We start from the raw sequence: 93440 nt of genomic DNA on the forward strand, positions 1-93440 counted from the left end.
AGTTAGTTGCCTAACTACGGATTGTGCATGATCATTCTGATCGGTCAACTGATCAACTTCTTAACTGATCAGCATTAGCCTTTAAGGCCCTTTTTTAAAGTAATAAAACAAACTTACTTAGTAGCTGCTTTCATACTGGCTACAAACTCTTTTAAACCAGTTAGCATCGCTGTCTGGTCATCAAGGTTTGCCTCGATAATTTTAACAACAGCTGAGCCTGAAATCGCACCAGCGGCTCCTGACTCAAGTGCTGATTTAACATCTTCTGGTGTTGATACACCAAAGCCTAATAATGCCGGTGCAGCATGGTAATCTTTTAGTTTTTTAACTAATGAATCTGCTGGCATTTGTGCCTTGGTTTCTGTGCCTGTCACACCTGCGCGTGAAAGAAGGTATGTGTAACCACGGCCATATGACGCACACTCTCGTAAAGTGTCATCATCAGCATTCGGTGTAGCAATAAAAATTGGGTCAATACCATTTTGCATTGCTGTTTTACGAAATGGCTTTGATTCGTGTAGCGGCACGTCAGCCACTAAAATTGAATCGACACCGGCTTCTTTAGCATCTTGATAAAACTTTTCAATGCCACGTTTAAACACTAAGTTTGAATACAATAACAGGCCAATTGGAATATCGGCATTGTACTGGCGCACTTGTTTGATGATATCAAAGCAATCTTGGGTATTAATGTTTTCATCAAGTGCACGAATGTTAGCAGCTTGGATCACTGGGCCATCAGCAATCGGATCAGAAAATGGAATACCTAGCTCAAGGGCATCAGCGCCGCCATCAATTAAGCTTTTGATGATTTCTACACTCAGTGCTTTATTAGGATCGCCAATCGTAACGAAGGGTACAAAAGCACCTTGGTTTGTTTCATTTAATGTGGCGAACAGTTGTCCGTAACGGTTAGTCTGGCTCATAGTGCGCCTCCTTCTGATAAAACACTGTGTACGTGAGCCAAATCTTTATCGCCTCGGCCGCTTAGGTTAACCACTAAAATGGTGTCTTCGGTTTGTTGATCGGCATATTTAAGGGCATATGCGAGGGCATGGCTTGATTCAAGCGCTGGAATAATCCCCTCGTTCTTAGCCAGTAGTTGGAATGCTTCAAGTGCTTCAGTATCGGTAATACCTACGTACTCAGCACGGCCAGTTTCATGTAAGTGCGCATGTTGTGGGCCAACAGCAGGGTAATCAAGACCTGCTGATACAGAGTAAGACTCTTCAATTTGGCCATCATCATCTTGCATAATGTAGGTATAGGTTCCGTGTAAAATGCCTTTGGTGCCTTTACATAAGGTTGCACCATGCTGGTGGGTATCTAAGCCTTTACCAGCAGGCTCTACACCAATTAGTTTTACGCTTGGTTCATCAATAAAGTCTGTAAACATACCAATAGCGTTAGAGCCACCGCCCACACAAGCAAGCACAGCATCCGGTAAGCGACCTTCTGCTTTCAATACTTGTTGTTTTGCTTCTTCACCAATCATTTTTTGGAACTCACGCACCATGGTTGGGAATGGGTGAGGGCCTGCTGCAGTGCCTAGTAAGTAGTGAGCATCTTTGTAATTTGCTGACCAGTCACGCAGTGCTTCGTTTACTGCGTCTTTTAAAGTACCAGAGCCCGCTGTGACAGGAATAACCTCTGCGCCCATCAGTTTCATACGAAATACATTTGGTTGCTGACGTTCAACGTCTTTTGCGCCCATGTAAATACGGCATTTTAAGCCAAGTAGGGCACAGGCTAGGGCCGTTGCAACACCGTGTTGGCCGGCACCTGTTTCTGCAATCACTTCTTTTTTACCCATGCGTTTGGTCAGAAGTGCTTGACCAAGTACTTGGTTGGTTTTGTGCGCACCGCCGTGGAGTAAATCTTCACGCTTTAAATAAAGTTTTACCTTAGGATTTTTAACTAAGTTACGTGTCAGAGTTAATGGCGTAGGGCGACCTGCGTATTCATTTAATAGTTTTTCAAACTCAGCCTGAAAAGCTGGATCGTTTTGTGATTTATTAAACTCTGCTTCTAGTTGCTTGAGTGCTGGCACAAGCAGCTGTGGTACAAACATACCACCGAATTCACCGAAATAAGCTGGATTTTGCATTCTAACCTCAATAATTTCTGATATGCGAAAACGCGTTTTGTAATTTTGTTTGGCACTTTTTACCCGCTGACGCTTCAACGCCAGAATTTAGGTCAAGGCCATTAGCACCGCGATAAAGCGCTGCATGGATATTCTCTGGATTCAAACCACCGGCTAACATAAACGGCACGGTTGCCGTCTCTAGCACAGACCAATCAAATGCTTCGCCTGTGCCGCCTTTTTGGCTCTTGCTGTAAGTGTCGTATAAATGGCGATCAACCCCTTCAAGTGGTTTAGGTAATTCGCCTTTAACAGCTTGGGCTTTCCAAATTTCACAGCCAAGCGGTAATTGTTTTCTGAGGCTTTGAATATACTCGCTATTCTCATCGCCATGTAATTGCACGGCTGCTAATTTTAAGCTTTGTGCATAATCGACCACTTGTTCAAGAGGTGCATTGACAAACACACCCACATACGCGAGTGGGGCACTTTGCGTAACTTGCTTGGCACAGTCGATATCGACATAGCGCGGTGACTTAGGATAAAAAATTAAGCCACCATACACAGCACCACTTGCGTAGGCTGCCATCGCATCTTGTGAACGGGTTAAACCGCACACTTTGTTCTCACCTAAAATCACTTTACGACATGCGGCTTCTAAGTCGCGCTCAGCCATTAGTGAGCTGCCAATTAAAAAGCCATCACACAATGGCGCAAGGCGTTTTACATCTTTATGGGTATAAATGCCCGACTCTGAAATCACCACTTTGTCATTTGGGATAAGCTGACGTAAACGCTCTGTTGTTGCAAGGTCAGTACTTAAATCACGAAGGTCGCGGTTATTAATACCGATAAGGCTGGCATTCAGTGCAAGAGCACGGCTAACTTCTTGCTCATTGCTAACTTCAGTGAGCACCGACATGTTTAAAGAGTCAGCCACCTTATGAAGCGCTAAATATTGCTCGTCATCAAGGACAGAGAGCATTAATAAAATGGCATCACCACCAGATAAGCGTGCTAAATAAACTTGGTACTCATCAATAAAGAAGTCTTTACAAATAAGCGGCTGTTCAACTTGGCTGCGCACATACTCAAGGTACTCATAGCTGCCTTGGAAATATTTTTCATCTGTTAGTACGCTCATGCAGGTAGCGTACTTTTTATAAACCGATGTAATTTCCTCTAAATTGAATGGTTCGCGAATAAGTCCTTTTGACGGTGAGGCCTTTTTACATTCTAAAATAAACTGCGTACCGGTTGCTGCTAATGCGCCTTCAAAGTCTCGCTTGGTTGGCACAACCTCGCTAATGAATGACTCAAGCGGGCGCTGTGCTTTTCTTTGTTCTAATTCAATACGTTTGTCGGCAACAATTTTGTCTAACACGTTAGCCATGACTTACCTCAATAATTGCGTTCAATGTGTCCATCGCTTTGCCTGATGCTAATAATTCGCTTACTTGATCTGCGGCTGCTTTTAAATCACTTGCTTTATCGGTTAAATAAAGAAGAGCGGCAACGTTGGCTATAATGGCTGCGTTATGCGCCATTTCACCTTGACCTTGTAAAATCGCTAAGCTTGCTTTTGCGTTATATTCTGGGCCTTGGCCTGCTAGTTGTTCAAGTGAATAGTTTGCAAGACCAAAATCGCTCGCTGTTAGCGTGTATTCGCTCAGTTCACCGTTATTAAGTTCAACCACTTTGGTTGTCCCGTGTAAGGCAATTTCATCAGTGCCTGCACCGTGAACCACCATAGCGCGTTTTGTGCCAAGGGTTTTTAAGGTTTCGGCCATTGGTAAACACAGCGAAGGGTCATAAACACCAAGCAATTGCACCTCAGGAGCTGCAGGATTGGCCAGTGGCCCTAAAATATTAAAAATTGTGCGGCTTTTAAGGGCCGTACGTACGCCCATCGCATGGCGTACACCACTGTGATAATGCGGCGCAAATAAAAATGTAAAGCCGGTATTTTCTAAACAATACGCAGCTTGCTCAGGGCTCATATCAATATTGATACCCAAGGCTTTTAGTAAATCCGCAGAGCCCGAATTACTCGACACACTGCGATTACCATGTTTGACCATGTTGATGCCCGCAGCGGCGGCAACAATAGCAGCCGTGGTACTAATATTAATTGTGTTTGAGCCATCGCCACCGGTACCACAGCTATCGGCAAGCAAGGTTTTGTTGGTTTGAAATGGCACTGCATTGGCGCGCATTGATGCCGCAGCACCGGCGATTTCATCACTTGTTTCGCCTTTTAGTTTTAGGGCGATAAGTGCAGCAGTTAATTCAATATCATTAAGCTTGCCATTCATGATGGCATCAAACAATTGAGTTGCTTGCGAAAACGATAAATCTTGCTTTGCTAATAATTGGTTTAACTGGGTTTGAGTTGTTGCTTCCATGTTATTCCTCTACTGCACGCGTGCGGTTAAAAATTCAATGCTTTGCTGTAATAGCAATGCGCCATTTGGCGTTAAAATTGACTCAGGATGAAACTGATAGCCAAGGGCATTATCTTGTTGATGGTAAATTGCCATTGGAATATTTTCATAACAAGCAATTACTTCAACGTCATCAGGGACTTTGGTTGCCATTAATGAATGATAACGAGCAACTGGCATTTTATCGCCCATACCCGCGAATACTGGGTGCTCAGTCAACTCAATAATTGATGACTTGCCATGCACAGTTTCACCTGCATGACCAATAACCCCACCGTAGCTTTGTGTTAGTGCTTGCTGCCCTAAACAGATACCCAGCATAGGGAAGCGACCTTTGCACAGCTCAATGAGCTCCATTAAACAACCCGCATCAGATGGTGCGCCAGGGCCAGGTGAAAGTACTAATAATACAGGCACTGTCTCTTGGCACATTTTGTCGAAGATGCTTTGTGCACTGATGTTATTACGGTATACCACTAACTGGCACCCTAACATAGAAAGTTCATCGACTAAGTTATAACTAAATGAATCAAAGTTATCTAAAAAGTAGATTTTATAGGCTGATGTTGTCGTCATTATTGTGCCTCGTAAGTCGATTGAATCGCAGTGATCACAGCTTGTGCTTTAGCGCGGGTTTCATTGGCTTCTGATTGTGGATCTGAATCAAACACCACACCTGCACCTGCTTGCACGTAGGCTGTGCCGTTTTTAACAAAGGCAGAGCGAATAACAATACAGCTATCCATGGCGCCATCGCCCGTTAAATAACCCACAGCACCGCCATAGCTGCCGCGGCGTTTTTGTTCAGTTTGACGAACTAACTCAGCAGCGCGTACTTTAGGTGCACCCACTAAGGTGCCCATGTTCATACAAGCTTGGTAAGCATGCAGCGCATCGAGTTCAGGTTTTAAAGTACCCACCACGCGTGAAACTAAATGCATCACTTGTGAGTAGCGGTCTACTTTTAATAATTCTTTCGCGTGACGTGTGCCTGGTACGCTAATACGGGCTACATCATTTCGCGCTAAATCAACTAACATCAGGTGCTCGGCACGTTCTTTTTGGTCGTTACGAAGTTCAAGCTCAATGCGGCTGTCTAGGTCTGGATTAATTTGCCCGTTAGCAAACTTGCCACGAGGGCGAGTGCCGGCAATAGGGTATACCTCAACTTGTCTACTCTCTGCGCAATATTTGAGGGCTGACTCGGGTGATGCGCCGAATAACACGAACTCTTCATCGCGCATGTAAAACATATATGGGCTTGGGTTTTGTTGTTTTAATTGGCTGTAAGCATGAAGTGAGTCAGGGCAGGCGAGAGAAAAAGTACGTGATGGTACAACTTGGAAAATATCACCATCAACGATGTTGTTTTTTAACTTGATGACATGTTCGCAGTATTGCTCGTCGCTAACATCGACAGAAATTGGGTTTGAGCCTGTTTGCTTTTGTCCTTGGTAGCTTTGTGCATTGTCACATACGGCATTTAAACGCTCTAACTGTTGACCAACCTCAAAGCAATTAGCATGGACTTCAGGGCCGTTAAATACATTGCCAATTAGCTCGGTTGTTTTTGCTTGATGGTCGATGACAACTAACGTTTCGGCGAGGTAGAAAACATAATCTGGACAGCTGTTTTCGCCGTCAGGCACATCAGAAAGAGTTTCGAAATTAGCAACCATATCGTAGGCAAATACACCGCCTAAGAACACAGAAAATGGGTTATCTGTGGTGCTTTTAATACTATTAATACAGCTACGTAGCGCGCTAAATGCGTTATCTGCTACTAATTTACTGGCTTCATCAATGTCGCTTGCGACCTCGTTGTAGGTTAACGTTAATGTATCTTCTACAAGCTCAGCAGAGCAGTTTTGCACATGAGTTTGTAAATAAGGCAGTAATTGTTTGCCGTTATTTGACTGTGCAGTGAGTGTGACCTGTTTGCCTTGGCAAACAATACGTAGCGCTGAGTCAACCAAAATTAGACTTTTTACACTGTCTTTAGAATCAATTTCAGCAGACTCTAACAGCAGTGAATTAGGCTTATCGAGTAAACTGTATAACGCAAGTGGGCTACTGATGTAGTCGCGCACTTGAGTGATACTGGTTACTTCACCCGGTGTCGTTGTTATATGACTAAAAATCAAACCTCATTCTCCCTCATTCCCAAAAACTCTTTAAAAAACAAAACCCCGCGAAGCGATGCTTGGCGGGGTTCGTATAAAGATGCCTATAAATTAGATAGACCCTTACCGTCCCGCTAAGCCAGGCGCCACCACCAATGATGTGTAAGAGTTGCTATGTAATTCATTATAAAACCTTAAAATTTAGATATAAAAAAACCCGCTACTTGAGCGGGTTTTGAAATCGTTAGACACGACAATTCATCACCCGCTAGTTACGAGTGCCACCACCAAATTGTGATTTGAATTGTTTTGTTCATTGTTATTGCTTATTTAACGTGTCTGAAAGTGCATACAGTAAAGCGTACCTAAGCCGATACTGTCAAGCATTAATTTACATATTAGTACGAGTTCGGCATTTACCCATCGCAATTGCCCATTTATGTGGGTATATATGTCTAACCTAAAAAGATAATCACGCCCAGACACTAAATTTTTGTTATACTCACATCATTGATTCAAGAACTTACGTAAAGCAGTCTTTCCCTTTGATAAAATACGATTTACATAGCCACACCACATACTCAGATGGTCAGCTATCAGTCGAGCAATTGTTACACCGCGCGGTTGAGAAAAACATAGATGTGTTTGCAATTACCGATCACGACACGTTAAGTGCGATAAAGCCAGCTCGCCAAGTTATTGCAGATGATAATTTACCGCTTAAATTAATTGCTGGCGTTGAAGTATCAACAAAATGGGAAAGCTTTGAAATTCATATTGTTGGCTTAAATGTTGATGATGAAAATGACGCACTGTTGTCATTATTACAAGCACAACAAGGCAAGCGTGAAGAGCGCGCTTTAGAGATAGGTCGTCGCCTCGCTAAAAATGGTTTTGAAGGCATTTACGACCAAGCAAAAACATTTGCCGAAAACGCCCAGATCACACGGGCGCATTTTGCCCGTGCACTAATTGAGCGTGGTGTTGCTAAAAACTTTCCTGGGGTATTTAAAAAGTACTTAGGGCGAGGAAAAACAGGCTATGTACCAAGTAGTTGGTGTGATATGCAAACCGCAATTGCTGCCATTCACCAAGCCGGTGGGGTTGCCGTTCTTGCTCATCCTGGGCGTTATCAAATGTCTAACAAGTGGCTACGTAAGTTAATTATTGAGTTTAAAGACGCAGGTGGCGATGCGATGGAAGTTGCACAGCCACAGCAAGCACCCAGTGAGCGCCAGTTTTTAGGTGAACTGAGTCGTGAATATGGTTTACTTGCGTCGCAAGGGTCAGATTTTCATTTTCCGACCAGTTGGTTGGAGTTAGGTAAAAATTTATACTTACCAAAAGATTGCCAAGGGGTTTGGCAAGCATGGGAAGGGCAATAGGAGCGTGTAATGAGTCAGTTTTTTCATATTCATCCAGATAATCCGCAACCACGCTTAATCAGCCAAGCGGTTGATATTATTAAGCAGGGCGGTGTTATTGTATACCCAACCGATTCGGGTTACGCACTTGGTTGCAGCATTGGTAATAAGCAAGCAAAAGAGCGCATCGAACGTATTCGTGGCATTGAAAAACACCATAACTTTACTTTGGTCTGCCGTGACTTATCAGAGCTATCTACTTATGCTCGCGTTGATAATCAGTTATTCAGATTGATTAAAAATAACACCCCAGGGCCTTATACATTCATCTTTAAAGGCACTAAAGAAGTACCAAAGCGTTTATTAAACGAAAAGAAGAAAACCATTGGTATTCGTGTTATCGAACACCCAATCACCTGCGCTTTATTAGCTGAATTAGGTGAGCCGTTAATGTCGTGTTCTTTAATTTTACCGGGTGAGCAATATACCGAGGCTGATCCTGATGAAATTCGCGATCGCATTGAAAAGCAAGTTGATTTAATTATTCATGGTGGTTATCTTCCTGAACAGGCAACCACTGTAATTGACTTGTCGGATGATGATATCGAAATCTTACGTGTGGGTTGTGGTGATACTAAACCATTTGAGTAGAGACTTCATTGACTAGCCCAGAGCTTGACGCGCCAGATAATTTACAAGAGCCAGTACAGCAAAAGCTGCCACTGGCTTTTTTGCATGGCAAAGCAGTAGTTGATAAACCTGAAGACTTATATATTCCACCCGATGCGTTAGAGATCATTTTAGAAACCTTTGAAGGTCCTCTCGATTTACTTCTGTATTTAATCAAAAAACATAAACTCGATGTGCTAGAGCTCTCTATTTTTAGTATTACTGAGCAATATGTAAGTTATGTTGAAATGATGAGCGAGTTTCAGCTTGAACTGGCTGGTGAATACCTTGTGATGGCGGCGTTATTAGCACAAATTAAATCACGATTATTATTACCAAAACATGAAGAGCTTGAAGAGGAAGAAGACCCACGTGCTGAGCTTGTAAGACGTTTACAAGAATACGAACAATTTAAAAAAGCCGCCGAAAATCTTGATGAGATCCCTCGCGAAGGCCGTGATATTTTTATTGCCGAAGCGCTGGTACCAGAATTGAGTGAGCGTGAGGTACTGTTACCTGACGTTGACATGAAAGACCTGTTAGTTGCGCTAAGCGACGTTATGGCCCGAGCCAAAACATTTGAACACCATCATATTACCGCAGAAGCCTTGTCGACCCGTGAGCGCATGAGCTTAATCTTAGATAAACTCTCAGAGGCCCAATCACAGCTGCCTTTTAGTACTCTTTTTACGGTAGAAGAGGGCAGAAGTGGTGTTGTAGTTAGCTTTATCGCCATGTTAGAGCTGGTGAAAGAAAACCTGATCAGCTGCTTTCAGGTAGATGCCAATAGCCAGATTTATGTTGGTTTGGTGGAAGAAGGCGAATAGCTGGAAGTTAATAGTTTTAAGCTTTCAGCGGTAAGTCTTAAGTTAGCTGTCATAGTAAACTGAAAATATAAGGAAAGCAGATGCAAAATAAACACTTTACAATCAAAACCATGACCACAAAGGAAGTCGAACTCATGATTGATTGGGCAGCAGCAGAAGGCTGGAATCCAGGTCTTAATGATGCAGAGTGTTATTTTGCAGCTGATCCTGAAGGATTTCTAGTTGGTTTTCTAGACGATGAGCCTATCGCTACAATTTCTGCCATTAATTACCACGATGTATTTGGCTTTATTGGCTTCTACATTGTTAAACCCGGTTACCGTGGCAAAGGTTACGGAATACAAATCTGGAATGCCGCATTAAAGCGCCTTGAAGGGTTGAATATCGGCCTTGATGGTGTGGTGGAACAGCAAGAAAACTATAAAAAGTCTGGTTTTAATCTGGCTTATCGTAATATTCGTTTTGCAGGAGTAGGCGGTGGTAATTCACAGCAAAATTCAGATATTGTAGATCTTAATGCTGTGCCATTCGAAATTATTGACGCATACGAACAGGCTTTTTTCCCAGTAAATAGGGCAAACTTTACTAAAGCGTGGTTAAGCCAACCCCAATGCGACGCTTTGGGCGTAATGCAAAATGGGAAACTGGCAGGATACGGCGTTATTCGCAAATGTCAGAATGGCTTTAAAATTGGCCCTCTATTTGCCGACTCACCAGAATTGGCTGAATCTCTATTTCTTGCTTTAAATTCTAAAGTGGGTGCCTCTGACGCTATTTTCCTGGATACACCAGAAGTTAATCAAGCTGCTGTTGCTTTAGCACAGAAATACAACATGCAGGTGTCATTTGAAACCGCCAGAATGTATACCGGCGAATGTCCGAGCTTGCCATTAAACCGTATTTTTGGCGTCACTTCTTTTGAAATCGGCTGAGTTTATTGGGGTGAGCGACTAATCGGTTGTGAGAAAACTAAAAATTTATCACGTTAAGAATTAAACGCTCTTATTAACGAGGATTCATACTACTGCTAGCACCTAGCACCTAGCACCTAGCACCTTCTGTCTTTCCCCTTTCCCCTTGCAACTTTACTCTTTCCCCTTTCCCCTTTCCCCTTTCCCCTTTCCCCTTTCCCCTTTCCCCTTTCCCCTTTCCTTGGGTGTGCATATACGCACAGAAGCTGTTCGTTTTACGCTATTTTCATTATATAAGCCGTCATTTAAGATGTATCTAGTTTCACGATTCTCATGGGAAATGAGTATGTTAAAGAATTCAAAGTCAAGTTATGGCTGGGTGGCCATCTTAGTGCACTGGTTTATGGCACTTGGGGTGTTTGGTTTGTTTGGCTTAGGGGTTTATATGGTTGAGCTAACTTATTACGACGCTTGGTACAAAGGCTCTTTGGACTTACATAAAAGCGTGGGCATTACCTTAGCGGCATTATTGCTGTTTCGATTTGGTTGGCGCTTATTAGGCACCCAACCTGAGCCTGTTGCAGGTAGTTCAAAAGCAATGAATCGAGTTGCACACTCAGTCCATAAACTAATTTATTTAGCTTTAATCGTCATTGTGACATCAGGCTATTTAATCTCTACGGCTGATGGCCGTGCAATTGAAGTATTTAATTTATTTGCTGTACCGGCATTACCCGAGTCGGTCGCGAACCAAGAAGATATTGCAGGTAAAATTCACTTTTATGCCGCGTATGGGCTAATAGCTGTGGTTGTTTTACATGCTTTAGGGGCACTAAAACATCATTTTATCGATAAAGATAAAACCTTAATTAGAATGATCAAACCATTGAAGGATGATTAATATGAAAAAATTACTATTAGGCACAGCACTAAGTGCTGCACTTTTCTCAACAGCAAACGCAAATGCAGCTGACTACGTTATTGATACAGACGGTGCACACGCATTTGTAACTTTTAAAATTAAGCACTTAGGTTACAGCTGGTTACATGGTCGCTTTAATACTTTCTCAGGTGATTTTAGCTATGACGATAAAGCGCCTAATGCATCTAAAATCAATGTAACGATTGATACTAAAAGCATCGACTCAAACCATGCTGAGCGTGACAAGCACTTACGCGGTAAAGACTTCTTAAATGTTGATAAATACCCAACTGCAACATTTAAGAGTACCTCAATCAAGTTTGATGAAGACGGTGACGAAGCAGATGTTACTGGTGAATTTACCTTGAATGGTGTAACCAAAACCATTACTTTTGAAATTGATAAAATTGGTGAAGGTAAAGATCCGTGGGGCGGTTACCGTGTTGGTTTTGAAGGCGAAACAAGTCTTAAATTAACTGACTATGGTATTGACTACAACCTTGGCCCTGCTTCTACGCATGTTGATATTGGTTTATTCATTGAAGGTGTGCGTAAGTAAGCACCGTTAATACGACCGCCAATTCGCATAACTATGTGGGTTGGTAAACTTAAAAGTGCCGCTTAATGAGCGGCACTTTCGTTTCTATCTTTTAATCTCTTTTCTAAAATGGGCTGCAAATTATCCGGTAGCCAGCGAACTAACACATCATGAAAAGCATCTGTATGAGCGATTTTCTCAAGAGCTTCATCTAATAATTTTACCGTTACCTCACCTTGCTTGTTTTTAGTGCAGCCTATATAGCCAATGCTTAACGCCGGAGCTTCAGTAAGTGATAGTTGAGTTAAGTCATCTTCAAAGCCCATGGAATGAGCCAAGTAATAATGCTCGCTTGGGTAGCCAAGTAATATATCAATACGCTTTTTTTGCAGCATATAAGTTAGGCTTGCGAGGGTATCTCTGCCGGGGCGAGAGATAATATTAGCGTCATGACTTTCGTTAATCACTTTGTCGATATTTGCTCCAAAAGAGCGACTCATAGAGACCCCTAAAGCAAGGTTTTCGGCCAATAATGATTTTAGTGACACAGGTTTTGTTGAGTCTAGCTTAAGTTTTGTTGCTAACTCTTTGCGTATTGCAATAGACGGCGACAAACCAACAGTTGATGAATGTTCAGTAAACTGAATATGCTGCTTACGGTGCTCGTTTTGATACAACGACAGCATACAGTAATTGTTGTGCGGGTTTGATAGTTCATGTACGGCACGACTAGCCGGCAATAAAGTGCGTTTAAATGACACTTCAGGGAGTGCTTTTTCTAGTAATTTGATCACACTTTCATCACGACCTGTGCCTTCGTACTTGTCATTCATGATGTAGTAGGGGGCAAAATCGACCATGATCCACTCAATGGTCTTCGGTTGCTTGGTTGCAGCAACGGGCAGGCAAAAAAGTAATAGTAAAATAGACCACACACAACGCATTTTTACTACCTATTTATGGGCTAAAAATATAAGTGTAGCAGGAATTTAGCTATATGCAGGCTGGTGGTAAAAACTAAAACGCCAGCTTGTTGGCTGGCGTTTATCGGTAGGGTTTAGTTGGCTTTTAACCACTTCACAAATTGGCGTGCATCACTGGCCTTTTGGAAGATGGCATTTTTTAAGCCCTGCGTGTCACTAAAAATTACACGCTGTTTATTTACCGAGATTGATTGCACTGGATGTGCGATCTGGATCAAAGATCCGTTGTATTTATATGACATAATAAAACTCACTCTTTCTTTTGTCAGTGTCTGTAGAGCTTTAAAAGGCATTTAAAAATACAGACCGACATTTGTTGTCTTGCTAACAGTGTTGACTAAGTTTGTGACAGTTTGGTGATGATTTGAAAATTCATCAAAATGTCATTTAGCAAACAAGTTGCAAGTATTTATACGAATATGCGGGAATTACTGGATCAAGGTAAGGGGTTAACCGCGTGGTTTCTAAAAACCAGACAAGTAGATTACTGTAAGAATTAACTAAGCGCAAGGTTTATTTTTTAAACATCAAAAATAATCTCTGGATGTTTAACAGAAACAGGCGTATTGTGATTAGGCACAAAATAACAATAAGAAGTATGCTTATGAATTACCTTTTGGTATCAGATATATTCGGTAAAACAGCGCATTTATCGCTGCTTGCTCAGCAGCTTCGCGGTAAAGTGAGTCTTTGTGACCCTTACATGGGGGAAATTCAGCTCCCCATAAATGATCAGTTTCAATATCAACATTTTATGACTCAATGCGGCCATGACAGTTATTTTGAGCTAGTGCATTTAAAAATGGCTACTATTCGCCAGCCAACCACGGTTATTGCATTTAGTGCAGGTGCTGCCGCTGTGTGGCGTGCCCAAGCAGAATTAAAAAATTCTTTCATTAAAAAAATCATTGCCTTTTATCCATCCCAAGTTAGACATCATCTTGAGCTTGAGGCTAACGTTCCTTGTCGATTTATTTTTCCTCACAGTGAAGAGCACTTTGATATAAAGCCTGTGATTGCAACATTAAAAAGTAAAGCGAAGGTGAGCTGTGAAATAGCCGACTATGGTCATGGGTTTATGAACCCGCTATCTGAGAATTTTAATCAGCTCGGTTATCAGCAATTTACCGAACAGCTACTAAAAGAGTGTTGTAACTCAGAACTTGTCCCCAACGATTAAAAAACTGGTCTATAGTCATTACTAAACAACAATATAAGTAATGACTATGACGGACCAAGCAAATTACAGCCACTTCTTATCTAACCCGGTTGCTAAACCACCTTGTCGAATGATCAATGCGCAAATGTACGGATTTTTTGTTGCTGGGTGTGAGCAAAAAATGCAGCAGTATGTTGATGCAACTTTAAATTTATTAGCAACCGAATCAACCTCGTTTAATGTGTTAGGGAGCACGTGTTTACTTACCTTCACTGATATCGAAAAAATTTCTTCATTAACGCCACCGTTTTCAGAGCATGGCTGGATGCAAGAAACTGATATTATTATTTGGCTCCCAGTAGCAAAAATGCTCGATGGAGATATTAGTCATTTATATTGGTATCCGGCATTTATTAGCGTCAATAACATTTATGCTTTGATTAATGGCCGGGAAGCCTGGGGCTACAATAAATACCTCTGTGAATATCAAATGCCAACTGCTGTGAGTGATGCGGGCGCCTTTAGTATTTCTTTAGAATGTTTTGATGTGTTTAACCCAGACTCTAAATTAGCAATGCATGAGCTATTAACCATTGAGCAAACACAGGCAAGTACCAAGGAAAACCTACTCGATAACTTATCCCATTTTTCTAAACACGTTACCGATTTGTTTGATGCGCAAATTAAAGGCATTGATTTATCGCTTCTTAAACAATTGTTAGACGGGTTTATTCATCCGCAGATGGATCAGATTTTGTTTAAACAATTTCCCGATGGCCAAGGAGATAAAGCCGTTTATCAAAGCGTGGTTCACTCACCATCGTTAATCAAAAAAATTCATCAATTAAAACTTTTACACAATGATTTTAGTTTGGATGTAAAAGCTCTTGCGAGTTTTCCTCTAAATGACATGTTTGGCATCGCACTTGGCAAACAAGCGGTTCATTTACCTTTTTACGTCAATATGGACTTTGACCAGCTTGGCGCAACACAACTGCTACCAGCACAGGGGTAACCATGGAAAAAGAAAAAATCACCATTGTCGGTGGCGGTGTTGCAGCGATGACTGCGGCAGTGTATTTAACCGAGCAAGCTAATTGGCAAAGCCAGCGCGAAATTACCGTTTATCAACAGGGGTGGCGCCTTGGCGGTAAAGGGGCGAGTGGTCGAAACGCCCATTTTGGACAGCGAATCGAAGAGCATGGTTTACATGTTTGGTTTGGCGCCTATGTAAATAGCTTTCGCACCCTAGAAGGGGTGTATAACTCACTCAATCGACCAGCTAGTTGTTCATTGGCTACTTGGCAGCAGGCATTTAAACCACACAGTTTTATTGCTTTACAAGAGTTTATTGATAACGAATGGCAAACTTGGCCGATAGATTTTCCTACCGTTGAAGGGAACCCCGCTGATGGCAGTCTAGATATAACAGTGTGGGACTTTGTCACCATGACATTAGCATGGCTAAAAAAATGGACCGAAGGCATTGAGCATGTTTGTCAGCAGCAAGATGCTAAAACCATTTTAGTGACTAAAAAATCACGGGATCAATCGTTACTCAAACACATGTATCAAGAAATCAAAGCAGACATTGATACCCATTTAAATGGCGCAAAGCAGTTTATTGATGATATTGAAGCAGGTGCGGCAGAAATTGCCTCAAACCCGCGAACATTGATAACTCATTTGCTGCAGTTCACCGAAAAGCAGGCCACCCATACAGATAAGCAGGCCGATCGGCTTGTGATTTGGTATATCGTCAGAAAGTTAAAACGTTGGTTTAAAGACCAAGTTATTGATTTACTCGATGACAACCCGGAGCTGCGCAGACTTTATATTTGTGCCGATCTTGCGATTGCAATGCTCACAGGATTGATTAAAGACAAAGTATATCGCGACGGTTTTGGTGTCATTAATTGCTACGATTTTCGTCAGTGGCTCGAAAAAAATGGTGCGAATAAAACTTACAGCGTTGATTCAGCGCCAGTGCGCGGCTTTTATGATTTGGTGTTCGCTTACCCTAAAGGTGACTTTAGTAAACCCAATGTTGAAGCAGGCGTTGCCGCCCTTGCTATGTTACGTATAGGTCTTTGCTATAAAGGCGGCGTAATGTGGAAAATGCAAGCAGGCATGGGCGATGTTATTTTCGGGCCAATTTATGAACTTTTAAAGCAGCGCGGTGTTAAGTTTAAGTTTTTCCATCAGTTAACTAACTTATCTGCTGGGCAAACTGCCCAAGGTGAGCCGCTGGTGAGTGAAATTGAGCTTTGCCAACAGGTGAGTTTAGTTGGCCAAGATTATCAACCGCTCATTGATGTAAAACAGCTGCCATGCTGGCCAAGTGAGCCACTGTATGAGCAAATCAGCCCTGAACAAGCGCACTTATTGCAAGAATATCAAATTAATTTAGAGTCATTTTGGAGTAATTGGCCAGAGGTGTATCAAGAACACTTTAGTACCCCATTGCCAACAGTGACGCTTCGCTATGGTATTGATTTTGATACACTGATTTTAGGGGTCTCGGTTGCCTCTCTTGAACACGTTGCCTCTGAACTTTTAGCTGTAGATTACGCGCTTTCTCAACAAGCAACAAAAGTGCAAAGTGTGGCGACTCAGGCTTGCCAAGTATGGTTGAATAAAACCGACGCACAACTTGGCTTTACGCAAACTAATGCTGCTCATGAAGGGCCTATTTTAAGTGGCTTTGTAGAGCCGTTTGATACTTGGGCTGCAATGGGCAACTTGCTCGATAAAGAAGATTGGCCAAGTGACAACTCACCAGTTAATGTTGCCTATTTTTGCAGTGCGTTTAGCTGCGAAAACTACCCACCTGCCAGTGCACATCAATTCCCAGAGCAAATGAAAGCCGAAGTAAAATTGAATATGCATAATTTGTTTAGCTCAGATATGCGGCCACTTTGGCCTGAAGCCTATACTGATAACAAGTTTGATTGGCAGGTTTTTTACAGTGATCCGCATAGCATTTTACCTGTTCTTGAGCAGCAATATTGGCGCGTTAATGTCGATCCCAGTGAGCGCTATGTCCTATCTGTGGTTGATTCGAGTAAATACCGTTTGGCTACAGATGGTAGTCAGTTTGTCAATTTGCGCATCACTGGCGACTGGATAAAAACAGGGGTTAATGCGGGCTGCGTTGAGGCTGCTGTGATGGCCGGTATGCAAACAGCCCGGGCAATATGTGGTTGGCCAAACGAAATCAGCGGAGAGCATGCATTCGAAAAAGGATAGTGTGAGCAAAGTTGTAAATAAGTATGCGTATAAGTCATGAATTTTCATGATTTATATGCGACTTTAATCTATTGTTTGGTCTATACTTACCACTAAATTACAACAATTTAACAAGTTTCCCTCTTTTAAGGTCTAAAAGCCAATGAAGCGTCCTTTTCTTAAAGATCCAAAGTTTATGATGTTGTCGAGCTCAAGCTTGGCGGCATGTGTAATGGCAAGCGCTGTTGCACAAGGAGCTGAGACTGAAAAAGACATGGAAGTTATTAGCGTTTATGCACAAAAGCGTCCGCAAGCAATTGAAGACGTGAGTGTGGCGGTAAGCCAAGTGAATGGCGAAATTTTAAAAGCTCAGCATTTTAAAGATTCAACTGAAATTGGTTTGTTTGCGCCAAACGTTAAAATCACCCAAAACGCCGCAGAAGGGACGCCTCCCGCTGTGAGTATCCGTGGGGTGGGGTTACTTGATTATAATACGGCGAATACCTCACCTGTTGCCATGTATATTGATGGTGTTGCGGTGGGGTCTGCCAATAATCAAATTGTTAACTTGTACGATATTGAACAACTCGATATTTTACGCGGCCCGCAGGGTACCTTGTTTGGTCGTAATTCTACCGGTGGTGCAATACTAATACGCTCAAATCGCCCTGAGTTTGATAGCTATGGCTCGCTAACATTAGGTGCTGCCAATAACAACGCCACCAGCATCGATGGTGTGTGGAACCAGCAACTCTCAGACTCCAGCGCAATGCGTATTGCTGTTAACTATCAAGACTATGAATATTCAACAAAAAATACCTATGCAGACTCACCAACAGCAGGCATGGAGCAAAAAAATGCACGTGTGTCTTTTTTGTCCGAGTGGGATGACGTTGATCTTTACCTGCAAGCGCATATTGAAGATTGGGATGGTATTGCCCAGCCAGTTGGTAGTATTGGTATTGTCGCGAATCCTTTAACGGGTGAGCTGTGTTCACCAGCAGATGCGGGCTCAACACGCTGTTTTGATAACTTTGGTTTTAATGATGGCAGTGATGACTTCTTTGCTGTGAGTGTCAATAACGACTCACCTCATAAATCTGATGGCTACGGTTTTATCGCCGAAGTGAATTGGCATTTAAACGAGCAAAGTACATTTACCTCACTTTCGAGCTTTAACGATTTAGAAAGAAGCCATGCTTTTAACTGCGATGGCTCGCCAGCTCGTTTGTGCGAAGGAGTATTAGGGTTAGATACCCAACTATTCAGCCAAGAATTCAGGATATTAAACGAACTTGCTGATTACACACTCACCAGTGGTGTTTATTTTGCCGATGAGACGATTGAGCAAGATAATCTAAATGATATTTTGCGTGATTTCCGGGGTATTTTACCGACAAACTTAACCGCGACCTTTATTTACGATAATGAAATCAAGATGCAAAATTTGGCTGTATTTACCCAAATTGAAGTACCAGTCGCAGATAAATGGATGATCACAGCCGGCCTTAGATATGACTATGAGTCACTTGAGTATGACTCAATCGCCACGTTAAATGCGGTGGTTGATGTGAATGACTTAGACGGAGTGCTTGTACCATTTTATCGCGTTACCGATGAGCAATCAGACAATGGCTTTACTGGTCAATTTGCCGTTAATTATCGCTATTCAGATGCAAGCAATCTTTATTATCGTTTTGCTAATGGTAGTAAAAGTGGTGGCTACAACGGCGGCTTTTTGTCATCTGAAGAACAAGCAATCTTAGCAAACTACGGTAAAGAGCGCTTAAATGCCCATGAAGTTGGCTTAAAGTCGTTCTGGCCTGGCAAGCAACTTAGAATGAATTGGGCGGCGTTTTATTATGACTATAACGACCAACAAGTGTTTATGAATCAAGCCTCAGAAACACCGCAAATGCCCCCAGTGCAATTACTTGAAAATGTGGCTGACTCAACTATTTATGGCCTTGAAACAGAAATCAATTACCAAGCAACTAAGCAATTAGCCATGCTACTTTCAGTTGGCTATATTCCTCATGCTGAGTTTGAAGAATACGTTGACCCACTTGGCAATAGTATTACCGATAACCAACTACCATTTACTTCTAAATGGAATGTATCAGCGGGATTAAAATACGATACCAGCTTGGCGTCATATCCGTTATCGGCCAATATTATTTACGATTATCAGTCTGAGTTTTATTTTGATCAGAACATGAACCCTTATGCCCGCCAAGACGGCTTTAGCATTGTTAATGCGCATCTAAAATATGATGTTGATAATTGGTCATTTACTTTATGGGGCAAAAATTTATTTGATACTGAATACAGTCAGTTAAAGTTCGATTTAAGCTCGTTCTTAGGCATGCTTGAAGACTTTAAAGGGGAAGGGCGTCGCTATGGCTTTGATGTTTCAATGCAATTCTAGTCGTTGCCAACTCCACGATGTTACAGGGGTTTTGTGAATGCGGTTAAAGCTGTATTTAAGCACTCTGCTGTTTTTGGTTTTATTAAGTGTTTCGGCTAATGCACAAGATACGTTTGTCTACACCGACGCCGTGGCTGATCAAAACCTTCATGATGTCGGTGAAGTGTTTACGGCAAATGATAATATGTTTCCGCAATCGGTGGCTGCGATTGATGCATGGCGAGCCAGCAAAAAACCACAATCTCGAATAAGCTCTGTCGGCGGTCGCTATTGGTTAATTGTTGAAATTGAAAATCTAAGTGATATCGAAGATTTAGTTCTCTACCCGTATAACACCCTGGTTTCGAAAATAGAAAGCCGCATTTACGATATAACAGATCCAACGGCCCCGATACAGCACTTTGTAACCGGCGGGGTCGAGCCAAATCAATTTGCTTTTCACTATGGTAATCGCTTATCTCTTGAAAAAGGTAAGCGCTACACACTAATCACTTATTTTGAGAGTGACTACTTTTATACTCCCGCAAAGCTGGTATTAACGCCTTATCAAGATTATTTTCAGAACATAACCGTCGAAAATATGATCATGATGCTGTGCTTTGGGGTGGGCATTGCACTTGGTTTATATAACTTATTAATTTACTTGGTTTCCCGTGATGTTACACACCTGTATTACGCATTATTTACTGCTTCCTGGGTGTTTGCTTGGAGCCATTTTTTCCATATTTCTGATCAGCTGTTTGGTTACTATAATCCCCATCTTCACTGGCTCGGCTTTGCCCTCACACCCTTAACCAATATTTTGTTTTACAACAACTTACTTAAACTCAAAGAAACATTTCCGAAACTGGCGCAATTATCACTCACGGTGGGTGTAATCGCCACTTTGGGTATTCCGTTTTGTATTTTATGGCCAAGCTTTGGTTTTTATTGGTCAACGTTAGTAACGGGTGTTGCTTTATGTTTAGGCTTATACATAGGTATTCGCTGTATGCTCATTGGCTTCAAGCCAGCACGCTATTTTGTGCTTGCTTACATTGCCATGATGCTACCGAATATGGTCGGTAATTTAACTAATTTAGGCTTGCTGCCAGCTACTTCCATTAATTTATATTTATTGGGGTTGATAGGCACAGCCATGGACGCCATGTTGCTGGCGTTTGCTGTGGCCGATAAGTTTAGGTTGCTTCACGATGACAACGTAGAGCTCAACAAAAATCTAGAAGAAAAAGTCCATTTAAGAACCTTGGAGCTTGAAGAGCTTGCCTCTGAGCTTCGCGATGCGAATGAAGCTAAAAGCCGTTTCTTAGCGAATATCAGTCATGAGATTCGCACCCCAATGACATCAATTATTGGCTATGCAGATGGCATTATGCTCGGGGACATTAAGCCTCATGAGCGCAACCATGGGATTGGCGTTATATTGCAAAATAGCCGCCATGTCCTTGGATTAATAAACGATATACTCGATATGTCGAAGATTGAAGCCAACAAGCTAGAAATAGATTTAGTCGAAACAGACTTGTTTGCCACGATTGCCAATATTGAGTCACTTATCGGCAAGCAAATTCGCGATAAGGGCTTAAAGTTCAGTGTTGATTATCAGTTCCCGTTGCCAGACTACCTAATTACCGATCCGAGTCGTTTAAGGCAGATCTTATTAAACTTAACAACCAACGCCCTTAAGTTCACTCAAGTGGGGCGTATAACTTTAACGGTGAGCTGTCATAACGATAAGTTGTCGATAAGCGTAAAAGACACAGGTATTGGCATGACAGACAAAGAGCAACAAGCCCTGTTTAGTGCCTTTTATCAAGCGGATTCAAGTATTTCTAGGCAGTATGGTGGCACGGGTCTTGGCCTTAATATTTCAAAGAGCCTTGCGCAGAAATTGGATGGGGATATTAGCGTTAAAAGTAATGTCGGCTCTGGCAGTGAGTTTATTTTCACCATGTCGATTTATACTACAGATAATACACGCTGGCTTAATGATATGAGCGAAGTGAAGCTCGTTGAAACCTCACCGTTTAGTAAGCTTGATGCACCAGAGAACTTAAAGGGCAGAGTATTACTTGCCGAAGATCACCCAGACAACCGACGTTTAATTGCGCGAATATTAGAGCGTATGGGGCTGACAGTGACCACCGTTGAAAATGGTAAAGACGCAGTGCAAGCAACCCTCGAAGACAGCTTTGACCTTATTCTACTGGATATTCAAATGCCGATTATGGACGGTCAAGAAGCATTAAAAATGATGCAAGCAACGGGAGTGAGTGCGCCAATCATTGCACTGACAGCGAATACCATGAAGCATGAAATTGCCCGTTATATGAAACAAGGCTTTAATGATTTAATCGCCAAACCAATTGATAGAAACGCGTTTAGCCATAAAATTGCCAGTTACTTAGATTGCGATGAGTTGGCCGATATCAAGTTACCTGAAAAAGAGTTTCAGGCGCTTAAAGATGACTACATAAAAGGCCTTGAAGAACAGTATCGAGAAATGCGCGAGCAATACAAAAATATGGACATTGATGGCTTAAGCAGAAATGTTCATATGCTTAAGGGCGCTGCGAACATGTTCGAATGTGAAACGCTTTATGTTAAGGCGGTTGCCGTTGATGCTGCGCTTAAAAAAGATACCGTCACGCTCGATACGCAACTTATTGCATCCTTATTTTGTGCCATGCAAGACGAGATAACCAAGGTAACGCATTGATTGCTTGAATAGCGGCTATTTCTTTGTAAGCACAGACAAATTAGCTATTTCTTGATATTAATATTATTAAAACACCTTGCTGGGAAGGCATGATGCAGTATCAACATATTTCAGTACCCTCGAATGGCGCGCAAATTACTATCGATAGTAAGGGTCAATGGCATATTCCTGATAACCCGGTTATTGCTTACATTGAAGGCGATGGTGTGGGTCAAGATATCAGCCCGGTGATGCGTGATATTGTTGATGCTGCAGTGAGTCAGGCTTATCAAGGTGATAAACAAATACACTGGATGGAAGTGTTCAATGGCGAAAAAGCAGCTGCGCTTTACGATGGCGACTGGTTCCCGCAAGAAACCCTACATGCCGTTAGACAGTATAAAATTGCCATAAAAGGGCCGCTAACAACCCCCCTCGGCGGTGGTTTTCGCTCTTTAAATGTGGCCCTTCGTCATGAGATGGATTTATTCGTTAACATGCGGCCTATTCGTAGTTATCCGCATTTACCATCGCCCTTAAAAGAGCCTGAAAAAACCCAAATCACAGTAATACGCGACAGCTCAGAAGACGTTTACTCAGGCATTGAGTGGCAGGCTGGCAGTATCGATAACGAGCGTATGCTTGATTTTCTGTGCCAAGAAATGGGTGTCACCCGACTTCGTTTTGATAACCAATGCGGTATTGGTATTAAAAATAGCTCGAAAGAGGCGGCAGAGCGACTAATGCGTTACGCCCTAAACTTTGCCCTCAAAGAGCACAGTGAATCACTGACTGTGGTTCACAAAGGCAATGTACTTAAATTTACCGATGGCGCCTTTAAACGCTGGGCATTTGCCCTTGCTGAGCAAGAGTTTAACGCTGTAGCGCATGAAAATGTTCGTTGGTTAGTGATCAAACGTGACGAGCAAGATGATTTAATCATCAAAGAAGTCATTGCCGATAACATGCTACAACAAGCACTGCTCACCCCAGAGCAATTTGATGTGGTGGTAACAACCAATCAGAATGGTGATTACTTAGCTGATATGCTAACCGCACAAGTTGGTGGCGTGGGTATTATGCCTGCGGCAAACTTAAATAATGAAGTGGCCTTTTTTGAACCGACTCATGGCACATTTAATCGCATTGCCGGGGAAGACAGTGCAAATCCAACAAGCAGTATTTTAAGTGCGGTCATGATGCTACGTTTTATGGGCTGGCACGAAGCGGCGAATAAAATAGAAAAAGCTCTTGAGCAGACGCTTAGCGCAAGTGAAATGACGTTTGATTTGGCTAACCTAGTAGCCGATGCGACGATGCTTAGTTGCAGTGATTTTGCAACAAGCATCATCGCGCGAATAAGTAACTCAAATAATGAACCATATTAAGCGGCATTGGCGCTTTTAACTGCGTAGACACATGGTTTACCTGTTAACTGTGCTGCACGTTGGTAAATGTGCTCTGCACCTGGCTCGTTGCTTGTCATGCCTGTTAATGTATCCATTAACGCAACCACTAAAATAGCTGGTACTTGGCAGCAGTATTCATCTAGCACTGCAGTTGTTGTTTGTGCATCAACATGGCAATGCGGGTGAGTACGTACTGTGCTATACGCTTTTAAGAGTGTCTCTGCTTGTAGAACATCATCATCTTGATGTTTGGTTTTACGGCATTGGCAACCAAACTCATCAACCATTGTTGCCAGTGTTTGGTAAATTTCTTCGCAAGCTAAATCGCTTTTTGTACAAAGCTGCTGCTCGATGAATGAGTGTAATTGACCATTAATGTAAAGGCCGTCCTGTTGAGTGAATTGCGCTGAAGTTTCCATAATCATTTTCTCTTTGTTTATGTGCTTAACTTCACTCTAGCCCTTCACTCATTATTAATGAAATTGTTGTTTTCAATAACTGATATTGATTTTATCAATATTATGCTGTCTTTAGCGATCAGCCACGGTGCTGGCAAAGGCAAGTAGCTCTCTACGCAGCCACAGATGCGGGTTTGCGTGATGTAGCAAAGGGCTCCATAACATTTTTACTTCAATAGGAACTATTTGAAATGGCACTGGACTTATTACTAAATCAGTGTGTTTTGCGAGTAACATAGCTTGGCGACGGGGCAATGTGGCAATAAGTTGAGGTGATTGGCAAAGTAGGCTCGCCACCATGTAATGGCGGGTGAATACGCGAATATTGCGGGTTTGTTCTAGTTGCCATAATGCCTCATCGACCCAGCCGAGTTTTTGGCTGCCTGATTTATTTGTTACTGCAGCTTCTACGCCCCAACCAGCCCGATTCACCCAAATGTGTTCTTGTGCAAGGTAGCCTTCGAGGTTTTGCTGTTGTAAGTAAGAGTTGTCTGGGTGTGTTAAGCAGCAGTAATTGTCGCGCCACACACTTGCCTGGTGGAATGAGCGGGGCAGGCCGTTAAAGCGATTAATGGCAAGGTCGATGGTGCCTTTTTCCATATCTTGAAGGTTAACATCGCTTGGGCTCAAAATATCAAAATTAAGCCCCGGATTTTTTGCTAGCTGCTGGGTGATAAACGGCGCAATAAGGGTTGATTCAAGATAGTCGTTTGCCATGATCCGAAACGTAATATTCGCGGTGCTCGGGTCGAATACCTCACTTGGCTGAGTAATTTCCTCAGCCATTTTTAACAGTGATTCTATTTCAGGTTTAAGGCTGAGCGCTTTTGCCGTTGGCGTCATTGTGCCAGCGGCTCTCACTAATAATGGATCATCAAACAAATCTCGCAAACGCTTAAGGGCGTTACTCATTGCAGGTTGAGTCAAAGCTAGTTTATTGGCGGCTTTAGACACACTTTGTTCGTCAATGAGGACATTTAAATACACCAATAGGTTGAGGTCGACGTGCCTAATATTCATTTGATCAATCTTATTTATTATCTTTATTAATTACCTAAATTAAAGCGCGCTTGCTATTGTGTGTAAACAAGGCGACTAAAATAATCAGCATAAGCGATAAAAATAATGCCACAGCAAAGTTCACATTTGGCTGTTAAATCACACAGCGAACAGTTAAATCAGGTCGTAGCGACTAAGCTTGCCCGTGCGGTGTATGCTGGCTTTGAGGCTATGTTTGCAGAGTTTTTAAATATTACCCTAGGTGCACAAAGTCGTTTTGAACAGCGCCAGTGGCATCAAGTTCAAGGGGCTATGAAATCGCGATTGCAAGTTTACGAAGGGCAAGTCAAAAAGGTAAGCCAAGCGGTAAAAATTATTGCTTATAGCGAAGTAGACGACCCAGCGCTTTGGTTATTAGCCAAAAAAATATACGCAGAAATGGTGCAAAGCCATGAAAACCAGCCCATTGCTCATACGTTTTTTAACTCAACCTTCGGTGCAATTTGGGACTCACGAAAAATTCGCAATGTGCACTTGTTTGTACTAAAAGCACGATATCAACTGGGGCCAAGACCCTTTGATTCACTGGTAAGCCGTATTTCCCTGCAAAATGGCTTTGAAAGTGCGATTAGTGGCTTGATAAAGCGCCATGTGTTTCGGTCACAATACGCTGATTTTACTAATGATGTTGCCATGTTACAGCGCACCTTGATTGCTGGAGCGAAACAGCAGTGCCCACAAGTTTATGAGCTGCTTGCACTCAACGACGGTTATATTGAATACGCTAATTCATTGTTTTTCAGAAATAAGGCGTGTTACATCATAGGCCGCTGTATTGCTAAAAATGGCGATAACATGCCATTTGCGATTGCGCTATTAAACAGTGAAAAAGGTCTTCACATTGATGCTGTGATGATGGGAGCTGATCAACTCAGCTTGTTGTTTGGCTTTGCGCGTACTTATTTTATGGTCGACACTGACCAACCCGCCCGATATGTTGATTACCTCAGTGTTTTAATGCCTCATAAGCAACGTTTTGAGCTGTTTAATGCCATAGGCTTTATCAAACACGCGAAAACCGAGTTTTATCGTTATAAAGTTGATACCACCCGTAATAGCCCCGTTGACGATAAATACACACTTGCGCCGGGTACGCCGGGCATGGTGATGCTGGTATTTACCACCCCAGGCTCAGATTATGTGTATAAGGTAATAAAGGATAAATTTAGTGCGCCAAAAACGGCCACCAAACAACAAGTAATGGCTAAGTACGACTTTGTTAAACAAGCCGACCGAGTAGGACGGCTAGTTGATACCCACGAATTTCGTTATTTAGCGTTTGATTTAAGCCGATTTAGTGATGAGCTTATACAAACAATGCAGCAGCAAATTGGCGATAGCTTAGTGATCTCGGGGAATGCACTTATTTTGCGCCATGTTTATGTAGAGCGAAAAATGACGCCGCTTAATTTATACATCAACGACTGTGATGAGCGAAAACTGCAGCAAGTAATGGTTGATTACGGTAAAGCGATAAAAGAGCTTGCGGGGGCTAATATTTTCCCCGGTGATATGCTGATGAAAAACTTTGGTGTAACTCGTTGGGGAAGAGTGGTGTTCTACGATTACGATGAAATTTGCCCGATGACAGAGTGTCAATTTAGAGAACTGCCAAAAACCGATGACTCATTGGATGAACTCAGTAGCGAAAGCTACTTTGATATTGCCGAAAACGACGTATTTCCGAGCCAGTTTAAAGTATTTTTTAGCGCTAATAAGCGAGCGTTTGATCACTTCAATGCTGCACATCAAGATATTTTCACTGCCACGATGTGGCAGCAATTACAAACTGCCATAAACGATGGGCAATTGCTTGATGTTTATCCTTATAAGCAGTCTTGGCGCTTTTCGTCGATGAGAGCTCAAATGAAAAAATCTCAACCTATAACTGTTTAATAGGAACATAGTGTTAGCGTATGCTATTGAAAAAATTGCTAAGGAACGCACTATGAAAAACACACTGTTATTATCGAGTTTATTTATTTCGTCTATGGTAAGCGCCAATCCGTTATTAGGTAGCTGGCAATTTGTTGAAGGCAAATATGCAACCAATGACGGCTATGTGACGGCAAAAGCGCCAGAAATTACCTCTGTTAAACTGATTACACCCAGTCATTTTAGCTATATCACCCAAAAGCAAGGCAACTTTCATTATGCTGGTGGCGGCAAATATGTTTTGCAAGACCAGCAATTTATCGAAACTTTTTCCTATGGTAATGTACCTTCACTACTTGGTAAGACCATGTCATTTGATTACAAAATAGAAGGTGACTTGTGGCACCACACCTTGTATGAAAATGGCAAATTAGTCGAAGCTGAGATCTGGCAACGAATTAAATAGAAGGTGATATGCGTTATATTAAGCACGAAGACTCAGAGTTACATTTTGCGCAAACAGATAAACCAGCCCTAAAAGATAACGAAGTTCTTATTGCTGTTGCAGCAATCGGCGTTAATCGGGCAGATTGTTTACAGCGACAGGGCAAATATCCTGCGCCCAAAGGTGACAGTGAAATTCTAGGGTTAGAATGCGCCGGTACCATTGTTGAGCAAGGCAGTGCAGTATCGGGAGATTGGCTTAATAAACGCGTTTTTGCCTTGTGTGCGGGCGGTGCTTACAGCGAGTATGTTGCCGTTGATGCTGCGCAAGTGATGCCGTTACCAGATGAAATGACAATGGCAGAGGGCGCTGCTATCAGTGAAGTATACTTAACGGCTTTCTCTGCCTTATTTCAATTTGGTCAGCTCAAAGCGGGGCAAACGGCACTGATCCATGCGGGAGCTAGTGGTGTCGGAGGGGCGGCAATTCAAATGGCAAAACGCGCGGGTGCTCAAGTAGTGATAACCGCAGGCAGCGATGAAAAGTGTGAGCATGCCAAACAGCTTGGTGCAGACCACACCATTAATTATAAAACCACCGACTTTGTAGAGTATTTCAAAGCCAATAATTTACAGGCAAATACCATTGTTGATCCTGTCTCAGGAAGCTATTTAAATAAAAATGCTGCCGTTGCAGCAATGGATTGCCAAATTGTAATGTTAGCGTTTTTAGATGCCCGCTTTGCTGAGGTTGACTTTGCAAGGCTGCTTAGCAAACGTATTTCCTTTCATGCATCAACCTTGCGTAACCGTTCAATTGAGTTTAAACGTGATTTAAAAGAGCAGTTTATTTTGCGTTTTTATGATGACTTGGCCAACGGCCTGTTCGATTGCAATATCTATAAAACCTTAAATTGGCAAGAAGCGAATGAGGCGCACCGTATTTTAGATAACAACGAAAATTCGGGAAAAGTGGTGATGTTAGTTGAATAACATCAATTTGCCCATATTATTGGTTTTATTAGTAGTTAAAAGTAAAGGTTAATATGAACCCTATTATTGCAATGCTCAAAGAGCACAATGTAAGTGACGAGAAAGTGCGTGAGCTGTTTCAAGCGTTTATGGAAAACCCAATGATGGCAATGGGTCTGGTCCAACAGTTAGGTATTCCACCAGAAAAGCTTCAACAATTGATGGCATTAGTGATGACGCAGCCACACCTTATTAAAGAAGCGGCTGAATCAGTTGGCATCAGTGATGATGAAGTTGAACAAGCCAAAGCGCAGTTCAAAAATCAGCAGTCATAAAATTTAATGATTCGAATTGAAAAAAGGTTAGCTATTTGGCTAACCTTTTTTGTTGGTATTATTGATACGAAAACACGTCGTCTAGTTTCTTATCAAATAACTGTGCAATCTTAAAAGCCACCTCAAGAGAGGGGGAATATTTACCTTTTTCAATCGCTACTATAGTTTGCCTTGAAACACCAACAGCCTCTGCTAATGCTTGCTGAGTCATTTCATTGTGATGAAATCGAAGTTCTCGAATGGTATTACTGAGCTGTTTTGTCATTTAGCTGTCTCTTCGATATAAATACGCTTTGCTAGCAATAGTAATAATTTCACTCACTAAAAAACCAATAATAAGAAAGTGCATAATATTATATAGATCAGAGACCTCAGGTAACAGCATACGTCCAGACACACGCTCAATTTGCGTTGTTAAAAATACACACATTAAGATAATTGCAGAGCAAAACCAATGACCAAGTTTGGTGCTTTTTAGCTCGATGAGCTTATCGCGCTCATCATCTCCTAAGTCTGCTTCTTTGTGTTTAATACCCGCAAGCACAGATTGCATAATGATCTCTAAGATCACCGCTACTACAACAACCTTATACAAATAAGATACCATGGTCTCTTGGCTCAGAGCCCCCGCGGCTTGTAGTGAATTAATACCTAACAGGTAATAGCTTAAAAGGCCTATGGTTACCACCAAGGTGCCCCAAATTGTCATTTCTTTGTAGCTCATTTTATATCATCCAATGTAAAAAATATTTGACTTGGTGTTAAGTAAACTACTCATTAAGTGTGGTGTCAAATATTTTTAACATTATGTATGGTATTTTTATCATTGACGTATTTCGTTACATTTAGTTGAGAACTAATTTGTACCGCACAGGCTCTTATGAAAACAAACAACAAATAAGGAACGAATATGAACTGGCTTTTGAAAGTATGGAAAAATAACCGCTCTTTGATTTTATTTATCTGCTTGATGAGTGTTTTTAGAAGTGCGGTGGCTGATTGGTATGAAGTGCCAACAGGTTCAATGAACCCGACCATCGTTGAAGGGGATCGAATTTTAACGGATAAAATGGCTTATGATCTGCGTGTGCCATTTAGTCATATTTCGCTAATGCGCACAGATGAGCCAAAAGCCGGTGATATCATTGTATTTGATTCTAAGGCTGCAAATAATCGCTTAATAAAGCGTGTTATTGGCGTGCCGGGCGATACAGTGACATTAGTAGATAATAAATTGATCATTAACGGTAAAGCACTTGATTACGCATTAACTGATGATAAGCAAGAGCAGCAGATACTCATTGAAAACCTTGCAGGTGTTCAGCACGCTATTCAGGTATCAAAAACGCCCTCGGTGATGCAGCATTTTGCACCTGTCGTTATTCCCAAAGATATGTATCTAGCGATGGGCGATAACCGTGATAATAGTGCAGACTCGCGAGTGATTGGGCTAGTGCCCCGCAGTGAGTTATTAGGCAAAGCTAAAAGAGTCATAGTGTCACTTGATTATGATGATTATTACTTACCTCGAAAAGAGCGAGTTTTACATGATTTGTACTTAGCACCCTAGATAAAAATCGTACAAAAATTGGCAATTTATAATTTTGTGTTTCAATATTAACGACATAAAAATAATAAGCCAAAAGGTAAAGTATGATAAATGATAAGTTTACTAGATTAATTCGATATTATTTGTTACTCGTCTTTTTGATTAGCCTAGTTGCATGTGGTTCGAGCTCAAAAAACGAATCTACAAAAGTTGATGACACTAACAGCTCAACACCAGATACAGGTGCTCAGCTTGTCGATAACAGTGGCAGTGCTGACTATAAAATTATTATTTATGGCAATAGCCATAGTGCTAGATTAGGGGATTTTCTTGAACAGCTTATTTCCAGTGAGTTAACCAACGCTAAAGTTTCAACTCTTACCGTCAGTGGTCGTTTTTTAGATGAAATAGTGAACACTTCGGGCAATATTGAAAAGCTACAGCAAGCCAATTGGAGCCATGCTATTTTTCAAGGTCAAAAGTATTCTCAGTCTGGCTCTGTGAATTATTCTACAAGTGAGGCTGAGCGATTAATTGCCAGTGCAAAAGAGCTGGAAATTACACCTATTTTGTTTCCAGAGCATCCACAGCAAGGTGACAGCAAAGAAGGGGAGCTTGTCTATCAATTGCATTTGTCGATTAGCGAAAAAGAGGCAAGCTGTGTAGCACCAATCGGCTTAGTTTGGGACAAAGCAATCGCCGCATTACCGGAGCTTAATTTTTACAGTGCAGATGGAAATCATGCTTCAGATGCAGGGCACTTACTGACCGCGATGACTTTTTATGAAGTTATAACAGGTGAGCTTGCAGATACCCTAGCTTACAATGCTGCTTTTGCGATTACCGAACAACAACACCAGCAGTTTGGGCAAATAATTACTCAAGTACTGACTGAGTATCCTGCATGCCCAAGCTCATAAGCTAACAACATTAATCTAAAGCATTCATTAAATACAAAAAACCGTTGTGTCTGAAACACAACGGTTCTTTATATTAACTAGCAATTGTGTAATTACATTACACGCATGCCAGGCTCTGAGCCTTCATCTGGATTAAGAATATAAATTTCTTTACCGCCAGGGCCTGCAGCTAATACCATGCCTTCAGACATACCGAAACGCATCTTACGAGGCTTAAGGTTCGCTACCATTACCGTTAGCTTGCCTTCAATGTCTTCTGGTGCATACGCAGATTTAATGCCTGCGAATACTTGGCGTGTTTCGCCACCTAAATCTAAAGTTAGTTTTAATAACTTATCTGCGCCTTCAACGTGTTCTGCTTTAGCAATTTTTGCTACACGTAAATCAACTTTCGCAAAATCATCAAATTCGATTTCTGGGCTGATTGGCTCTTTTGCTAGTGGGCTGTTTGGATCAATCTTGTCTTTTTCAGCAACTAGGCTTTCTTTTGATTCTTCAATCATTTTATTTACTTTATCCATTTCAACACGCTGCATTAGCGGTTTGAACTTATTAATTGCGTGACCAACAAGCGCAGTTTGCGCGCCTTGCCATGTTAAATCGTCGTTTAAGAAAGCTTCAACGTTTGCAGCCATACCTGGAAGAACAGGTTTTAAGTAGGTGATAAGTACACGGAACATATTTAAGCCAAGTGAACAAACATCGTGTGTTTCTTGTTGTTTTGTTTCGTCTTTAATCAATACCCAAGGCGCTTTAGCGTCGATAAATTGGTTTGCTTTATCAGCAAGAGCCATGATTTCACGAATTGCACGGCTGTAATCACGGTTTTCATAGTGGTTTGCGATGCTTGCAGCAGCTGCTTGGAACTCACCTAATAGCGCTTCGTCCATTACGGTGTCGCTAAGCTTGCCGTCAAACTTCTTGGTGATGAAGCTTGCACAACGACTTGCGATATTAACCACTTTACCTACTAAGTCTGAGTTTACACGTAGTGCAAAGTCTTCAAGGTTTAAATCAAGGTCAGTGATGCCGTTGTTTAGTTTTGCTGCGTAGTAATAACGAAGATATTCAGGATCTAGGTTATCAAGGTAAGTACGTGCCTTAACAAAAGTGCCTTTTGATTTAGACATCTTCGCGCCATTCACAGTTACAAAACCGTGGGCAAATACATTTGTTGGCTTTCTGAATTTTGCGCCATCTAACATTGCAGGCCAGAATAAGCTGTGGAAATAGATGATATCTTTACCAATGAAGTGGTAAAGCTCTGCATCTGAGTCTTCGCTCCAGAATGCATCAAAATCAATCCCTTTTTTATCACACAGGTTTTTAAAGCTTGCCATGTAGCCGATTGGTGCATCGAGCCACACGTAGAAATATTTACCCGGTGCACCAGGGATTTCAAAACCAAAGTAAGGTGCGTCACGGCTGATATCCCACTGCTGTAGGCCATCTGCAAACCATTCATCAAGCTTGTTCGCCATTTCTTGTTGAATCGTACCTGAGTGTAACCACTCTTTAAGCATGTCTTCAAAAGCAGGTAGGTCGAAGAAGTAATGCTCAGAATCTTTTAAGATTGGCTCAGCACCCGACATAACAGAGCGTGGGTTGATAAGCTCAGTTGGGCTGTAAGTTGCACCGCAAGAATCACAGCTGTCACCGTTTTGATCTTCAGACTTACACGTTGGGCAAGTACCTGTTACAAAGCGATCTGGTAAGAAGATACCTTTCTCTGGGTCGAAAAGTTGAGAAATAGTGTGCTTTTTAATGTGACCCGCTTCATTTAAACGGTTGTAGATTAGCTCGCTGAAATAGCGGTTTTCTTCACTGTGCGTGCTGTGATAGTTATCAAACTCAATATTGAAATCAGCAAAGTCACGTTGACGTTCAACACTCACGTTTTTAACCATCTCTTCTGGCGTGATCCCTTGCTTTTGCGCATTAAGCATAATTGGTGTGCCGTGAGCATCATCCGCGCAAACGTAGTAGGTTTCATGACCTTGTTGTTTTTGGAAACGCGCCCAAATATCAGTTTGGATATATTCTAGTAAATGACCTAAGTGAGTCGGGCCATTGGCATAAGGTAATGCGCTAGTAATCAGGATCTTTCGCTGTGCCATAATCATTCCGAATTGAGATTAGTTCGATGCAAATATGCTCGAATATCATTATTTAATTCATTGTGAGTTGCTTATATACAACCTAAAGCAATGATATTATCTAATTGTCTGGTTTTAATGCCATGAATGTTACATAATTCCGCAGCACTTTTCATCAAAGAAACGCTAATTTATTGCTATGTTTGGACTGTCAAAACTATTCTCAAGTAAATCGGCTGAAAAAGCACCTATCATTGCTGCCTTAGCCGCCTACCGTAGTAGCGCATTTGCCATTGGCATTGAGCAAGACTGGCTCGAAGAGCTTAATCAAAACAGCGATAAAAGCTGGCAGGTAAAACTTAGCCTACCTTTTGCTGGCTGTGGCGAAATCAACGAGATTGAAAAATTTGTCGCTGATAAACTATCAGTGCCTGTGTCAATTAGCGCTAAAGTGAAATTACCTAGCACATATAGTTTTAAGCAAATTAAACATATTGTGCTCGTTGCTTCAGGTAAGGGCGGCGTAGGAAAGTCAACTACGGCGGTGAATCTTGCCTCGGCTTTAGAACAAGAGGGTGCCCAAGTGGGTATTCTAGATGCCGATATTTATGGTCCTTCTATTCCGCTGCTTCTTGGCCTACAAGGTGCTGAGCCGAAAACAGCAGATAATAAAAATTTACTTCCTTTTGAAGCGCATAACCTCAAGGCGCAATCGATCGGCTTTTTAGTACCTAGCGATGATGCAACCGTTTGGCGCGGACCAATGGCATCAGGTGCACTTAATCAATTAATGAACGAAACGGCTTGGGGTGAGCTTGATTACCTAATTGTTGATATGCCTCCAGGCACCGGTGACATTCAATTGACCATGAGCCAAAAAGTACCAGCAAGTGGCGCTGTGATCATTACCACGCCTCAAGATTTGGCCTTAGCCGATGCACAAAAGGGCATTGCTATGTTCAATAAAGTGAACGTGCCTGTGCTTGGTTTAATTGAAAACATGAGTTATTTCTTGTGTGGACATTGTGGTGAGCCCAATCATGTATTTGGTAAAGATGGCGCTGTGACATTAGCACATCGTCATGGCGTGCCTGTGCTTGCTAATATTCCGCTGGCTATTGAAATTCGAGAAAGCTCAGAGCAGGGCGACTTAATTGCCAAAGACAACGCGGCTCAAATAAGTGAAACATACAAAACCGCTGCCCGTGTGCTTGCTAGTAGCTTGTACTATCAACAGGCGCAGTCAAGTTCTGTTGAAATCATCATTACCGAAGACTGAACGCAGCAAATATTTTTACAGCGAGACTTTTTCAATTAATAAAGTTGTTATTAGTGAATTTGTCTTGCTGTGAGGGTACTTCCTCATTTTTTGTTCACGTATTGCCTTGTTAATCACTTAGACTAAAAACAATTTCGCAGTAAATGTTAATATTTTATTGACGTTTTAGTAACCGTGTCATACTCTAATGAAAGCGCTTACATTAAAAGGGCTTTTTATTTGACCTCCAATGTAAGCGCTTACAATTGACTGATTAAAACTATACTCTATATATATCAGTTGAGTACTAACAAACACATAATGTTAGGGTTCAATGCAATGAACAAATTCAAAACACACTTAACACAACTAGCAATGGCGCTTTCTGTAGCGACTTTAGCTGGCTGCGGTGGCTCTGCCACAGATACAAAAATAGACACTGTCGATCCAACTGAACCAGTTTCAGATTGGGTGATGGTTTGGGAAGATAACTTTGACGGCGATGCCATTGATGACAACAAATGGAATTTCGAAATAGACTGTGCGGGTGGCGGTAATAACGAAAAACAATGTTATACCGACAGTGAAGAAAACGCTTTCGTTGCAGACGGTATTCTTAATATTGTTGCATTACCTGCAGAAGAGGGTGCAGCAAAACCATATACATCTGCACGTATCAATACTCGCTATAAAGCTGATTTTAAATATGGTCGCTTTGAAGTACGCGCAAAGCTACCTAGTGGGCAAGGCTCTTGGCCTGCGTTTTGGATGATGCCAACCGACGAAGTATACGGTGAATGGCCTCGTTCTGGTGAAATCGACATTGTTGAGTCGGTGAACCTAAAAGTCGAAAATGATGATGGTCTAGAGTCAAATATCTACGGCACATTACATTATGGTCAAGCATGGCCAAATAATGATAGTAGTGGCAAAGCCTATACCTTCGCGCAAGATTCTAATCCTGCTGATGATTTCCATACTTATGCTATTGAATGGCAAGAGGGTGAAATTCGTTGGTACGTAGATGACTATTTATATGCAACACAGCGCCAGTCAGAATTACTTTATAACGCTGACGGTGAGGCACTGGCTCTTAAACATAAGGGTTGGTACACAGAGTACTTTGATCAAACAACTGGTGAGTTAACAACTTTCTGGGATGCAGCGCCATATAACCAAGAGTTTTATTTAATCTTAAACTTTGCTGTTGGCGGTGATTGGCCTGAAAATGTTAATGCTCTTGGTATTGATGCAACTGCATTCGAAAATGGTCAAACTTTTGAAGTTGACTATGTACGTGTTTATGAATGTGCTCAAGACCCAGACACAGGTAAAGGCTGTGAAACAGTTCGCCCAGGTTATGACAATTTAGAAGATGCACTTGTGCAAGGCGCAGCTCCTGCTCCAACACCACCAAGTGATGGCACTGTAACACCGCTTACTATCTTTGATAGCAGCTTTAACCCTAACTGGCCTGCATGGGACTGTTGTGGTGGCACAACGCCAGGGTTAGTTGAAGATGCAGACCGTGGTAATGTAGTTGAATTTAGTGTGGGTGCAGAGCCTACAGTAAATGGCTTTATTAGCCGTGATGCCTTTATTACCGATGAAAACGGTGAAGCGTCACCTTATGATGCAAGTGCAATGTTAGAAGACGGCTATGTAACTTTTGATATGCAAGTGACTTCGCTGCCCGCTACACCAGATGCACCTTGGTTATTTAAAATCGAAAGTGATGAAGGCGCGACAGCCGTTGAGCTCAACCTAAGTGATAGTACTGAAGGTGTTAGCCCAGTTGCTGGTGAATGGCAAACATATACCTTCCCACTGCAAACATTAGCTGACGCAGGTTTAAATGTATCGCTAATTGATGTAATCATGATTTTCCCTGCATGGGGTCAAGGTGAGGGTGCTGTTTACCGTGTTGATAATGTTGAAATTACCAATGGCGGCACAACAACATTACCTTCATTAACTTTATTCACTGATGAAACTAATCTTGATTGGCCGCTATGGGATTGTTGTGGTGGTTCAACACCTGTTGAAGTAGTCGACGACGAAGAACATGGTGTTACTGCAGAGTTCTCTATTGGTGCAACTCCTACGGTAATGGGCTTTATTAACCGTACTTCATCAGGTGGTAGTGGTACGCAGTTTGATGCATCAGCATTGGTTGATGATGGCATGCTGCAGTTTGAGATGAAGATCACCTCTTTATCATCAACACCAGATGCGCCTTGGCTATTAAAAGTTGAGTCTAATGAAGGTGCAACAGCAGTAGAAGTTAACCTTAACACAAGCTCAGAAGGTGTTGACCCTGTTGCTGGTGAATGGCAAACATACACGTTCCCAATCAGTACTTTATTAAACGCAGGTTTAGATGTAAGTGCTATTGATGTAATCATGATTTTCCCTGCATGGGGTCAAGGTGAAGGTGCAGTTTACCGTGTCGACAATGCTCGCATTTATGCACCAGAGCAAGAATCGGCAGCATCAGAGCTGACGCTGTTTGCCGAAAACGTGGCAGATCAGTGGAGCATTTGGGATTGTTGTGCTGGTAGCACGCCAACAGTCGAAACTGACGATGAAACTCATGGCTCTGTGGCAGAATTTCAAATTGGTTCTACCGCTACGGTAATGGGCTTTTTAGCTGATGATGGCGTGAGCTTTGATGCATCGCACTTATTATCTGAAGGTGTGGTTCGTTTTGAAATGAAGATTGTTTCAAACGCCAGCGACCAAGATGCTCAGTGGTTATTCAAAATTGAATCAAACGATGCAGGTCAAGCTGTGGAGCTTGCATTAAGTGCAAGTCAAGAAGGTGTCGAGCCGGTGGTTGGTGAGTGGCAAACCTATACTTATACACTTGCTGACTTACTAAGTGCAGGTCTTGATATTAGTGCAATCGACGTTGTTATGGTGTTCCCGTCATGGGGGATGGGTGAAGGTGCGGTTTACCGTATTGATAATGCAGTTATTGCAAACCCGTAATTAACATTGGCAACAAGTGATGGGTGCTGATTACAGCACCCAGTATCCATGACAACATATTGCAAAAGCAGGTATATCATGAAAAGCACAAAATTTATTAAAACACCTCTTGCAGCGTCAGTTGCGATGATTTTAACCGCAGGGCTAGGCACTATGTCTGCCTATGCACAGGATGAGCAAGAGAAAGCTGATAACGATATTGAAGTTATCGAAATTAAAGGTATTCGTGGCAGTATGATTCGCGCCATGGATATGAAACGTGATGCAACAGGTGTTGTAGATGCGATTTCAGCAGAAGAGATGGGTAAGTTCCCAGATACTAACTTAGCTGAATCATTACAGCGTATTACCGGTGTATCAGTGAGCCGTTCAAACGGCGAAGGTAGTGAAATTACGGTACGTGGTTTTGGCCCTGAGTTTAACCTAGTAATGCTGAATGGCCGTCAAATGCCAGGCACGGGTTATACTCGTTCTTATGCCCTTGAGAATATTGCCGCTGATGGTGTAAGTGCACTTGAAGTTGCAAAATCAGGTCAAGCTGATGTACCAAGTGGTGGTCTAGGCGCTACTGTAAATATTATTACAACTCGCCCATTAAATAGCCCAGGCGAAAAGTTTAGCTCGTCTATTAAAGCTATTCATGACTCGTCAAATGAAGCGGGTGATGATGTAACGCCAGAGTTTTCAGCGATGTACAGCAATACCTATGCTGATGATACATTTGGTTTTGCGGCATCATTCTCTCATCAAGAACGTGATTTTCAACAGCAAAGTGCCAATATTCAAGGTTGGCAAGCAAATGTTGATTTACCAACCCTTGATGAAGGTGACTACATTGACCCACGTGCAGTAGATAGCGAAGGCAACCGTGTCGGTAATCATTTCTTCCCGAAAGACATGAACTACAGTATTGCTGATGTTGAACGTGAGCGTACTAATGGCCAAGTAACTTTGCAGTACTCGCCAATTGAAAGCTTTACTGCAACGGTTGATTACACAGCAAGTCGTGCAATCACCGGTGTTGAAACTGCAGGTTGGGGTATTTGGAATGAGTTTGGCAGTAACATCAATAGTTATGAGCTTGATGAAAATGGTACAGCGCTTTATGCCGATATAAGTGGTAATGATGGTTCATTTACAGCAAGCCGCGCCACTACAGAAGTTAAAGCACGTTCAATTGGTTTAAACCTAGAATGGCAAATCAATGACCAGTGGGAAGTTGAGTTCGATTATCATGATTCAAAAAACGAAACAGATAACGGCGCAGATGATGGCTTAGGTTCTGATGGTCAAATTATTCTTGGCTCTGACCAGTTACAGAGCAAAGTATATGACTATCGCACTGGTGAGGTTCCACATGCCTACGTTAATTGGAACAATGGCTCAACAGTGCTAGATCCAAGTGAAATAGATTCGAACTTTAGTCAGTTTATTTACTCGCCAGGTGAGTCTAATGTTGAGCAAGCTCAGCTTCATGCAACCTGGTTCAATGAAAGCTTTGAAATTCCACTAGTTAAAGTGAAATTCGGTGCAGCCAATACTAAGCAAACTATGGGTGGTTTTACTGCATGGAGTGGCTTACGTGGCGGCCCTGGTTTTAATCCATCATTCACCGAAATCTTCCCTGATGGCATGTTCACTTATAATGATACTGGCGACATGCTAGATCAGTTTGCCGGTGGTGGTAGTGCCCTTGAGCCAAATTACTATTACACCTATAGCTTTGAAGAAGCGTTAGCTCGTCAGCTTGCCTATTTAAATGAAGATTTATTGGGCGACAATCAATATTCAATTGACCCATTCTTTGATGGTATCGACAGTGAAAGCTACGTAGAAGAGAAGACACAAAGCTTCTATGTGAATAGCTTATGGGAATTTGAATTATCTGATTACTTTGTTCAAATCAACGCAGGTCTTCGTTATGAAGAAACTGATGTGACCAGTACGGTTCGTCAACGTGTTGAAAGTCAAGTTAACTGGGTGAGTGCATCTGAGTGGATCATGCAGTATGAAACTGGCGGTACAGATAACTTTTACCAAGAAGAAGGTAATTATGATATCTGGTTACCAAATATCGACGTAAAAGTTGAAATTACAGACGAGCTAGTTGGTCGTGTTTCATGGGGTAAAACCATGGCACGTGCGCCGCTGGGTAATTTGGCTGGTGGCCGAAGCTTGACGGGTAGCCCGAAACCAGGTTCGCGTACAGGTAGCCAAGGCAATACTAATCTGTTGCCATTTGAATCAACTAACCTCGATTTATCACTTGAGTACTACTACGGTGAAGGTAGCTACGCGTCGGTTGGTTACTTCAAAAAAGACGTAGATAACTTTATTCAAACGCAAATCACTGAAACAACCATTGAAGGTTTATACGATATCTTAAATGGTCCTCGTTACCTTGAAGCTGTTGCATCTGTAGAAGCACGTGGCGAGCAGGCAACGAGTGACGCTGTGTTCAATGAAATGCTGGCATTAGGTTATGGTAATGCGGATGGTGCCATTGAGCCAACGAGTGCAGATCCACTGATGGTATGGAATATTTCTCAGCCACAAAATACTGATAGTAAATCAGTTGATGGCTTTGAACTTGCTGTTCAACACTTATTTGGTGAAAGTGGCTTTGGTTTAGGGGTTAATGCTACGTTTGTTGATGGTGATGTTGAATTTGATGTAGCAAGTTTGACTCAACAAGCTCCATTATCAGGTTTAAGTGATTCAGCTAACTTCCAAGCTTTTTACGATAAAGACGGCTTATCAGTAAAAGTAACCTACGCATGGCGTGACTCTTACTTAATTGGTGTTGGTCAAGCGCAAGGCTCGTCTGATGCTCCGCCACAGTTTGGCGATACTTACGGTCAATGGGACTTAAGTGTTAACTACGACATCAACGAAAACATGACTGTTTTCTTTGAAGGTATAAACCTTAATAACGAAACTGAGCGTGGCTACGGTCGTTACGAAGAGCAATTCTTATTTGCTCGTCAATACGGACCTCGTTACACAATTGGTGCCCGTTATAGCTTTTAATATGTGATCCCGATGGAACAAAAGCCGCTCAATGAGCGGCTTTTTTTATTTTAATCTGATAATTAAGACGTTTTTAAAGAGGCTTCTTGCGATAAAGTAAGTAGCCCAAAAAATAGCAAAAAATAGCAATACCAGGATTAATTAATAAATTAGGCATGAACACAATATCGGTTTCACCAAAACAGTAGAAGTAAAAGGCAATAGTGAGTAATGAAGGTAGCGGGAAAAAGAAAGTTTCGTTAGCAACTAAGCCCACTACCGACCAGCTAGTTAATAGTAGTGAACCGACAAAAACGAGAAAGCCATGCCATAAATCGTGCTTTTTAGCATAGTGTTTGGCTATTAAAATTGCGACAACGCATGCTGGCAATGTTATTACGGATAAAATAACGTAATCCATAACAACTTATCCTCATTCTCCTTGAAATCGCGTAATTAAAACAAAACCCAGTACTTTAGATAAATCAGAAAACACTGATCTTATTACCTGAGATGGCTTATCTTATTTTGTTGAGAATTATTCGCGCAACACGCTGTTGATTTGTGTAATATATGTCACACTATATCCACCCCCTCTGGCTTTACTGATACACACTCGACTTTTGTTGTGTTTCAACTAGAGCTTAGTGTGTTTTTTCAGCTTAAAATCATATGTTTAAGTTGTATTAGGTAGAATAATAAATGAGATTATCAGATACCCATATTCAGCAGTATATTGACGAAGGCCGCATTGTTATTGAGCCTACACCGAGTAAAGAAATGATTTCAGGTGTGACGGTAGACTTGCGGTTGGGCAACAAGTTTCGAGTTTTCCAAGATCATACCGCAGCCTATGTTGACTTAAGTGGTCCAAAAGATCAGCTTAACAAGGCGATGGAATCAATTATGAGTGATGAAATTGTGCTTGCTGAAGAAGAAGCATTTTTCCTCCACCCAGGTGAATTGGCACTGGCTATCACCCATGAAAAAGTAACATTACCAGCAGATATTGTTGGTTGGTTAGATGGTCGCTCATCGTTAGCACGTCTTGGTTTGATGGTTCATGTCACAGCACATCGTATTGATCCGGGTTGGTCTGGTAATATCGTGTTAGAGTTTTATAACTCAGGCAAATTGCCACTGGCGCTTCGCCCAATGATGAAAATTGGTGCCATGAGCTTTGAAACCATGACAAGCCCTGCTGAAAACCCATACAACGTTCGTAAAGACGCAAAATATAAAGATCAAAATTCGGCGGTTGCAAGTCGTATCAGTGATGATAATAAATAATTAGAGTTTGTGTGGCTTTCGGGCCACATAACATTTTGTTACTGAACTTTTTACCTAATAAAAGCCTGCATAATTGGCAATTTAAGCGTATTCCTCCCATACTTTTAGCTGGTGTTTAAAGCACGGAGCTAAAATGCACATTGTTGGCAAGCAAGTTAATTGGATTATCACAAAGCTGCTCATAATATTGTGTTGTGTATTTATACACTGCACCAGCGTTTTTGCTGCTGATGATGACTTATCGGTTTGGTTGCTTGATTCAGAACAACCACTTGCCAAACTTAGCCAATCTCTTGAAGTATCGTTACAAAACGCAGAAAAACTAAACGCGCTTGAAACAAGCTCAGTCCGTCTTACAGCTAAAACGTCCCACTGGTTAGTCATTGATTTATACCAACTACCTGACAATAAAAACTATGTTGTTTTTCTTGGCGAACCCAATTTAAGCTGGGCTAAGTTTTATCTTTTAGATGAAAACTTTCAGGCTACTAATAATCAACGACTAGCTTCACTAGAAAGTTTATCGAACGTTCGACCGCACTGGTTGATTGAGCATAGCCAAGGACATCGCTGGGCTTTAGTTAACTTTGTGCATGATAGGGCGCTGACGATAGAAGTTGGGGTGGTGGCTGCGAAAATATTTGAAGCCAATTTACACCAAACTATTTTAGGTTATGGTGCTATTTTGGGTGTGCTAATTTTATGCATGTTTGTGTGCGCTGTTTATTTTTTTGTATCGCAGCGACCTAAATATATGGTGTTAAGTGCCTACTTCTTGCTTGTTACGGTTGGATTTCTCATAGATAACGGTTTAATCAACTATCTAGTTGATGGCTTAGATTGGGAAGCAAAATGGCCTGTTAATGAATTTGCACTGTGTTTTGTGAGCTACTTTTTATATCATTTTTTAGCCATTCATACATACAAACCTATTTTTAAAAAAGCATGGCAAGCAATGATTGCGTGTTTGCTAATTGCAGCTTTACTGTCATCAATTCAACCACAGTTCAATCGCCAGTGGTTATTTATCGTTTCTTGCGTTGGATTCTTGAGTTTTGCTGGCGCTCTATTTTTTAGTTTAATGGAGCGCAAAAATAGCCGAACCCATCTGCGTGTTTTTATGCTTTTAACTATTGTTATTCAAGTGCTTAGTCTAGTTATTTGGAATGGCTTTGGGATTGGTTATCATGACATCCATAACACCATATTGCTGCTTACTTCGTTGGCGATATGTTCTGTCTTATTGTTAAAAGATCGCCAGCAAATCTCAGCGTTTAGCTACTCCATGTTACATGATGCAGATACTAAACTGCCAAATAAGCAATTTTTGCTCGCGCAGATAGTGAGAAAAGTTTCGAAAAAACAACACTTCTCAGTTTTATTATTTAAGGCTCATGTACTTTCAAATGCCCGTTCTACCTTTGGCTTTGAACAGGCCAATATTTGTATCAATGAAAGATTAAGTATCTTAAATACTCAGCTACAGAGTATGAGTGCACTAAAGCTTGAAATTCAAGCAAGCAGAAGTGCTTGGCTTGCACATGTTGATGACAGTACGTTTGGCTGTTTAATTATGGGCGAGCTTGAACTAAGTCACATTGAGCAGTTTGCATGTTTGATCCATGGTGTGTTTGAAGAAGGGCTCACCCATGAAGAAATTAATTTAGTCGACAGTGTTGATATCGGCGTTGCTTATTACCCAATGCACGGTAATACCGCGAAACAAATTTTCCAATGTGCGATACAAGCAATGTCTGAAAAGCGTTTACAAGGTGAGCGTTGGCGAATGTTTGATTCAGAAACTGCACGCCTGTCTGAGCAAAGGTTATCGATTGCTGCAGCGCTTAAAATAGCGATTGATGAAGACCAACTCAGCTTGCATTTTCAGCCACAGATTTGCTTAAAAACAGGCAAAGTTGTTGGTTGTGAAGCATTACTGCGATGGCAGCATCCCGTATTTGGTGCAGTAAGCCCAGATGTGTTTATTCCAATTGCAGAGTCAGCAGGGGTGATCAATCAGCTTACAGAGTGGGTCGTTGAAAGGGGCGTCGAATGGCAAGCGAAGTTTTGCAAACTGATACCCGATCACGTTATTTCTATTAATATTTCAGCAAAAGATTTATTAAATAAAGACTTACCCGTGCTGTTAATCACTATTTTAAATGAGCAAAAAGTAGCGGCTGAATCTGTGATGTTGGAGCTGACAGAATCTGCAACTTTGGAAGAAAGTAAAAAGATCAAAGCAACACTTGATGACTATCGTTTAATCGGCTTAAAGCTAGCAATTGATGATTTTGGTACCGGCTACTCATCGCTTGCTTATCTGAGCCAGCTAGGCTTTGATGAGGTGAAAATAGATAAACAATTTGTGTTAAACCTGCCATTTTCAGTGAACGATCAGAGTATCTGCCGGGCAACCTGTGACATCGCCACTACTTTGGGTGCACATGTTATTGCTGAGGGTATTGAAGATGAGCAAAGCCTAGCAATGCTGCAAAGTTATGGCTGCCAATTTGGACAAGGGTATTATTTTTCAAAACCGCTTTGTGCAGATGATTACTTAACTTGGATAAGCGAGGTGCAGAAAGTTGAAATTAGCCTTGATGCAACAGCGAACCTAACTGATTAAAGTAATTCAGCAGTGCTGAAAAGCAGCGCATTGTATGCTGCTCATCTGGGTAGATTAAGCCACTTGTCGATAACCCACTCACTAAAAAGCTATTTTTTATATCAGGGTGCATGGCAATACACTTTTCAAAACAGCGAGCCGCTAGTTCTTCAGGCATACTCATATAAAGTTGCTTTACTTGCCTATCAAAAGCGATAGATTGCTTCACGAACGCATTTGGATTTTCACCTGAGGTGTCTAAAAATACCTGATGATAAAACTCATTTAAACGCTGATTAAGTGGATGGCTTAAATCTGGTGACTGTTCGAGCCACAGTGCTGAGCAAAATTGCATACTCTTTCTGCTCTTAAATAAATGCTGACAAATATGGTGATCAAACGCATGAAACCATTCATGGGCCAGAGCGCCACCACCGGCATTTTTTGCTAGCGCAAGGGTTTGACTGTGAGCATTATAATGAGCCTGCACACCTTTTTGCCCACCATGACCAAAGGCAAAATTAAGCTTTCCCCTAAGGCCTATTGCCGTTGGGGGTAAAGTCAGTATTTGCGCTAGATCAGCTAAGGCATCGTAAATTAAATTCGCCGCTAATAGCCGCTCTTGCTTATTAACCCAATTGCCAACCACCATGGTACGAAAACCAAAGGTATCGCGAATATCGTCAAAATCGACCTGATCATCAAAGCGATAATCTGGTCCCTTACGGTGAAAACCGGCACTAAGCCGTTTTGATACACGCATTATAAATAGCGTGCCTTAACATCATCTGGCATATGTTGGGTTTGCTTATCGACCAGTGCTGCTAATAATCTGTATAGCGGTGTTACATCAAGGCCTTCAATCAGTTTAAGGCTATGAGCCACTGCTTCTAAAGTTGATAAACTATCTGCGCGTGGTGCTTTACGAATGACGTATTTGTTTTGTGGTATTTGCTTAAAACTCACAGCCTGAAACCCCTGAAGGCTTGGAGTTAATTGCAGCATTTTGTAGGCTTTTTTCCACGTACCATCAATCACAATTAAATGAGTTAAAGACTGTTTGAAAGCATCTGTAGTGGCAGTGTGTTCATCTAAACATAATGCATTATCAGCAGGATAGAGTACCGCAGTTGTTGCTTTTGGCAATGTTGCGAGCTGTAAAAAGTCTTGTTCTGACTCACCTGCAATGATTTGGCAGTCATCTAAGCCTAAATTCAGTAAATTAGCGGTGTTCTTAGTAACTTTTTCCTCACTAGGGTGGCGTAATATAATGATTTTTAGTTTATTATTGATTATGCTTATTGAATCACATAAACAGGTTTTAACTGAAAAGCCACAATGTGAGCACAATTCTCTAGCCATACGAACTCAGGTGTAAATCAAAACTATGCCTAGTATACATGAGCTTAACTCGCAAAGCAGGTTTGCTTTTTAGCTATGAACGGCTAAAGTTGCGATTTATATAATTACGTTTTTGATTAAGGGATAAAGATGACGACAATCACAATTGATGAGAGTGCACTTGAAGGGATGGAATCACTTTTAGGTGACCAATTTGCCGACACCTTGACCTTTTGTTGTAGTGAATTTCAGCGTTTAGGCTCTGAAGTACTTGCAAATCTTGGTTCAGATAACGAAGCAGCTGCAAGGCATGCACACAGTTTAAAATCAAATGCAGCTCAATTTGGTGCTGCAAGTTTATCATCGCTTGCGCAAGAAATTGAACTGACCTTGAACCAAGGTGATGTAGCCACTGCACAAGAAAAATCACAAACCCTTGATGAACAAGTTTCAGGTTCTGTAGAAAAATTACAAGCTTGGTTCGCTACTCGCTAAAAACTTGAATTTATTTCAGTTATAACCGCAATAATCCTCTGGCGTGGTGGCCCCTTACTGGGTTAGTCTTAAGGCTAATTAGTAGAGGTAACCATGTCACAAATCAAAAAGAGTCACAAACTAGACGGTGTCTGTTATGACATACGTGGGCCTGTGCTTGCACAAGCTCGAAAAATGGAAGACGAAGGGCAAAAAGTATTAAAGCTAAACATTGGCAACCCAGCTGCCTTTGGCTTTGATATGCCTGAAGATATGCACAAAGATATCATTCGTAACTTATATTCAGCCCAAGGCTACTGTGACTCTAAAGGCCTCTACTCAGCCCGTGTGGCTGTCTATCAACACTATCAGCAACGCGGATTATTTAATCTTGATGTCGATAATATTTATATCGGCAATGGGGTCAGCGAATTAATTCAAATGACCACACAAGCATTACTTGATAATGACGATGAAGTGCTTATTCCTGCACCGGATTATCCGTTATGGACTGCATCGGTTAAATTAGCAGGGGGTAACCCTGTGCATTATCTATGTGATGAAGAACAAGATTGGTTCCCTGATATTGCTGATATTAAATCGAAGATCACCTCAAAGACCAAAGCATTGGTGCTTATTAACCCAAATAACCCAACTGGTGCGGTGTATAGCGATGATCTGTTGATGGAACTTATCAATATTGCTCGCGAGCACAAGTTATTGTTACTGAGCGATGAAATTTACGAGAAAATCTTGTACGACGGTGTCAGCCACAGCTCGATTGGCGCACTGTGTGATGATGTACCAATTATCACCTTTAATGGCTTAGCCAAAACGTACCGCGCTGCGGGTTTGCGAATGGGCTGGATGGTGTTAAGCGGCCGCACTAGCATGATGGACGACTTAAGCCGTGGCCTTGATATGCTGGCATCAATGCGTTTATGTGCCAATGTACCTGCACAATATGCTATTCAACAAGCTTTAGGTGGTGTGCAGTCAATCGATAACTTGATAAACCCAGGTGGTCGACTGTACGTTCAGCGTGATATTGCATGGCGTGGCTTAAATGCCATTGATGGTATTAGCTGTAAAAAGCCTAAAGGGGCACTTTACGCATTTGCGAAAGTGGATACGGCGCACTTTAACATTAAAGATGATGAGCGCATGATTTTAGATTTACTCAAAGCTGAGAAAATCTTATTAGTGCATGGTCGCGCATTTAATTGGCCTGATCCTGATCATTTCAGATTAGTATTTTTACCAAACAAAGATGATTTAACAGAAGCCATGAGTAAGATGCAGCGATTCTTCGCTGATTATCGACAAAGCTAAAAAAAGCGAGCCGAGGCTCGCTTTTTTAATAAGCTTTATCAACACGCACCGTGTTATCGGTGAGGTAGACCAAACGTACTTTATCACCTTGGTTGAACAGCATTTGGTTGTCTTTATCTTGCACAACCATAAATTGTTCGCCGCTTTCTACTTTGATCATCAATTCAACGAGCTGATACTGTATAATGCGACTGTTTTGTTGGCGGTTGTGGGCAACAGAGCCACCAATCATCGAACCTAAAATGGTTGCTACAGTGCGGCCACTGCCGCCACCAAACTGATTACCGATAACACCGCCAATTAGCGCACCACCAAACGTTTCCCAGCCGTTGGTTTTATCTCTGACCAGCTCTTGTTCAGTAATGGTTCGCACTGACTGTACTGAGCCGAACAACACCTGCTGTACTGGTACTGCTTTGTTACGCTGATAGTCAGCATAACTTGGCGAGCTCAGTAATAAACAGCTTGCTAGGATTGCTACTAGGTATTTCATAAATCCTCCTGACTACCAGCCAAAAGTTGATTTCTCACGTGTTTTACGGATTTCAGTTTCATCAGCCCACTCAACTAGGCCGCTTTTTAAATCCATTAAACGCATAGTGAATTTATAATACACATCAGCCTTGTCAGCATTTGATTTAACAATGCTCGATAAGTTACCGTATAACATGTATTGCGCACCAACTTGCTGGCCAAAAGCAATAGCGGTATTTGGGTTTACAAGTGGGTCAACGTTTTGGAAATTAAGTTGCTCGCGCACAGCTTCAACGCGGGTCATATCAACAAAGCGGAACTTACCACTGCGTAATAACTGTGTTGAGATTGAATCAGTAATAGATTCAGTATCAATATGCTCGCTCGTTTTGTTTTTAATACGCTCAACAAACACGATAGGGCGGGTATTTGCTGTCATGGTACCAACCACAGGTGAAGCAAGTAACGAGTCTGTCATTTGGCTTGCTACTTTTTGTAGATCTGTTGAACCAAAGTTGATATCTGTGGTTTCTACGGCTTGCGCATCACCATAGCTAACAACGGCTTTATTAGCACAACCAGACAGCAATAAAGCGCTTGTCATTGCAACGGCCGCAGCCGACTTAACAGAAAGTAATTTCATTGTAGTATCCTTAATCTTCAAATTCTTGTGCTTCTGTTGACACTTCACGCACTGCAAGCGAGAAGGTGACAGCATTTGCTGTCGGGGCTAGGCCCGGTAATTGGGTCTTGGCAAATCCAAATAATGTAATAGGTTGCCAAGGTGAATGGTTGCCGCGAATAACAAAGCCATCAGCGTCATACCAAGTAAATTGATACTGTAAGTATTGAGACTTTTTGTACTGGCTTGCCAGTGTCACAACAACATCTGTTAAGCCATTTGTTTGGCGTGTTTTTACATCTGTAATGGCTAATTTCTTGCCAAGTTCAGGGTTATTAACAATCAGTTGTTGGTTATACTGTTGTGATGCCTGCTCAACACCAATGCCAGAAGTGGTAGGGCGTGAGGAGCAAGCCGCAACAAGTAAAATGGTTAATAGTGGCACTAAGTATTTCATCATTGCTCCTAGAGTTGTACGACATGTGTGTCGTAGTAGTTATTTATAGAGGTTAGAAAAATCAAGGTTAACCCTTGCTTACTAACCGCAAAGTCTATTTCGCCATGCCCTGGCACGGTTAAAGCGTGCTGACCTGCTGGCATCGCGTGCTGCGCAATACTCAGTTGACTTGGTAAAGTAGACCAACTTCGCGTATCAGCCTGCTCTGATGCAATGTTATAAATATTCGCTAAAATATTACCGACATCGCCGCCGCTTCTTGCCAATTCTGCGCGCATCTTTTCTTTTGCAACCAAACGCATAACTTGGCGGGTTATTCTGCCAGCACTTTGATCTTTCAAAGTTTTTGCTGCCAAGGCTTCAAGCCTAACAATGGGCGTCAGTGGCAAATTTTCGCCATCGAATGTCACTGTTTTATCACTGCCTGCATAAGGCGCATCGCGATAAACTGGCATCGCAATACTGTAAAAGCGTGCATCACCACGGGAGGTATAAATGGGTAATCGTAAATGAAACTCTTGCCTTGCTGGTATCAAACCTTGCTCTGCAATTACAATTACTTGTCCCGTGTTTGCTTGAGTCTGCTTTAGCTTGCCAAAGCGTTTGCTAAATTCTTCAAAGTCCTGATCAAACCCTTGTTTTTTGGCAAGGCGTAACACTGTTTGCTGTAAGTAGCTATTTTCGCTATTTATTTCGAGTGCTTTCTTATAATCGATATAGGCATCATCAAACTGTTTATCTGCCTCATAAAGTAGGCCAGACAAATAAAACGTAAAGGCATTTTGAAAGCCATTTTTGACATTACCAATTAGCTCGGCCATATCAGGGTAGCCTTCAGCTGCCTGTTCTGCTTGTTGATCCAGTACAGCTTGGTTGTCTTTTAGTGCATCTTCTTGCACTTTATTTGCACGTCTAACTTCAACTAATGCAGATTCAAGTTGTTTATCAAATACATAACTCAGTGCTTTGTAGCTATGCAGCATTGTCATTTCATAGGCTGCAGGCTCATAACCAATCACTGAGTCATTTGTTAATAATGAGTTTGTTTGTTCAAGGCCTGCACTTAGCTGTACTTTGGCTGCTTGACGCTTTTTTTCCATATTTTGATAAACAGCTTCAAAGGTCTCATTGGCCTGAGAATTTTGTTTAGCCAAAAATTCAAGACGAGCCGTTTCAAGCTGATTTAATAAATAGTTACTATGGCCTCGGCTGTTACTTGGCAAAAGTTGCTGCGCACTTGCTATGTTATTTTGAGAAACAGCTTGGCGCACAGGTCTTAGCTGCGTCGCATAATCTTGGAATAGATCAGTAATACCTATGGTACTGCAACCAGATAACAGTAAAGCAGCTCCAATAAATAAACGTCGATGCACTGAACACTCCTTTTAAACAATGTACTCAGATTAGCATACGCGGCTTAACCTTCTATGATAAATTATGTAAAAAATCGTAAGTTAATTGGCTAATTTTAGGTCTTATCTTTTTTAAAACCAAAAGGATAACTCATTTGTTGAGCACCATACTGTATACCTTGATTGCACTTTGTGCGTTTGCAGCTAACTCTTTGCTGTGCCGAATGGCATTACAAAGTGGTGATATCGATCCGTTAAGTTTTACATCCATTCGCTTAGCAAGTGGTACGTTTATGTTGCTTGGTATACTTATATGGCAAACAACGTTATTGAGATCAAAATCACAATCAGCTCAACCTTTAACCGATAAAGGTAGCAATATCAGTGCCCTTAGCTTATTTGTTTACGCGCTGTGCTTTTCAGTTGCCTATGTTGATTTAAACACAGGCACAGGCGCACTTATCTTATTTTCGGCAGTGCAGTTAACTATGATAGGTCATAGTGTTTTAAATAAAGAACCACTCAGTAAAGTGCAGTGGGGGGCTTTGTTTATCGCTTTTGCGGGTTTTATTTACTTAATGCTGCCCTCAGCCACAGTGCCTTCTTTCATGCCAGCAATGCTCATGGCGTTAAGTGGCGTGGCGTGGGGTGTTTACAGTATTCGCGGAAAATCATGCAGCTCACCTTTGCAAGCAACCAGCTTTAACTTTCTAAGAAGTTTAATACTTGTGCCAATTTTAGTGTTTCTAGCCATGGTTGATTGGCAAGGTATTACTGCCAGTGGGGTTTATTTGGCGATAGCTTCAGGAGCGCTTGCATCTGGGCTTGGCTATAGCATTTGGTACATTGCACTGCCTAGGCTTAAAAGTAGCCAAGCAGGGGTGGTGCAGCTAACCGTGCCTGTACTTGCCACATTAGCTGGGGTGGTGGTTTTAGATGAGCAATTAACAGCGCGCTTAGTTGTAGCCAGCGCCTTAATTCTTGGCGCTGTACTGGTGTTTTTGATGGCTAAAAAGCGCAGTGTCTAGATTAGGGCGTATTAATATTTAATACGTAGCGTTCATACAGAGTGTTAAGTTCGGCTAGTATCGCTTGTTTACCGCTCAGCTCACTTTGTTCAATAGATTGCTGTAATGTTGCAACTGACAAATACTGCATCATCTTTGCAGATGCACCAATATGACTAATATGCCAAGGTTCTGGGGCAACCCCACCTTTGTATTCTTGATAAGGGCGATAAAAACCATACTTTTCTAGGTTATTATCAAGCCATGCAGCAAGCTTGGCAAAGGGCCCTGTAGGCGAATACTCATCAGGTGTTAATTGCAGCTGATAATCATCGTCAATAGGGCGGGTATCGTAAATGTCGAGGTCGGTACCAAAGTGGTGTCTACTTGCCCCCGGAAGTGCTGAGTAAAGCATAATAGCGTGGCACTTTTCAGTATCACTTAGGCTTTCTAAATCTACAGTTTGTTGCTCAAGGGTGTAAACCGGCCGAAGCCCCTGAAATTTAGCATTCCAAATAGCACTTTGACGATGAAAGTCGCGAAAGCTAGAGGCAATTGTTAGATCAATACCTGCTTGTTTTGCTCCCTGCTGCAGAACTAAAAAGTCATTAACAATATCACGATGCAAGCGATGATTTTGTAGCTCAACTAAATGTGAGCTACTTAACCCCGTGGCGCATTGTTTAAGCTCGGTTTGGTTCATGTAAGCAGTTGCTCTAATATGACTTCGTAAATATCAGCAAGTTGAATTAAATCATCGGTGCTAACACATTCATCTACTTTATGAATAGTTTCATTACGCGGACCAAGCTCAATGACCTTGGCACCCGTTTGTGCGATAAAGCGACCATCAGAAGTACCGCCGGTGGTTTCAAGTGCGGTGTCGCGTCCAGTCACCTGCTTAATAGCGTGCACGGTGGCATCAACTAACGGACCATGATCGGTTAAAAACGGCAGTCCATTCACAATCCAATTTAGCTCGTAATTCAGGTTGTGTTTCTCAACAATTTCTACGACTCGCTGTTGTAGTTCTTGGTGAGTTACTTCAGTGCTAAAGCGAAAGTTAAACTGAATTTCAAGCTCACCTGGGATCACATTACCGGCACCAGTGCCACCGTTAATATTCGAAACCTGAAAGCTCGTTGCAGGGAAAAATTCGTTACCTTGATCCCACTCGGTTTGACTCAGCTCAGTTAACGCAGGAGCAGCTAAATGAATTGGGTTTTGCGCTAAATGCGGGTAAGCAACATGGCCTTGCACACCTTTAACAGTTAAAAAGCCAGTTAAAGAACCGCGACGACCATTTTTTACTACATCACCAAGCACATCTCGTGAAGAAGGTTCGCCAACTAGGCATAAATCAATCTTCTCACCACGTGCTTCAAGAGTATCGATAACACGGGTTGTGCCGTTGATAAACGGGCCTTCTTCATCAGACGTAATTAAAAACGAAATTGACCCTTTATGATCTGGGTGTTTAGTCACAAAACGCTCTGTGGCAACCACCATAGCAGCTAAAGAGCCTTTCATATCGGCTGCACCGCGGCCATGTAACATACCGTCTTTTACCAGTGCTGAAAAAGGCGGGTACTGCCAATTTTTTGCAGGACCTGTTGGTACAACATCTGTGTGACCAGCAAAACAAAAATGCGGTGATGCATCTCCCTTACGAGCCCAAGTATTCAAGGTATCAGTGAAAAACAGTGATTCAATATTAAAGCCTAGTTTTTCAAGGCGTTCGTTCATTAACGCTTGGCAACCAGCATCTTCAGGCGTTACTGATTCACGCTGAATAAGCGCTTGAGCAAGTTCAATAACAGGGTGAGTCATTAGGCAAAAATCTCATCGTATTGAGCTGCTTTAAAACCTAAGTGGTATTGGCCGTTGTGCACTAGTAGCGGGCGCTTGATCATTGCAGGTTGCTCAACCAGCAATGCTAATGCAGATTCTTTATCTAGGTTTTGCTTTTGCTCATCAGATAATTGACGGTAAGTTGTGCCGCGTTTATTAACTAAATCTTGCCAATCAATGTGCGCTGCAAATTCGTTAACTAGCTCAGCATTAATGCCGTCTTTACGGTAATCATGGAAAGTAAATTCTTGATTGTTATCAGTTAAATATTTCTTGGTTTTTTTAATTGTATCGCAATTGCTGATACCGTACATGATAGTCATAAATTCTACTTTTTAGTTACAGTGAGTAATGTGTCTACCCCAGCAGTGACCTGAGATAGTGAATAATAAAGGGGTCCAAGGTGTTGGCTATTGAGAACGCATAGTGTGCCAAGCATAGGACTGCTCAGCTCGCGTAAATCAAAATAGGCTAATCGTTCACCTTTGCTAATTTTACTGCCATTTAATTTAGCAATATTGGTGTGGTTGATATGTTCTTCAACCGATGAAAACGATAAGTTTAATAAAACTTTTAAACCGTTTTTTGCCTGTAAAATGTATTCTTTACCGGCATTTTTAACTTGTAATAGGGTGCCATCGAATGGCGCGATTATGTTGTGGCTAGTTAGTTCAACACTAATCCCTGGGCCAAGGGTAGCAAAACGAAAAAATGGCTCAGGATGCTCGCTAATGCTTTTTACACGCCCAGTAAATGGGCTTTTAATGGCCATGCAGCGTGCTTTTCTGAGGCTGCGTTCGGGTAAGTATTGAACTTCATTAGTCATGGCTTATTTAACATCACCTAGCACATGGTAACCGTCTTTTTTCAGAGCTGTAATGGCTTTTGCCATACTTTGCTTTTTCACCAATACATAATCGGTATCGTAAGTTGATAAAGCAAAAATTGAAATCGACGCTTTTGCTAGCACGCCAGAAATATTCGCCATAATTCCAGTTAACGAAAAACCAAGTGGGCCAATAACTTCAAGTGCTTGCCAGTCGGTTTCTTGGTCCAGACTGTCGAGCTGGAAACTACTTGGGCAGACAATAGACAGCTCATCAGCCGTTTTTGCAATAAAGAAAATAGCTTGTTGGAGTAAGGCAGGATCAATCGTCGCATCGACATCTAAACTATGAATGGTAAGTTCCTCACTATGAAGTTGTAACGTTTGTTTTGACATCTGCGATCCTATCTTTGAAGCCTTTGAATTTATAGTATAGGTAAACAAAGTTAAGATAAAGCGCAATAATTTTGATTGCTGAGGTTTTACTCAATATCGCTGTTGAGGTTGTCCACAGAATCTGTGGATAAATATGGGAATAGGTCAGTATAAAGAAGCTAATAGGCTAATTTATAAAGGTTTATAAATTAGCCTAAATTTTGAAGGGTTAATTTTCTAAGCTTTCAACTTGCTTAGCTTGAATCGCTGTAAGGGCAATGGTGTAAACAATATCGTCTACTAATGCACCACGGCTCAAGTCATTTACCGGCTTACGCATACCTTGCAGCATAGGGCCAATACTAATTAAATCAGCACTACGTTGTACGGCTTTATAAGTTGTATTACCCGTATTTAAATCTGGGAATACAAACACTGTTGCTTTACCTGCAACCGGGCTGTCAGGTGCTTTCTTAAGTGCTACGTTTTCCATAATTGCAGCATCATACTGAAGCGGGCCATCAATTACTAAATCAGGGCGCTTTTGCTGGGCAAGCTTAGTGGCTTCACGCACTTTTTCTACGTCAGCACCTGAACCCGAGGTACCCGTACTGTAGCTGATCATTGCAACACGAGGCTCAATACCAAACGCAGCCGCTGAATCCGCTGATTGAATCGCGATATCGGCCAGTTGCTCTGCTGTTGGGTCTGGGTTGATAGCACAGTCACCGTATACCAGAACTTGATCAGGTAACAGCATAAAGAACACTGATGATACCAACGATGAACCTGGCGCAGTTTTAATTAACTGTAGCGGTGGGCGAATTGTGTTGGCTGTGGTATTTACCGCACCCGACACTAGGCCATCTACTTTGCCTTGTTCAAGCATCATGGTACCAAGCACCACGTTATCCAGTAATTGCTCTTGGGCAACCACTTCTGTTAAGCCTTTGTTTTTACGAATTTCGACCATAGGCGCAACGTAATCGTTGATCACATCACCTGGTTCAACAATGGTTACGTTATCGTTAAGCTCAACACCTTGTTGCTCAGCAATACGTAAAATTTCTTCTTTGTCACCAAGTAGGATTGTTTTTGCAATGCCACGTTGACCACAAATTGCTGCGGCTTTAATCGTGCGCGGCTCATTACCTTCAGGTAAAACAACCGTTTTCTTCGCTTGACGGGCTTTATCTGTTAGTAAGAAGCGAAACGCTGGTGGAGACATTTTACGAGTACGGCCAACACTTTGTGCCAGGCTGTCTAACCAGTCAGAGTCAATGTTACTAGCGTTGTGATCTTTTACTTTATCGATACGTTGGTCATCATCACACGGTACTTCCATATTGAAGTTGTGCAGTAATAAAGACGTGCGCCATGTATCTTCTTGTGTTGCAAGAATCGGCAGGCCGGTATTCATAGCTTGTTCGCACAATTTCATGATGCGATCTTCAGGCTTAAAGCCACCGGTTAATAAAATAGCCCCAAGCTTGGTACCATTCATGGCTGATAAACAAGCGGCAACGAGTACATCAGAGCGATCGCCCGGAGTAACGAGTAATGCACCCGGGGTAAAATGGCTTAAAATATTCGATACAGTACGAGCACAGAAAGTAACGCGACGTAAACGACGGTGAGCCATGTCGCCTTCGTTAATAACTTCGGCCTTTAGGTATTCACATAAATCACGCACACGCGGCGCTACTAGGTCGAAATCCCACGGGATTGAACCTAATAATTTAAATGGGTGTTTTCTGAAAATAGGCAATGATGCTAAACGGTTTAATTCGTTTTCAAGTTGCTCAGGCTCATGGGCTTCAACAAGATCTGCACGTGCGCGACCTTCGTCATCTAAAGGTGCATTAACTTTGTTGAAGATACAGCCTAGCACGCGAGGGTGGTTAACACCGCCATAGTTGCCAGAAGCAATTTCTAAACGGTCTTCAATTTGGTCGTTGCTATCGTTACTAGGTGTTAAAACAAAAACAATATCAGCACCCAGTGTTTGCGCGATTTCACGGTTTACACGGCCAGCATAAGGCTGACGACGTGTTGGCACCATACCTTCAATAATAGCAATTTCGTCTTCTTTAATGGTGCTTTCAAAGCGCTCTACGATTTCTTCTAGTAAATCGTCGCCTTTACCATCACCTATCATTTGCTCTGCATAGCTAAGCTCAAATGGTGTCGGCGGATTAATAGGCGAGCCATGGGTGACAATTTGCGTCGACTTTTCAGGTCCTGTATCGCCAGAGCGCGGCTGCGCAATTGGTTTGAAAAAGTTCACTTTAAGCGCTTTTTGCTCAAGTGCGCGCACTAAACCAACAGAAACAGATGTTAAACCAACCCCAGTCGAAATAGGGATCAACATAATTCTACGTGCCATTTACTTAACCCTCCTTTGCAATGCGGGCTGCATCGTTAGCAATAACCCATTCTTCGTTAGTCGGGATCACAAACGCTTTAGCATGCGATTGGCCTTTTGAAATTAAGCCTTCTTTACCAAAACGTGCCGCTAAGTTTGCAGCTTCGTCACACTCAAGGCCTAAAAAGCCTAATTGAGTGATTACTTTGTCACGAATGATATCTGAGTTTTCACCAATACCACCGGTGAAAATAAGTGCATCAAGGCGTTGTACTGGCACCAAGAATGCGGCGATTTGTTTTGCTAAACGGTAGCAAAAAATATCGAGTGCAAGGTTCGCTTGTGGGTGGCCCTCAACGGCGGCTTCTTCAATAGTGCGACAGTCATTTGATAATTCACTAATACCTAACAAGCCACTTTGCTTATTAAGTAAGTCATCAATTTCTTGCACTGAATAATTTAGTTGCTGAGTTAAAAACGTGAATAAACCCGGGTCGATACTACCACTGCGGGTACCCATCACTAAGCCTTCAAGCGGTGTAAGGCCCATACTGGTATCAACACTCTTACCATCTTTAATCGCACATACCGAACAACCATTACCTAAATGCGCACTGATCACATTGGTTTGTTCGCGCTCTTTGCCTAATAATTTTGCCGCTTCACCTGCAACATAATAATGGCTCGTGCCATGGAAACCATAGCGTCTTACGCCGTGCTCTTTATAAAGCGAGTAAGGCAGGGCGTATAAGTACGCAATATTTGGCATGCTTTGATGAAATGCCGTATCAAATACAGCAATTTGTGGTAGCGCTGAGAACGCTTGCTGTGCAGTGCGAATGCCCAATAAGTTGGCTGGGTTATGAAGTGGAGCAAGTGCGGCTGTTTTTTCGATAGCTGCAAGTACATCATCGTCGATAAGCACAGATTCAGTGAAATGCTCACCACCGTGCACAACACGATGACCCACAGCAATTAAATTATCTGCAAGGCCTAGCTCATTAACTAGCTTCACAAGCTCAGCAATTGCTGCATCGTGGGCTTGGTCCTTTGCAAGCTCAATAAGTTGTTTTTCACCATTATATTTATATTTGATTGAAGGCGTATCTGAGCCAAGGCGCTCAGCTAAACCAGAAATAACTTCGTCAGAAGTGGCGGCATCTAAAATGGCAAATTTTAAACTTGAACTACCACAGTTCAGTACTAATACATGTTGTGGTGAGCAAAGGGGCGTCGACATAGCTAGGTCCTAAAAGTACGATATCAGTCAGTGTATATTAAGGCTTGATAATTAGAATTCTTTGCCAGTATAGTAAATAAGTATTTTGTTGCTACACTTAACAAAGCTAGGCTGTAATTATACTAAAGTCTGGTTGACTTAAGCCGATAACATTTTATCTCATTTAGACTTTAAACGTTAGTCTCCTAACCATTAATTTGGTATTAAAACTAGGACAGGTTTTGCAGGGATTGTATCCGGGAGTGTGTTACACTCGGTTGTGAAACAAGTTGAAAACCCTAGGAGTGATGATGCAAAAAGGTGTCATGTCACAAGTGCAAACAGGTCGTCAGTACGCTAAAAAATGGCCGATGCGACAAGAGCTCGCTCCATTGTTTGCCGAATTTAGAGTGATCAAGGCCACTGAACTGGCAATTACAGTGATGCCAATATTGGCAATGCTGACCGTTTTTATGCAAGTTAATTACTTAGGTAGTGATTATTTTCCACAAGCTATCACTATCGCGCTTTTCTTTTTATCACTACCACTTCAAGGTTTGTTGTGGCTAGGCCGCCGTGCAGAAACCCGTTTAGAGCCAGCAATGCTAAGTTGGTACACAGAGCTGCACAGTAAAATGAAGGCGCATGGTTATCAGTCACAATTAACGACTGAAAAACCACGCTACACTGACTTAGCTCAATTATTAAAAGATATGTTCGAAAAAATGGATAAAGCCTTCACTAAAGAACACTTCTAATTGCGAACAAACTGGCTCACATAAAACGATAACGTTACTTTTTGTGGGCCTTGTTGCTCTATCTGCTCCCAATGCTCTGGGCGAAACTTCCACGCAAACGGCGTCATCATAATTAAATGTTTTATCTCATCGACAGACAACAGCACTTGTTGCTCTAACAAGTTTATCGACTCTTTGCTAAAGCCTGCTGGTGGTTCTATCTCTGTATGCGGTTTTACATCGGCATAAATAAACGCTTTTAACTCTTTAAGGTGCCAAGGGCCAGGGCTTGCAACAATTAAACTAGCTTGCGGTTTGGCAAGGCGAGCAAGTTCTTGTGCAAATAAAGGGGCAAACACACTAACAAGCACATCAGCCTGCGCATCTGCAAAAGGGGCTTGGCTAATCGACGCGACACTAAAATGCGCATTTTCGTAACGCTTAGCGGCGTATTTTACCGCGGGCTTAGAAATATCAACACCATATACATCGGCACTCGACTGCGCTGCAATAGCTTGCGTGTAAAAGCCTTCACCACAGCCTAAATCAATCACTGAACTTGGTTCGAGAGAGGCCACTAGCTCTGCTAAAGCTTGCTGTAAAAACAAATAGTGTCCGGCACTTAAAAAAGCGCGGCGAGCTTGCACCATTTCAAGATTATCGCCTGGTTGTTTAGACTTTTTATTTTGCACGGGAAGTAAATTGACATAACCCTCTTTGGCGATATCAAAACTGTGGTTGTTGTCACAACGGTAAGTTTTGTCGTTTAGAGTAAGTTCAAGTTTGCAAAGCGGGCAGTGATAGTGAAGACTCATGAGTCTAAATAGTCCTTATCATAAAAGGTTTTAACCCAATGAGGGCGATAGGTGATCATCAAGGTAATGGCCATGCCATTGAGCATTGCTTCAGGAAACCAAATTATGGCACACAGGATCAGATAGTTTTCTGAAATCTCAATAAAACTGTAATCACCAAGCAAGTAATAAAACACGCCGCTGGTAAGTATTTTAATACAGGCGATAACAGCAGCGGTTAAAAACGCGCATAAAAAGATATAAATAAAAAAGTGTCTCGGCAGGTAGCTATAGCAAACCACAAAACACAAATAGCTCAATGTAATTGGTAAAAAAGCAGTAAACAATAAATGCACTGGCAATATTGATACTGGCAACTGAGCGACTAATACCAAGAGTAAACTTGCAAGAAGGCTTGCAAAAATTGCCAGTCGCCAACCTAAAATTAGGGTCACTGCAGTGACCCCCAAAATATGCAATTCGAGGCCAGGTAATATGCCTGCTTTAATACGCCACAGTACCGCAAGTACAAGGGCACATGCGAGCACACCCACTTGTCTTATCGGTGTTGCCAGCAAATGTGACAGGCTTTGTTTATCAAAGCTGAGCCAAAGTATTATAGCCACACAGCTCCACAATGGGAGCTGCCATTGCATAGTGTCTATCATGCGTTAAATGTTGACCAAATTGGCGCATGATCAGATGGTTTTTCGATACCACGTAATTCGTAATCGATACCAGACTCAACACAACGCTCAGCAAGAGCAGGGGTTGCTAAGATCACATCAATACGCAGACCGCGGTTGTCATCAAAACCTTTAGAGCGGTAATCAAACCACGAATATTGCTCGGTTTTTTCTGGGTAAAGTTCACGGAAGGTATCTTTAAAGCCCCAGTTTAATAACGTGCTTAACCATTCACGCTCTTCAGGTTGGAAAGAACACTTACCTGTTTTTAACCAGCGCTTACGGTTTGGTTCACCAATACCAATATCGAGATCGGTTGGTGAAATATTAATATCGCCCATCACAATAACATCTTGCTCTGGCGTGTGGTTATCTTCTAAGTGAGTCATTAAATCTTTATAGAATTGACGCTTATAAGGGAATTTGGTTTCGTGGGCAATATTATCCCCTTGCGGGAAGTAGCCATTCATCACCGTTAGGTCACGACCATTTTCTTGTGTCACGGTAACACTGATCATACGACGCTGTGATTCGTCGGTATCGGTTGCAAAGCCTTTAACTACTGATTTCGGCTCTTGTTTACATAACATAGCCACGCCGTAATGCGCTTTTTGACCATGAAAATAAACGTGATAACCCATTTTTTGCACATCTTCGAGAGGGAAGGCCTCATCATGTACTTTGATTTCTTGTAAGCCAATAATATCTGGTTGATGTTTATCAATTACGGCTTGCAATTGGTGTAAACGAGCGCGCAGGCCGTTAATGTTAAATGAGATTACCTTCATGGTGCACCTATTATTTTTGTTTCAGTGTTTAGCGCAATTCTATCATCAAACTAGGGCTTATTCATGAGCTAATTACGAAAATCAAATTGGGTAAATGTTGATCAATTGCTGCTTAATTTAAAAACATTGTTAACTCAATATTAATTATTAAATTAAATAAATAATTCAGTTGATCTACTGATTTTTGTTTATATAATGCGCGCAAACCATCCGTTCATATTATGTACTATTTAAAGGTAAACCATGAAAAAACAATTAGTGATGCTTTCTCTTGCATGTATCTCATTTGGCTCATTAGCAAGCAACCCGCACTACTTTTCAGCTGATAACCGTATTGAATCAAAGTTATGTAGCTTAAGTGCGAACGAAGGGTTTACCGCTGCACGTAAAGAAGCAGCAAAGCATGGCATTTCAATGTCACGTTTTTCAAAAAGCATTTTATGTAACGGTACTGACATCCGTGAAATTGCTAAAAAAGCACAATCACAAGAAGCAGCAAAAGCAGCTGTTGAAGTGTTTGCTAAAAATGAGCAAAAAGAAACTCAACTTTGCATCACTGCACTTAAAAAAGGTTTAACACCTGTGCGTGAAAAAATTGGTAACTTAAATACGTTAAAATGTAATGGCGAAGCAGTAACAGACTTCGTTAAGCGTTACCAAAACGCAGCTATCTAATAGCGGCATTTTTGTTATTTGTAAAAAGCGCTCTTCGGAGCGCTTTTTTTATGAAAAAATTACAGTAATCCATGAAAAGCTTGCTAAATCATAGGCTTAACACCAACTTAACCAGGCTGTAAGTGCTTGATTTTAGCCAATAAGGCATTTTGGCATTCAACTTGTAACATTCGAAGTGAATCTAATCGACTACAAGGAAATGTCTTATGAACAAGTTAACTTTAGCATCAACAATTTTAGCAGCACTAAGTCTTTCAGCATGTTCTGCAAGTAACTCTTTAGCAAAAATCGACAGTGATTTTGGCAGCCTAGATAATGACAATGACGGTTATATCTCTAAGGTAGAAGCTGACGATGATGCTATTTGGGATCATTTTTCAAATATCGATACCAATATGGATGAGCAAATCAGCCGTACTGAATTTAATGCATACATGCAGCTAAATACAGGCAAAGTGGCAACTGATAGTGAGGTATCTGAATCAGCATTTAAAGCTGAAATCGCTAAATTTGACCCAATCGAAAATGACTTTAAATCGTTAGATAACGACAAAAATGGTTATGTTTCTATTGAAGAAGCCGATGACGACGATATCGCAAATCACTTTGGCTATATGGATAGCAACAAAGATAAGCGTGTAAGCCGCACTGAGTTTGTTAATTACATTAGCAAATATGGCAGCGACGTTGCCGAAGATGATGCCCTTGAAATGGTTAAAAATAGCTAATTTCAATATTCATTCGTAAATATCCCCTAAAGCCAGTGTTTTACACTGGCTTTTTTACAATAATTTTTCCAACCTTGGCCGACTTCTGTCATAATAGAGCGTTAGTGATTTAAAATGACCTTTAGTAGCGATGGCCACAAAACGTATCAGTGATGAACAGTTAGTCGAAATCATAGAAGCCGCGATTTTTGTTGCTGGAAAACCTGTGTCTAAACGTCATTTAAAAGAGACAGTATTAGCTGATTTAAGCGTTTCTATGCCGCGCATTAATAATGCAATTGAACAAATTCAAACGCATTATCAAACCCGAGGCATTAAGCTTGTTGCAGTAGGCAGCGGTTACAGGTTTCAAGCCTGCGCTAGTTTAGCGCCTTGGCTGGCAAACTTATGGCAAGAGCGCGCACCTAAATACTCACGAGCACTACTAGAAACTTTATCCTTGATTGCCTATAGACAACCTATTACCCGTGGTGAAATTGAACAAGTACGGGGTGTGACTGTTGGCTCAGGAATTATTAAAACCTTATTAGAAAGAGAGTGGGTCAGAGTTGTCGGTCATAAAGAGGTGCCTGGGCGCCCAGCGTTGTATGCCACAACATCCGCTTTCTTAGATTATTTTTCATTAGCTGGTTTAGATGAATTACCGCCGTTACCTGAACTTCAGGAGAGTAAAATCAACCAGCTATTGAGCGATCCTTCTGTGAGAGAACTATCTGAATGAGTAATGTAGAAACTGAAAAGTTACAAAAAGTATTAGCCCGTGCTGGCGTGGGTTCACGTCGTGAAATGGAAAAATACATCGATGCCAACCGTGTGAGCGTGAATGGTAAAGTGGCACGTTTAGGCGACCGTGTTGAAGCAACCGATGTAATTCGAGTTGACGGTCACGTAGTTAAAATTGAAGACAAAGCCGACCGTATTTGTCGAGTGCTTATGTATAACAAGCCAGAAGGCGAGTTATGTACACGTAAAGACCCTGAAGGTCGTCGTACGGTATTTGACCGTTTACCACGTGTTGATGGCGAACGTTGGATTGCAGTTGGCCGACTAGATATAAATACCGCTGGTTTAATGCTGTTTACTAACGATGGTGAACTTGCTAACCGTTTAATGCACCCAAGCTACGAAGTAGAGCGTGAGTACTCAGCTCGTGTGTTTGGTGAAGTAACTAACGAAACGCTACGCACTTTAACAAAAGGCGTTGAGCTTGAAGATGGTCCTGCAAAATTCTTAAACATCAAACCTATGGGTGGTGAAGGTATCAACCGTTGGTTCAATGTGACTTTAACAGAAGGGCGTAACCGCGAAGTACGTCGTTTATGGCAATCACAAGATGTTGAAGTATCGCGTCTTATCCGTATTCGTTACGGTAAGTTAGAGCTTGATAAGCGTTTGCCACAAGGTGGTTGGGCTGAACTTGATTTAGACACGGTTAACTATTTACGTAAAACAGTGCAACTAGGCCGCGAAACGCAAACTAAGCTGTCGGTTATTCCTGAAAAGCGTAAAGACAAGCGTGCTAAAATTAACCAAATCCGTAAGGCGGTTAAAAAGCACAATCAACGCGCTAAACAAACTAAGCGTCGTTAATCAGAAATATAATTGTTTGCAGATAAACTAATTTATTTGCAAACAGGCATAAAAAAAGCAGCGATATCGCTGCTTTTTTTGTTTCAAAATGCTATTTATGCATTTTCAACTGCTGTACGTGGGTCAACATATTCCATGTTGAAAGCTTCAGCTACTTCTTTATAAGTAACTTGGCCTTTGATCACGTTTAAGCCTTTTAAGAAGTTAGCATCGTCAAGAAGCGCTTTCTTGTAGCCTTTGTTAGCAAGGTTGATGATGAACGGTAATGTTGCGTTGTTAAGTGCGAACGTAGAAGTACGTGGAACAGCACCTGGCATGTTAGCAACACAGTAGTGAACAACGTCATCAACAATGTAAGTAGGATCAGCGTGAGTTGTCGCTTTAGAAGTTGCGATACAACCACCTTGGTCGATTGCAACGTCAACGATTGCAGAACCAGGCTTCATTGCTTTGATGTGCTCAGCTGTTACTAGTTTAGGCGCCGCTGCACCTGGGATTAGTACGCCACCGATCACAAGGTCAGCTTCTAGTACGTGTTTTTCTAGTGCGTCAGCAGTAGAGTAGATAGCTTTAACTTTATTACCGAACTGTGCGTCTAATGCACGTAGTACGTCGATGTTACGGTCAAGAACAACAACATCAGCACCTAGGCCAACAGCCATTTGTGCTGCGCTACGACCAACCATGCCGCCGCCGATAACAACAACTTTAGCTGGCTCAACACCTGGTACACCACCAAGTAACATACCACGGCCGTGGTTTGATTTTTCAAGCGCTTGTGCACCAGCTTGGATAGACATACGACCTGCAACTTCACTCATAGGAGCAAGAAGAGGTAAACCGCCACGTGAATCAGTTACTGTTTCGTAAGCGATACACACTGCACCACTTTTAACTAGGTCTTCAGTTTGTGGAAGATCCGGTGCTAAGTGAAGGTAAGTAAATAGAATTTGGTCTTCGCGTAACATTGCACGCTCAACAGCTTGTGGCTCTTTTACTTTAACGATCATTTCAGCTTTAGCAAAAACGTCTGCTGCTGTTGGTAAAATTTCAGCACCAGCTGCAACATAATCTTCGTTAGTGAAGCCAATGCCCATACCAGCATCAGTTTCAACAAACACTTGGTGGCCATGGTTTACTAGTTCACGAACACTCGCAGGAACCATACCTACACGGTATTCATGGTTTTTGATTTCTTTAGGTACACCAATAATCATAGTTTTTCGCCTTAATAGAACGGGATAAAATTTTTGACTATTATATTCATGACCAGCCAGTGTGTCTCACCTTTTTTAAGTGGTATTCTAGTGATATAATCTAAAAATATATTTTAAACAGTGCAAAACTCTGGTTTGGCTTATGCATCAATTACTCGACAGAATAGACCGTAAAATTTTAATGGAATTACAGCTCGATGGTCGGATCTCTAACGTAGAGCTGGCAAGGCGTGTAGGGCTAAGTGCCACCCCTTGTTTGGAGCGGGTAAAAAAGCTCGAAAGAGAGGGTTATATACTCGGATATAAAGCAGTAGTGGATCCTGCTAAACTTGGCCAAGGTTTGTCGGTTTATGTAGAAGTAACCATCACTAAAACCTCACCAGATGTTTTCGAAGAGTTTAACGCTGCAGTTAAAAAGCACGACGAAATAATTGAGTGCCATCTAGTATCGGGTAATTTCGACTTTTTATTAAAAACACGTGTAAATGATATGTCGGAATATCGAAATGTACTGGGTGATATTCTACTAAAACTACCAAATGTCAGTGAAAGCCGAACTTATGTGGTAATGGAAGAAGTAAAAGGTGAAGAAGGGGTCATTATTCGCCCATATATTGCCTAAACTGTTAAAATACATATTGAGTAACAAAAACTTGTTCATTATCAGTCCATCAAGGCTAAGATAAAGTGCATCAAACGGCATTTCCTGCTAAGGTATTTCACTGCTAATCGATCAGTAAAGAATAATAAGGAATAGGGAGCTATGCGCCTAAATGGTGTTCAAAGACTGTTAGAAACGGGGCTAATCATCAGCACCTTTGCTGCAGTATTTATTTTATGTGCATTAATCAGTTTTGATCCTGCGGACCCTTCATGGTCGCAAACCGGTGAATTTGTTAATGTTAAGAATATTACCGGCACAGCGGGAGCTTGGGTTGCAGATATCCTATTACTCACTTTTGGCTGGCTTGCTTATTTAGTGCCTGTTGCTATTCAATTGTTCGGCTATTTATTGTTTAAACAACCACACCGTATTTTCCAGCTTGATTACACCACGCTTGCCTTACGTGTTATTGGTTTTGCGCTGTTTATTACTTCAGCGACAGCTATCAGCAGCATTAATTTTGATGATATTTATAACTTCTCATCTGGTGGGGTAGTGGGGGATGTTATTGCTACAGCAATGATGCCAACCTTTAATTTTACCGGCACCTCAATTTTATTACTGTGTTTTTTCTTTGCTGGTTTAACCCTATTAACCGGTATTTCGTGGGTGCAATTTGTCGATTTTGTCGGCAAGTGGGTAATGAAAGCATTTTACTTTTTACGTGAGCAATTTTCTGCTTGGTTACATCGTGAAAAAGAAGCTGTTAAAGATATTGCCACTACAGAGCCAGACGCTAACTTTGTAGAACCAGAAAACGAGCCAGCTATTAGCTTTAATGATGCAGATGAAGAACAACCAAAACCTACTAAGGATAAGGAAAAGCCTGCAGAAAAAGCCGATGATGACTTTAAAGGCTTTGATGAACTAGACGATATTCTTGACCAAGAAATTGGTTTTAGTGCCCTTGATGATGAATCATTCGATACGGTATCGGCACTGAATGCGCTTGATCAAAGCCCAGTCGTTGAGCCAGAAAAACCTGTTACAACGGTTGTTTCGCCTGCGCGCCCTATGCCTAAGCCGAAACCTGCGTATCAGCCACCACCAACGGCAAAGGAAAAGTTTGAAGCACTGCTTGAAGAGCAGCCGCCTACAAACCCGTTACCATCACTTGATTTATTAGACCGCCCAGATAAAGCGAAAAACCCATTATCTCAAGAAGAGCTTGATGGAATCTCGCGTTTAGTTGAAACCAAATTACTTGATTTTAACATTCAAGCTGCGGTTGTGGGTGTTTACCCAGGTCCGGTTGTAACGCGCTTTGAGCTTGATTTAGCGCCGGGTATTAAAGTAGCTAAAATCACTGGCCTAGCGAAAGATTTAGCACGCTCACTGTCTGCTGTAAGCGTACGTGTAGTAGAAGTTATTCCTGGTAAAACCTATGTTGGTTTAGAGCTACCTAACAAGCACCGTGAAATAGTGCGTTTAAGTGAAGTTATTAACGCGCCTAAGTTCGAATCAAACCCATCACCACTAACTATGGTATTAGGTAAAGACATTGCTGGCGAGCCGGTGTGTGCTGACCTTGGCAAAATGCCACATTTACTTGTTGCGGGTACTACAGGTTCAGGTAAGTCAGTGGGCGTTAATGTAATGATATTAAGCTTATTGTACAAATCGGGCCCTGATGATGTTCGTATGATCATGATTGACCCGAAAATGCTTGAACTTTCTGTGTACGAAGGCATCCCACATTTATTATGTGAAGTTGTTACCGATATGAAAGAAGCAGCCAATGCATTGCGTTGGTGTGTAGGCGAAATGGAACGTCGTTATAAGCTTATGTCGGCACTTGGTGTGCGTAATTTAAAAGGTTACAACCAAAAAGTGTTGGATGCCAAAGAAGCGGGTCAACCGATTCTAGATCCACTGTTTAAAGACACCGACGGTATGGCCGATGGCCCTGAAGAGCTAGATAAACTACCAAGTATTGTGGTGGTCATTGACGAATTTGCCGACATGATGATGATCGTGGGTAAAAAAGTGGAAGAGCTGATTGCACGTATCGCGCAAAAAGCCCGTGCTGCAGGTATTCACTTAGTGCTAGCAACACAACGCCCATCGGTTGACGTAATTACAGGTTTGATTAAAGCGAATATTCCAACACGTATGGCGTTCCAAGTTTCAAGTAAAATTGACTCGCGTACTATTTTAGATCAGCAAGGTGCTGAAAACTTACTTGGTATGGGTGACATGCTTTACTTACCGCCGGGTACCAGTGTACCTGTGCGTGTGCATGGCGCGTTTGTTGATGACCACGAAGTTCATGCGGTTGTAGACGATTGGAAAAAACGTGGCAAACCAAATTATATTGATGAAATTTTAAGTGGCGATGCCACAGAAGAAATTTTACTACCAGGAGAAACCAGTGAAGACGGTGATGAAGAGTCAGATCCGCTTTACGATGAAGCAGTATCATTTGTAATTGAAACCGGCAAAGTGTCGGTATCGAGTGTACAGCGTAAGCTTCGTGTAGGTTATAACCGCGCAGCACGCTTAGTTGAACAAATGGAAACATCAGGCATTGTTAGCGCACCAGGACACAACGGTGCCCGCGAAGTCTTAGTGCCAAATGGTGGAGCAAATTAATGAAAAAAATTAAATACCTAGCCCTAATTATGGGTTGTTTATTAAGCGGTCAAAGTTTTGCAGACGACAGCGAAGCGTTGCAACAGCAACTGGCTGCGATTAAAAGTTTTAAAGCAGAGTTTTCACAGCAGGTTACCGATTCGCAAGGCGAAGCTATCATGCAAGGTGAGGGGAATATTGCCCTTCAGCAACCTATGATGATCCGCTGGCAGCAGCAAAGCCCAGACGATACCTTGTTTGTATCAAATGGCGATAAAACGTATTACTTTGACAGCTTTGCAGAGCAAGTAACGATTATGAATACTCACAGCCTGATTGATTCAACACCGTTTGTATTGTTGACCTCAAAAGATCCAGAGCAGTGGGCTAAATACCAAGTTGTGGCAACCGATGCTGGTTTTAGCGTCACGCCAAACAAAGGCGTTGAGAGCCAAGTTGAAAAGTTAGATATTAGCTTTAATGCTAAAGAGCAAGGTCTAGCATCACTGACAGTATTAGACACATCTGGTCAGCAGTCTTTATTTACCTTTAAAGATGCTAAAGTAAACGAAGCACTTGCAACTCAAACCTTTGAATTTACCATTCCAGAAGGCGTTGAAGTTGACGACCAAAGCCAAGGTGATTAAGGCTTGAGTAATCTCGGATTTAATTTTGGTCCTGATGTGCGCCCACTTGCGGCGCGCATGCGACCCGAAACACTCAATGACTACATAGGTCAGCAGCACCTTTTAAGCCCCGATAAACCTCTTTACCAAGCGATACTTGCAGGCCGATGCCACAGCCTCATTTTGTGGGGGCCGCCAGGTGTTGGTAAAACCACGTTAGCGCAGATTATTGCAAACCATGCCGACGCAAGCCTTATTCAAATGTCGGCAGTCACAGCAGGTGTAAAAGACATTCGTGAGGCCGTAAGCGAAGCAAAAGCAAACCTTGCTGGTCGAGGGCAACGCACCTTATTGTTTGTCGATGAGGTGCATCGCTTTAATAAATCTCAGCAAGATGCATTTTTACCACATATCGAAGATGGTACTTTTATTTTTGTCGGCGCGACCACCGAAAACCCATCATTTGCACTTAATAACGCGATACTGTCTCGTGCTCGTGTGTATGTTTTAAAAGCGCTTGAACAAGCCGACTTATTTACCGTGATTGAGCGCGCTTTACGTGAAGACGTAGAGCTTAGCCAAAAACACATTGAAATTGCCGATAACGCTAAACAAGCGCTTTGCCAAGCAAGTGATGGCGATGCGCGTAAAGTGCTTAACCTGTTAGAACAAGCGGTTGATTTAACCACGGAGCAGCAGGGTAAATACCTTGTTGATCAACATGTTTTAAGCCAAGTACTGCCAACTCACTTAGCCAAATACGACAAAGGCGGCGATGAGTTTTACGACTTGATTTCAGCGTTTCATAAGTCAGTGCGAGGTAGTTCACCTGATGGCGCCTTATATTGGTACTGCCGTATTTTAGCTGGTGGCGGAGACCCACTTTATGTGGCTCGGCGTTTATTAGCGATTGCTACAGAAGATATTGGCAATGCAGACCCGCGAGCAATGGAAGTCGCACTCAATGCGTGGGATATTTTTCAACGTGTAGGCCCAAGTGAAGGTGAGCGCGCTATTGCACAAGCCACCATTTATTTAGCCAGTGCCCCGAAAAGTAACGCAGTTTATATGGCGTTTAATCAAGCTATGCAAGATGCTAAAAATGAGCCGAGCCATCCGGTGCCAGAGCATCTACGCAATGCACCAACTAGCTTAATGAAAGACTTAGGTTATGGCGCTGAATATCGGTATGCACATAATGAGGAAGGTGCATTTGCTGCAGGTGAAAAGTATTTCCCTGAGGCAATTAATGATCGCCAGTATTACTTCCCAACCGATCGTGGGCTTGAACAAAAAATAAAACAAAAGCTGGACTATTTAACTCAGCGTAACGAGCAAAGTGATATTAAACGTTATGAATAGTTTGAAACTTTACATGATGATTGCAATGGGTGGCGCTTCAGGGGCATGTTTACGCTATTTTCTTAGCGAAACCATGCTAAAACTGCTCGGTAGGGGATTCCCTTTTGGCACGTTGACAGTTAATATTCTTGGTTCATTGTTAATGGGCATTTTATACGGCTTGATTGAAAAAGAAATAATCGCTGTTAGCCCCGCTAAAACCTTAATTGGTATTGGCTTTTTAGGTGCATTGACCACCTTTTCAACATTCTCAATGGATTCGTTGTTGCTCTTGCAACAAGGTCACTTTTTTAAAATGGCCCTCAATATCACCTTAAACGTGGTGGTGTGTATATTTATGGCTTGGCTGGGCCTTCAGCTGGTAATGCAAAAAGGTTAAAAATCGAACATGTTAGATTCTAAATATTTACGTCAAGATATCGAACAAGCGGCTGCACGTTTAGCAACACGCGGTTACGAACTTGATACTGTAGCGGTAACTGCACTTGAAGAAAAACGCAAAACATTACAAGTAAAAACGCAAGAACTTCAAAGCGAGCGTAATGCAAGTTCCAAAGCTATCGGCCAAGCAAAAGCGAAAGGCGAGCACGAAAAAGCACAACAGCTGCTTGATTCAGTCAGTAACCTTGGCGATCAACTAGACAGCGTTAAAGCTGAGCAAGACGCAGTACTTGAAGAGCTTAAGCAAATTGCACTTGCTATTCCAAACCTACCTGATGAGTCAGTACCAGTAGGTGAAGACGAAGATCAAAACGTTGAAATTTCAACCTGGGGTACGCCTAAGTCATACGACTTTGAAGTAAAAGATCACGTTGATGTTGGTCAAGACGTAAACGGCCTAGATTTTGAAATGGGCGTTAAAATTAGTGGCGCACGTTTTACTGTTATGCGCGGTCAAGTTGCACGTATGCACCGTGCTCTTACGCAGTTCATGCTTGATACGCACACAGAGAAAAACGGTTATACAGAAATGTATGTGCCTTACCTAGTTAATAGTGCAAGCTTATACGGCACAAGCCAATTACCTAAGTTTGCTGGTGATTTATTCCACACATTAGGTTTAGTAGATGATGACGGTCAGCAACAACCAGGTTTTAGCTTAATTCCTACAGCTGAAGTACCACTTACGAACAGTGCTCGTGACGAAATTTACGACGAAAGCGACTTACCAATTCGTTTAACCGCACATACACCTTGTTTCCGTAGTGAAGCGGGTAGCTATGGCCGTGATACACGTGGTCTTATTCGTCAGCACCAATTCGACAAAGTTGAATTAGTACAACTAGTAAAACCAGAAGATTCAATGCAAGCGCTAGAAGAGCTAACAGGTCACGCTGAGCAAATCTTACAAGCATTAGAACTTCCATACCGTAAAGTGATTTTATGTACGGGTGATATGGGCTTTGGCGCAGCAAAAACTTACGATTTAGAAGTATGGTTACCTGCACAAAACACTTATCGTGAAATCTCATCATGTTCAAACATGGTTGATTTCCAAGCTCGTCGTATGCAAGCGCGTTTCCGTCGCCAAGGCGAGAAAAAGCCAGAGCTACTTCATACATTAAATGGCTCAGGTTTAGCGGTTGGTCGTACACTGGTAGCAATCTTAGAGAACTACCAACAAGCAGACGGCTCAATTGTTGTACCAGAAGTATTACGCCCTTACATGGGTGGCTTAGAAGTTATTAAATAACATTTAAGCTAAGAACGTTAAAAACCGTATTTGTGAAAACAAATGCGGTTTTTTTGTGTTTAAAGTTAATAATTAATTGCGGTACACAGCAGTTTTAGTAGACTAAAAAAAGTACTATTCGTTTTATCACTAAACGACATAGTATTTTTTACAATACACGAAGGACTGCTGTTATGAAAAAACTACTCGCCGTAGCATCCGCTGCTTTATATTTAGCAAGCTCTGTTGCTTTTGCTAAAGACAAACCTAATATTCTGATCATATTCCCCGACGATGTTGGTTGGCAAAACGTAAGTGCTTATGGGCTTGGTACCATGGGTTACAAAACGCCAAACATCGATAAGCTCGCTCACGAAGGCACAATGTTTACCGATCATTATGCGCAGCCATCATGTACTGCAGGGCGCGCTGCATTAATCACAGGCCAATATCCAATTCGTAGCGGCATGACAACGGTAGGCCGACCAGGCGGCGAGCTTGGTTTAAAAGCGGGTTCTTATACGCTTGCTGAGGTTTTAAAAGAGCAGGGTTATGCAACAGGGCAGTTTGGTAAAAACCACTTAGGTGATCGCAACGAGCACCTACCTACAGTTCATGGCTTTGATGAGTTTTTCGGAAATTTATACCATTTGAATACTCAAGAAGAGTTTGAACAACGTGATTACCCGAAAGATCCTGAATTTTTCAAAAAGTATGGTACGCGAGGTGTTTTACATACTTACGCTACAAATGTAGATGACAAAACAGTTGATCCACGTTTTGGTAAAGTAGGTAAGCAAAAAATTGAAGATACCGGCCAACTCTCTCGTGAGCGAATGAAAAATGTCGATAAAGAGTTTATGGCTGCGAGCCTAGATTTTATCAAGCGTGCAAAAAAAGCTGATAAACCTTTCTTCGTTTGGTTTAACCCAAGCCGCATGCATATGTACACGCGTTTAAGTGATGAAAGCCGTTACCTAGCAGCAGACTACACCACAGAACATGATTTATATGGCAGTGGTTTGATTGAGCATGATCAGCAAGTAGGTGAGTTAATGGCTGCGCTCGAAGAGATGGGCGCCCTAGATAACACCATTGTGATTTATTCTACTGATAATGGCCCAGAGCACAGTGCACGATTACATGGCGGTACAACACCGTTCCGCGGTGAAAAAATGACAACTTACGAAGGCGGCGTACGCGTTCCTATGATTGTTCGTTGGCCAGGTAAAGTACCTGCAAATACCGTACTAAATGGCATTCAGTCACACATGGATATTTATACAACCCTTGCAGCAGCAGCGGGTGAACCAAATATCGTGATAAAAGCCCTTAAAGAACACAAGCAACCGATTGATGGCGTAAACAACTTAGATTATTGGTTAGGTAAAACAGACGAAAGTGCGCGTGATAGCTTTCTGTATTATTACGAATCGAGCATCAAAGCCGTGCGTTACAAGCAGTGGAAACTTCATTTCGAAACGAGCGAAAATTATTACGCTCAGTACGAAAAACAAAAGTTCCCGATTATCTATAACTTACGCATGGACCCGTTTGAAAGCTTTGATGGTTTAACAGACCGTTCAGACATAGTGCAAGCTAAGCAATGGCTAAATGAGCCTGTGCAACACTTACTTGGTGAGCATATTCAGTCATTATCAAAATATCCACCACTACAAAAAGCGGCTAGCTTCGACTTTAGTCAGTTAATGGAACAGTTGATGTCTGGTAAGCAGTAACACTCAATAAAGCGATTCATTGAGTTTTAATTTAATCAAAGCCGCATCGGGAAGCCATGCGGCTTTTATTTTTCGGCCGAAAAGGCTGGCGATAGTATGACTAAAGTCGATCTAAACTATAGCAACCAACGTATTCAAAGCATTAAGTTAATAGTGTGAAGCAATATGAGTAATAAACAAAAGTCAGTGCCAACATCACGGTTTTCACGCGCTGCTCGGCTTGGTTCTTTAGCTGGAAAGGTCGCAAGTAATATGTTGTTTGAAGGCACAAAAGCATGGGCGACGGGCAAGCAAACATCACGACAAGAGTTATTGTTACAGCCCAAAAATATTCAACGCTTTGCAGAGCAGCTAGCAAATCTTCGCGGGGCTGCAATGAAATTGGGGCAGCTGTTATCCATGGACAGTGGTGAATTACTTACTCCTGAACTATCTGCAATTTTAGCAAGGCTGCGTGCAGAAGCGACAGCTATGCCACAAAAGCAGCTAGTTAAAGTAATGCGTGAGCATTGGGGGGATGCGTGGCTAGAGCAATTATCACATTTTGAACTCAGACCATTTGCTGCGGCATCAATAGGGCAAGTGCATATTGCTTATCGAGAATCGGGCGAAAAGTTAGCAGTTAAAGTGCAATACCCAGGTATTGCAAAAGGCATTGCTAGTGATGTTGATAACTTAGCTTACCTTCTTAAGCTCAGTGGCTTATTACCCAAAGAGGTAGAAATACAGCCTCTTATCGATGAAGCAAAACAACAGCTTATAAACGAAGCTGACTACGAATTAGAAGCTAATTATTTAAAACGCTACAGCGAGTGTTTAAAGGGTGATGACAATTACCTTATTCCAAATGTGGTAGATTCGCTTAGTTCTTCTCAAGTTTTAGTCATGAGCTTTGTTGAAGGGCAAGAGCTAGATGAACTGGCAAGCACAGAGCAAGCGCTACGTAATAAAGCGGTTGAACAGTTACTCAGCCTATTTTTACGTGAATTATTTAGCTTTAAACTAGTTCAAACAGATCCAAACTTTGCTAATTATCAATATCAAATCGACAATCAACGCTTAGTGCTTTTAGACTTTGGTGCCACCCGCGAACTACCTCAGCATATTAGTGTTGGCTACTTACTGTTATTATCTGCTGCGATTAATAACGACAGAGCAGGCGTTGCAACAGCAGCACAGCAAATTGGCTATTTTCAACAAGGGCTTGCTCAAGAGTATATAGATAATGTTGTTGATATATTTCTACTCGCCTGCGAGCCACTGCGCTACCAAGGTGAGTATGATTTTGCGAATAGCGACTTACCAAAACGCATTAAAGAACTAGGCTTAAAAATGAGCACCGCCTCAGAACATTGGCACGCACCACCGGTAGATGCTCTGTTCGTACACAGAAAACTAGCAGGCCTCTTTTTAATCGCTGCAAAGCTAGGCGCAAAAGTGAATGTGAACAGTATTTTTAAGGAGTTTAAAGTACAGAGTGATAATTAATTGAACGGGAATTTGGGGTAACTTATTTCTGCCCCAAGATGAGTTAACGCAAATACTCTAAATATCTGCTTTGAGAGATAACTAGATATTGAGGTTGGATTAAAGTAATAGTTAATTGATTTCAAACTGTGTAGTTCGTGCATATATTCAAGAAAATGAGCGTCGAGAGCATTTTGTCATTTAGCTTTACCTAAATTTTTTTTGATAGTAATACCTTAGTTAATTTGTTAAAAATATAAGGTAGATAAATGAGACCACTATAAAATTGTTAGGTGCTCATTGGCATCATACAAAAAGGAGTGTTAAATTTGACGGTTACCACTATATTTGGAATAGGAATAGAAGATAGTGATATTGTTAAAATTGCAACAGTTATTGTAACGGCTAGTGTTGCTATTTTTTTGTTTTTTTTAAATCAATTCTTTAATCGCGCTAAAGAAAAGAGAGAGCTTATTACAGAAAAGACGGAAGAGTTGTTTCTTGCCGCTGCAGGGTATAGTGATAAGGCGCTAAATACAATTGACTATGCTTTAGATAATTTTAATGCATTGGTGAAATACGAAGAAAAAGTGACAGAAGAAGTGCTTAAATTCCATGCCAAAAATATTAGTGAGTTATTTATCGAAATATCTAAAGTTCAAATGTTATTAGAGCTATATTTCCGGAAATATAGCAAGTCATCAAAGTACCCTCTCACAACTGAATGTAACTTGAAGCAAATACTAATAGATATTGATTCAAAAAATTTAACATTGATTAATTCAGCGCAAAGTGTTGTAGTTACAACAGAACAGAAAATATATCAATTCTGCTCTTATATTGCAGAATTAAACCAAGCACCTTTCTATAAAAAAGTAATTCTAAAGAAGAAAAGCAACTAAAAAGTCGCTTAAAAGGATAAAAAAAGCTGACTTTTGCTCATTCCTCGCTAATTTTAGCCAACTATTTTATTGTCGATTGTTAGCGGGATGTTAAGTTTTTACCTAGTAAATTTGTAAGATCAACTAAGGGAATAATATGGCAATTTCTGATGGAGACGCAAAGTTATTATGGGGAAGAGCTGCAGGAATTTGCTCAAACCCTAAATGTCGAGCAGATCTCACAGCAATATTACAAGAAGCTAGAAGCTATAATGTTGGTGAAATGGCGCATATAGTAGCTAGGAGTGAAAAAGGTCCTCGCGGGGTAAGTGGTGGGGGGGCTGATACATATGAGAACCTAGTTCTCCTATGCCCAACATGCCATCGTCATATTGATAAATCCCCAGAAGGTACATTTACCGTTGAACAGCTATTTCAATGGAAAGAAACTCATGAATCTAATATAAGAGCTGTTAATAGTGATGTGATTTTTTCTACTTTTGATGAACTAAAGGAAGAAGTATCAAAATTATTATATGAGAATAATATGCTATGGGAGAGTTATGGCCCCAATTCAAAAGTAGCGGAAAAAGATCCTGGCTCTAATGCATTTAAAGTTTGGGAGCTGAGGAAACTAGACTCGGTAATACCCACGAATCTAAAAATAGTAAATCTAATTGAAACCAATAAATCTCTTCTTTCTATTCGAGCCTACAAAGCATTTATTAAATTTAAAACACATGCCTCATCTTTTGAAGCAAACCAGTATGATCGTATAGATAACTATGTCACTTTCCCAAAGGACTTTAGTGAGGTATTTGAATTATGAGTAATGGAACTAATACTTGGAATGTTCCGTTTAGTCACATAATGTGGTTAAACCGCCTTTTAGAGCAACACGATAATTTATCGGCCATCATTAGAAGTGAAGATATTCTTTTTGAAGTAACTAGGAAAGCACAAGGTGACAATTTACGTATCTTATGTTTGAGAGAATATACTATGGGCTTAACTATGGTTCAAAGAGCTCAAGCAGAGTTTGGGCATATAGATATCATATATATTGGTGGTGGCTGGAATAGTTATACAATGGAAGCTAAACAGTATTGTTTGGATTCAAACATTGGTATGTTTATATCTGGTGAAATGGCAGGAGCATTGTGGAAAAGTGACTTTTGGAATTACCACAAAAAAGATCAAGAAGGAAATCCAATCTACTCTATTAAAGCATCGTGATTTATACGGTGTTTTTGGTTTTGGTTCTTTCTTTAATTCTGATAAATATAATGATATAGATTTATTGTTAGTATCATTACCTGATGCTCAGTCGCCATTGAATGCATACTTGGAAGCTAAAAAAGATTTGGATATTTTGTCTAACAGAATCGAAATACAAATTGATATAACGTTTCTTACTTACAGTGAGTTTTTAAACAAACCATTGTTGGAACACGATAATCTATCTGAAATTTTGCGTAAAAAAATTTAACAAGTAGCTTAAAGGAGCAAAATACAACTGACTTTTGCTCGTTCCTCGCTAATTTTAGCCAGCGAACTTTTTGCCGCTTAGTAAAGCGTTAGCCTAAAGAAATTCTTGTACAAGATTAACCTAATACTTAATGTATTTACATGATTTGACCATTAACGTACTTTAGGTTACCCCAAAACGAGCTAAAGTAAATGCTCTAATGGCTGCTTTGAGCAAACAAGTTAGCAACTAAGGTATGTGATTGAAATCAATTATTAACAGCTTAGGCAAGTAGTCTCTAATGTGTAAAAAATATCATTGCGTATTAAGGTAAATTTAGATGTAATGAATACATAATAATCGCTGAGTAATGCAGGGAAAGCTTATAGAACACTACCTAAACTGATTACACTAGTTAGGAAAGTGAGAACCTCCAAAAAGTCTATTTTTTATAAGTAAAGCCATAGCATAAACAGCACTAACTTAGACACACCGAGCAGGTAGAGACTCAGTCCAACAAGAAATTATGCAGCATAGACTACATGTCGTATAAAGACTAAAATGTTATGACAAGGAAGAAATAATATGCACCTTCCCAAACCAATAAAAAGAAGAGAGTTTGTAAATCAGCATCTTGGAGCTGCTAATAGGTTAGTGAGAATTATCTTCTCACCAATATTCTCTCTGGAGTGGTGCTTAAGGTATTTAGCTTACCTTATGTCTCATAGTGGGTTAGTGGGTGTATTAGAGTATACAGGGAAGTTAACGATCTTAGTAACTGCTGTTATATGGGTGACTGAAATTGATGACAGGAAATTAGATCGTCTTAGAAAAGCATGGAGCACGTACCTCGATAAAAATTTCAGAGAATTTGATCCAAATGTACAGCCAGAAAATGGCTCTGCAGGTACTGCCTCTATTGTATGGAAAGGGGCTGTACGTGACTTAATAGATAACAAAGTTTACTTAGATGGTGCAGACATGAGAGGCGCAATAATAGAGGAATTAGACGCTAGAAATGGAAGGTTCTTCCTAGCTAATTTCAATGGTGCAATCATGGACAGATCTAATTTTGAGAATGCGTATCTCGGTCAAGCAAAAATGATTCACACAGATCTAGTTGAAGTAAACTTTAAAGGCGCTACGCTATCCGAAGCGGATTTAACAGATTCTTATTTAGTAGAAGCTAACTTTACTAATGCCTTTTTAGGCAAAGCTAAGTTTGTAAATGCTATGTTTATGGATGCTGTCTTGACTAACGCTGACATAGATGGTGCAGATTTCACGGGTGCAAAGTCATTAACTTGCGTTCAATTAAAGCAAGCGAGAAATCTAGAGACGGCAATTCTTCCTGAAGAGCTTTTAAAGTGCTTGCCAAGTCATGATAAATCAAGCAAGAAGGATGCGCGAATTGCGCGTGTCTCTCCTTGAAGCGTTAGGTTGCAAAAAGATAAAAATCAAAATTAGGGTAATAAATTGAAAGCAGGGAAAGATGAAATATTTGAAATAGAATTGGCAGGCAAACAGGTAGAGTATTTTTTAGAGATGAATAAAGCCCATAATTTGAATTTTACATTCATACCATTTGGATCTTTATTAATTGACTCAATATTTATGTAATTTTTGAAAACATCTGGAGGATCTATTATTTTGACATTTTTGCTAAAAGAAAGTTTCCTTGTTTTTAATTTGCTTTCAACAACATTTAACGCTTTACGTTTCTTACACTCACTGGGTTTTTTGATTTTAAGAGCGGCTGGGTTGTTTGTCATATTGCCGCTGTCTTTTCATAATCGAAAACTAGTTCTAAAAAGCTGAGCTTTCGGTTATACACGTTGTTACTCGCACCTTTATGATAGTGCTCCATGTATTTGCATATTGGTCGCTCTATCTATCTTGATAACCCTGAATTGCAATGGCAAACAATGACTCCAATGAAGTCGTCATCGATGCTAATTTAGATTTTACACCGGTATTAGATGGTTCAATCGAGCCACCATATTATATGTTTGGCATCACTACACGGTGGTATAATGGTGTGCTTCTAAAAGATATTAAGCCATCATCAACAAGTCAGGTTTCAGTAACCGCTGAGCTTGATGATGAGCGAGTATACTTAGATGACGATAGCCCAGCGCCGATAACAACTAGTATCACAATTCCAGATATTTGCTTCTAAGTTTGATATCTATGAAATTGTAAAAAAACTCTGTCCTAGAGCTTTGAAAGAGGTTTACGTGTTATAGTAAATTAATGCTTTGTACTTTCTATATGTATTTCAAATTTTGATCTAGCAGACATAACATTATCAACGAGAGTTTGGAGTACAATAGCTTGGTACCTCAATTCATTTGCAGTTTTCATATCGTAAGGGATTTTAAAACGTTTAAGATCATGTACAGAGTTAATCATTTGATTTGCTAAATTACTCACCTCTTTATCCTTAGTTAGGCGTTGATACATAGCAGCTTTTTCTCTAAGTTCATTTAGTGCTAAATTTAGTTGGTTGCTACTTGTACAGTATTCTTCGTTAAATCTTTGAATATGGTATCTTAAGTCTGGTTTTGAGGGGGCAATACCGCATTCAGAAATTAGATATAATTCCTTAGTTTTTCTCATAAAGCTCCCAGCTAAAAATTGAACCTTTAAAGCTATCTCTATAACTTCGAGCTTCCTGTTGTAATGGATTTGTTTCTTCCATATGTAGAGAGCCCATAAAGCACTACCTCCACCAACAAGGCTTCCAAAGCTACCGGCTAAATTTATAATACTTTCGAATGGAGAACCGACTGCACTAACGATAATTCCGCCAGCAAGCATCAGGCAAACACATACTAGAAAAGTTTCAATGCTCTTCACAATCTTTCCTTGATACTATATTACTATTTTGAAAACTAATTGATTATAAAGTGTTTAGAACGAAGAATTAAGTAAATTAAGATTAAAGCACTTTAGGTGCAAGTGGAAATATTACATTAAAGAAAGTAATGTGATTTACGTGTATCTATTATTTGTGTCTGAAAATAATAATACAAAAATAATACAAATTAGCAGTTGCTAATATATAGGATTTATTGACTTATCTTTATGATAAATAAGGGGGAAAGATGGTCGGCATAGCAGGATTTGAACCTGCGACCCCTGACACCCCATGACAGTGCGCTACCAAGCTGCGCTATATGCCGACGTTGCAAGCCATAGTACGGCTTTTTTTATAAAAATCAATATCTCTGCAGTTCGATTGCCTGTTAATTGTTCAGGCAATCGGTATTAAATCAATGGGCTAGAGGTTAATCTAGCCAATCGTTGATCGTTTTGTACATAAAGTCGCGTATTAATGGCTGAGCATCGGCATTAGGGTGCAGGTTATCGTTTTGCATAAGTTCTGGACGGCCTGCAATGCTAAGCATGAAAAAGGGCATGAGCTCAGAATCTGTTTCATCGGCAATGGTTTTAAAGCTATCGGTGAAAAGTTTGGTATAACGCGGGCCATAGTTAGGTGGAATTTGCACTTCCATTACGGCGGTTTTCGCCCCGATTTGTTGGCTTTTTGTTATTAAATCACGTAGGTTAGCTTGCAGGCGTTTAATAGGGAAACCTCTTAAACCATCGTTTCCGCCAAGCTCAATGAGTACATGAGTGGGTTCAAATTCGCTCAGTAACGCGTCGAGTCGTCTTAGGGCACCGCCTGTGGTTTCACCGCTAATACTGGCGTTTACTAGGTATACAGATTGGTCTTTTTCATCGTACTTATCTTGTAACAATTTAACCCAGCCTTGCTCTTGTTTAAGTCCGTAAGCGGCGCTTAAACTGTCACCTAGAATTAAAATTGTGTTGTCAGCTGCTGCCGTAAGTGGTTTGATTACTAACAGTAAAACGAATATAAAACGTAGGATTGGATGCATCATATGTCAGCGCTTTCTCAATTAAACATCATTCAAGTTAAAGGACTTTCTAAAACGGTCACCACGGTTGAGGGCGACCTGACCATCCTCAGTGACATCAGCTTTAATGTCAAGTCGGGCGACTCAGTTGCCGTGGTAGGCACCTCAGGTTCGGGGAAGTCTACTTTATTAAGTTTATTAGCAGGCCTTGACCAATCAACGGGCGGCAGTATCCATTTAGACGGAGCCGCATTACACGAATTAGATGAAGAAGCACGCGCAGCACTTCGCGCTGAAAAAGTAGGTTTTGTATTTCAGTCTTTCATGCTTGTACAAAGCTTAACAGCCCTTGAAAACGTAATGCTTCCTGCTGAACTTGCGGGTAGTAAAGACGCTAAACAACAAGCACTTGAGCTACTTGAAAAAGTAGGTTTGAGTCATCGCGTGGGTCATTACCCATCGCAATTATCTGGTGGTGAGCAGCAACGTGTAGCAATTGCTCGTGCATTTATTGGCACACCGAAAATTTTATTTGCCGATGAACCATCAGCGAACCTTGATAGCAAAAACGGTAAGTTAATTGAGTCTTTATTATTTGAATTAAATAAAGAGCACGGCACAACACTCATTTTAGTAACCCATGATGAGCAGCTTGCACAAAAGTGTCAGCAAATTTTACATATTGAAGCAGGGCAGCTAGTAACTGTAAAAGAAAGCGAAGGAGTGCAAGCGAATGTGGGCTAAATTAGCACTAAAACTGTTTTCACGTGAGTTTAAGCGTGGCGAATTAACAGTGATCAGTGCAGCAATAGCCTTAGCTGTGCTCACTGTTTTAACATTGTCTATGGTTACCGATCGAATTGGTCAAAGTATTGAAGAAAAAAGCAGTGCTTTTATTGCGGCTGATCGCGTTTTAGCAAGTAACCATGCTTTACCTGCTGAGTTTTTAGAAAAAGCCAACCAAGATAACTTACGCACCGCTAAAATAACTTACTTCGACACCATGCTATTTGCCGGTGACGAAATGCAGCTTGGTTCGGTTAAAGCGGTATCAAACACCTATCCGTTAAAAGGCGAGTTAAAAGTTAAAACTAGCCTGACTGGCCAACCAGAAGTAACAACCGAGATCCCAAGCCGTGGTGAAGTATGGTTAAGTGAATCTGTGTTTTATGCGCTAAACATTAAAGTGGGCGATAAAGTAGAGCTTGGCGCTGCTACGTTTACTGCTAGTCATGTTGTAGCCGAAGAGCCAGATGCACCGTTTAATGTGTTTTCGAGCAGCCAACGAATCTTAATTAATGAAGCAGACATTGCTGTTACAGAGGTAATTCAGCCGGGGAGTCGGGTGTTTTACCGTCAACTTTATGCTGGCGACAAAGACAATTTAGATACCTTCTATGCGTGGTTAAAACCACAAATGAAAGAAAACCAGCGTTGGTATGGTGTTAAAGACCGCCAGTCACCTATTTCTAATAGTTTAAATCGTGCCGAAAGCTATTTATTGCTAGCTGGTTTGCTTGGCATTATTTTAGCTGCTGTTGCTATTGCGGTATCGGCAAAACGGTATTGTGAGCGTCAGTACGACCCAGTTGCTATGATGAAAACGCTTGGCGGTAGCCGCGCTATGATCCGTAAAATCTATTTATTACATTTGAGCCTTGTATGTTCAATGTCGGTGATTGTCGGTTTACTGATTGGTTATGGTTTACAAGCGGTTGCCACGGATTATTTGGCACAAACCATGGGCACAGCATTGCCGAGCGCATCGGCTAAACCTTGGATCATTGCGATTAGCACAGGTGTGATTTGTGCGGTTATGTTTTCAATTAAACCGCTACTCGATTTATTTGATATTCCGCCGCTACGTGTACTTCGCCGTAACTTAGGCGACCGTTTATTGGTAAGTAAAGTGCATCTTACTATGTCGGCGCTTACTGTGTTTTTACTGATGTGGTTATTTAGTAACAACCTCAAAATTAGTGCAATTTTGTTCCTTTCGACGGCATTTTTAATTGCCGTGTTATTTGGTTTATCAAAGGTTATTTTTGGTGGTGGCCGCAAACTTGGTTTAAGCCCTGGTAACAGTTGGTCATTGGCGATTGCGTCAATTCAAAAGCGTGCCAATGTGAATGCGGTACAATTAATTAGCTTTGCTTTGGCCATAAAACTATTACTGTTTTTAATTGTACTTAAGAACGACATGATTTCGGATTGGCAGTCTCAGCTTCCTGAAAATGCCCCTAATTCATTTTTAGTGAACATTACTGAGCAAGAGTTAGAGCCTATAACTAGCTTCTTAGCGCAAAACGATATGCCAACGTCTGATTTCTATCCGGTTGTGCGTGGCCGTGTAAACGCTGTTAATGGCGAGTTGGTTGCCCGCGAAGTATCGCAAGAAGACAACGAAAAGAAAGATGAAGAAGCCCGCTCTGGTATTGGCCGTGAGTTAAACCTAACTTGGCGTAAAGACTTACCAAATCAAAACGAACTTATCGACGGTACATGGTTTAGTGAAGACTCAGTAGCCGAGGCATCGTTAGAAGAGTCGATGCTTGAACGTCTTGATGTACAAATTGGCGATACGCTTACTTTCTTAATTGGTGCACAATCATTCGATGCAAAAATTACCAGTGTACGTAAGGTTAATTGGACCACACTTAAACCTAACTTCTTTATTATTTTAAGCCCTGATGTGCTTGCGAGTTTTCCTGCTACTTATATTTCATCAGTGAATGTAAAAGCAGAGAAAAAACGAGAGTTTAATGAGCTAATGCGTCAATACCCCACGGTTAACGTGATAGATGTTGAGAGTTTCATTAAACAAATTCGTTCAACCATAGAGCAAGTATCGTTAGCGATTGGCTTTGTACTAGCGATTGTGGTTGCCTGTGGCGCTTTAGTACTTATTTCGCAAGTGCAAGCAAGTTTAGGCGAGCGAATGCAAGAGATTGTCATTTTGCGAACTTTAGGTGCGAAAGGGCGCTTAATTAAAAATGCCACCTTATATGAGTTTTTACTATTAGGCGTTACTGCAGGTTTAGTCGCTGCCATTGTCAGTGACATCGCTCTGTTAATAGTGCAAAAACAAATGTTCGATTTAGCAGGTAAGTTCCACCCTCATATTTGGGTGATTGGCCCAGCAGTCGGTGGCTTATTCGTGGCATGTTTGGGCTATTTGATGATAGCCCGCACAATGCGAAAAAATACCCAAGGCTTATTACGCTCACTCGCGTAAAAGTCTCTTGAAGGTTGGCTATAAAATGCTCGCAATTGCGGGCATTTTTTATGAATTGCAATTGGTTACTGGTAATTTATACAGTGCTCTGGCATTATTAACCGCAGATAATAATGATAATAGACGGATCAGTTAGTTGGCGATTATTTTAGGGATTGATCCTGGTTCACGGTTAACAGGGTACGGCGTGATTGCTCACCAAGGTGCTAAGTTCACTTATTTAGGTAGTGGCTGCATTAAATTGGCTGATCACGATTTTCCGGTACGCTTAAAAATGATTTACCAAGGGATCAGTCAATTGGTAGAGCAATTCTCACCAGACAGTTTTGCTATCGAAAAAGTGTTTATGGCACACAACCCAGACTCAGCGCTTAAGCTCGGTCAAGCACGTGGCGCTGCTATCGTTGGCGCTTCAATGGCAGAGCTGCCAGTTTATGAATATTCAGCTAGGCAAATTAAGCAGGCCGTTGTAGGTAATGGCGGAGCCGATAAGTCTCAAGTACAGCATATGGTTAAAAACATTTTAAAGCTGCCTGGTACCCCTCAAGCCGATGCCGCAGATGCCTTAGCAATTGCTATTTGTCATGCACATTCAGAACAAAATTTAATAAAACTTGCGGGCAGTGCGAGCAAAACCGTAAGAGGACGATTAAGGAAGTAATATGATTGGTCGATTAAATGGCTTACTAGTAGAAAAACAGCCGCCAGAAATTCTTATTGAAGTAAGTGGTGTAGGCTACGAAGTGCAAATGCCGATGACCTGCTTTTATGATTTACCTGCAGTGGGTGAGCAAGCGATTATTTATACCCATTTTGTGGTACGTGAAGATGCCCAGCTATTATTTGGCTTTAACAACAAAACCGAACGCGCTTTATTTAGAGAGCTTTTAAAAGCCAATGGTGTAGGGCCAAAACTTGGTCTTGCTATTTTATCGGGTATGTCGGCGCAGCAATTTGTAAGTTGTGTTAATAATGAAGATGCAACAACACTGGTTAAACTGCCGGGTGTTGGTAAAAAAACGGCTGAGCGTTTAGTGCTCGAAATGAAAGATAGACTCAAAGATTGGGGTAATGACTTATTTACACCATTTAGCGATAATGCCGTCATTGAGCCATCAAGTGATGATAGCCTAGTGGCAAATAATGCTGCAGATGATGCAGTATCAGCATTAGTGGCATTAGGCTATAAGCTACCGCAAGCACAAAAGGCGGTTAAAACAGTGAACAAACCAGATATGACGACCGAGGTTCTAATTAAAGAAGCTCTAAAATCAATGTTGTGAGTAAACCATGATTGAAGCAGATCGCTTAATAGATGCGAGTGAACAAAGTAACGAAGACAGTGTTGATCGTGCCATACGACCAAAGCTGTTAACCGATTACACAGGCCAGCCGCATGTTAAGCAACAAATGGAAATTTTTATCGAGGCAGCTCGCCACCGTGGCGAAGCGCTGGATCACTTATTAATATTTGGTCCACCGGGCCTTGGTAAAACCACACTTGCAAATATTGTTGCCAACGAGCTTAACGTTAATATTAAAACAACATCAGGGCCAGTACTCGAAAAAGCAGGCGATTTAGCCGCACTTTTAACGAACCTTGAAGAAGGCGACGTACTGTTTATTGACGAAATACATCGCTTGAGCCCGCAAGTCGAAGAGATTTTGTATCCCGCAATGGAAGATTATCAGCTGGATATAATGATAGGTGAGGGCCCCGCAGCACGCTCTATCAAGCTTGATTTGCCGCCATTTACTTTAATTGGTGCAACAACTCGTGCTGGCTCACTCACTTCACCACTTAGAGACCGTTTTGGTATTGTTCAGCGATTAGAGTTTTATTCTGTTGAAGACTTATCAAAAATTGTTGCCCGCTCAGCAAGCTTTTTAGACTTAACCATGTGTGATGAAGGCGCAACCGAAATCGCCAAGCGTTCACGCGGTACACCGCGCATAGCAAACCGTTTATTACGCCGCGTTCGTGATTACACCCAAGTGAAATCAGACGGTAAAGTAAATGCTACAGTTGCAGAGCAAGCCCTCGATATGATTGATGTCGATAAAAGCGGTTTTGACTACATGGATAGAAAATACTTGCTAGCTATTATCGAAAAATTTATGGGCGGCCCCGTTGGCCTTGATAACCTAGCGGCTGCAATTGGCGAAGAAAAAGAAACCATTGAAGATGTCATAGAGCCGTTTTTAATTCAACAAGGCTTTATTCAGCGTACCCCCCGCGGACGACTTGTTTCAGACATCGCTTACCTGCACTTTGGGCTAACGCCAGAGAAATAACTAAAACCCCGCGGTTAGTTAGAAGCTTTAAGCTATAAGTATCAAGCAGCTTGGAAGGGCTGTTTTTTATCGAGATAAATTGCTTGTATCCAACGGGTATGTAGATTTTTACCGCTTACCGCTTACCGCTTACCGCTTACCGCTTACCGCTTACCGCTTACCGCTTACCGCTTACCACAAACCACTAACCAGTGGGTTGTTGTCTCATTTTAACATCTGTAATTCACATGCTGTTAAGTTATCGGTAGGTATTCTCATTGGCGTTTGTGTAGGCAAAAAAAAGCCCGCATAAGGATGCGGGCAAACAACAAGTTGAAGGAAGTAATCCAGGGAACTACGGTCTACTTGAATAAGGTTTTATCCCGATTTAAGTGAACCTAGAGCAATACGAAACTTCATATTGCTAAAAACGGAGCTTGATGAAAGAAACTTTCATGAGGTTGCTAGCTCGGTATAGGTAAATAATACGCAATGATGGATTTTTCTTCAAACTAGAAAAATTTTATTTTCAGATAAAAAAAACTAATGTGAGCTAAAAATTGAATTGTTTTCTTTTTGTTCACTTTGTAACTATTTTGTTTTTAACCTTCTGAATAAAAGGGTTTTTATAATTTTTGTGATCTTTATTCAGGATTAGTTTAAGTATTCTGTAGTAGATTTGCAAAAGTGCTTTTGGGTGTTTATGCGTAATTTATGAATAAACGTCGTGTTTTTGGCTGTTTTGGTTGCTTTTGAGAGCTATTCTAGTGACTTATTATTAAGGTGAAAATATGCGTAAATGTGTTGATAAAACCTAATATGGCTAAAAAATAACTAAGCAAATTGCTTTTTACCGTTATTTGCCGCTAATTCACAGCAAGAGCGTTGTCAGTTTATAACTGACTAGATACACTAGATGTAACTTTTGGCCACCTTTGTGGTCAATAAATGCAAGTGTAAAAAATATAACAAATTACATAGAAATCTATTTTAGGAGTTTAACGTGGGATCAGGGCTTAACTTTTTAGATCTTATTCTAGAAGCCAGTGTACTTGTCCAGCTAGTAATGTTGGCATTAGTCGGTATGTCGGTAATGTCATGGGCAATTATTTTTCAACGTAAAAAAGCGATTTCTGATGCACTTAATGGCGCTAAGCGTTTTGAGCAAAAGTTTTGGTCAGGTATTGATTTAAGTAAATTATATAACGAAGTATCTGCTCGTCCTGGTGGTGCATCAGGTGTTGAAGCATTATTCGTTGCAGGATTTAAAGAGTTTGCACGTCATAAGAAAAATACATTTCAAAGTGCAGGCATCGTAATGGAAGGCACACATCGTTCAATGCGAGTTGCGCTATCGCGCGAAGTTGAAAAGCTTGAGTCTAGTTTATCGTTTTTAGCAACAGTGGGTTCAATTAGTCCTTACATCGGTCTGTTTGGTACGGTATGGGGTATCATGAACGCATTCATCGCGTTAGGTGAAGTTAAACAAGCAACGCTACAAATGGTAGCGCCAGGTATCGCCGAAGCGCTGATTGCAACTGCAATGGGCTTATTTGCTGCAATCCCTGCTGTAATTGCTTACAACCGTTTTGCTAATAAAGTAGAAAAGCTTGAAGGTAATTACATTAACTTCATGGAAGAATTCGCCAATATTTTACACCGCCAAGCAGCTGCGCAAATAGAGGCTAAAGCGAATGTATCAGCGTAAGAAACGTCGCCCTGTAGGTGAAATAAACGTAGTACCTTACATTGATGTAATGTTGGTACTACTAATTATATTTATGGCAACTGCGCCACTTATTACCCATGGTGTAAAAGTGGATTTGCCGAAAATGGAAGAATCGGATTTAGTTGATACCAAAGATACACCGCCTATCATTGCGTCAATTGATGCTGAAGGTAAGTACTATGTAAGTATTGGTACTGACCCAGAAGCACCAATGGAAGCGCTGGATGTTGCGGCGGTAATTAAACTTCAACTGCAAAAAAATCCAGATACACCTGTGATGATTAAAGGTTCTGGCCGTGTTTCTTATCAAGAAGTACTGCTGCTTATGGACTTTTTGAAAAATGCTGGTGTGCCTTCAGTGGGTCTTATGACCGAATCATTCGAGGGGACGAAAGGCTAGTATGGGTGCATCAGTAGTAAAATCGGTTCTTTTGCACCTTGCAATAGCAGGTTTATTAGTAGCAACAGCTAATTTTCATATGCCAGCGCCTAAGGTGATGGAAGTAACGCTGAACCCTGCTTTACCAGAGCCTGAAAAAGCCGTTGCCGCAGTAACGGTTGATCAGCAAAAGGTTGAGCAGAAAATTGCCGAGCTTAAAAAGCAAGAAGAAGCAAAAAAACGAGCCGAAGCAAAACGTATTCGTGACCTTGAGCGCCGTGCAAATGATGCACGTAAGCAACGTGAAGCTGAAGACAGACGCCTTAAAAAGCTAGAGCAGCAACGCCGCGCGAAAGAGAAAGAAAAAGCAGAAGCAGAAGCACAAGCGAAGAAAGCACGTGAAATTCAAGAGAAAGAACGAGCTAAAGCGCAACAGGCTGAAAAGCAAAAGCAAGAAGCTGAAGCCGCAGCGAAAGCTGCAGCTGAAAAACGTAAAGCTGAAGAAGAGGCGTTAAAGAAAGCGGAAGAAGAGCGTAAGCGTAAAGCTGCCGAAGCTGAAGCTGAACGTAAACGCAAAGAAGCTGAAGCAGAGCGTAAACGCCAGCAAGCATTGCAAGAGCAAATGCTACAAGAACAATTAGCTGCTGAGCAGGCTGCACGTAATAAAGTGCGCCAGCAACAAGTAGTGGGCGAAGTTGAAAAATATAAAGCGTTAATTATGGCGCGCATTCAACAAAACTTCTTAAAAGATGAGAAGATGAAAGGTAAAGAATGTCGTCTTAATATTCGTCTTGGTTTTAATGGCTTAGTGACTCAAGTAAAATCACTGGGCGGAGATACCTTGGTATGCGAAGCTGCAATGCGCGCGGTGCGTATGGCAGACACACTACCAGTATCACCAGACCGTGAAGTATTTGAGCAACTTAAAAATATTAATTTAACAATAGCGCCTCAATTTTAAAGGAATGATATGTTTAACCAGATAAAAACAGCATGTTTTATTGTATTACTGGGCTTTCATGGCATTGCCAGTGCTGCACTAGAAATTGTGATCACCGATGGTATTGACGGTGCACGTCCAATTGCGATTGTACCTTTCCAGTACAATGGTGTAGGAACTATCCCTGAAAAATTAAGCTCAGTCATTGCAGCTGACTTAATGCGTAGTGGTAAGTTTAAGCCAATTGACGTTAACACAATGCCGCAGCTTCCAGCTACTGACACCGACGTTGATTACGGCGCTTGGGTTAATAAAGGCGTTGAAGCGGTTCTTGTAGGCCAAGTAGAACAGCAAACAAATGGCCGTTACTTAGTTAAGTATGAGCTTATTGATGTTATTCGTGGTCAAATTACCGGTGGCGAAACGCAAATGATGAGCAATGGCCAATTAGTTAAAAGCCAAGATCACATTTTAGACGCGCGTGAAAGCGTAATTGCTGAAACAGGTTTTCGCCGTTACGCGCACCGCATTAGTGATGTGGTTTACGAAGCGCTTACGGGTGAAAAAGGTGCATTCTTAACGAAGATTGCTTATGTGATTGTTCGCGAAGAAGAGCCTAAGCCATACCAGCTTGTAGTTGCTGATTACGATGGTTTTAATGAGCAAGTGTTACTTCGCTCTAAAGAGCCATTAATGTCACCAGCGTGGTCACCTGACGGTACTAAGCTTGCGTACGTAACATTTGAGAATCGTCAAAGCCAAATTTATATTCAAGATTTATACACAGGTAAACGTGAGCTGATCACAAGTCACCCTGGTATTAATGGTGCACCGCAGTTCTCGCCTGATGGTAAAAAGTTATTATTAGTGCTTTCTAAAGACAGAAATGGTGCAACAGAAGTATATGTTTTAGACCTTGCAACTCGTAAAGAAAGACGTCTTACAAACCACCGTAGTATAGATACTGAACCATCTTGGTTCCCTAATGGGCAAGATATTGTGTTTACGTCTGAAAGGGGTGGTAATGCCCAGATTTATAAGTTAAATTTGCAAACTGGTAGGTCAAAACGCATGACGTTTGACGGAGATATGAACCTAGCAGGTTCGATTTCTCCAGACGGAAAAGAATTAGTGATGGTGAACCGTACCAACGGTCAATACCATCTTGCTAAGAAAGAGCTAGCTACAGGCGCGTTCCAAGTATTAACTAGAACTCGCTTAGATGAATCACCGAGTATCGCTCCAAACGGCTCGATGATTATCTACAGCACGCTTCATAATAATAAACAGGTGTTGGCGTTAGTTTCTATGGACGGTCGCTTTAAAGCACGCTTACCTGTGCTAAACGGACAAGTAAAGGCACCAGCTTGGTCGCCTTATTTACAGTAATTTTACTGGTTTACTCAATATAGGAATCAATTAAATGCAACTTAATAAAACTTTAAAAGGCCTGCTAATTGCTGTGCCAGTGATGACATTAGCGGCGTGTAGCTCTTCTTCAGGTGTTGACGAAGGTGCTGCAAACCAATCTAACCAAGGTATGGTTGAGCAATCAAACAACACTGATACTGTTGAAGTTGCAACGCTTACTCCAGAGCAACAAGCTGAAGAAGCACTTCGTGAAAAATACGAAGCGTTACGTCAAGAGCAAATCATTTATTTTGGTTTTGATAACGCAAAAATCCAAAGCAAATATGCTGAATTATTACAAGCACACGCTGAGTTTTTAGTACAAAACCCTTCAGTGAAAGTACTAATCGAAGGTCACGCAGATGAGCGCGGTACGCCTGAGTACAACATCGCACTAGGTGAGCACCGTGGTCAAGCAGTAGAAAAATACCTACAAAGTTTAGGTGTTTCTGCTAGCCAAATGTCAGTAGTGAGCTATGGTGAAGAGAAGCCAATGGTTAAGTCTCGCACTGAAGAAGCGTTCGCGAAGAACCGTCGCGCAGTATTAGTTTACTAATAAAGAGTCATTATGAAGCCGAAAATTATTTTGGCAGCAATGATCTTAAGCGGGAGCACCCAGTTATGGGCTGCTCCCGCTCCTGTTTCAGAAGCTGCAAGCTCGCAATCGAGCATTGAGAAGCGTTTAGTCGCTTTAGAAAACATGATGAAGTCACGTAATTTATTGCAAGCTGAGCTTCAGCAGCAGCTTAATATTTTACAAGACGAAGTGAGCCAAGTACGTGGTATTACTGAAGAGCAAAGCTATAAGCTTGAAAAAGTATTACAACGTCAGCGTGAGCTTTATCAAGAGATTGAGAACCGTGTAAGTCAAGCTTATAGCCAGCCTGCTGCAACACAAACTCAACCTACTAACACTTATACGGATGTGGGTGCATCACAGGCAATTAGTTCAGACTTATCTGAAAACGAAGCCTATGAGCGTGCTGTAGCGTTAATCATGAAAGATAAACGTTATGAGCAAGCAATTCCTGAGTTCCAAACATTCTTAACTACTTACCCTAATTCAGTGTATGCATCTAATGCGCATTATTGGTTAGGTCAGCTGTTAACAATTCAAAACGATCAAGCTGGTGCAACTGAGCACTTTAAAGTTGTTGTGAATGAATACCCTAATTCTAATAAGCGCCCAGATGCGATGTTAAAGTTAGGAAACTTATTAGCGGATCAAGGTTTAGGCGAGCAAGCCCTTAAAACCTTTAATGATTTAATTAATCAGTACCCAAGTACTACCGCTGCTAAATTAGCCACAGAACGTCTGTCGCAAATGTAGATTTGACCTGATTAGACTGCTTTTTGACATAAGCGGTCTAAAATTAGGCAACTAGACATAAAAACTTAAAAAAAGAGATATTTTCTGTTGCACTCAGCATTTAAATAAGTATTATAAGCGCCCGCAGCAGGCGATTGGTAACAACAGCCAAAATGCGGAAAAAAGAGCGGGTCATTAGCTCAGTTGGTAGAGCAGTGGACTTTTAATCCATTGGTCGATGGTTCAAGTCCATCATGACCCACCATT

89 protein-coding genes and 2 tRNA genes are annotated in these 93440 nt (G+C 41.4%); 56 read left to right on the forward strand and 35 right to left on the reverse strand.

The features are described from left to right. Nucleotides 1-113 precede the first annotated feature (113 nt). From trpA to EXT43_RS02415, 6 genes are read right to left on the reverse strand one after another with little or no spacing between them, the layout of a single operon-like run. A complete protein-coding gene (gene trpA / locus EXT43_RS02390) occupies nucleotides 114-926 on the reverse strand; it encodes a tryptophan synthase subunit alpha (RefSeq protein WP_130166255.1) in 813 nt (270 codons plus the stop codon). Further along, complete coding sequence (trpB, locus tag EXT43_RS02395) at nucleotides 923-2107, reverse strand: tryptophan synthase subunit beta (RefSeq protein ID WP_130166256.1); 1185 nt, start codon at nucleotides 2105-2107, stop codon at nucleotides 923-925. The genes trpA and trpB overlap by 4 nt, the downstream gene beginning before the upstream one ends. 7 nt (nucleotides 2108-2114) lie before the next feature. Further along, nucleotides 2115-3479, reverse strand: a complete 1365-nt coding sequence (gene trpCF, locus EXT43_RS02400; protein ID WP_063529744.1) for a bifunctional indole-3-glycerol-phosphate synthase TrpC/phosphoribosylanthranilate isomerase TrpF — start codon at nucleotides 3477-3479, stop codon at nucleotides 2115-2117. Beyond that, on the reverse strand, nucleotides 3472-4491 hold the full coding sequence (trpD, locus tag EXT43_RS02405) for an anthranilate phosphoribosyltransferase (protein ID WP_130166257.1): 1020 nt from the start codon (nucleotides 4489-4491) through the stop codon (nucleotides 3472-3474). Before trpD ends, trpCF begins: the two co-directional genes overlap by 8 nt. Nucleotides 4492-4500: 9 nt before the next feature. Further along, nucleotides 4501-5106 (reverse strand): aminodeoxychorismate/anthranilate synthase component II, encoded by a 606-nt coding sequence (locus EXT43_RS02410; protein WP_058584769.1) that lies wholly within the window; start codon nucleotides 5104-5106, stop codon nucleotides 4501-4503. Next, complete coding sequence (locus EXT43_RS02415) at nucleotides 5106-6674, reverse strand: anthranilate synthase component 1 (protein ID WP_130166258.1); 1569 nt, start codon at nucleotides 6672-6674, stop codon at nucleotides 5106-5108. The genes EXT43_RS02410 and EXT43_RS02415 overlap by 1 nt, the downstream gene beginning before the upstream one ends. A gap of 524 nt (nucleotides 6675-7198) precedes the next feature. Between EXT43_RS02415 and EXT43_RS02420 the strand changes: the two genes are divergently transcribed. From EXT43_RS02420 to EXT43_RS02445, 6 genes are all read left to right on the forward strand, one after another. Continuing rightward, nucleotides 7199-8038, forward strand: a complete 840-nt coding sequence (locus EXT43_RS02420) for a PHP domain-containing protein (RefSeq protein ID WP_130166259.1) — start codon at nucleotides 7199-7201, stop codon at nucleotides 8036-8038. 9 nt (nucleotides 8039-8047) lie between these two features. Next, on the forward strand, nucleotides 8048-8668 hold the full coding sequence (locus tag EXT43_RS02425; RefSeq protein ID WP_130166260.1) for an L-threonylcarbamoyladenylate synthase: 621 nt from the start codon (nucleotides 8048-8050) through the stop codon (nucleotides 8666-8668). An 8-nt stretch (nucleotides 8669-8676) separates the two neighbouring features. Continuing rightward, complete coding sequence (locus EXT43_RS02430; protein ID WP_058584771.1) at nucleotides 8677-9513, forward strand: ScpA family protein; 837 nt, start codon at nucleotides 8677-8679, stop codon at nucleotides 9511-9513. Nucleotides 9514-9593: 80 nt separating this feature from the next. After that, the gene (locus EXT43_RS02435) at nucleotides 9594-10445 is read left to right on the forward strand and encodes a GNAT family N-acetyltransferase (protein ID WP_130166261.1); all 852 of its coding nucleotides are present in this window, start codon (nucleotides 9594-9596) and stop codon (nucleotides 10443-10445) included. Between the two features lie 325 nt (nucleotides 10446-10770). Next, a complete protein-coding gene (locus EXT43_RS02440) occupies nucleotides 10771-11325 on the forward strand; it encodes a cytochrome b (RefSeq protein ID WP_130166262.1) in 555 nt (184 codons plus the stop codon). A 1-nt stretch (nucleotide 11326) separates the two neighbouring features. Then, nucleotides 11327-11905 (forward strand): YceI family protein, encoded by a 579-nt coding sequence (locus tag EXT43_RS02445; RefSeq protein WP_054561236.1) that lies wholly within the window; start codon nucleotides 11327-11329, stop codon nucleotides 11903-11905. A 62-nt stretch (nucleotides 11906-11967) separates the two neighbouring features. Here EXT43_RS02445 and EXT43_RS02450 read toward each other — a convergent pair whose 3' ends face one another. After that, nucleotides 11968-12828, reverse strand: coding sequence for a TIGR02285 family protein (locus EXT43_RS02450; protein WP_130166263.1), 861 nt, complete (start codon nucleotides 12826-12828; stop codon nucleotides 11968-11970). 113 nt (nucleotides 12829-12941) lie between these two features. Continuing rightward, nucleotides 12942-13109 (reverse strand): hypothetical protein, encoded by a 168-nt coding sequence (locus EXT43_RS20645; protein ID WP_165381452.1) that lies wholly within the window; start codon nucleotides 13107-13109, stop codon nucleotides 12942-12944. Between the two features lie 362 nt (nucleotides 13110-13471). On the opposite strand from EXT43_RS20645, the gene EXT43_RS02455 reads away from it, so the two are divergent. From EXT43_RS02455 to icd, 6 genes are all read left to right on the forward strand, one after another. Beyond that, a complete protein-coding gene (locus EXT43_RS02455) occupies nucleotides 13472-14047 on the forward strand; it encodes a hypothetical protein (RefSeq protein WP_130166264.1) in 576 nt (191 codons plus the stop codon). Nucleotides 14048-14093: 46 nt separating this feature from the next. Continuing rightward, entirely contained in the window at nucleotides 14094-15041 is a 948-nt protein-coding gene (locus tag EXT43_RS02460) for an acetoacetate decarboxylase (RefSeq protein WP_130166265.1), read from the forward strand. A 2-nt stretch (nucleotides 15042-15043) separates the two neighbouring features. Next, the gene (locus EXT43_RS02465; RefSeq protein ID WP_130166266.1) at nucleotides 15044-17275 is read left to right on the forward strand and encodes an NAD(P)-binding protein; all 2232 of its coding nucleotides are present in this window, start codon (nucleotides 15044-15046) and stop codon (nucleotides 17273-17275) included. Between the two features lie 142 nt (nucleotides 17276-17417). Beyond that, nucleotides 17418-19682, forward strand: a complete 2265-nt coding sequence (locus tag EXT43_RS02470; protein WP_240701462.1) for a TonB-dependent receptor — start codon at nucleotides 17418-17420, stop codon at nucleotides 19680-19682. A 37-nt stretch (nucleotides 19683-19719) separates the two neighbouring features. After that, complete coding sequence (locus EXT43_RS02475) at nucleotides 19720-22401, forward strand: 7TM diverse intracellular signaling domain-containing protein (protein WP_130166267.1); 2682 nt, start codon at nucleotides 19720-19722, stop codon at nucleotides 22399-22401. Between the two features lie 92 nt (nucleotides 22402-22493). Beyond that, nucleotides 22494-23768 (forward strand): NADP-dependent isocitrate dehydrogenase, encoded by a 1275-nt coding sequence (icd, locus tag EXT43_RS02480; protein WP_130166302.1) that lies wholly within the window; start codon nucleotides 22494-22496, stop codon nucleotides 23766-23768. Here icd and EXT43_RS02485 read toward each other — a convergent pair. Together EXT43_RS02485 and EXT43_RS02490 are read right to left on the reverse strand one after the other, a co-directional pair. Further along, nucleotides 23765-24208, reverse strand: coding sequence for a hypothetical protein (locus tag EXT43_RS02485; RefSeq protein ID WP_130166268.1), 444 nt, complete (start codon nucleotides 24206-24208; stop codon nucleotides 23765-23767). The two genes, icd and EXT43_RS02485, sit on opposite strands and share 4 nt — an antisense overlap. A gap of 111 nt (nucleotides 24209-24319) precedes the next feature. Beyond that, nucleotides 24320-25267: a LysR family transcriptional regulator gene (locus EXT43_RS02490; protein WP_130166269.1), complete on the reverse strand. Its 948-nt coding sequence runs from the start codon at nucleotides 25265-25267 to the stop codon at nucleotides 24320-24322. A gap of 105 nt (nucleotides 25268-25372) precedes the next feature. On the opposite strand from EXT43_RS02490, the gene aceK reads away from it, so the two are divergent. From aceK to EXT43_RS02510, 4 genes are read left to right on the forward strand one after another with little or no spacing between them, the layout of a single operon-like run. Beyond that, nucleotides 25373-27202: a bifunctional isocitrate dehydrogenase kinase/phosphatase gene (gene aceK, locus EXT43_RS02495; protein ID WP_062565138.1), complete on the forward strand. Its 1830-nt coding sequence runs from the start codon at nucleotides 25373-25375 to the stop codon at nucleotides 27200-27202. Between the two features lie 52 nt (nucleotides 27203-27254). Beyond that, nucleotides 27255-27647, forward strand: coding sequence for a hypothetical protein (locus EXT43_RS02500; RefSeq protein WP_063529268.1), 393 nt, complete (start codon nucleotides 27255-27257; stop codon nucleotides 27645-27647). Nucleotides 27648-27655: 8 nt separating this feature from the next. Continuing rightward, entirely contained in the window at nucleotides 27656-28618 is a 963-nt protein-coding gene (locus tag EXT43_RS02505) for a zinc-binding dehydrogenase (RefSeq protein WP_062565139.1), read from the forward strand. Between the two features lie 53 nt (nucleotides 28619-28671). After that, the gene (locus EXT43_RS02510) at nucleotides 28672-28932 is read left to right on the forward strand and encodes a DUF2999 family protein (RefSeq protein ID WP_054561248.1); all 261 of its coding nucleotides are present in this window, start codon (nucleotides 28672-28674) and stop codon (nucleotides 28930-28932) included. Between the two features lie 58 nt (nucleotides 28933-28990). Here the strand turns inward: EXT43_RS02510 and EXT43_RS02515 are convergent, their stop codons facing one another. Together EXT43_RS02515 and EXT43_RS02520 are read right to left on the reverse strand one after the other, a co-directional pair. After that, complete coding sequence (locus EXT43_RS02515) at nucleotides 28991-29197, reverse strand: helix-turn-helix transcriptional regulator (protein WP_054552938.1); 207 nt, start codon at nucleotides 29195-29197, stop codon at nucleotides 28991-28993. Continuing rightward, complete coding sequence (locus EXT43_RS02520; protein ID WP_062565141.1) at nucleotides 29198-29656, reverse strand: hypothetical protein; 459 nt, start codon at nucleotides 29654-29656, stop codon at nucleotides 29198-29200. 186 nt (nucleotides 29657-29842) lie between these two features. Between EXT43_RS02520 and lepB the strand changes: the two genes are divergently transcribed. Both lepB and EXT43_RS02530 read left to right on the forward strand, forming a co-directional pair. Continuing rightward, a complete protein-coding gene (gene lepB / locus EXT43_RS02525) occupies nucleotides 29843-30502 on the forward strand; it encodes a signal peptidase I (RefSeq protein WP_130166270.1) in 660 nt (219 codons plus the stop codon). Nucleotides 30503-30585: 83 nt separating this feature from the next. Beyond that, nucleotides 30586-31401, forward strand: coding sequence for a hypothetical protein (locus EXT43_RS02530; RefSeq protein WP_130166271.1), 816 nt, complete (start codon nucleotides 30586-30588; stop codon nucleotides 31399-31401). Between the two features lie 92 nt (nucleotides 31402-31493). Here the strand turns inward: EXT43_RS02530 and metG are convergent, their stop codons facing one another. Further along, nucleotides 31494-33518: a methionine--tRNA ligase gene (metG, locus tag EXT43_RS02535; protein ID WP_130166272.1), complete on the reverse strand. Its 2025-nt coding sequence runs from the start codon at nucleotides 33516-33518 to the stop codon at nucleotides 31494-31496. 178 nt (nucleotides 33519-33696) lie between these two features. Between metG and apbC the strand changes: the two genes are divergently transcribed. The 3 genes from apbC (at nucleotide 33697) to EXT43_RS02550 (ending at nucleotide 40776) form a co-directional block, all read left to right on the forward strand. After that, on the forward strand, nucleotides 33697-34776 hold the full coding sequence (apbC, locus tag EXT43_RS02540) for an iron-sulfur cluster carrier protein ApbC (protein ID WP_063530005.1): 1080 nt from the start codon (nucleotides 33697-33699) through the stop codon (nucleotides 34774-34776). Nucleotides 34777-35094: 318 nt separating this feature from the next. Continuing rightward, on the forward strand, nucleotides 35095-37746 hold the full coding sequence (locus EXT43_RS02545; protein ID WP_062565368.1) for a glycoside hydrolase family 16 protein: 2652 nt from the start codon (nucleotides 35095-35097) through the stop codon (nucleotides 37744-37746). A 78-nt stretch (nucleotides 37747-37824) separates the two neighbouring features. Beyond that, the gene (locus EXT43_RS02550; RefSeq protein WP_130166273.1) at nucleotides 37825-40776 is read left to right on the forward strand and encodes a TonB-dependent receptor; all 2952 of its coding nucleotides are present in this window, start codon (nucleotides 37825-37827) and stop codon (nucleotides 40774-40776) included. Nucleotides 40777-40849: 73 nt separating this feature from the next. On the opposite strand, the gene EXT43_RS02555 is transcribed toward EXT43_RS02550, so the two are convergent. Then, a complete protein-coding gene (locus tag EXT43_RS02555; RefSeq protein ID WP_062565147.1) occupies nucleotides 40850-41176 on the reverse strand; it encodes a hypothetical protein in 327 nt (108 codons plus the stop codon). A gap of 281 nt (nucleotides 41177-41457) precedes the next feature. Here EXT43_RS02555 and dcd point away from each other — a divergent pair, with 281 nt between their 5' ends. Then, on the forward strand, nucleotides 41458-42045 hold the full coding sequence (dcd, locus tag EXT43_RS02560) for a dCTP deaminase (protein WP_055021131.1): 588 nt from the start codon (nucleotides 41458-41460) through the stop codon (nucleotides 42043-42045). A 133-nt stretch (nucleotides 42046-42178) separates the two neighbouring features. After that, complete coding sequence (locus tag EXT43_RS02565; RefSeq protein WP_130166274.1) at nucleotides 42179-44674, forward strand: EAL domain-containing protein; 2496 nt, start codon at nucleotides 42179-42181, stop codon at nucleotides 44672-44674. Here the strand turns inward: EXT43_RS02565 and EXT43_RS02570 are convergent. Then, on the reverse strand, nucleotides 44640-45416 hold the full coding sequence (locus EXT43_RS02570) for a CLCA_X family protein (protein WP_130166275.1): 777 nt from the start codon (nucleotides 45414-45416) through the stop codon (nucleotides 44640-44642). The genes EXT43_RS02565 and EXT43_RS02570 overlap by 35 nt on opposite strands. Further along, nucleotides 45416-46015 carry a tRNA-uridine aminocarboxypropyltransferase gene (locus EXT43_RS02575; protein WP_130166276.1) on the reverse strand — a complete coding sequence of 200 codons (600 nt, stop codon included), beginning with the start codon at nucleotides 46013-46015 and terminating at the stop codon, nucleotides 45416-45418. Before EXT43_RS02575 ends, EXT43_RS02570 begins: the two co-directional genes overlap by 1 nt. Nucleotides 46016-46144: 129 nt before the next feature. Here EXT43_RS02575 and EXT43_RS02580 point away from each other — a divergent pair, with 129 nt between their 5' ends. Both EXT43_RS02580 and EXT43_RS02585 read left to right on the forward strand, forming a co-directional pair. Beyond that, nucleotides 46145-46489, forward strand: a complete 345-nt coding sequence (locus EXT43_RS02580) for an Hpt domain-containing protein (RefSeq protein ID WP_058584795.1) — start codon at nucleotides 46145-46147, stop codon at nucleotides 46487-46489. Nucleotides 46490-46582: 93 nt separating this feature from the next. Next, on the forward strand, nucleotides 46583-47800 hold the full coding sequence (locus tag EXT43_RS02585) for a pyridoxal phosphate-dependent aminotransferase (protein WP_054552951.1): 1218 nt from the start codon (nucleotides 46583-46585) through the stop codon (nucleotides 47798-47800). A gap of 25 nt (nucleotides 47801-47825) precedes the next feature. On the opposite strand, the gene EXT43_RS02590 is transcribed toward EXT43_RS02585, so the two are convergent. The 4 genes from EXT43_RS02590 to EXT43_RS02605 are packed head-to-tail and all read right to left on the reverse strand — an operon-like array spanning nucleotide 47826 to nucleotide 50726. Next, nucleotides 47826-48293 (reverse strand): glycine zipper 2TM domain-containing protein, encoded by a 468-nt coding sequence (locus EXT43_RS02590; protein ID WP_130166277.1) that lies wholly within the window; start codon nucleotides 48291-48293, stop codon nucleotides 47826-47828. A 12-nt stretch (nucleotides 48294-48305) separates the two neighbouring features. Then, on the reverse strand, nucleotides 48306-48917 hold the full coding sequence (gene lpoB, locus EXT43_RS02595; protein ID WP_054561262.1) for a penicillin-binding protein activator LpoB: 612 nt from the start codon (nucleotides 48915-48917) through the stop codon (nucleotides 48306-48308). A 10-nt stretch (nucleotides 48918-48927) separates the two neighbouring features. Further along, nucleotides 48928-49353, reverse strand: a complete 426-nt coding sequence (locus EXT43_RS02600) for a YcfL family protein (protein WP_054552954.1) — start codon at nucleotides 49351-49353, stop codon at nucleotides 48928-48930. A gap of 8 nt (nucleotides 49354-49361) precedes the next feature. After that, nucleotides 49362-50726, reverse strand: a complete 1365-nt coding sequence (locus tag EXT43_RS02605) for an adenine DNA methylase (protein WP_130166278.1) — start codon at nucleotides 50724-50726, stop codon at nucleotides 49362-49364. Between the two features lie 137 nt (nucleotides 50727-50863). Here EXT43_RS02605 and EXT43_RS02610 point away from each other — a divergent pair, with 137 nt between their 5' ends. Beyond that, nucleotides 50864-51733 (forward strand): DMT family transporter, encoded by an 870-nt coding sequence (locus EXT43_RS02610; RefSeq protein WP_130166303.1) that lies wholly within the window; start codon nucleotides 50864-50866, stop codon nucleotides 51731-51733. 1 nt (nucleotide 51734) lies between these two features. Here the strand turns inward: EXT43_RS02610 and EXT43_RS02615 are convergent, their stop codons facing one another. From EXT43_RS02615 to EXT43_RS02645, 7 genes are all read right to left on the reverse strand, one after another. Next, on the reverse strand, nucleotides 51735-52415 hold the full coding sequence (locus EXT43_RS02615) for a M15 family metallopeptidase (protein WP_130166279.1): 681 nt from the start codon (nucleotides 52413-52415) through the stop codon (nucleotides 51735-51737). Further along, nucleotides 52412-53542, reverse strand: a complete 1131-nt coding sequence (gene dapE, locus EXT43_RS02620) for a succinyl-diaminopimelate desuccinylase (RefSeq protein WP_130166280.1) — start codon at nucleotides 53540-53542, stop codon at nucleotides 52412-52414. The genes EXT43_RS02615 and dapE overlap by 4 nt, the downstream gene beginning before the upstream one ends. Continuing rightward, nucleotides 53542-53886 (reverse strand): ArsC family reductase, encoded by a 345-nt coding sequence (locus EXT43_RS02625; protein ID WP_130166281.1) that lies wholly within the window; start codon nucleotides 53884-53886, stop codon nucleotides 53542-53544. The genes dapE and EXT43_RS02625 overlap by 1 nt, the downstream gene beginning before the upstream one ends. 5 nt (nucleotides 53887-53891) lie before the next feature. Next, nucleotides 53892-54335 carry a PTS glucose transporter subunit IIA gene (locus EXT43_RS02630; RefSeq protein ID WP_228482627.1) on the reverse strand — a complete coding sequence of 148 codons (444 nt, stop codon included), beginning with the start codon at nucleotides 54333-54335 and terminating at the stop codon, nucleotides 53892-53894. A gap of 57 nt (nucleotides 54336-54392) precedes the next feature. Continuing rightward, the gene (locus EXT43_RS02635; protein ID WP_054552960.1) at nucleotides 54393-54785 is read right to left on the reverse strand and encodes an ACT domain-containing protein; all 393 of its coding nucleotides are present in this window, start codon (nucleotides 54783-54785) and stop codon (nucleotides 54393-54395) included. A 208-nt stretch (nucleotides 54786-54993) separates the two neighbouring features. Continuing rightward, nucleotides 54994-57150 (reverse strand): phosphate acetyltransferase, encoded by a 2157-nt coding sequence (gene pta / locus EXT43_RS02640; protein WP_130166282.1) that lies wholly within the window; start codon nucleotides 57148-57150, stop codon nucleotides 54994-54996. Nucleotides 57151-57154: 4 nt separating this feature from the next. Next, a complete protein-coding gene (locus EXT43_RS02645) occupies nucleotides 57155-58369 on the reverse strand; it encodes an acetate kinase (RefSeq protein ID WP_130166283.1) in 1215 nt (404 codons plus the stop codon). A gap of 290 nt (nucleotides 58370-58659) precedes the next feature. Between EXT43_RS02645 and yfbV the strand changes: the two genes are divergently transcribed. Beyond that, entirely contained in the window at nucleotides 58660-59106 is a 447-nt protein-coding gene (gene yfbV / locus EXT43_RS02650) for a terminus macrodomain insulation protein YfbV (RefSeq protein WP_130166284.1), read from the forward strand. Here the strand turns inward: yfbV and EXT43_RS02655 are convergent. The 3 genes from EXT43_RS02655 to xthA are packed head-to-tail and all read right to left on the reverse strand — an operon-like array spanning nucleotide 59103 to nucleotide 61353. Next, entirely contained in the window at nucleotides 59103-59900 is a 798-nt protein-coding gene (locus tag EXT43_RS02655) for a putative RNA methyltransferase (RefSeq protein ID WP_130166285.1), read from the reverse strand. The two genes, yfbV and EXT43_RS02655, sit on opposite strands and share 4 nt — an antisense overlap. Next, nucleotides 59897-60547 carry an energy-coupling factor ABC transporter permease gene (locus tag EXT43_RS02660; RefSeq protein WP_130166286.1) on the reverse strand — a complete coding sequence of 217 codons (651 nt, stop codon included), beginning with the start codon at nucleotides 60545-60547 and terminating at the stop codon, nucleotides 59897-59899. The genes EXT43_RS02655 and EXT43_RS02660 overlap by 4 nt, the downstream gene beginning before the upstream one ends. Further along, nucleotides 60544-61353, reverse strand: a complete 810-nt coding sequence (gene xthA, locus EXT43_RS02665; RefSeq protein ID WP_054552965.1) for an exodeoxyribonuclease III — start codon at nucleotides 61351-61353, stop codon at nucleotides 60544-60546. The genes EXT43_RS02660 and xthA overlap by 4 nt, the downstream gene beginning before the upstream one ends. Before the next feature lie 243 nt (nucleotides 61354-61596). Between xthA and EXT43_RS02670 the strand changes: the two genes are divergently transcribed. The 4 genes from EXT43_RS02670 to rluB all read left to right on the forward strand — a co-directional run bounded on the left by EXT43_RS02670 (nucleotide 61597) and on the right by rluB (nucleotide 64346). Beyond that, entirely contained in the window at nucleotides 61597-62028 is a 432-nt protein-coding gene (locus EXT43_RS02670) for a hypothetical protein (protein WP_054561271.1), read from the forward strand. Nucleotides 62029-62234: 206 nt separating this feature from the next. Continuing rightward, complete coding sequence (locus EXT43_RS02675; protein ID WP_054561272.1) at nucleotides 62235-62756, forward strand: EF-hand domain-containing protein; 522 nt, start codon at nucleotides 62235-62237, stop codon at nucleotides 62754-62756. A gap of 130 nt (nucleotides 62757-62886) precedes the next feature. Beyond that, entirely contained in the window at nucleotides 62887-63477 is a 591-nt protein-coding gene (scpB, locus tag EXT43_RS02680) for an SMC-Scp complex subunit ScpB (RefSeq protein WP_130051724.1), read from the forward strand. Continuing rightward, nucleotides 63474-64346, forward strand: a complete 873-nt coding sequence (rluB, locus tag EXT43_RS02685) for a 23S rRNA pseudouridine(2605) synthase RluB (protein ID WP_055198703.1) — start codon at nucleotides 63474-63476, stop codon at nucleotides 64344-64346. The genes scpB and rluB overlap by 4 nt, the downstream gene beginning before the upstream one ends. A 95-nt stretch (nucleotides 64347-64441) precedes the next feature. Here rluB and ald read toward each other — a convergent pair whose 3' ends face one another. Next, on the reverse strand, nucleotides 64442-65563 hold the full coding sequence (gene ald / locus EXT43_RS02690; protein WP_054552970.1) for an alanine dehydrogenase: 1122 nt from the start codon (nucleotides 65561-65563) through the stop codon (nucleotides 64442-64444). Between the two features lie 142 nt (nucleotides 65564-65705). Between ald and lrp the strand changes: the two genes are divergently transcribed. The 12 genes from lrp to EXT43_RS02750 all read left to right on the forward strand — a co-directional run bounded on the left by lrp (nucleotide 65706) and on the right by EXT43_RS02750 (nucleotide 79444). Continuing rightward, nucleotides 65706-66185 carry a leucine-responsive transcriptional regulator Lrp gene (lrp, locus tag EXT43_RS02695; protein WP_054552971.1) on the forward strand — a complete coding sequence of 160 codons (480 nt, stop codon included), beginning with the start codon at nucleotides 65706-65708 and terminating at the stop codon, nucleotides 66183-66185. A gap of 141 nt (nucleotides 66186-66326) precedes the next feature. Continuing rightward, a complete protein-coding gene (locus EXT43_RS02700; RefSeq protein WP_130166287.1) occupies nucleotides 66327-68819 on the forward strand; it encodes a DNA translocase FtsK 4TM domain-containing protein in 2493 nt (830 codons plus the stop codon). Beyond that, the gene (gene lolA, locus EXT43_RS02705; protein ID WP_062565165.1) at nucleotides 68819-69445 is read left to right on the forward strand and encodes an outer membrane lipoprotein chaperone LolA; all 627 of its coding nucleotides are present in this window, start codon (nucleotides 68819-68821) and stop codon (nucleotides 69443-69445) included. The genes EXT43_RS02700 and lolA overlap by 1 nt, the downstream gene beginning before the upstream one ends. A 3-nt stretch (nucleotides 69446-69448) precedes the next feature. After that, nucleotides 69449-70786 carry a replication-associated recombination protein A gene (locus tag EXT43_RS02710; protein ID WP_130166288.1) on the forward strand — a complete coding sequence of 446 codons (1338 nt, stop codon included), beginning with the start codon at nucleotides 69449-69451 and terminating at the stop codon, nucleotides 70784-70786. Beyond that, nucleotides 70779-71165, forward strand: a complete 387-nt coding sequence (gene crcB, locus EXT43_RS02715) for a fluoride efflux transporter CrcB (RefSeq protein WP_082389253.1) — start codon at nucleotides 70779-70781, stop codon at nucleotides 71163-71165. Before EXT43_RS02710 ends, crcB begins: the two co-directional genes overlap by 8 nt. 9 nt (nucleotides 71166-71174) lie before the next feature. Beyond that, a complete protein-coding gene (gene serS / locus EXT43_RS02720; protein ID WP_130166289.1) occupies nucleotides 71175-72479 on the forward strand; it encodes a serine--tRNA ligase in 1305 nt (434 codons plus the stop codon). Nucleotides 72480-72652: 173 nt separating this feature from the next. Beyond that, nucleotides 72653-74197 (forward strand): arylsulfatase, encoded by a 1545-nt coding sequence (locus EXT43_RS02725; RefSeq protein WP_130166290.1) that lies wholly within the window; start codon nucleotides 72653-72655, stop codon nucleotides 74195-74197. Nucleotides 74198-74362: 165 nt separating this feature from the next. Continuing rightward, the gene (locus EXT43_RS02730) at nucleotides 74363-75685 is read left to right on the forward strand and encodes an AarF/ABC1/UbiB kinase family protein (protein ID WP_130166291.1); all 1323 of its coding nucleotides are present in this window, start codon (nucleotides 74363-74365) and stop codon (nucleotides 75683-75685) included. A 308-nt stretch (nucleotides 75686-75993) separates the two neighbouring features. Continuing rightward, the gene (locus EXT43_RS02735; RefSeq protein ID WP_130166292.1) at nucleotides 75994-76566 is read left to right on the forward strand and encodes a hypothetical protein; all 573 of its coding nucleotides are present in this window, start codon (nucleotides 75994-75996) and stop codon (nucleotides 76564-76566) included. A 136-nt stretch (nucleotides 76567-76702) separates the two neighbouring features. Then, the gene (locus EXT43_RS02740) at nucleotides 76703-77374 is read left to right on the forward strand and encodes an HNH endonuclease signature motif containing protein (RefSeq protein ID WP_130166293.1); all 672 of its coding nucleotides are present in this window, start codon (nucleotides 76703-76705) and stop codon (nucleotides 77372-77374) included. Then, complete coding sequence (locus EXT43_RS02745; RefSeq protein WP_130166294.1) at nucleotides 77371-77781, forward strand: hypothetical protein; 411 nt, start codon at nucleotides 77371-77373, stop codon at nucleotides 77779-77781. The genes EXT43_RS02740 and EXT43_RS02745 overlap by 4 nt, the downstream gene beginning before the upstream one ends. 817 nt (nucleotides 77782-78598) lie before the next feature. After that, nucleotides 78599-79444: a pentapeptide repeat-containing protein gene (locus tag EXT43_RS02750; RefSeq protein WP_130166295.1), complete on the forward strand. Its 846-nt coding sequence runs from the start codon at nucleotides 78599-78601 to the stop codon at nucleotides 79442-79444. Nucleotides 79445-79476: 32 nt separating this feature from the next. On the opposite strand, the gene EXT43_RS02755 is transcribed toward EXT43_RS02750, so the two are convergent. Further along, nucleotides 79477-79785 (reverse strand): hypothetical protein, encoded by a 309-nt coding sequence (locus EXT43_RS02755; RefSeq protein ID WP_130166296.1) that lies wholly within the window; start codon nucleotides 79783-79785, stop codon nucleotides 79477-79479. A 143-nt stretch (nucleotides 79786-79928) separates the two neighbouring features. Between EXT43_RS02755 and EXT43_RS02760 the strand changes: the two genes are divergently transcribed. After that, nucleotides 79929-80192 carry a SufE family protein gene (locus EXT43_RS02760; RefSeq protein WP_240701463.1) on the forward strand — a complete coding sequence of 88 codons (264 nt, stop codon included), beginning with the start codon at nucleotides 79929-79931 and terminating at the stop codon, nucleotides 80190-80192. Nucleotides 80193-80263: 71 nt separating this feature from the next. Here EXT43_RS02760 and EXT43_RS02765 read toward each other — a convergent pair whose 3' ends face one another. From EXT43_RS02765 to EXT43_RS02775, 3 genes are all read right to left on the reverse strand, one after another. Next, nucleotides 80264-80872, reverse strand: a complete 609-nt coding sequence (locus tag EXT43_RS02765; RefSeq protein WP_130166297.1) for a hypothetical protein — start codon at nucleotides 80870-80872, stop codon at nucleotides 80264-80266. 249 nt (nucleotides 80873-81121) lie between these two features. Further along, nucleotides 81122-81198: transfer RNA gene (locus EXT43_RS02770), tRNA-Pro, on the reverse strand. Nucleotides 81199-81303: 105 nt separating this feature from the next. Continuing rightward, a complete protein-coding gene (locus tag EXT43_RS02775) occupies nucleotides 81304-81921 on the reverse strand; it encodes an arylesterase (RefSeq protein ID WP_062565175.1) in 618 nt (205 codons plus the stop codon). Between EXT43_RS02775 and EXT43_RS02780 the strand changes: the two genes are divergently transcribed. From EXT43_RS02780 to EXT43_RS02840, 12 genes are all read left to right on the forward strand, one after another. Beyond that, nucleotides 81922-82641, forward strand: coding sequence for an ABC transporter ATP-binding protein (locus EXT43_RS02780; protein WP_054561283.1), 720 nt, complete (start codon nucleotides 81922-81924; stop codon nucleotides 82639-82641). It abuts the gene before it with no gap. Then, nucleotides 82631-85132, forward strand: coding sequence for an FtsX-like permease family protein (locus EXT43_RS02785; protein ID WP_130166298.1), 2502 nt, complete (start codon nucleotides 82631-82633; stop codon nucleotides 85130-85132). The genes EXT43_RS02780 and EXT43_RS02785 overlap by 11 nt, the downstream gene beginning before the upstream one ends. A gap of 136 nt (nucleotides 85133-85268) precedes the next feature. Further along, nucleotides 85269-85793 (forward strand): crossover junction endodeoxyribonuclease RuvC, encoded by a 525-nt coding sequence (gene ruvC / locus EXT43_RS02790; RefSeq protein ID WP_054561285.1) that lies wholly within the window; start codon nucleotides 85269-85271, stop codon nucleotides 85791-85793. Between the two features lies 1 nt (nucleotide 85794). Continuing rightward, nucleotides 85795-86415: a Holliday junction branch migration protein RuvA gene (gene ruvA / locus EXT43_RS02795; protein WP_130166299.1), complete on the forward strand. Its 621-nt coding sequence runs from the start codon at nucleotides 85795-85797 to the stop codon at nucleotides 86413-86415. 7 nt (nucleotides 86416-86422) lie between these two features. Further along, the gene (gene ruvB, locus EXT43_RS02800) at nucleotides 86423-87427 is read left to right on the forward strand and encodes a Holliday junction branch migration DNA helicase RuvB (RefSeq protein WP_054553011.1); all 1005 of its coding nucleotides are present in this window, start codon (nucleotides 86423-86425) and stop codon (nucleotides 87425-87427) included. A gap of 982 nt (nucleotides 87428-88409) precedes the next feature. Next, nucleotides 88410-89114: a protein TolQ gene (gene tolQ, locus EXT43_RS02810; RefSeq protein WP_054561288.1), complete on the forward strand. Its 705-nt coding sequence runs from the start codon at nucleotides 88410-88412 to the stop codon at nucleotides 89112-89114. Further along, a complete protein-coding gene (gene tolR / locus EXT43_RS02815) occupies nucleotides 89101-89535 on the forward strand; it encodes a protein TolR (RefSeq protein WP_054561289.1) in 435 nt (144 codons plus the stop codon). Before tolQ ends, tolR begins: the two co-directional genes overlap by 14 nt. Before the next feature lies 1 nt (nucleotide 89536). After that, complete coding sequence (tolA, locus tag EXT43_RS02820) at nucleotides 89537-90475, forward strand: cell envelope integrity protein TolA (RefSeq protein WP_054561290.1); 939 nt, start codon at nucleotides 89537-89539, stop codon at nucleotides 90473-90475. Nucleotides 90476-90484: 9 nt separating this feature from the next. Beyond that, entirely contained in the window at nucleotides 90485-91843 is a 1359-nt protein-coding gene (tolB, locus tag EXT43_RS02825) for a Tol-Pal system beta propeller repeat protein TolB (RefSeq protein WP_062565178.1), read from the forward strand. A gap of 34 nt (nucleotides 91844-91877) precedes the next feature. Then, nucleotides 91878-92420, forward strand: coding sequence for a peptidoglycan-associated lipoprotein Pal (gene pal, locus EXT43_RS02830; RefSeq protein WP_054553016.1), 543 nt, complete (start codon nucleotides 91878-91880; stop codon nucleotides 92418-92420). 12 nt (nucleotides 92421-92432) lie between these two features. Beyond that, nucleotides 92433-93194 (forward strand): tol-pal system protein YbgF, encoded by a 762-nt coding sequence (gene ybgF, locus EXT43_RS02835; protein WP_054561292.1) that lies wholly within the window; start codon nucleotides 92433-92435, stop codon nucleotides 93192-93194. A gap of 168 nt (nucleotides 93195-93362) precedes the next feature. Then, nucleotides 93363-93438: transfer RNA gene (locus EXT43_RS02840), tRNA-Lys, on the forward strand. Nucleotides 93439-93440: the final 2 nt, after the last annotated feature.

The organism is Pseudoalteromonas sp. CO109Y, from assembly GCF_004208935.1.
GTDB lineage: Bacteria > Pseudomonadota > Gammaproteobacteria > Enterobacterales > Alteromonadaceae > Pseudoalteromonas > Pseudoalteromonas shioyasakiensis.

Excerpts from the sequence above, each read along its gene's own strand:
- trpA (WP_130166255.1), bottom strand. The coding sequence starts at position 926 with ATGAGCCAGACTAACCGTTACGGACAACTGTTCGCCACATTAAATGAA.
- trpB (WP_130166256.1), bottom strand. The coding sequence starts at position 2,107 with ATGCAAAATCCAGCTTATTTCGGTGAATTCGGTGGTATGTTTGTACCA.
- trpCF (WP_063529744.1), bottom strand. The coding sequence starts at position 3,479 with ATGGCTAACGTGTTAGACAAAATTGTTGCCGACAAACGTATTGAATTA.
- trpD (WP_130166257.1), bottom strand. The coding sequence starts at position 4,491 with ATGGAAGCAACAACTCAAACCCAGTTAAACCAATTATTAGCAAAGCAA.
- EXT43_RS02410 (WP_058584769.1), bottom strand. The coding sequence starts at position 5,106 with ATGACGACAACATCAGCCTATAAAATCTACTTTTTAGATAACTTTGAT.
- EXT43_RS02425 (WP_130166260.1), top strand. The coding sequence starts at position 8,048 with ATGAGTCAGTTTTTTCATATTCATCCAGATAATCCGCAACCACGCTTA.
- EXT43_RS02435 (WP_130166261.1), top strand. The coding sequence starts at position 9,594 with ATGCAAAATAAACACTTTACAATCAAAACCATGACCACAAAGGAAGTC.
- EXT43_RS02440 (WP_130166262.1), top strand. The coding sequence starts at position 10,771 with ATGTTAAAGAATTCAAAGTCAAGTTATGGCTGGGTGGCCATCTTAGTG.
- EXT43_RS02445 (WP_054561236.1), top strand. The coding sequence starts at position 11,327 with ATGAAAAAATTACTATTAGGCACAGCACTAAGTGCTGCACTTTTCTCA.
- EXT43_RS02450 (WP_130166263.1), bottom strand. The coding sequence starts at position 12,828 with ATGCGTTGTGTGTGGTCTATTTTACTATTACTTTTTTGCCTGCCCGTT.
- EXT43_RS20645 (WP_165381452.1), bottom strand. The coding sequence starts at position 13,109 with ATGTCATATAAATACAACGGATCTTTGATCCAGATCGCACATCCAGTG.
- EXT43_RS02455 (WP_130166264.1), top strand. The coding sequence starts at position 13,472 with ATGAATTACCTTTTGGTATCAGATATATTCGGTAAAACAGCGCATTTA.
- EXT43_RS02460 (WP_130166265.1), top strand. The coding sequence starts at position 14,094 with ATGACGGACCAAGCAAATTACAGCCACTTCTTATCTAACCCGGTTGCT.
- EXT43_RS02465 (WP_130166266.1), top strand. The coding sequence starts at position 15,044 with ATGGAAAAAGAAAAAATCACCATTGTCGGTGGCGGTGTTGCAGCGATG.
- EXT43_RS02470 (WP_240701462.1), top strand. The coding sequence starts at position 17,418 with ATGAAGCGTCCTTTTCTTAAAGATCCAAAGTTTATGATGTTGTCGAGC.
- EXT43_RS02475 (WP_130166267.1), top strand. The coding sequence starts at position 19,720 with ATGCGGTTAAAGCTGTATTTAAGCACTCTGCTGTTTTTGGTTTTATTA.
- icd (WP_130166302.1), top strand. The coding sequence starts at position 22,494 with ATGCAGTATCAACATATTTCAGTACCCTCGAATGGCGCGCAAATTACT.
- EXT43_RS02485 (WP_130166268.1), bottom strand. The coding sequence starts at position 24,208 with ATGGAAACTTCAGCGCAATTCACTCAACAGGACGGCCTTTACATTAAT.
- EXT43_RS02490 (WP_130166269.1), bottom strand. The coding sequence starts at position 25,267 with ATGAATATTAGGCACGTCGACCTCAACCTATTGGTGTATTTAAATGTC.
- aceK (WP_062565138.1), top strand. The coding sequence starts at position 25,373 with ATGCCACAGCAAAGTTCACATTTGGCTGTTAAATCACACAGCGAACAG.
- EXT43_RS02500 (WP_063529268.1), top strand. The coding sequence starts at position 27,255 with ATGAAAAACACACTGTTATTATCGAGTTTATTTATTTCGTCTATGGTA.
- EXT43_RS02505 (WP_062565139.1), top strand. The coding sequence starts at position 27,656 with ATGCGTTATATTAAGCACGAAGACTCAGAGTTACATTTTGCGCAAACA.
- EXT43_RS02510 (WP_054561248.1), top strand. The coding sequence starts at position 28,672 with ATGAACCCTATTATTGCAATGCTCAAAGAGCACAATGTAAGTGACGAG.
- EXT43_RS02515 (WP_054552938.1), bottom strand. The coding sequence starts at position 29,197 with ATGACAAAACAGCTCAGTAATACCATTCGAGAACTTCGATTTCATCAC.
- EXT43_RS02520 (WP_062565141.1), bottom strand. The coding sequence starts at position 29,656 with ATGAGCTACAAAGAAATGACAATTTGGGGCACCTTGGTGGTAACCATA.
- lepB (WP_130166270.1), top strand. The coding sequence starts at position 29,843 with ATGAACTGGCTTTTGAAAGTATGGAAAAATAACCGCTCTTTGATTTTA.
- EXT43_RS02530 (WP_130166271.1), top strand. The coding sequence starts at position 30,586 with ATGATAAATGATAAGTTTACTAGATTAATTCGATATTATTTGTTACTC.
- metG (WP_130166272.1), bottom strand. The coding sequence starts at position 33,518 with ATGGCACAGCGAAAGATCCTGATTACTAGCGCATTACCTTATGCCAAT.
- apbC (WP_063530005.1), top strand. The coding sequence starts at position 33,697 with ATGTTTGGACTGTCAAAACTATTCTCAAGTAAATCGGCTGAAAAAGCA.
- EXT43_RS02545 (WP_062565368.1), top strand. The coding sequence starts at position 35,095 with ATGAACAAATTCAAAACACACTTAACACAACTAGCAATGGCGCTTTCT.
- EXT43_RS02550 (WP_130166273.1), top strand. The coding sequence starts at position 37,825 with ATGAAAAGCACAAAATTTATTAAAACACCTCTTGCAGCGTCAGTTGCG.
- EXT43_RS02555 (WP_062565147.1), bottom strand. The coding sequence starts at position 41,176 with ATGGATTACGTTATTTTATCCGTAATAACATTGCCAGCATGCGTTGTC.
- dcd (WP_055021131.1), top strand. The coding sequence starts at position 41,458 with ATGAGATTATCAGATACCCATATTCAGCAGTATATTGACGAAGGCCGC.
- EXT43_RS02565 (WP_130166274.1), top strand. The coding sequence starts at position 42,179 with ATGCACATTGTTGGCAAGCAAGTTAATTGGATTATCACAAAGCTGCTC.
- EXT43_RS02570 (WP_130166275.1), bottom strand. The coding sequence starts at position 45,416 with ATGCGTGTATCAAAACGGCTTAGTGCCGGTTTTCACCGTAAGGGACCA.
- EXT43_RS02575 (WP_130166276.1), bottom strand. The coding sequence starts at position 46,015 with ATGGCTAGAGAATTGTGCTCACATTGTGGCTTTTCAGTTAAAACCTGT.
- EXT43_RS02580 (WP_058584795.1), top strand. The coding sequence starts at position 46,145 with ATGACGACAATCACAATTGATGAGAGTGCACTTGAAGGGATGGAATCA.
- EXT43_RS02585 (WP_054552951.1), top strand. The coding sequence starts at position 46,583 with ATGTCACAAATCAAAAAGAGTCACAAACTAGACGGTGTCTGTTATGAC.
- EXT43_RS02590 (WP_130166277.1), bottom strand. The coding sequence starts at position 48,293 with ATGAAATACCTAGTAGCAATCCTAGCAAGCTGTTTATTACTGAGCTCG.
- lpoB (WP_054561262.1), bottom strand. The coding sequence starts at position 48,917 with ATGAAATTACTTTCTGTTAAGTCGGCTGCGGCCGTTGCAATGACAAGC.
- EXT43_RS02600 (WP_054552954.1), bottom strand. The coding sequence starts at position 49,353 with ATGAAATACTTAGTGCCACTATTAACCATTTTACTTGTTGCGGCTTGC.
- EXT43_RS02615 (WP_130166279.1), bottom strand. The coding sequence starts at position 52,415 with ATGAACCAAACCGAGCTTAAACAATGCGCCACGGGGTTAAGTAGCTCA.
- dapE (WP_130166280.1), bottom strand. The coding sequence starts at position 53,542 with ATGACTCACCCTGTTATTGAACTTGCTCAAGCGCTTATTCAGCGTGAA.
- EXT43_RS02625 (WP_130166281.1), bottom strand. The coding sequence starts at position 53,886 with ATGACTATCATGTACGGTATCAGCAATTGCGATACAATTAAAAAAACC.
- EXT43_RS02630 (WP_228482627.1), bottom strand. The coding sequence starts at position 54,335 with ATGGCCATTAAAAGCCCATTTACTGGGCGTGTAAAAAGCATTAGCGAG.
- EXT43_RS02635 (WP_054552960.1), bottom strand. The coding sequence starts at position 54,785 with ATGTCAAAACAAACGTTACAACTTCATAGTGAGGAACTTACCATTCAT.
- pta (WP_130166282.1), bottom strand. The coding sequence starts at position 57,150 with ATGGCACGTAGAATTATGTTGATCCCTATTTCGACTGGGGTTGGTTTA.
- EXT43_RS02645 (WP_130166283.1), bottom strand. The coding sequence starts at position 58,369 with ATGTCGACGCCCCTTTGCTCACCACAACATGTATTAGTACTGAACTGT.
- yfbV (WP_130166284.1), top strand. The coding sequence starts at position 58,660 with ATGCAAAAAGGTGTCATGTCACAAGTGCAAACAGGTCGTCAGTACGCT.
- EXT43_RS02655 (WP_130166285.1), bottom strand. The coding sequence starts at position 59,900 with ATGAGTCTTCACTATCACTGCCCGCTTTGCAAACTTGAACTTACTCTA.
- EXT43_RS02660 (WP_130166286.1), bottom strand. The coding sequence starts at position 60,547 with ATGATAGACACTATGCAATGGCAGCTCCCATTGTGGAGCTGTGTGGCT.
- xthA (WP_054552965.1), bottom strand. The coding sequence starts at position 61,353 with ATGAAGGTAATCTCATTTAACATTAACGGCCTGCGCGCTCGTTTACAC.
- EXT43_RS02670 (WP_054561271.1), top strand. The coding sequence starts at position 61,597 with ATGAAAAAACAATTAGTGATGCTTTCTCTTGCATGTATCTCATTTGGC.
- EXT43_RS02675 (WP_054561272.1), top strand. The coding sequence starts at position 62,235 with ATGAACAAGTTAACTTTAGCATCAACAATTTTAGCAGCACTAAGTCTT.
- scpB (WP_130051724.1), top strand. The coding sequence starts at position 62,887 with ATGGCCACAAAACGTATCAGTGATGAACAGTTAGTCGAAATCATAGAA.
- rluB (WP_055198703.1), top strand. The coding sequence starts at position 63,474 with ATGAGTAATGTAGAAACTGAAAAGTTACAAAAAGTATTAGCCCGTGCT.
- ald (WP_054552970.1), bottom strand. The coding sequence starts at position 65,563 with ATGATTATTGGTGTACCTAAAGAAATCAAAAACCATGAATACCGTGTA.
- lrp (WP_054552971.1), top strand. The coding sequence starts at position 65,706 with ATGCATCAATTACTCGACAGAATAGACCGTAAAATTTTAATGGAATTA.
- EXT43_RS02700 (WP_130166287.1), top strand. The coding sequence starts at position 66,327 with ATGCGCCTAAATGGTGTTCAAAGACTGTTAGAAACGGGGCTAATCATC.
- lolA (WP_062565165.1), top strand. The coding sequence starts at position 68,819 with ATGAAAAAAATTAAATACCTAGCCCTAATTATGGGTTGTTTATTAAGC.
- crcB (WP_082389253.1), top strand. The coding sequence starts at position 70,779 with ATGAATAGTTTGAAACTTTACATGATGATTGCAATGGGTGGCGCTTCA.
- serS (WP_130166289.1), top strand. The coding sequence starts at position 71,175 with ATGTTAGATTCTAAATATTTACGTCAAGATATCGAACAAGCGGCTGCA.
- EXT43_RS02725 (WP_130166290.1), top strand. The coding sequence starts at position 72,653 with ATGAAAAAACTACTCGCCGTAGCATCCGCTGCTTTATATTTAGCAAGC.
- EXT43_RS02730 (WP_130166291.1), top strand. The coding sequence starts at position 74,363 with ATGAGTAATAAACAAAAGTCAGTGCCAACATCACGGTTTTCACGCGCT.
- EXT43_RS02740 (WP_130166293.1), top strand. The coding sequence starts at position 76,703 with ATGGCAATTTCTGATGGAGACGCAAAGTTATTATGGGGAAGAGCTGCA.
- EXT43_RS02745 (WP_130166294.1), top strand. The coding sequence starts at position 77,371 with ATGAGTAATGGAACTAATACTTGGAATGTTCCGTTTAGTCACATAATG.
- EXT43_RS02750 (WP_130166295.1), top strand. The coding sequence starts at position 78,599 with ATGCACCTTCCCAAACCAATAAAAAGAAGAGAGTTTGTAAATCAGCAT.
- EXT43_RS02755 (WP_130166296.1), bottom strand. The coding sequence starts at position 79,785 with ATGACAAACAACCCAGCCGCTCTTAAAATCAAAAAACCCAGTGAGTGT.
- EXT43_RS02760 (WP_240701463.1), top strand. The coding sequence starts at position 79,929 with ATGGCAAACAATGACTCCAATGAAGTCGTCATCGATGCTAATTTAGAT.
- EXT43_RS02775 (WP_062565175.1), bottom strand. The coding sequence starts at position 81,921 with ATGATGCATCCAATCCTACGTTTTATATTCGTTTTACTGTTAGTAATC.
- EXT43_RS02780 (WP_054561283.1), top strand. The coding sequence starts at position 81,922 with ATGTCAGCGCTTTCTCAATTAAACATCATTCAAGTTAAAGGACTTTCT.
- EXT43_RS02785 (WP_130166298.1), top strand. The coding sequence starts at position 82,631 with ATGTGGGCTAAATTAGCACTAAAACTGTTTTCACGTGAGTTTAAGCGT.
- ruvA (WP_130166299.1), top strand. The coding sequence starts at position 85,795 with ATGATTGGTCGATTAAATGGCTTACTAGTAGAAAAACAGCCGCCAGAA.
- ruvB (WP_054553011.1), top strand. The coding sequence starts at position 86,423 with ATGATTGAAGCAGATCGCTTAATAGATGCGAGTGAACAAAGTAACGAA.
- tolR (WP_054561289.1), top strand. The coding sequence starts at position 89,101 with ATGTATCAGCGTAAGAAACGTCGCCCTGTAGGTGAAATAAACGTAGTA.
- tolA (WP_054561290.1), top strand. The coding sequence starts at position 89,537 with ATGGGTGCATCAGTAGTAAAATCGGTTCTTTTGCACCTTGCAATAGCA.
- tolB (WP_062565178.1), top strand. The coding sequence starts at position 90,485 with ATGTTTAACCAGATAAAAACAGCATGTTTTATTGTATTACTGGGCTTT.
- pal (WP_054553016.1), top strand. The coding sequence starts at position 91,878 with ATGCAACTTAATAAAACTTTAAAAGGCCTGCTAATTGCTGTGCCAGTG.
- ybgF (WP_054561292.1), top strand. The coding sequence starts at position 92,433 with ATGAAGCCGAAAATTATTTTGGCAGCAATGATCTTAAGCGGGAGCACC.